This window comes from Caballeronia sp. LZ043 (assembly GCF_031451075.1).
Taxonomy (GTDB): Bacteria; Pseudomonadota; Gammaproteobacteria; order Burkholderiales; family Burkholderiaceae; genus Caballeronia.
Map to the genome: position 1 here is coordinate 1031095 of NZ_JARUXT010000001.1, position 115343 is coordinate 1146437.

Genomic DNA, 115343 nt, shown 5'->3' on the forward strand with positions numbered 1-115343 from the left:
GCATGCCGAGCGCGTAGCCGAGCTGGGTCGCGGCCGGCACCGCGCCGATCAGCCACGCGCTGCGCGGAAACGCGGCGCGGAAGTCGTCGAGCAGCGGCTGATTGAAATAGATGTTGGCGACCGAAACGCCGGCAATGGTCGCGAGCAGCCACAGCGTGGCGCGCGAATAGGATGAATCGTGAGAGTGCGGTGGCGAAGTCGACATGACGGGAGGGCGCGGGAAGCCAGCCGCCGATGATACTCAAGCCCCGCGCATGCCGCTCGCCGCGGCTAGAACGGCTGCGGCCCGCCGCCCTGATCGACGCTCATGCAGTGCGTGACGAGTCCCGTCTCCTTGCGCCACAGATGCAGGCCGAAGTCGGGCGGCTCCATGACGAACGCCTCCGGCGCGCCGGGCTTCAGCTGCAGCGCGACCTGATGCGCCGTGGACGGCGCGCACCACGCCAGCGTGCCGCCGAAGCGCACGCTGATCGCACGATGCACATGACCGCACACGATGCGCTCCACGTTCGCATGGCGGCGCAGCAGCGCGTCGAGCGCGCGGCTGTCGTCGGGGGCGAGCCGAATCTCGTCCATGAAGTCGATGCCACAGGCGAACGGCGGATGATGCATGCCGATCAGCACGGGCCGCTCCGGGCAGGCGTCGAGTTGCGCTTCGAGCCACGCCAGGCGGGCGGGGCACAGCCGTCCGGAACCGTGGCCGGGATCGAGCGTATCGAGCGCGATCACGCGCACCTCGGCGACATCGAATGCGTAATGAATGAAGCCGGCGGGATCCGCAAGCGGCAGGCGGTCGCCGAAGACGGCGCGCAGGTTGTCGCGTGCGTCGTGATTGCCGGCCATCGGATGCCACGGCATCGCCAGGCGGTCGAGCAGCGTGCGCAAGTGCCGGTATTCGTCGAGACCGCCCGCATCGACGAGATCGCCGGTGATGAGCACGGCATCGGGGCGCGGGTCGAGCGCATTAAGCGCGTCGATCGCGCGGGCCAGGCAGGCGGCCGTATCGACCTGGCCATAGGCAAGCGTGCCCGGCGGCGTGATGTGCAGATCGGTGATCTGGGCTAGCAGCATGGCTCGATCTCCTCGATGCGGCCGCGCAGCAGGGCGGGCGGGGTGGGGTCTTGCGGTGAGCTTACTCGCTGTCGGCGTCGTCGGCCGGCGGCTTGGGGGCGAGCTTCGCGGGCAACAGCCACTGGAAGTTCGTCATCGACTGCTCGGTGAACGTGCATTCGGCCGCGGCGTAGTTCGTCACCTTCTTGGCCTTGCTGGCGGCGGGCGGCGAATTCCGGTCGTCGATGGTCGCGTGCACGATCACCCGTGAACCATGATAAGCGGCGTTGGAGCCGGTGATCTTGAGCGGCGCGCTGGCGGCGTCGGGGTAGTCCGCGAGCATCTTCCCCTTGCAGGCTTCGACGTTCTTGTAATAAGACGTGCAGCCGGCGAGCGTGACGAGCGGAAGGGCGAGCAGCAACAGCAGGGAGGACATGCGATTCATCGATGAATCCGGTCGATGCCCGGCGCCGCCAGCGGCGTCCGGGCGTGATGAGAGTCGGGGCGGAGCTTTATAACATGCGCGCGGCCGTGCATTACTGTAGTGCATCGCGGCGGATCGGGCCGCTTGTCTCGCCGCGCGATGCGGTAGCACAATCGGCACAGCATGCTTCCCGTGCGTATCTGGCGCGCTCAGACTGCTTTTCTCACGATGGAGACGACCGTCATGGAAAAGGACATCGAAGTCGGCGACTACTTGCTCGCCATGCAGGCCGTGCCGCGGCCGCGCCCGGCCGTCGACGGCACGAACGCCGACGACGCCGCCGACCCAGACGCCGCGCCGACCGAAGGCTATGCGATCCGCGTGCGCGTCACGCGCCTCGACCGCCAACCGGTCCACGGCAGCCGCGTGGCCGACGATTCCGGCGAGATGACCGGCGATCATGGTCCGTTCGAGACCGTCGCCGAGGCGCTTGCGCATGGCGAGGCCTGGGGCCGTCACTATGTGGCGCGCGTGCTGGGACATTCGGTGTAAGGAGGCGGTCGAAAGCGGGGTGCGCGTCCCTGCATGATGCGGGGTGCGTCGCCGACGTGGTCGTCGCTAGACTGGCCTCGTCGACCGGATGCCGGCCGGCATCACCGAGCCGCGGAGGCCGCCATGACGTCCCTGACCCTGCCAATGGCGCTGTATGTCACGCCGAACTACATTGCGTCGGTACGCCGCGGCAAGGCGCGCGAATCGTTCAGCGGGACGGTGCGCTTCATCGGCGTGGAGGCGCTGCCGTTCGATATCGAGCACCTGTGCGTGTTCGATCGCGATACGCCGATCGAAGCACTGTTCGATGCCGTGAGGGACGCCGAGCGGCTGCTCAACGCAGTGTGACTTCGGCGGCAGATTCTGCGCGCGCGCCGGACTCCGCGTCTGACGCGTTTCGCGCGCGCCACACCCCGCGTAATAATTTTTTAGCGGCTTCTTAAGAACAGTAAAATCCGCGCATCAAAAAACAACGAGAACGACCGATGTTCGGGGCTGTGCGGAGAGTAGTCGCCTGGAGATGGACGGCTGTGATGTACCTGGCCGTGTTGTGGACCGTGTCGATGCTGCATGTGTTCACGGGATGGGCCGATAACGGCGACTTTGCGCGCACCTTCGGCTTTCTGATCGACAAGCCGTTCGGCTGGAATACCGACGTGCCGGACGCGGGCTCGGCGGACTGGCAGCAACGCTATTTTCATGTCTGGATGGACAGCTGGCAGGTCTGCTCGCATCCTCCCTGCGTCGAGCATCTTTACTCGTTCTCCACGCACAAGATCTGGATGGTCATCCAGCTTCTGAGTTCCATCGCGCTGACGGGGAGCGCGTCGGCGTATTCGGTGATCGCGGGCTCCATACCCGGACGTCTCGCCTATGCCGCGGCCTATACGTGGCTGTTCATGGCGCTGCGGCGTCATGCGGGCCATCGCGCCGCATGGGCCTATCTCATCCTGATTACGCCCGTCGCGCTGTCTTCGTCGTTCATTGCGTTCCTGAATTCGTTCTTCGAAGAGCAGACGATGATCGTCGGCCTGCCGATGCTCGGCGCCTGTCTTCTCATGTTCCGCGCGCGCGGACGGCGTCGCCATGCGCTGGCCGCGTTCGGGCTGGGATGCTTCATCGCGCTGTCGAAGACGGCTTATTTCGCGCTGCCGCTGGTGCTCGCGCCGTTCATCGCGAGCGCGTTCGGACGGCGCGCGACGGCCTGCGCGGCCGTGCTGGCGACGGTCATCGCGCTGTTGCCTTCGGTGTTCGGTCCCAACACCGACATCAACAAATATCACGCGCTGTACTTCGGCATTCTCAGCGACCTGAAGACTCACGACGGCATCGAAGTGGCGACGATCGGCAACAAGCCGGTGCTTGCCGCGTGCGTCAGCAACATGGGTTACGACGAAGCCGGCATGCAATGCGTGCGCGATGCGCAGGCGACGTATCTGGATACGGTGCGCGTCGCGCTCGCGCATCCGGGCATTCTGCCGGTGATGGCCTGGCACGTGCTCGAAAAGGGCAGCCAGATCGAGTTGCCCGGCCTCGGGATGAGCCTGCGGGACGCGCCGAGTTTCGCGAAGGCGCCGCTGTTCCGGCTCTGGTCCCGGATGTATGCGCATCGGCTGAACACGCTGATTCTGGGTGCGGCGCTGGTCGTGACGTGCCTCGCGCACACACGGCGGATCAGCGCGGTAGCGGCGACGGGCTTGTTCTTCGCGGCCTGGGGCGCGCTGCAATACGTGCTCGTGCTCGCGGACGGCTTCATGGAAATCGAGAAGCATCTGATCGGCGCGAACTACTGTTTGTCTTTTGCGGGCGTGCTGTTCGCGGCTGCGCTGTGCGCGAGCACGGCGAGCGTCGCGGTGCGGGGGGCGAGGGGCTGGCGGTCGTCATCGGCGGGGATCGATGCCGGTGCTGGCTGGGCGGGTGCGCTGCCCGGAACGGCGGAGCGCGCGTTTGATGCGGCGGGCATGGCTGTAGATGAGCGCGGCGCGGCGGCAGCGCGGGTGGAGGAGAGCGTGAGCGCTTGAAGGAGGGGCGAGTTGGATGTCGGGAATGCGGTCGCCTGACTCGTTGACCCAGTAGCAGAAGAATCGCATTTTCGCGTTCGCCTGCGCCAGCAATTCGGATAGGTCACGACGCAACAACTCAAGTGACGTTTTCAGCTACCACACGTAATGGAGTGCGATATGTTGCGTTATCCAGCCCGGTTCGAGCCAGACACGGGCGGCTTCGTGGTGACGTTCCGGGATATACCGGAGGCGATCACGCAAGGCAGTAGCCTGGAGGAGGCGCGGGGAATGGCGGCCGACGCGCTGCTGACGGCGATGGACTTCTACCTGGAAGACAAGCGCCCGGTGCCAGTGCCGTCGAAGGTGAAGAACGGCGAGGAATTGATCGCGCTAACGGCCAGTGTCTCGGCAAAAATCCTGTTGCTGAACGAGATGATTGCGCAGGGCGTCACGCCGTCGGAACTCGCGCGTCGGCTCAAGACGAGGCCACAGGACGTCAACCGGATCATGCTGCTGAATCATGCGACCAAGATCGACACAATTGCCGATGCGTTCTCAGTCCTTGGGAAGCAACTTGTGATCGCAGTTGTTTGATGTCTTCGAAAAGAAAAGGTACTTGAAGCGCCGAAGTTCGCTGATCGCGGATGCTGTCGCTTCGCATTGAGAGACTGGAGCCCTTGGCCATACTTGGGCGGTGCTGCAAAGACCTGGTACCGGGGACCGGACTTGAACCGGCAAGCCGTTAGGCGGCGGATTTTAAGTCCGCTATGTTTACCAATTTCATCACCCCGGCAGGGCGGACGCGATTCTACCATTGCGCCCGCATCGGCCAAAACCCGCGCGCATGGTTCGACACGGGTTTCACCGTCGCGCATAATCGGCGGCACCGTTCATGCGACAAACACCTCACCATCAGCCCAAAGGCAGAAAGACATCGACGTCAGGAGAGCACCATGCGCATCGGCCTGATCTCCGATACCCACAACCTCGTGCGCCCCGAAGCGCTCGATGCCTTGCGCGGCTGCGCGCACATCATCCACGCCGGCGACATCTGCCGGCGCGACGTCCTCGACAGCCTGGCGCCGCTCGCGCCGTTGACCGTCGTGCGCGGCAACAACGATACGGGCGCGGACGTCGCGCATCTGCCGGAGCATGTGCGCATCGAACTCGGCGGCGCGTCGATCCACGTCGTGCACGACATCGCGGACGTTCCGAAGCGGCTCGCGGGTATCGATGTCGTCGTCACCGGACATTCGCACAAGCCCTTGATCGAGCGGCGCGGCGCCACGCTGTTCGTGAACCCGGGCAGCGCGGGACCGCGCCGCTTCAAGCTGCCGATCACGCTCGCGCTGCTGGAAATCAATAGCGACGCCGGCGCGCCCGACGCGCGCATCGTCACGCTTACGCCATAGCGCCATGAAAAAGGCCGATGCGGGAGCATCGGCCTTGACGGAGACTCAAACTACGACAACCTCGATCAGGCGCGCGCCGTCCCTTCCGGGAACGCATCGTCCATTTCGCCCGCTTCGCGATGACCGCGCAGGATCGCATGCGCTTCCGAGTGCGAGGCGACCGCCGGCGGCGAGCCCTTCAACGGCTTCTTCGCTGATTCGTGCAGCGCGATCACCGACACGATGCCGATCACCGAAGCGCCCATCAGATAGTATGCGGGCATCATCAGCATGCCGGTCTTGTCGACGAGCCACGCGGTGACGAGCGGCGTCGTCCCGCCGAACAGCGACACCGACACATTGAAGCCGATCGCGAGCGCGCCATAGCGGATCTTCGTCGGGAACAGCGCCGGCAGCGACGACGGCATCACGCCCGTGAAGGTCGAGAGCAGCGCGCCGAGAATCATCATGCCGGTGAAGATCGACGGAATCGTGCCCATGCGGATCAGCGTGAGCGCCGGGATCGACAGCAGCAGCAAGCCGACACAGCCCGCCAGCATCACCGGCTTGCGGCCGACGACATCGGACAGACGGCCGAACAGCAGGGTCAGCGGCATCATCAGCACCATCACGACGAGCACGATGAACAGGCCATGCGTCTCGTTGAACTTGAGGGTCGCGGACAGATAGCTCGGCAGGTACGAGAGCGCCATGTAGTCGGTCACGTTGAAGATCAGCACGAGGCCCACGCATTGCAGCAGCGGCCGCCATTGCTGTACCAGCGTCTCGCGGAACTGCTGCTTGGTGGTTTCGTGCGAGACGGCTTCCGCCTTCTCGGCTTCACGCTGGAACGCCGGAGTCTCTTCCAGCTTCATCCGGATATACAGGCCGATCAAACCGAGCGGTCCCGCGATCATGAACGGAATGCGCCAGCCCCACGACAGCAGCGCGTGCTCCGACATCACCGCCGTCAGCACCGCCACGACGCCCGCGCCCAGCACATAGCCCACCAAAGTGCCGAACTCGAGGAAACTCGCCATGAAGCCGCGCTTCTTGTCCGGCGAGAACTCGGCGATGAAGGTCGCCGCGCCGCCGTACTCGCCGCCCGTCGAGAAGCCCTGCACCAGGCGCGCGACCAGCAGCAGCACCGGCGCCATCACGCCGATGCTGTCATAGCTCGGAATCAGGCCGATCGCGAACGTGCCGAGGGCCATCATGATCATCGTCATCGCGAGCACACGCTTGCGGCCGATGCGGTCGCCGAGCGGGCCGAACACCATGCCGCCGATCGGCCGCACCAGGAACGCGGCCGCGAACGTGCCGAAGGTCGCGAGCAGCTGCGCGGCCGGACTGCTCGACGGGAAGAACACCTTGCCGAGCGTCACGGCGATATAGCTGTACACACCGAAGTCGAACCACTCCATCGCGTTACCGATGGCCATGGCGCCGACGGCGCGCTTCAGCAGGGACTGGTCGACGATCGTGATGTCGTCGAGAGTGAGGTCGGATTTCTGGCTCGATGAATCGCGTTTGCGCCAAAGGCCCTCGTGATGGGATGACATGTTTCGAAAACTCCGTATTCGATCCCGAGCACTCCGGAGAGTGGCTTCGGGTGCGCCATCGAAAAGCTTCGGTGGCGCGAATTGCCGGGAGAGTGCAGTTTCGCGACGGCGCCGCCATGCAGGGCAGCGGGAAACGATCGCCAATGGCTCCGCGCAGCGTCGAATGGAGCGGACGCTGACAAATCAGTAGCAAACGCGGTGCCGGTGCATCGCGGTGGGTTGCGAAATTGCACTCGGGGGTAACGCAACGAGTTTGACGTGCGGACGGTCAACCCCGGCGACGTGCCTGGGTTGCCGCGGGTGGGCCGCGACGTCGGCGAAAAAACAGCTTGAGACGAAAAAGGCCGGCGTGTTTTGCTGAACCAACGAGTCCATCTGGTTCATCTGGCAAAGCAGCTTAAAAACCGACGCGCCTCTTTGTATGAAAAACAGTCACTACCGCGCTGTGTCCGACATCATGAAGCTGGACTTGCACCGCGTGAATGATGGTGAATTGCTGTTGATAAGAAGGAGATGATATCACGATGACAGACGATCTGCAAACCGGCCCGGCGGTCGAAGGCTCCTGGCGGCCCGCAATCCCTTATCCCGTCTGGGATAGCGCGAAGTCGTCGTAGTGTGCTTGGGTGTACCGTCCGGATCAATTTCGCGGGTTTCGCGGGCAATGAAAAACCGGCCCAAGGCCGGTTTTTCGCCGAACGGATGATGCTCCGGTTCAGCCTTGCGGCGGCACGTAGCCGGTCGCGGTATCGGCGCCTTCGCCGAAGAAGTACTTTTCTGTCTGCTTGATCAGATACTGGCGCGCGCGCGGATCGGCCATGTTCAGGCGATTCTCGTTGATGAGCATCGTCTGCTGCTTGAGCCAGCCCTGCCAGGCTTCCTTGGAAATCGTTTCGTAGATGCGCTTGCCGAGTTCGCCCGGCAGCGGCGGGAAGTCCAGTCCTTCGGCTTCCTTGCCGAGCTTCGCGCATTGAATCATTCGGGCCATTGTGTCTTTCTCCTCTGTATCGGGGGTCGAGGCGCCGTCCCGCGCCTCTCGAATCGGTTCTTCAAAGCTGTTTCATCAGCACGAGCGACTTGCGCTGCCAGTTGTAAAGGCGGCGGCGGTCCTCCGGCAGATCGTCGACGGTGACCTTGACGAAGCCACGCTTCAGGAACCAGTGCTCGGTGCGCGTCGTCAGGACAAAGATGCGCGTGAGGCCGCGCGCGCGGGCGCGCTGCTCGATGCGTTTCAGGAGCCGCTCGCCGTCGCCGGAACCTTGCGCTTCGGGCGCGACCGTCAGGCAGGCCATCTCGCCGATGCGCTCCTGCGTGTAGGGATACAGCGCCGCGCAGCCGAACAGCACGCCATCGTGCTCGATGACCGAGAAATGGTCGATGTCGCGTTCTATCTGATGGCGGCCGCGGCGCACCAGCGTGCCGTCGGACTCGAGCGGTTCGATCAGCGTGAGAATGCCGCCGACGTCGTCCGGCGTGGCCTCGCGCAGGCTCTCGAGATTCTCGTACGAGATCATCGTGCCGACGCCGTCGTGCAGGAACAATTCGAGCAGCACGCTGCCGTCGAGCGCGTACGGAATGATGTGGCCGCGCGCCACGCCGCCGCGGCAGGCGCGGATCGTGTGCTTCAGGTAGAACGCGGTATCGCCCTGCAATTCGCCGCTTTCCTGCAGGCGATAGGCGTCGTCGAGCGACATTTCGCGCACCAGTTCGCCTTCCGCGTCGGCGAGGCCGGGAATCTCCGTGACGAAGATGATCTTGTCGGCGCGCAACGCGATGGCGGCGGCCGAGGCGACGTCTTCCATCGACAGATTGAAGGCTTCGCCGGTAGGCGAGAAGCCGAGCGGGGAGAGCAGCACGAGCTTGTTGCTGGCGAGCGACTGGCGTACGGAATCGCCGTCGATCTTGCGTACGACGCCGGTGTGCTGGAAATCGACGCCGTCGAGAATGCCGACCGGCCGCGCCGTCACGAAGTTGCCCGAGACGACGCTGATGTGCGCGTGCGCCATCGGCGTGTTGGGCAGGCCCTGGCTGATCGCGGCCTCGATGTCGAGGCGCACTTCGCCGGCGGCTTCCTTGGCGGATTCGAGCGCGCGGGCGTCGGTGATGCGCAGGCCGTGCGAGAACGACGATTCGACGCCGTGCAGGCTCAGCTGTTCGTCGAGCTGCGGGCGCGAGCCGTGTACCAGCACGACGTGGATGCCCATTGCGTGAAGCAGGCCGACGTCCTGCACGAGCGCATTCAGGCGTCCTTCCTGCACCAGTTCCCCGCCGAACGCCACGACGAACGTCTTGTTCCGGAACGCGTGGATATACGGCGCGACGGAGCGCATCCAGTCGACGAACTGGGCATGGGGATCGGGCGCTTCCGGCTCGGCCGCGGCCAGTGGCGATGCGGCTTGAGCAGTCATCGTGAGGTCGGTTTGAGAATTCATCCCGGGATTATAATGCGACGCTATGTCGAATGTTTCTCGTCCCTCGCGTCCCGCGCGCCCTTCAAGTCCCAAGCAGGCAGACACGTCCCGGTCCGCCGACTCCTCCACCGATCCCCTGGCGCAGTTGCGGCAACTGCGGGAAAGTCTGCGGCGTGACGCGCAGGAAGCGTCGGATCCCTCCGGCGATGCCGCGACGCTGAGCAAGAAGGAACTGGCCGCGCGGCGTTTTGCCGGCACGGCGGGCGCGCAGCAGCCAAAGAGACCGGAGGGACCGGAGCGGGGGAACGCGCCGCGTGAGGCGGCGGTTACGGGGGCGCAGAAGCAGGCCGCGGTTGTTCGGCCGCAGTCCACGCAGGATTCGCGGAACCCGCAAGGGGTGCAGGCGCCGCGTCAGCCGATGCAGGCCAAAGTCGCGCCGACGTCGCGGCCTTCCAGTTTGGGAGACGCTTCGCAGCGGCAGCCTGCGCAGGGTGAACGCGTGGGCGAGCCGCAAGCGGCGCGGCCGGATGGCCGCGAGCGTACGCCGCAGACTGAACGGCGGGAGACGGGTCGGTCAGTCGAGACGAAGCCCGCTGCGCCGCGCGTCGAACGCCGGGGCGCAGCGTCTTCAATGGAAGCCGGCGAGGTCGGTGGAGGCCGCCGCGCCGGTCACGTGCGCGAACGTGAGGGCGCGGAATCGCGCGAGGCGCGTCAGGTTCGCCGACAGCGTGAAGGCGCCGAACCACGCGAGCCGGGTCAAACCCGCGAACCGCTCGAGGCCGTCGACGTACGTGAGCAGCGTCAAGCCCGCGAACGCCGCGAAACCGCCGGACAACGTGAGCCGCGTCAAACTCGCGAAGCCGTGGAATCGCGCGAGCCGCGTCAAGCCCGCGAACACCGCAAGCCCGCCGAACCCCGCGACCCGAATCAAACTCGCGAACCACGCGGACCTGCTCAACCGCGTGAGCCCCGTCCGGCGCGCGAAGCCGCTCAATCCCGCGAGCCCCGCGCCCCCCGCCCGCCGCGACAGGCCATCACCCCCAACCCCGTTCCGCCCATCACCTTCCCGGAAGCTTTGCCCGTTTCCGGCCGGCGCGAGGAAATCGCCCGCGCGATCGCCGGCCATCAGGTCGTGATCGTCAGCGGCGAAACCGGCTCCGGCAAGACCACGCAGTTGCCCAAGATCTGCCTCGCGCTCGGGCGCGGGCTGGGCGCGGGCGGCAGCGGCCTGATCGGTCATACGCAGCCGCGGCGGATCGCGGCATCGGCGACCGGACGGCGCATCGCCGAGGAACTGGGCACGCCGTTCGGCGAAGTGGTCGGCTACAAGGTGCGCTTCACGGACAATCTCGCGCCCGGCGCCTCCGTCAAGCTGATGACCGACGGCATTCTGCTCGCCGAGACGCAAACCGATCCGCTGCTCACGGCCTACGACACGATCATCATCGACGAGGCCCACGAGCGCAGCCTCAACATCGACTTCCTGCTCGGCTATCTGAAAGAGATCCTGCCGAGGCGCCCGGACCTGAAGCTGATCGTCACGTCCGCGACCATCGACGCCCAACGCTTCGCGCGCCACTTCGGCAGCGACGAGCATCCGGCGCCGGTGATCGAGGTGAGCGGCCGTCTGTATCCGGTGGAAGTGCGCTATCGGCCGATCGAGGAAGACAGCGTCGCGGTGAAATCCGCGCAGGGCACCTTGCCCAAGCGCGGCGAGCGCAACGACCGCAAGAGCGACCGCGACCTGATGGAAGCCATCGTCGATGCCGTCGATGAACTCTGCCGCGTGGGCCCCGGCGATGTGCTCGTGTTCCTCCCCGGCGAGCGCGAAATCCGCGACGCCGCCGAGGCCTTGCGAAAGCATCATCCGCCGCACACCGAAATCCTGCCGCTGTTCGCGCGGCTCTCCGCGCAGGAGCAGGAACGGGTGTTCCGGCCGTCGAACGCCCGGCGTATCGTGCTCGCCACCAACGTCGCCGAAACCTCGCTGACGGTGCCGGGCATCCGCTATGTGGTCGATACCGGCATGGCGCGCGTGAAGCGCTATTCGTATCGCAACAAGGTGGAGCAGTTGCAGATCGAGCCGGTGTCGCAGGCGGCGGCGAACCAGCGCGCCGGGCGGTGCGGCCGCGTCGCGGACGGCGTGTGCATCCGTCTCTACGACGAAGCGGACTACCAGTTGCGCCCGCGCTTCACCGATCCCGAAATCCTGCGCTCGTCGCTCGCGGCAGTCATCCTGCGGATGAAATCGCTGCATCTCACGGCGATCGAAACCTTCCCGTTCATCGAGCCGCCGCCGGGACGCGCGATCGCCGACGGCTATCAGCTGCTGAACGAACTCGGCGCCGTCGATGACGACAACGCGCTCACGCCGCTCGGCCGCGAGCTCGCGCGTTTGCCGCTCGATCCGCGCGTCGGCCGGATGATCCTCGCCGCGCGCGATCATCACGCGCTGAAGGAGGTGCTGATCATCGCGTCGGCGCTCTCGGTGCAGGACCCGCGCGACCGGCCCATCGAGGCGCAGGAGCAGGCGGATCAGGCGCACCGCCAGTTCGTCGACGAGCGCTCCGAATTCCTGCAATGGACGCGCATCTGGAAGTGGTTCGAGGAAGCGGTCGCGCACAAGAAGTCGAACCGCCAGCTCACCGATGCCTGCCGTGCCGCGTTCCTGTCGCACCTGCGCCTGCGCGAATGGCGCGATGTGCATTCGCAACTGCTCACGGTCGTGCGCGAACACGGCTGGCGTCTGAACGAATCGGACGCCGCCTTCGAACAAGTGCATCTGTCGCTGCTGACCGGGTTGCTCGGCAACGTAGGCCTGAAGGCCGACGACGAACCGCATTATCTCGGCGCGCGCGGCATCAAGTTCCATCTGTGGCCGGGCTCGGCGCTGTTGAAGAAAGCGGGGCGCTGGGTGATGGCGGGCGAACTCGTCGAGACCAGCCGGCTGTATGCGCGCACCATCGCGAAGATCGAGCCGGAATGGCTCGAAACCGTCGGCGGGCATCTGCTGAAGAAATCGCTCTCGGACGCGCATTGGGAGAAAAAGGCCGCGCAGGTCGTCGCGTTCGAGCGCGCGGTGCTCTATGGCCTGACGGTCTATGCGCGGCGGCGCGTGAGCTTCGGCCAGCAGGATCAGAAATACGCGCGCGAGCTGTTCATTCGCGGCGCGCTCGTCGAGGGGGAGTTCGACACGCGCCTGCCGTTCTTCGCGCACAACCGCAAGCTGGTGGCGGATATCGAGCAGCTCGAACACAAGTCGCGCCGCCAGGACGTGCTGGTCGACGACGAACTGATCTACGCCTTCTACGATGCGTCGCTGCCGGAAGGCATGTGGACCGGCGCGGCCTTCGAGCACTGGTATCGCGACGAGCAGAAGAAGCCGGGCAACGAGAAGCTGCTGTTCCTGTCGCGCGACGACCTGATGCGCCACGAGGCCGCCGGCGTCACGACGGACCTGTTCCCGAAGCGCATGACGATGTCGGGCATCGAGATGGCGCTGACCTATCACTTCGAGCCGGGTTCGCCGCGCGACGGCGTCACGCTCGCGGTGCCGCTCTACGGCCTGAATCAGGTCGATGCGCGGCGCGTCGAGTGGCTCGTGCCGGGGATGATCAAGGAGAAGGCGCAGCTGCTGCTCAAGTCGCTGCCGCAGAAGCTGCGCCGGCACGTCGTGCCGTTGCCGGACTACGCGGCGGGTTTCGCGCAGCGGCACGCCGGACCGGCGTTCGGCGCGGGCGCGCTGGTCGAGGCGTTGATCGCGGATATCCGCGGCGAGACGCAGGTTGCCGTCAAGAGCGCGGACTTCAAGCTCGAGACGCTGTCGGCGCACCTGTTCATGAATTTCAAGGTCATCGACGAGCACGGCCGTCAGCTCGCGATGGGCCGCAATCTTGCGCAACTGCGCGCGGAACTCGGCGGCCAGGCGCAGCAGCAGTTCCAGAAACTGACGTCGGCGGCCGCCAGCGAGGCGCTCGACGCGCTCTCCGGCGAATCCGGCGCGCCCGTGACGCCGCCGGCCGGCACCGGCACGGGCGCCGGCACCGCGCTGTACGAGAACCTGACCACCTGGAACTTCGGCAAGCTGCCCGAACTGCTCGAAATCCGTCGGCGCGGCCAGACGCTGTTCGGCTATCCGGCGCTGGTGGATCGCGGCACGCATTGCGATGTCGAAGTGTTCGATTCGCCCGAGGAAGCGGCGCGGATTCATCGCGCGGGACTGCGGCGGCTGTTTGCGTTGCAGCTGCGCGAACCGATCCGCTATCTGGAGAAGAACCTGCCGGGCCTGCGCGAGATGTCGCTGCATTTCATGGCGCTCGGCACGGCCGACGAGTTGCGCGACCAGATTGTCGGGACGGCGCTGGATCGCGCGTGCTTGCAAGACCCGCTGCCCGACGACGACGCCAGCTTCCACGCCCGCCGCGACGCCGCGAAAGGGCGTCTCACGCTGCTGGCGCAGGAGATTGCGCGTCTGGTCGGCACGATCCTCACCGAATACGCCGCGCTCGCGAAAAAGCTCGCGCAGGCGAAACCGTTCGCGCAGGCTTACACCGACATCCAGGCGCAGCTGGCCGCGCTGATCGGCAAGCGTTTCGTGATCGACACGCCTTATGCGCAGCTTGCCCACTTTCCGCGCTATCTGAAGGCGATCGGCCTGCGCATCGACAAGCTCAAGGCCGAGCCCGCCCGCGACGCGCGCCAATTCGCCGACTTGCAGCCGCTCGCGCAGCACTATCAGCGGGCGGTGTCGCAGCGCGGCGGCGTGGCGGATGCGCGGCTCGCGGAATATCGCTGGCTGCTGGAGGAGTTGCGCGTGTCGCTGTTCGCGCAGGAGTTGCGCACGCCGATGCCCGTGTCCGTCAAGCGCCTGCACAAAGTGTGGGAGTCGATGCAGCGCTGAATTCGAAGTGGTGTGCTCGACCCTGCCCGGATTGTTGCGCCGGGCGGCGCCCGTTATCTCGCAAAATGCCGCGTTCGGTCAACGTGCCGGCCGGGGCAAACGTTCTACAATGACGCCTGCCTTCCGAAGCCAATCTTTCATGCGCAATCTTTTCCGTTCTGGCCGCCCGTCCGGCCGCTTCCGCGCGGCCGCCGCGCGTGCAGTGCTCGCAACCGGCGCAGCGCTCGTCGCCACCGCCGCCTTCGCCAACAATGTCATCGTCCTGAATTCCGCTGAAGCCACGCTCAGTCTCATCGACGAGAACACGCGCCAGGTCGTCGGCACCGTGCCGACCGGCAAGGAACCGCACCATCTGATGGTGACGCCCGACAACGCGTCGCTGATCGTCGCGAACTCGGTGTCGAACAACCTGATGTTCGTCGACCCGAAAACCGGCGCGTTCCAGCGCTGGGTGCAGGACATCGAGGATCCATACCAGATCGGCTTCTCGCCGGACAAGAAGTGGTTCGTGTCCACAGGCCTGCGCCTCGACCGCCTCGACATCTATCATTTCGACGGCAAGAACCTCTCGGTGGCGAAGCGCCTGCCGCTTGCGACCATGCCGAGCCACATCGCCTTCACGAAGGACAGCGCGACCGCGTTCATCTCGCTGCAGGTGTCCGGCGAGATCGCGGCCATCGACCTGCCCACGCAGACGGTCAAATGGAAGATGAAGGTCGGCAAGGTGCCGGCCGGCGTCTGGCTCACGCCGGGCGACAAATACCTGCTGGTCGGCATGACGGGCGCGGATTATGTTGCCGTGGTGGACTGGCGCAACCAGAAGATCGTCAAGACCATCACGACGGGCAAGGGCGCGCACAACTTCCGTTCGATGGTGGACGGCAAGCACGTGCTGGTGTCGAACCGCGTGGCGAACACCATCAGCATCATCGACGAGGACTCGCTCACGAATGTCGGCGACATCACCGGCCTGCTGCCCGGCCCGGACGACATGGAACTTTCCGCCGACAAAAAGTATCTCTGGGTGACGTTCCGCTTTGCGAAGCATGTCGGCGTGATCGACATGGCGAGCCGTAAGCTGATCGAAACCATCAAGGTCGGACGTTCGCCGCACGGCATCTACTTCTACAATCGCGCGCCCGTCACGGCGCCGAACGGGGCGTAGGCGTCGGAGTGAAAGGGCGCTTTGCCGCGCCCTGTACTACGATTGAGGAATGGCCCGCCGCACCGGGCCGCCGCCAGCACCACGGAGCATCATGTTTCATTCCATCGTTTCGCTGCTAGACACCTTCGTTTCGTCGCTGCAGACGCTGCTGTATGTCGACGTGGTCCAGCCGGTGCTGTTCAAGATCGGCATGATGGACTACGACGAGGACACCTACGATGCGCTGTACTGGGTGATCGTCGGCGTGCTGGAAGTGCTCGCGATGTACGCGGTCCTGCGCCCGCTCGAGGCCTTCCGTCCGGCAGAGAACTGGCAAGACCGCAAGGGCGTGCGCGTGGATGTGCTGTACACGTGGATCGTCAAGCTGGGCATCCTCAACCTGTTTTTCTTCTTCACCTTCCAGCCGATCTTCGACTCGCTGCAAAGCTGGCTGCGGCTGAACGGCATACCGAATCTCGAGATCGACAATCTGTGGCCCGGCGTCACCACGCAGCCGCTCGTCACCTTCGTCATCTACCTGCTGATCCTCGACTTCGCCGGCTACTGGTATCACCGGCTGGAGCATCGCATCGGCATCTGGTGGGAACTGCACGCCGTGCATCACAGCCAGCAGAAGATGTCGCTGTGGAGCGACGACCGCAATCATCTGCTCGACGACATCCTGCAAGCGAGCGTCTTCGCGCTCGTCGCGCTGGTGATCGGCGTGGAGCCCTCGCAGTTCGTCGTGCTCGTCGCCATCACCAATTTCATGCAGAGCGTGCAGCACGCCAACATCCGCCTGCATTTCGGCTGGTTGGGCGAGCGTATCGTCGTCAGCCCGGCGTTTCACCGGCGTCATCATGCGATCGGCTACGGCCACGAAGGCACTACTTACGGCTGCAACTTCGGCGTCCTGTTCTCGTTCTGGGACATCCTGTTCCGCTCGGCGTCGTTCGACCGCACCGTCGAGCCGACCGGCATCCGCGACCAGCTCGGCGCGCCGGGCGTGATGCCCGTGCATTACGGCGACGGCTTCTTCGAACAGCACTGGCTCGCGTTCAAGCGCATCGGCGCGCGTCTTTCGAGCCGCCGCGGCCGCGCGTCCGATTCCGCCACCATCTGACCTGTCCGCCTCTCCCATACCAGCGCCCGCACGCGGCGCTGGTTTATCCTGTTGTTTCTACTTTTCCCTGACGATCACGCATGAATGACTTGCTGCGTTCGTTCGTGCGCGCGGTGGCGAACGTCTTCCATCCGCGCATGCTGTGGCTCACACTGATGCCTTTCGGCGTCGCGACGGTGGTGTGGGGTGGCCTGCTGTGGTTCTTCTGGCAGACGCTCACCGGCGCCGCCAACGGCTGGCTCGAAGGCTGGGCGCTCACCTCCGCGATGTACCGGCTGTTCGACGCAGTCGGCTTCTCGTCGCTGCATGCGGTCATCGCGCCGTTCCTGGTCGTCATCATGACGATCCCGCTGATCGTCGTGACGGTGCTGCTGCTGATCGCGACGCTCTCCATGCCGGGCGTCGTCAAGCTGCTCACGCGCCGGCCGCGCGGACATTATTCGTCGCTGGAAGAGCGGCGCGGCGGTTCGTGGTACGGCAGTCTCGGGCATTCGGTGGTGACCACCCTGGTCTGTCTCGTGCTGCTCGCCGTCACGCTGCCGCTGTGGCTGATTCCGCCGTTCTTCGCGCTGATTCCGCCGCTGCTGTGGGGCTGGCTGACGTATCGCGTGATGACTTACGACGCGCTTGCGCTGCATGCGAGCATCGAGGAACGCCGCGCGATCGTGCGGGACGGGCGCTGGCCGCTGCTGGCGATCGGCATTGTGAGCGGCCTGTTCAGTTCCGTCCCGACGATGCTCTGGGCCTGGTCCGTCTGGCTGCTGCCGCTGTTCCCGGTGGTCGCGGCGGTGACGATCTGGGCGTATGCATTCATCCTGGTGTTCTCGGCGCTGTGGTTCGCGCACTACTGCCTGCACGCGCTGGAGCGCCTGCGCGCCGGGGAGCCGCAGTATCCGGCGATCACGGTCGAGTCCCGTGAAGTTTCCGTGAAGGAACAATGAAGCGATAAAGGGGGTTCCCATGGGCATTGGCGTCATCATCATCGGCGATGAAATCCTGTCGGGCCGACGTACCGACAAGCATCTGCCGAAAATCATCGAATTGCTGGGCGCACGCGGGCTGTCGCTGGACTGGGCGGAGTATGTCGGCGACGATCCGGCGCGCATCACGGCGACGCTCAAGCGCACGTTTGCGTCCGGCGACATCGTGTTCTCGACGGGCGGCATCGGCGCGACGCCCGACGATCACACCCGCCAGTGCGCGGCCGAAGCGCTCGGGCGTCCGCTCGAACTGCAGCCGGAGGCGGCGGAACTGATCCGCGCGCGCATCCGCGATACCGCGGAACAGGCGGGCAAGCCGGTGGAGCTCGATTCGCCCGAGAACCTGCATCGCCTGAACATGGGCACGTTTCCGCAGGGCGCGGCCATCATCCCGAACAGCTACAACAAGATCCCGGGCTTTTCGGTCGGCGATCATCATTTCGTGCCGGGCTTTCCGGTGATGGCCTGGCCGATGATCGAGTGGGTGCTCGACAACCGTTACGCCCACCTGCATCACGCGGTGCCGCATGTCGAGCGTTCGCTGCTGGTGTTTGGCCTGCCGGAGTCGCGCATCACGCCGCTGATGGTGGCGATCGAACGCGACTTCGAAGGCGTGCGCGCGTTCAGCCTGCCGAGCGTCGGCGATGCGGCGCGCGGTGCGCTGTACGCGCGGTCGCATATCGATCTGGGCGTGAAGGGCGATCCGCAGCAGGCGAATGCGGCGTTCGACGTCCTGCGCGAGGGCGTGCGGGCGCTGGGCGGCGAGATCGTGGAAGTGCCGCCGGAGCAGGCGAAGTGACGGTGCTGGAAGTCATCGCGACGACGGTGGCTGACGCGCGCGCCGCCGAGCGCGGCGGCGCGGACCGGATCGAACTGGTCACGGCCATGGGCGAGGGCGGCCTGACGCCGGGCATCGGGCTGGTGGAGGCGGTCGTGGAGGCGGTGGCGATTCCGGTGAACGTGATGGTGCGGCCGCATAGCCGCTCGTTCGTCTACGATGCCGACGATTACAGCGTGATGCTGCGCGAGGCGCGTGCGATCGCGAAGACGGGTGCGCATGCGCTCGTGGTCGGGATGCTGCGGGCGGACGGTTGTATCGATACGGAAGGATTGGCGCGCGTGGCGGAGGCGGCGGGAAAGCTGCCGCTGACGTTCCATCGCGCGTTCGATGAAGCACGCGACCTGTTCGCGACTTTCGAAAGGCTCTCGGCCTTCGGTACGGTCACGAACGTGCTGACGTCGGGCGGCAAGGCATCGGTGCTCGATGCCGCAGAGACAATCGCAAGACTGGTCGGCATGGCGGCCGGATCGCACTGTACGGTGCTGGCGGGCGCTGGACTCGGTGTGGAGACTGTCGCGCCCTTCGTGGCATCGACGGGCGTGCGCGCCGTGCATCTGGGTTCGGGCGTGCGCGTCGGCGGACAGGCATTGGCGCCGGTCGATGAAGCCAGGGTCAGGCGCGTGCGGGCGTTACTGGACGGGCTGGCTTCCTGAGCGCGGTGCGAAGCGGTTCGATCCGCGTCATACCGTAAATAAATGACAGCTCAAGCCCCAATCCACGGCAATCCCCGGAAGCACCACCCGCCCATCGTCTTGCGGTGCCCGTTCGCGTCCTTGTCGCCCTCGAAGCCTTCCAGCAGGTCATAGGCCTTAGCAAACCCCTGTTTCTGCGCGGCGACGGCCGCAAGCTTGGAGCGCGCCGCGCTGCGGCACAGGAAAATCACTGTCGTATCCGGGGTGGCGACCTGTCGCAATTGTTCGATAAACTCAGCGTTCGGCACCGAGCCGGGATAGCGGATCCATTCGATATGCGCGTACTGCGCGCCGTCGATGGCCGGGCGGCCCACCCAGTCGAGCTCGGCGCGGGTGCGGACGTCGACGAGCCGCACGGCCGAATCGAGTTGCAGCAGTTCGAACGCCTCGGCGGGCGAGAAGGCGCCCGCGTAGGTCAGTTGGTTGTCGGCGGCGCGGCGTCCCGCTTGGTCAAAAAGTTGTTCCAGCGTGCTCATGGCGTGTTTGTCTCCGGTCGAACGCAAACAATGATTCTAGCGAACGTAACAGCGCTGCCGGCGTCGTTGCGGAAAATGGTTCAGATTGGTGCATCTCCGCGTCTATGCACCATAAAGGATCATATTTCAGACCGGTCATGCGGTTGCGCACCATCTGTGTGCGTGAAGTATGCAGAGCGGCTGCGAGGTCATCGTGAACCCCTCGGTCGTGTCACTAAAAATGCGCGCCGCTTCAGGCGCTTAGCGCAAAGTTGGTGCGCTTGGCACGGAAGCTGCTTTTTCATCCTCGATTGAATTGATGTACAGGATTGGTCGGGGCGGCGGAGCGATTCGCCGACTTTTGTTAATCAGGAGATAGGTAATGAGTAAATCCGTGGCCGACGTCATGCAACTCGTCAAGGACGAGGACGTCAAGTTCGTCGACTTCCGTTTCACCGACACGCGCGGCAAAGAACAGCACGTTTCCGTGCCGGTCTCGGCATTCGACGAAGACAAGTTTGAAAGCGGCCACGCTTTCGACGGTTCGTCCATCGCCGGCTGGAAGGGCATCGAGGCATCGGACATGCTGCTCGTGCCGGACGCGAACACCGCCTTCATCGACCCGTTCTTCGAAGAAGCGACGCTCGTGCTGAGCTGCGACGTCGTCGAGCCCGCCGACGGCAAGGGCTACGAACGCGACCCGCGTTCGCTCGCGAAGCGCGCGGAAGCCTATCTCAAGAGCTCGGGCCTGGGCGACACCGCCTACTTCGGTCCGGAGCCGGAATTCTTCATTTTCGACAGCGTCCAGTGGAACACGGACCAGTCGGGCACCTTCGTCAAGATCGGCTCGGAAGAAGCGCCGTGGTCGTCAGCCAAGGAATTCGAAGGCGGCAACACGGGCCACCGTCCGGGCACCAAGGGCGGCTACTTCCCGGTCGCGCCGGTCGACACGTTCCAGGACATCCGCTCGGAAATGTGTCTGCTGCTCGAGCAGATCGGCATTCCGGTCGAAGTGCACCACCACGAAGTGGCGGGCCAGGGCCAGAACGAAATCGGCACCAAGTTCTCGACGCTGGTTCAGCGCGCGGACTGGCTGCAGCAGATGAAGTACATCATCCACAACGTCGCGCACACGTACGGCAAGACGGCCACGTTCATGCCGAAGCCGGTCGTCGGCGACAACGGTTCGGGCATGCACGTTCACCAGTCCATCTGGAAGGACGGCCAGAACCTGTTCGCGGGCAACGGCTACGCCGGTCTGTCGGAATTCGCGCTGTTCTACATCGGCGGCATCATCAAGCACGCCCGCGCGCTGAACGCGATCACGAACCCGGGTACGAACTCGTACAAGCGTCTCGTGCCGCACTTCGAAGCGCCGGTCAAGCTGGCTTACTCGGCTCGCAACCGTTCGGCATCGATCCGTATTCCGCACGTGAGCAACCCGAAGGGCCGCCGTATCGAAACGCGCTTCCCGGATCCGCTCGCGAATCCGTACCTGTGCTTCTCGGCATTGATGATGGCCGGTCTCGACGGCGTGCAGAACAAGATTCATCCGGGCGAAGCCGCGGACAAGAATCTGTACGACCTGCCGCCGGAAGAGGACAAGAAGATCCCGACCGTGTGCGCGGGCCTCGACCAGGCACTCGATGCGCTCGACGCGGATCGCGAGTTCCTGACGCGCGGCGGCGTGTTCACGGATTCGATGCTCGACGCCTACATCGAACTGAAGACGAACGAGCTGCAGCGTTATCGTCAGGCGGTGCATCCGATCGAGTTCGAGATGTACTACTCGCTGTAAGCATGACGGCAGCGCGCTTCTCTCCTGATAGTCCGGCGAAGCGCGCGGCACATGCGATGCGATGACACGAAGGGACGGCGCGCCGTCCCTTTTTTCATCGCCGCGGTTTTCCGAAATCCAACTACAAGATCGGTTTCACGAACGGCTTCAATCATTGCCCGATGGTGCTCAAGAATCTGATCAAGGCGCGCCGTGGCCACGCCGACGCGCTCTCCGACGACGCCCAACTATCCAGCAGCGGTTTGCTGGCCGGTTTCGAGGCGCTCCCGACGACCGTGCTCGTGCTGGACATGCGGCATGTGCGCATCGCGTACGCGAATCCTTCGGCGGAAGCGATGCTGGAGATGTCGCGCAAGCAGCTGACGCAGATGAACTGGACCGAGCTGTTCGCGAACGCCGATGAACTCGCGGGCACGATCGCGTCGATCGCCGAGAACCGGTTCAACGCGACGCGTCTCGACGCCGTGCTCGAGCGTCCGAACCGCGAGCCGGTGCATGTCCATGCGATCGTCGGTTATCTCGAAGCGGCCAGCGACTACGTGCTGCTCGAACTCTTCGAGAACGAGCGCCACCTGCGCACGGACCGCGAAGAACGCATCCACGACCTGACCGCGGTCAACAAGCAGCTGATCCGCAACCTGGCGCACGAGATCAAGAATCCGCTCGGCGGCATCCGGGGCGCGGCGCAGTTGCTCGAGTTCGAACTGGGCGCGCTCGAACGCGACGAACTGCGTGAATACACGCAGGTCATCATCAAGGAATCGGACCGGCTGCAGACGCTGGTCGATCGCCTGCTGGAGCCGCACCGGCATCCGCATATCGTCGGCGACGTGAACATTCACGAAGTATGCGAACGTGTGCGCGCGGTCATCCTCGCCGAGTTCCCGCGCGGGCTCACGATCGAACGCGACTACGACGTCAGCGTGCCCGACCTGCGCGGCGACAAGGAACAACTGATCCAGGCGTTGCTCAACATCGTGCGCAATGCGGCGGAGGCGTTACGCGAACGCATTTCCCAAGGCGATGCAAAGATCGAATTGCGTACACGCATCGCACGCAAGGTGACGGTCGGCAAGAAGCTGCACAAACTGGCACTGGACTTGCATATCACTGACAACGGTCCCGGAATCCCCAGTGAGATTCGTGACCGGATCTTCTTTCCGCTTGTGTCGGGCAGGGAAGACGGCAGCGGCCTGGGTCTCACGCTCGCGCAAACGTTCGTGCAGCAGCACGATGGATTGATCGAAGTGGAAAGCAAACCGGGCTGCACCGAGTTCATCATCCTGTTGCCATTCGGGAGCTGAAGCCGGCTTGACCATCGACATCACGCGCCATCACGTCACAGGCCGCCATCCACTTAGGCCGCGTCCGCATCACGCTTTGAAGCCGCACCGTTTCGACGGGCTCACACCGAACCATACGAAGACTTCTCGCCGAACGATATGAAGCCGATCTGGATAGTAGACGACGACCAATCCATCCGCTGGGTGCTGGAAAAAGCGCTGGCCCGCGAGAATTTCTCGACGCGCAGTTTTTCAGGCGTGCGCGACGCGCTCGCCGCGCTCGAACACGAAAGTCCACAGGTGCTCGTGTCGGACATCCGCATGCCGGGCGGCTCGGGGCTCGAATTGTTGCAGACGGTGCGCGATCGTCTGCCGGGGTTGCCGGTCATCATCATGACGGCCTTCTCGGATCTCGACAGCGCCGTGGCCGCATTCCAGGGCGGCGCCTTCGAATATCTCGCCAAACCGTTCGACGTGGACAAGGCAGTCGAACTGATTCGCCGCGCGGTGGACGAAAGCATGCGCGGCGAAGCGGCCTATGACGAGCGGGTGACGGAAACGCCCGAGATGCTCGGCCAGGCGCCCGCGATGCAGGACATGTTCCGCGCGATCGGGCGGCTTTCGCACTCGGCGGCGACCGTGCTCATCACGGGCGAATCAGGCACCGGAAAGGAGCTTGTCGCGCGCGCCTTGCACCGACATAGCCCACGCGCGAGCGGGCCGTTCATCGCGCTGAACACGGCGGCGATTCCGAAGGATCTGCTGGAATCCGAACTGTTCGGCCATGAGCGCGGTGCGTTCACGGGCGCGCAGGCGATGCGCCAGGGCCGTTTCGAACAGGCCGAGAACGGCACGCTGTTTCTCGACGAAATCGGCGACATGCCGTTCGACCTGCAGACGCGTCTGTTGCGCGTGCTGTCGGACGGGCAGTTCTACCGCGTGGGAGGGCACAACCCGTTGAAGGCCAACGTGCGCGTGATCGCGGCGACGCACCAGAATCTCGATGCGCGCGTGCGGCAAGGCTTGTTCCGCGAGGACTTGTATCACCGGCTGAACGTGATCCGGCTGCGCCTGCCGGCCTTGCGCGAACGCAGCGAAGACATTCCCTTGCTCGCGCGGCATTTCCTGCAGAAGAGCGCGCGCGACCTTGGCGTGGAGCCGAAGCGCGTGTCCGACGAGGCGTTGGCGTATCTCGCGTCGCTGCCGTTTCCCGGCAATGTGCGGCAGCTCGAAAACCTGTGCAACTGGCTGACGGTGATGGCGCCGGCGCAGGTGATCGAGCAGAAGGATCTGCCGCCCGATCTCACGCCGCGCCAGGACTACGCGGCCGAGTCCATCGCGGTTTCGACCGATGGCGCCGTGGCCGCGGCGCCGCTCGCGCAGAACGGCGCGGGCGCGCCGGCTGTTGCGGCGCCGCTGGCGGCGGGAGTGGCGGCGAGTGTGTGGGAGAACGGCTTGCGTACCGAGGTCGCACGGCTGTTGCGCGAGAACTCCGCCGACGTGATGGACGAACTCGCGCGCCGTTTCGAGGCCGCCGTGATTCGCGAAGCGCTCGACTTCACGCGTGGCCGCAAGGTGGAAGCGGCCGAGCGCCTGGGCATCGGGCGCAATACGATCACGCGCAAGATCCAGGAACTGCACCTGGACGCGTGACGCCGATGCCCGCGAGACGGGATCAGCCGAGCGTCGCGATCACGGGCGCGTGGTCCGACGGCTGGTCCCACTTGCGCGGCACCTTGTCGACTTCGCATGCGGTGCAGGTCGCGGCCAGTTCCTTCGACAACAAAATGTGATCGATGCGCAGCCCCGCGTTGCGGCGGAACGCCATCATCCTGTAGTCCCACCACGTGAAAAGCTTGTCGGCCTGTTCGAACTGGCGGAAGGCATCGGTGAGACCGAGTTCGAGCAGTTGCGTGAAGTGCGCGCGCTCTTCCGGCGACACCAGATTCTGGCCTTCCCAGGCTTTCGGGTCGTGCACGTCGCGGTCATCGGGGGCGATGTTGTAGTCGCCGAGCAGGGCGAGCTTCGGGTGCCGGGCCAGGTCTTCACGCAGCCATTCGCGCAGCGCGTCGAGCCAGCGCATCTTGTAGGCGAACTTCTCGGTGCCGGGCGCCTGGCCGTTCGGGAAATAGGCCGAGATGATGCGCACACCATCGATGGTCGCGGCGATCACGCGCTGCTGCAAATCTTCGAAGCCGGGGATGTTGCGCACGACGCTGATCTCGTCCACTTCGAAGTTCGCGTCGGCGCGCACCAGGATGCCGACGCCGTTATAGGTCTTCTGTCCCGCGAACCAGCTTTTGTAGCCGGCGGCCTCGAGGTCCGCGCGCGGAAACTTCTCGTCGGGCATTTTCAGTTCCTGCAGGCACAGCACGTCGACGCCCGACAGCGCGAGCCAGTCGATGACGTGTTGCTGGCGGACTTTGAGGGAGTTGACGTTCCAGGTAGCTATCTTCACGAGATGTCCAGAATGTTGATGCTTCGGCGGTGTGACATTTTACTTGGCCAGCAACATGAGGATGGATGTGTAGTCAGCCCGGATCCGTATCACGTCGCTTCGAGCAAGTCGACACATCCGGGCGGCGAAGCTTAATCGATGACCGCGAGGGCCATAGTCGCCTTGGCGACAAGTTCGAGTGGCCTGAGTCCCTGCTCGTAATGACCGTGAGTAATCCGGTCCATGCCTGCTCCAGCGAGCTTTGCGACGGTGCGCAGGCTCGCGTCCAGGGCAACACTGTCCAGCCGGCCGCCATGGAGGATGAGGTTGCGTTGGCGGTAGAGGCGATGAAACGATTCCGCGATCAGCTCCTTGATCGTCTGCCATTCCGGTTGCGGGTTCAGCAACAACTTTCTCATCCGTGCGACGGCTGCTTGATCCGCGACGGAGGGCATTACGGGCATGCGCTCTTCAAGGATCATTCTGGCCAGCACGCGCGACCGTTCCCGGTTTGCCTCGATGCCGGCCAGTTCTGCACACTCGGCGGGAAAAATGCGTTCTGCACGTCGGGATAGTGACGTAAGCTCCGCGCGCGGAAAGGAGCAGGTGACGAGCGTCGCCAGATTGTCCGCTGCCGAAGCCCTGTCGTTGGGATCGGCAAGCAGACCTTCGATCGCCCCCCAGCCTCCCGCGATCGCGGCAGGCGGCGAACTGTCTTCGAGGTGCGCAAGCAGTTCCAGTGCAGCGTCAACGTCCTGGCTTCCATCGCTTGCGAAAATGCGATCGCTTCGAAACAACTCGCTCACCGCAACGCCGCGCGAACCGGCTTTCGTGCGTTCCTGCAATGACGAGGCGATACGCTTGACCGATCCCTCGCTGAGATGCCCCTGTTTCATGACCGTGCATGCTTCGAACAGTTCGTCCATGGCGAGCACGGTGCCGATTCCCCAGAGTGGCCGGTACCAGCGTTTTTGTTCGGAGAAGAACTCGTACAAGCGTGCAAATGCGATCTGCTGAGCTGGACTGACAAGGTTGAGCATGCGAATTACGATGACGGTCCGGTCAGCAGAGGCCAGCTACGTCTATGGCATCAGCGCGACCGCCTCGCAGAACAACCATGTTCTCGAGGAAGCCTGCCTAAGTCGTTGACACCGGTGTCCAAAAAGCGGTGTGATACAGCCCGGCATTCTACGAAATCATTCACATCCGCCGTGACAAATGCGGCTTGCGCCGCGTGGTCCGTCCTGCGCGTTGCAGGTTCCGAAGCCGTGCCGCACGATGCTGCGCGCCACGGCTGCAATTCACTCCACACGGGCGATTCTTTCCCAGAACGGGCGTCAAGTTCCTCCTGAACTCGCTGATACTGGCTCCGCATCGCCGGACCTGCGGCCATGCTGCTCGATCAAGCAAACAAAGCCGATCGAGCGAGTGAAACAGTTGGTGATCCTGCTCATGCGAGCGAACGCAGTCGACCATCGCAAGGACGGCTCGCGCTCGTCTTTCACACTCACGCGCATCCTTGTTCAAATGAATCCGATCGACCTCATCGAAGAAACCATTGGCCTCGAAGGCGGCTATTCGAATCATCCCGACGACGCGGGCGGCGAAACCATGTGGGGCATCACCGAGGCGACCGCTCGCGCGTACGGCTATACCGGCCCGATGGACGAGATGCCGCGCGAAGTGGCCATCGACATCTATCTGCAAAGCTATTGGGAGGAACCGCATTTCGACGAGGTCAACGCCATCGACGAGGACATTGCCGGCAAGCTGTTCGACATCGGCGTGAACATGGGGCCTGCCACCGGCGTCCGGTTCCTGCAACGTGCGCTCAACGTGCTGAACGACCAGGAGTCCGCCTACGACGACATCTCGGCGGACGGACTCATCGGCCCGATGACGCTTGCCGCGATGCAGAGCTTCATCGATCAGCGCGGTAACGACGGTCGCCGCGTGCTGCTCGGCATGATCGCTGCCCAGCAGTCGGTGCGCTATGTGGAGATCGCGGAGGACGATCCGTCGCAGGAGAGCTTCGAGTACGGCTGGCAGTTGAACCGGGCGTTCAGCATCGCGGGCTAGGCGAGCCACAAGCACCACACGGGGCCGCGTCGTATACGCGATTTTTACACGCCGTCTCCCACTCTTGTCGCGCCCTTTACGCGGCTTTCCCTAATCTCCCCTTGTCCCGATCGCAGTGATCGCACAAGGGGAGAACCACACAATGGACCTGTTTTACCTCGCCGGCATTGTCCTGTTTTTGGGATTCTGCATGGCGCTCGCAAGCGGCTGCGAACAGTTGCGCCGCCATCCGCCGGGAGGCCGCCCATGAACGGCTGGATGATCGCATTGGCTTCCGCCGCCACGCTGCTGCTTCTCGTCTACCTCGTGTACGCCCTGTTGCGCGCGGAGGAGCTCGAATGAACGCCAGCAGTCTCATGCAGACGGCGCTCTTCATCGCCGTGCTGATCGCGCTCGCGCTGCCGCTCGGGCGCTATATGTCGAACGTCTTCGAAGGCACGTCGGTCGTCGTGCGCAGGATAGGACGGCCGGTCGAGCAGGTGCTCTATCGCGTCGCGGGCATCGATCCCGAAGCGGAAATGTCCTGGAAGCACTATGCGCTCGCCGTGCTGCTCTTCAACGGGTTCGGTGCGCTGCTGCTGTACGCGATCCTGCGTCTGCAAGCGGTGCTGCCGCTCAATCCGCAGGGCATGGCCGGCATGACGCCCGACGCCGCCTTCAACACCGCCGTCAGCTTCGTCACCAACACGAACTGGCAGGACTACGGCGGCGAAAGCACGCTCGGCTATCTCGCGCAGATGCTGGGCCTGACCGTGCAGAACTTCCTCTCGGCGGCGACCGGCATCGCGGTGGTCATTGCGCTGGTGCGCGGCTTCAAGCGTCATGGCGCGCAGACCATCGGCAACTTCTGGGTCGATCTGACGCGCGCGACGCTCTATGTGCTGATGCCGCTCGCCGTGGTGTTGGCGCTGGTGTTCGTCAGCCAGGGCGCGATACAGAACTTCAGGCCGTATGCCAACGTGCCCACACTCCAGGTCACGACGTATCAGGCGCCGCGCCTCGACGCCCAAGGCAACCCGATCAAGGACGCGCAGGGCAAGCCGGAGATGCAGGATCAGCAAGCCAGCACGCAGACCCTCGCCATGGGTCCGGTGGCCTCGCAGGAAGCGATCAAGATGCTCGGCACCAACGGCGGCGGCTTCTTCAACGCCAACTCGGCGCATCCGTACGAGAATCCGACGCCGTTCTCCAACTTCCTCCAGATGCTCGCGATCCTGCTGATCCCCGCCGCGCTGTGCGTGACCTTCGGGCGCATGGTCGGCGATGGACGGCAGGGTCACGCGGTGCTCGCGGCGATGACCATCGCGCTCGCGGTGGCCTGCGTCGGCGAGATCTCGGCGGAGCAGGCGGGCAATCCGCTCGTGACGAAGCTGCACGTGGATGCCCACGCCTCGGCGCTGCAGCCGGGCGGCAACATGGAGGGCAAGGAGACGCGCCTCGGCATCGCGCAATCCGGCCTCTTCACCGTGGTCACCACGGCCGCCTCGTGCGGCGCGGTGAACACCATGCACGACTCGCTGACGCCGCTCGGCGGTCTCGTGCCGATGCTGCTGATCCAGCTCGGCGAGGTCATCTTCGGCGGCGTCGGCTCGGGTCTCTACGGGATGCTGGCGTTCGCGCTGCTGGCGGTGTTCGTCGCGGGGCTGATGATCGGCCGCACGCCCGAATACATCGGCAAGAAGATCGAGGCCTTCGACATGAAGATGGTCTCCATCGTGATCCTGCTCACGCCGATGCTGGTCCTCGCGGGCACCTCGGTCGCCGTGCTGGCCTCGGCGGGCAAGGCGGGGATAGCCAACCCGGGCGCGCACGGCTTCTCCGAAATCCTCTACGCGTTCAGCTCCGCCGCCAACAACAACGGCAGCGCGTTCGCGGGCCTGTCCGTCAACACGCCGTTCTACAACCAGATGCTCGCCGTCGCCATGTGGTTCGGCCGCTTCGGCACCATCGTGCCGATCCTGGCGATCGCCGGCTCGCTGGCCGCGAAGAAGCGTCTCGCTGCCAACGCCGGCACCTTGCCCACCCACGGACCGCTGTTCGTCGTGCTGCTGCTCGGCACGCTGCTGCTGGTCGGCGCGCTCACCTACGTACCCGCGCTCGCGCTGGGACCGGTGGTCGAGCATCTCGCCATGATCGCTGGACAATGATTTCGAGGACTGCATGAATCACGAAAAACAAGCGTCTGCGCATCTCCCGGGCAATCTCGGCCAGGCGCGCACGGCGGCACGCTCGATGTTCGATCCGGCGCTCGTCCGCCCCGCGGTCGTCGATGCCTTCAGGAAGCTCGCGCCGCGCACGCAGTTGCGCAATCCGGTGATGTTCTGTGTCTACGTCGGCAGCGTGCTCGCGACCATCCTGTGGATCGCCGCGCTCGCCGGTCAGGCCGAGGCGCCTGCCGGTTTCATCCTCGCCATTGCACTGTGGCTGTGGTTCACGGTGCTGTTCGCGAACTTCGCCGAAGCGCTGGCGGAAGGCCGCTCGAAGGCGCAGGCGGCCGCGCTGCGCCAGGCCAAGCACAACGTGATGGCGAAGAAGCTCAACGAGCCGCATCCGAAGTCGCCGATCCGCATCACCACGTCCACCGATCTGCGCCGCGACGACGTCGTGCTCGTCGAGGCCGGCGACGTGATCCCCGCCGACGGCGAAGTGATCGACGGTGTCGCGTCCGTCGACGAATCCGCCATCACCGGCGAATCCGCGCCGGTGATCCGCGAGTCGGGCGGCGACTTCTCGTCGGTGACGGGCGGCACGCGGGTGCTGTCGGACTGGATCGTGGTGCGGGTCTCGGTGAATCCGGGCGAGGCGTTCCTGGACCGCATGATCGCGATGGTCGAGGGCGCCAAGCGGCGCAAGACGCCGAACGAAATCGCGCTGACCATCCTGCTGGTGGCGTTGACGCTCGTGCTGCTGTTCGCGACCGCCACGCTGCTGCCGTTCTCGATGTTCGCCGTCGAAGCGGCGGGGCAGGGCCAGGTGGTCACGATCACCGTGCTGGTCGCGCTGCTCGTGTGCCTGATTCCGACGACCATCGGCGGGCTGCTGTCCGCCATCGGCGTGGCCGGCATGAGCCGCATGATGCAGGCGAACGTGATCGCGACCTCGGGGCGCGCGGTGGAAGCGGCGGGCGACGTCGACGTGCTGCTGCTCGACAAGACCGGCACGATCACGCTGGGCAACCGGCAGGCGTCGTCGTTCAGCGCGGCGCCCGGCATCGACGAACGCGATCTGGCCGATGCGGCGCAACTCGCCTCGCTCGCCGACGAGACGCCGGAGGGCCGCAGCATCGTCGTGCTGGCGAAGCAGCGTTTCGACATCCGCGCCCGGGACATGGCGGCGCTGCACGCGAACTTCCTGTCGTTCAGCGCGCAGACGCGCATGAGCGGCGTCGACCTGCCGGGCCGCGAGATTCGCAAGGGCGCGGCGACGGCGCTGAAACAGTACGTCGAGACGCGCGGCGGGCGCTTTCCGCAGGAAGTGCAGCACGCGGTCGACGAGATCGCGCGGCGCGGCGGCACGCCGCTCGTCGTGGCGGAGTGTGTGAACGGCAAAGCGCGCGCGCTCGGCGTGATCGAGCTGAAGGATATCGTCAAGGGCGGCATTCGCGAGCGCTTCGCGGAGCTGCGCAAGATGGGCATCAAGACGGTGATGGTGACGGGCGACAACCGGCTCACGGCAGCGGCGATCGCGGCCGAAGCAGGCGTCGACGACTTCCTCGCCGAAGCGACGCCCGAAGCCAAGCTCACGATCATTCGCGAGCATCAGGCGCAAGGCCGGCTCGTCGCGATGACCGGCGACGGCACCAACGACGCTCCCGCGCTCGCCCAGGCCGACGTCGCCGTGGCGATGAACACCGGCACCCAGGCGGCGAAGGAAGCCGGCAACATGGTCGATCTCGACTCCAACCCGACCAAGCTGATCGAGATCGTCGAGATCGGCAAGCAGATGCTGATGACGCGCGGCTCGCTGACCACGTTCTCCATCGCCAACGACGTCGCCAAGTACTTCGCGATCATCCCCGCCGCGTTCGCGACCACCTATCCGCAGTTGCGCGTGCTGGACGTGATGCATCTGGCGTCGCCGTCGTCGGCCATCTTGTCGGCGGTGATCTTCAACGCGCTGATCATCGTGTTCCTGATTCCGCTCGCGCTGAAGGGCGTCAAGTATCGCGCGCTCGGCGCGGCCGCGCTGTTGCGGCGCAATCTGCTCGTGTACGGGTTGGGCGGCATCGTGTTGCCGTTTCCGTTCATCAAGCTGATCGACATGGCGATCACCGCGCTCGGCTGGCACTGAGCCCATCTTTTCAAAGGCAGAATCATGATGAAAACTTCATTGCGTCCGATGCTCGTGCTGTTCGTCGCGCTGACGGTGCTGACGGGCGTGCTGTATCCGCTGGCGGTCACCGCGATCGGCCAGGCCGTGTTTCCGCATCAGGCCAACGGCAGCCTGATCGAGCGCGACGGCAAGGTGGTCGGCTCGGCGTTGATCGGGCAGCAGTTCGATGCGCCGCGCTACTTCTGGGGCCGTCTCTCGGCGACGACGCCGAATCCGTACAACGCGGGCAGCTCGGGCGGTTCGAACCTCGGGCCGACCAACCCCGCGCTCGTCGACGAAGTGAAGGCGCGCATCGCCGCATTGCAGGCCGCCGATCCGGACAATCAGGAGGCCGTGCCGGTGGATCTGGTGACGTCGTCGGCGAGCGGGCTCGATCCTGAAATCAGTCCGGCCGCCGCGGCGTATCAGGTGGCGCGAGTGGCCCGCGCGCGCGGCCTGCCGGTTGCACGGGTCGAGGCGCTGGTGGCGCAGGCCACGTCCGGACGTCAGTTCGGCTTGCTCGGGGAGCCGCGGGTGAATGTGCTTAAATTGAACCTGGCGCTGGACCAGCAAGCAGAACCGGCACGTACGAGCGGAACCTGAAGCGCCAGCCCACCCGACACAGCGAATGCCCCGCCCAACTCCAGACGAGCTTCTCGACAAACTTCATCGCGAGGAAGAAAAACGCCAGCGTGGCCGGCTGAAGATTTTCTTCGGGGCGTCTGCGGGCGTCGGCAAGACCTTTGCGATGCTGCAGGCCGCGCGCCGGCGCCGCGACGAAGGCGGCGAAGTGCTGGTGGGCGTGGTCGAGACGCATGGACGCAAGGAAACGCTCGCGCTCGCGCAGGGGCTCGACAGCTTGCCGCCCGCGCGGATCGACTATCGCGGCCGCGTGCTCGCCGAGTTCGATCTCGACGCCGCGCTGCAGCGCAAGCCGCAACTGATTCTCGTCGACGAACTCGCGCACGCCAACGTGCAGGGCGCGCGCCATGTGAAGCGCTGGCAGGACGTGCAGGCGTTGCTGGATGCGGGCATCGATGTCTACACGACCGTCAACGTCCAGCATCTCGAAAGCCTCAACGACATCGTCGGGCGGATTACCGGCATCCGGGTCCGCGAGACGATCCCCGACCGCATCTTCGATCTCGCCGACGAAGTCACGCTCGTCGATCTGCCGCCCGAAGAACTGCTCGACCGCCTGCGCGATGGCAAGGTCTACGTGCCGCAGCAGGCCGCGCATGCCGTGCGCAACTTCTTTCGCAAGGGCAACCTGATCGCGCTGCGCGAACTGGCCTTGCGCCGCACCGCGGACCGCGTCGATGCGCAGATGCGCGAGTATCGTGCCGACCAGTCCATCGAGCACATCTGGCGGGCGCGCGAGCGGCTGATTGCATGCATCGGGCCGGGACCGGAGAGCGCGACGCTGGTACGCGCGGCGGCGCGTCTCGCTGCGGCGCTGAAGGCGGACTGGCTCGCCGTCTATGTCGAGACGCCGAAGCTGCAGCGCCTCTCCGACGAACGCCGCACCCGCACGCTCGACGCGCTCAAGCTCGCGGCCGAACTCGGCGCGGAAACGGTCACGCTCGATGGCGCCGATGCCGCCGCGACGCTCATCGATTATGCGCGGCTGCGCAATGTCTCGAAGCTGGTCGCGGGGGCGTCGGCGGCGCGCGGCTGGCGGCGGCTCTTCGATGCCCCGGTGAGCGAGCGCATCCTCCAGCGCGGCCCGGATATCGACGTGACGCTGGTGGCGACTGGCGCCCGCGACGAACCGGGCGGCACGCAGGCGCCGCGTCCGGGCGCGCTCGCCGCGTGGCGCGACGGCGCGCACTCGCCGCCGCGCGCGTATGGCATCGCGCTCGCGATCGGCGCGGGCATCACGCTGCTGGCGGACCTGCTTGCCGCGCGTCAGTTCGCGATCACCAATCTCGTGATGCTCTACCTGCTCGGCGTGGTCTTCACGGCGGTGCGGCTCGGGCGCGGGCCGGGCGTGATGCTGTCGTTTCTCTCGGTCGCGGCCGTCGACTTCTTCTTCGTGCCGCCGCAACTGTCGTTCTCGGTCACGGACACACAGTATCTGCTGACCTTCGGCGTGATGCTGCTGACCTCGCTCACCATCAGTCATCTCACGTCGAGCCTCAGGCGCCAGGCGCGCATCGCGTCGCTGCGCGAGCGCAGGACCGGCGCCATGTATGCGATGACCAAGGAGTTGGGCGCGGCGTTGATGACCGGGCAGATCGTCGAGATCGGCGTGCGGCATGTGGCCGAGGTTTTCCAGGCGAAGGCCGCGATCCTGCTGCCCGACGCGGCGGACAAGGTGCGCCGGAACGTGGTCGAGGAGGGCGGCATCGGACTGGATGAAATCTCCCTCGATAGCGATGTCGCGCAATGGGTCTACGACCAGCAGCGTCCGGCGGGCCGCGGCACCGACACCTTGCCGGCAAGCCGTGCGCTGTATCTGCCGCTGAAGGCGCCGATGCGCACGCGCGGCGTGCTTGCGCTCGTCACCGGGCGCGAAGGCGAGTTCGCGGTGCCCGAGCAGCGCCGCATGATCGAGACCTTCGCGGCGCAGATCGCGCTTGCGCTCGAACGCGTGCATTACGTCGAGATCGCGCAGGATGCGCTCGTCAACATGGAATCGGAGCGGTTGCGCAACTCGCTGCTGTCGGCGATCTCGCATGACTTGCGCACGCCGCTGACGTCGATCGTCGGCTTCGCGTCCGTGCTGGAGGAACAGGCGCGCGAGGCGGGCGGCGGCAACCCGGAAACTTCGCGCGAACTGGTGCAGGCGATCCACGAGGAAGCGCTGCGCATGAGCGGACTCGTGATCAATCTGCTCGACATGGCGCGGCTGCAAGCCGGTTCGGTGCGGCTGAACCGGCAGTGGTCGATGCTCGAGGAAACCGTCGGCGCGGCGCTCGCCGCGTCGCGCCGCGTGCTCGCGGGCCGGGCGGTGCGCACCGACGTGCCGGCGGCCTTGCCCTTGCTCGAACTCGATGCGGTGCTGATGGAACGGCTCTTCGCCAATCTGCTGGAGAACGCGGCGAAGTACACGCCGCCGGGCACGCCGGTGGCGATCGGCGCCGCGCTGGTCGAGGCGGATGATCAGGATGACGGGGGCAATGCGCGTGTCGTGCGCGTGCATCTCGACGACGACGGCCCGGGCGTGCCCGAGGCGCTGCGGGCGCGTCTGTTCGACAAGTTCACGCGCGGCGAGAAGGAATCGGCGCAGGCGGGAATCGGGCTGGGCCTTGCTATCTGCCGTGCGATCGTCGAGGCGCACGGCGGGAAGATCGGCGTCGAGAATCGGCGGGACGGCGAAGGCCGCGTGTCGGGCGCGCGCTTCTGGTTCACGCTGCCGGTGAGCGACGCTGCACCACTGGACGTGCCCGATCATGTGCCCGATGACATCCCGCCCGGCGAACCTTCTTCGCGGGAAGCGTAGGGCTTGGGTCCACAGCGCTTTATGATGTGCGCTCGATCCACGAAAGATGACCGGCCATGAGCGAATCCCAACCCACGTTGAGCGGCACGCGCGTGCAGCTCCGGCCACTGCGGCGCGAAGACCGCGCCGCTCTGCTCGCGGCCGCCGCCGACGGCGAACTGTGGAATCTGCGCGTGACGGTGGTGCCGAACGAGGACACCATCGACCGCATGATCGACACCGTCTTCGCGGACCGCGACGCCGGCACGGTCATGCCCTTCGTGATCGTGCGGCGTGAGGATGGACGCGTTGTCGGCAGCACGCGCTTCTGGAAGATCGACCGCGTCAACCGCAAGTGCGAAATCGGCAGCACATGGCTGGCGGCCTCGGCGCAGCGCACCGGCATCAATATCGAGGCGAAGCTGCTGATGCTCACGCATGCGTTCGAGGTCATGCATTGCGTGCGGGTGCAGTTCACGACCGACGAGCTCAACGAGAAATCCCGCGCCGCCATTCTCGGCATCGGCGCGCAGATGGAAGGGATCGTGCGTCACGAGCGCATCATGCCGGATGGCCGCAAGCGCAATTCAGTGCGCTTTTCGATCATCGATGACGAATGGCCCGGCGTGAAGGCGATGCTCGAAGCGAGGCTCAGGCGGACGGCCTGATCGCTGCGTTGTGCTGCCGCCGTGCTGCACCGCATTTCTGTCCCGCTACAATCAAACCAGACACCGGACACACGGCCCGGGACGGAGGCTTCGCACATGGATTTGATCATTCGCCGCGCGGCGCTCGCAGGAGCGCGCGAACTCGTCGATATCGGCATGGATGCCGGGCGTATCGCCGCCATCGAGCCGCATCTCTCCGCCGCCGCGCGCGAGGAAATCGATGCTGCCGGTGCGCTCGTCACGCCGCCTTTCGTCGATGCGCACTTCCACATGGACGCCACGCTGTCCTATGGCCTGCCGCGCGTGAATGCATCGGGCACGCTGCTCGAAGGCATCGCGCTGTGGGGCGAACTGAAGCCCGATCTCACGCAGGAAGCGCTCGTCGAACGGGCGCTGCAATACTGCGATTGGGCCGTGGCGCGCGGGCTGCTCGCCATTCGCTCGCACGTGGATGTATGCGACCCGCGCCTGCTGGCGGTCGAGGCGCTGCTCGAAGTGAAGCGGCGCGTGAAGCCCTATCTCGACCTGCAACTCGTCGCGTTCCCGCAGGACGGCGTGTTGCGCAGCGCCGGCGCTTTCGACAACCTGAAGCGTGCGATCGCGCTGGGTGTCGATGTGGTTGGCGGCATTCCGCATTTCGAGCGCACGATGGCGGACGGCGCCGCATCGGTGAAGCTGCTGTGCGAATTCGCGGCTGAACAGGGCTTGCGCGTTGACATGCATTGCGACGAGTCGGACGATCCGATGTCGCGCCATATCGAAACCCTGGCCGCCGAGACGCACCGGCTGGGCTTGCAAGGACGCGTGACGGGTTCGCATCTGACCTCGATGCACTCGATGGACAACTACTACGTGAGCAAGCTGATCCCGCTGATGCGCGAATCCGGCGTGGCGGCGATTGCCAATCCGCTCATCAACATCACGCTCCAGGGACGCGCCGATACCTATCCGAAGCGGCGCGGCATGACGCGCGTGCCGGAGTTGATGGCGGCGGGCGTCACGGTTGCGTTCGGCCACGATTGCGTGATGGATCCGTGGTACAGCCTCGGCTCGGGCGACATGCTCGAAGTCGCGCACATGGGGCTGCACGTGGCGCAAATGACGGGCGTCGAGGCGATGCGCGCCTGCTTCGAGGCCGTCACGGTCAATCCGGCGCGCATCCTCGGGCTGGAGGGCTATGGGATCGAAGTGGGCTGTCACGCGGACTGCGTGGTGCTCGATGCGCGCGATCCGATCGAGGCCATACGCCTGCGCGCGGCCCGCACGGCCGTGGTGCGAAGAGGGAAGGTGGTGAGCCGCAGTCCCGCCGTGCGCGCGACGCTGGCTTTGGAAGGCCGGCCCGGTGAAGTGGACTTTCGCATCAGCAGATAACAAAACGCCGGCATCCATGGGATGCCGGCGTCTCGAGCCGTGCGAGTCAGCGTGCTATCAATGCACCGCTTGTCCCGACATGCCGTTATGCCGCAGCAACGCATCGATGTCCGGCTCGCGGCCGCGGAACGCCTTGAACGATTCCATTGCAGGGCGGCTGCCGCCCACTTCCAGAATCTCCCGGCGATAGCGCATGCCCGTTTGCCCGTCCAGCACCGAACCGCTGCCGAGCTTCGCGGCTTCCTCGAACGCGGCGTACGCGTCGGCGGACAGCACTTCGGCCCACTTGTAGCTGTAGTAGCCCGCCGCGTACCCGCCCGCGAAGATATGGCTGAAGGTGTTCGGCCAGCGCGAGAACGGCGCCTGCGGAATCACGTGGAACTGCTCGTTGATCGCGCGAGCAAGGTCGTTCACGTTCTGCGTGCCGTTGGCCGGATCGTAGGACGTGTGCAGCACCATGTCGAACATCGAGAAGACGATCTGGCGCAGGGTGCCCAGTCCGCTCTGGAAGTTCTTCGCGGCGAGCATCTTGTCGAAGAGATCGCGCGGCAGCGGCGCGCCCGTGTCCACGTGGGCGGACATGTCGGTAAGCACGTCCCACTCCCAGCAGAAGTTCTCCATGAACTGCGACGGCAGTTCGACCGCATCCCACTCGACGCCGTTGATGCCCGACACGCCCAGCTCGTCGATGCGCGTCAGCATGTGATGCAGGCCGTGGCCGAACTCGTGGAACAGCGTGATGACTTCGTCGTGCGTGAAGCAGGCGGGCTTGCCGCCCACGGGCGCCGAGAAGTTGCAGGTGAGATACGCCACCGGCGTCTGCACGCCGCCCTGGACGCGCTTGTGACGCGAGCGGGCGTCGTCCATCCAGGCGCCGCCGCGCTTGCCTTCGCGCGCGTAGAGATCCAGATAGAACTGTGCGACCAGTGTGCCGTCCGCATTCTCGACGCGGAAGAAGCGCACGTCGGGGTTCCACACGGCGGCTTCATCGCGGCGGATCGACACGTTGAAAAGCGTCTCAGTGACCTTGAACAGACCCTTCAGCACGGCTTCCTGCGGGAAGTATTGCTTGACCTCGTTTTCCGAGAACGAGTAACGCTTCTGGCGCAGCTTCTCGGCTGCGTAGGCGACGTCCCACGGCTGCAGCTCGGGCATGCCGAGCTCGGTCGCGGCGAAGGCGCGCAGTTCCATCCAGTCGTTTTCCGCGTAGGGACGCGCGCGGGTGGCGAGGTCTTCGAGGAACGCGATCACCTGCGCCGGCGATTCGGCCATTTTCGGGGCCAGCGACACTTCAGCGAAGTTCTGATAGCCGAGCGTCTTCGCTTCCTCGTCGCGCAGGGCGAGGTTCTCGACGATGTTCGCCGTGTTGTCCCACTCGGCCTTGCCGCCGCCGTAGGTTTCACCGAGTTCGGATGCACGCGTGACGTAGGCGCGGTACATCGCTTCACGCATCGGACGATGCTCGGCGTATTGCAGCACCGGGAAATACGACGGGAAATGCAGCGTGAATTTCCAGCCGTCCTTGCCGTCGCGCTGGGCCGCTTCGCGCGCGCCTTCGATCACGTCGTCGGGCAGGCCGGCGAGATCGCTTTCCTGCGTGACGACATACGAGTAGGCGTTGGTGGCGTCGAGTACGTGATCGGAGAACGCCTTCGAGAGCGCCGCCTGTTCTTCCTGCAACTGCGCGAAGCGCGGCTTGCGGTCTTCGGGCAATTCGGCGCCGGACAGACGGAAGTCGCGCAGCGAGTTGTTGAGGATTTTCTTGCGCTCGGCGCTCAGGCCCGCGAATTCCGGACCGGCGGCGATGGCCTTGTATTTCTCGTACAGCGCGAGGTTCTGGCCGACGCTCGCGGAAAATTCGGTCACGCGCGGCAGGTTTTCGGCATGGGCGGCGCGCAGTTCCGGGGTATCGGCGACGGCGTTCAGATGGCCGATGACGCCCCACGCGCGCGACAGCTTTTCCGATTCCAGTTCGACCGCCTCGACGACGTCCGTCCAGGTAGCGGGCGTGTCCGGCGCGGCCGCCCGATCCACGGCGCTTCGTGCCGCCGCCAGCAGGACATCCAGCGCGGGCGTGACGTGTTCGGGACGGATCTCGCCGAAACGCGGCAGATCGGAGAAATCGAGCAGCGGATTGGCCGCTGCCGGGGTGGACGTGGTGTCGCTCATGGCTCTCCCGTTCTGGTGTTGGGTGAAGCCCCGGCGGGACAGCGCGCCTGGCGCCGGGTTCTCTCAAGGATTATTGGGGCGGGCGGGGCAAATTCCAATCGATAGTTTTTTCAGGATGCGAGATTGTTTCAAACCCGGTCTGAGCTACGGGTTCAGCCCTGCGCCGCGCGCTCCGCTGCTTCGATGGTATTGACGAGCAGCATCGTGATGGTCATCGGGCCGACGCCGCCCGGCACCGGCGTGATGTAGCCGGCCACTTCCTTCACGCGGGCGAAATCGACGTCACCGCACAGCTTGCCTTCGTCGTTGCGGTTCATGCCGACGTCGATCACCGTCGCGCCCGGCTTCACCATGTCGGCGGTCAGGATGTCGCGGCGGCCGACCGCGGCGACGATCACGTCCGCTTCGCGCGCGTGCTTCGCCAGATCGCGGGTCTTGCTGTGACAAATGGTGACAGTGGCGCCTGCTTCGAGCAGCAGCAGGGCCATGGGCTTGCCGACGATGTTCGAACGGCCGATCACAACGGCATTCGCGCCCGTCAGGTCGATGCCGTGCGCCTCGAACATTTTCATCACGCCGTAGGGCGTGCACGGGCGGAACAGCGGCTTGCCGGTCATCAGCGCGCCTGCGTTCGCGACGTGAAAGCCGTCGACGTCCTTTTCCGGGGCAATGGCCTCGATGACCTTGTGGCTGTCGATGTGCGCCGGAAGCGGCAATTGCACGAGGATGCCGTGGATGGCGGCATCGGCATTGAGCTTCGCGATGTGCGCGAGGAGTTCGGCTTCGGTGAGCGTCGCGGGAAAGCGGTCCATCACGGAATGAAGACCGTTGTCGTGGCACGCCTTCACCTTGTTGCGCACATAGACCTCGCTCGCCGGGTTGTCGCCCACCAGCACGACGGCGAGGCCCGGCTTGTGCCCGCGGGCGGAGAGAGCGGCGGCGCGCTGGGCGACTTCGGCGCGAAGGGTCTTGGAGAGGGCGTTGCCGTCGATGAGTTGGGCGGTCATGGTGAATCGTGTGGGATGAGCGAGGGGGCGGTGCGAGGAATCGAGTCGGGCCGAGGTGCGGACGCGGCTCGGTGTGGATCAGTGTGGTTCAGGTGTAAGTATACCGTGCCTCCATGGATGGGGTAACGGAGCACTGAATTCTTGCGAGTTCTGATGCATTTTCAAACATCGATTGAAATGTTTTGTTTCCGCCCGGTTTTATGTTCACCCTGTTATTTCGAACGTTCAGTCATCTGGTAGTTTTCTGAAGACGATTTATAAAGAATAGATCGAGCGCATGCGCGCTATATATCTGAGCGCGGACCTGAATTTCAGGGTGGTGAAGCAAGCGAAAATCCAGAGACCCTTATCCGGTCACTCGGCAACACGGCTTTGTATATCCAGCACAATGGGCTCTACTACCGGGTAATGTACAGCCGGTCAAACTCCCTGTTTCTCGTGAATCCATCGGCTGTCAGTGCTGAAACGGCCTTCTACAAATTGAGAGTTTCGAAAAGCGAATGGCGAGTTTTTGAACATCGGAGCGCTTGGGTCGACCGCGACTACTGAATCATCGCGCGTCGGCCTGTCCGACGCAGTATTGTCGAACAGAAAAAGACGTTTATATTGAGCCGCTTCAGAAGTATGGAGGCTTGGCCGACGTCGGCACCTGAAGTGCAAACTCGAACGGGATCCTCAACCCAGATGGCTGGCCAGGTTGATTGCAAGCCTGGCCTTGCCGTTTGCGGGAGCGTTGCGCTGCGCGCTGGGCGTTACGGCGTTACCGGCTGCCAGTCCGTCCCTGGTTTGGACAACGAAACCTTCGAAGCGGCCGCGGCCGATTTCACCCCGAGGTCTTTCTCGAGCAGTTGCCCATCCTCCTTCATGAGAAAACTCATCACCCCGGTCTGGCCATATCGGGCAGGGGTGGCGATCATTCCGGTGGCCCCCCCCTCACCCGTCAGGATGCGGTAGTGATACCCGTAATATCCATCCGCCGCGCTCGGCTTGTTCGGCATCGCCGCGGCCAGCGGGCCGAGCGGGCTCTCCGGTTCGCCCGGCGCCGTTTCCCAGTACAGACCGTCATGCTTGCCCGGCGTGCTGACGAAGCGGTCGGCGTAGCGCCCTTGCTTGTCGTGAAACTCCTTCTGCGCGGCGACATAGGCGAGCGCCACCTGCATCGCCGAACGCTCGTTGCGGCCGATGCGCCGCGTGAGCACTTCATCGCGCGCGGCGGGCATGTCGAAGCGCCAGCCATTGGCAACCTTCACGAGCGGGATCGGCAGCGTCCAGCCGCTGTTCCCGACTTCGATGTGCGCGGCGGGGCGGCCGTCGAGCGGCTGCGGGTCATCGACGATGCGATGCTGCTGCGCCCATGCGCCGAGATACGCATAGATATCCTGTTCGCCGATGCTGTCGGTGGGAACGTAGTGCGCGTGGTCCTTGCCGAGTACTGTCGAGAGCGCGCGTTCGTCGTTGCTGGCGATGGCGTCCGTCAGCGCCTGGGCCGCGGCCTCGGTGCTCGGATAGACAGCCTGCGATGCGGCTTGAGCGTGCGTCGTCGCGCTGAACGCGAAAGAGGCGAACGACGCGGCGAGCACGGCGCCAAGCAGGGCTTTTTTCGGTAAGGCGAAAGTGTGGATAGGGGTCATTTCAGGCTCCTTGAGCGGGCGTTCGCCGCATGCGCGGCGCGTAGGCAGGGATGGGGTCATCAACGGCGATGGAAACCTCCGCCGCCATGGAATCCACCGCCGCCGCCGAAGCCGCCCGGATGCTGTATTCCGCCACCACCGCCGCCCAGTCCGCCGCCTTCGTGCTGTATGCCGCCACCGCCGCTGCCGAGACCGCCGCCCTGGCGCTGCACGCCGCCACCGCCGCCGCCCAGACCGCCGCCTTGGCGCTGCACGCCGCCGCCGTTCGCGCCGGGCCGGCTTTGCGTCCGGTTTGCGTACGACTGCCGGCTCGCCTGACCGCGCTGCATGTCCTGCCGCGCGGCGTTGCCGTCGCCGGCGCCGCGCAGCGCATTGTCGCGGTTGACGCTCTGCGCGCGCTGCTGGAGGTCGCTGCGGTTGAGCGCATTCTGACCGCCGCCCTGGCGGATGCTCTGCGCGCGCTGGCTGGCCGTCTGATTGAGGTTCTGGCCGGTGCGCTGCTGCAGCGTCTGCGCAGCCTGCGCGCGTGCGTCCTCGCGGCCGCGGAACTGGCCGGCATTCGCGCCGAGGTTGCCGTTGTTGAAGCTGTTCTGCCGGCTGCCCAGGTTGTTGCGGTTGAACTGCGGATCGTTGCGATTCCAGCGCACGTTGTTGCTGTTCGCATTGATGCGGTTGTTCACGTTGATGTTGTTGTAGCGGTTCACGTTGACGTTGACGTCGCCGTGATTCCAGTCGCAGTTGCCCCACAGCGAATTGGCGACCGCGATGCCCGCGCCAAAGGCCAGGCCCGACACGAAGCCGGTCGCGATGGCGTAGCCGGGCGGGGGCGGCACGTAGACCGGCGGATAGGCCGGATAGGGCCACGCGCCGTAGACGACCGTCGGGTTGTAGGTCGGCACGTAGACCACCTGCGGATTGGCCGGCACGATTTCGATCCTGGTCGTGCTGACGGTGCTGGTGGTGCTCGGCGCCTGCTGCACCACGACGGTCTGCTGCTCGTTGCTCTTCAGGTTGCCCGCGCCTTGCGCCGCGCGCCGCAGACGCTGGACGGAGTCCATCACGTCGCTGGGCTGCGCGATGAACGCATTGCCGAGCTGCGCGGTCCAGTCGATTTTGGAAGCCAGGGTCGCGAGCGCCTGCGGGAAGGCCACCAGCGATTGCACGCTCGGATCCCATGGCTGGGATTGCACGGCGCGCACGGCATCGTCGCCCTTGAGGTTCGTGTTGGCCTTGGCCCACGCATCCGCGTCAGTGACTTGCGCGGGATAGGTCGACGCCATCAGCACCTGCGCCAGCAGGGCATCGGGATAGAGCGCGACCGGCGCGGTCAATGCATCGAGCTGCTGGCTGGAGAGCTTCTGCATGGAGCTTGCCGCGACGGGCTGCGGAGACGCCTGCGCCGGCACCTGAGCCGGCACCTGCGCCTGAGCCTGCGCCTGCGCATAGTACGGATGCAGATACTGGACCGCGACGGGCGCGGCGACCAGCGCCGCGCTGAGCGCCACGATGCGGACCGTGCGCTTGCGCGATGGCGCGCCGTTCGCCGGCGGATGGGAAGGATTGCGTTCCACGATCAGGTCCTCCGGTGCGCGATGCCCGCGACAGGTGAGGTAGAGGGAAGCAGGAGATGCTCGGCATCGGGCCCAGCGGCCGCGATGCCAAACGTTTGCTGGCCGAGCCAGGACGCGAGGGACGTCTTGTCGCGCATGACGTTGTCCGGTAGTTAAGGCCCGCAGACGTTACGTTCGGGCCCCAAGGTGTGTCAACGTGATTGAGGAAATATCACGTTTCACTGTTACGGACAACGCAATTCAGATCGGGGAAAGGGAGCGTGGAGGCGTGCCGGAACCGGCGCACCATGACAACGCGGCCGGCATGTCGATGCCGGCCGCGTGAGGGGAAGCGCGCGCTTACTGCTGCGGCTTGTTGGAGAGCGCGAGGCGCAGCAGGTCGGCGACGGTATTCACGGAGAGCTTCTCCATGATGTTCGCGCGATGCGCCTCGACGGTCTTGATGCTGATGCCGAGATCGTCGGCGATCTGCTTGTTAAGCCGCCCGGCGATGATGCGTTCCAGCACCTGATGCTCGCGCGCCGTGAGCTTGCCGAGCCGCTCGGCGGCGGCGCGCTGCTGCTGCACGCTGGTGCTTTCGCTGCGCGCCTTCTCGAGCATGCGCTCGACCAGCTTGCGCAGTTCGGCTTCGTCGAAAGGCTTCTCGATGAAATCCATCGCGCCTTTCTTCATGGTCGAAACGGCCATCGGCACGTCGCCGTGACCCGTCACGAAAATGATCGGCAGCAGCGAGTTTTCGGCGATCAGCTTTTCCTGCAGCTCGAGCCCCGTCATGCCGGCCATGCGCACGTCGAGGATCAGGCACGAGATCGCGCCGGAATGGGCGATCGGCAGGTACACGTCGAGGAAGGACTCGGCGCTCGAAAAGCACTGCACGCGATAGCCGTTTGCCTCGAGCAGCCAGCGCAAGGAATCGCGCACCGCTTCGTCATCATCCACGACGAAGACGGTTTCCTGAGTGGTGACTGTGCTCATAGTTCTCCCGTAACGGTTTGTTGTCTCGTATGTTCGTCTTGAGCGGATCCGTCCGTGCCCGAACCATCCACCTGGCCGATCGGCAGGCTGCAGTGGAAGGTCGCGCCGGTCACGTGACCGTCCGCCTCGACGTTGTTGACCACCCAAAGTCTTCCGCGATGCGATTCGATGATCGAGCGGCAGATATTCAGCCCCATGCCCATGCCGTCGGACTTGGTGCTGTAAAACGGTTCGAACAGGCGCTCGGCGGTGGCTTCGTCCACGCCCGGGCCCTGGTCGACCACGCTGATGCAGACAAAGCCGCCGTCCATGCGCTGCACGATGACGCGGATCACCGGATCGATGGCATGTGGTTTCGCATCATGCATCGCTTCCGCTGCGTTTTTCAACAGGTTCACCAACACTTGTTCGATCAAAACCGGATCAACGTAGATCACCGGCATGCGCGAGCGGATTTCCGTGACGATGCGGATCTTGCGTTTGCGCGCTTCGATCTCGGCGAGACCCACCGCATCCGCGACGATATCCGCGACGCGCGTGGCCTGGCGTTTCGGTTCCGAGCGCTTCACGAACTCGCGGATGCGCTTGATGATCATGCCTGCGCGGACCGCTTGCTGGGCGGTTTTTTCGAGCGCCGGCAGCAGCGTTTCCTGTGTCATGCGGCCGGATTTGACCAGCGCGACGCAACCCGAGCAGTAATTGTTGATGGCGGCGAGCGGCTGGTTCAGTTCGTGGGCGAGCGAGGACGCCATTTCGCCCATCGTCATCAGGCGGCTCGTGAACTGGAGCTTTTCCTCTTGCTGGTGCGCGAGTTCCTGCGCCTGCTTGCGCTGCGTGATGTCGGTGGCGATCTGCATCTGCGCGAGATGGCCGTCGACCCACTGGATGTACTGGCGGCGCACCTCGAACCATTTCTGGATGCCCTCGACATACACTTCCTGCGCGTCCGCCGAGCTTTCGGTGAGCGCGGTGGCGGGCAGGCCGGCGTAGGTGTCGACCATGTCGATGGTGTCCGACGAACTCTGCGAGGTGCCGTCGAACGCGGCGCCCGCGAGCTCCAGATGGCCGTCCGGCCGAATGCCGAACAGATGCCGGTAATAGCGGTTCGCGAACAGCAGTTCGGCTTCGTCGGCGGCGAGCACGGAGACGGCGGCGTCGAGGCTTTCGAGCACCGTGGTGAAGCGTTCGTGCGCCGCGGCGAGTTCCTCGCGGGCGCGCTTCGGCTCGGTGATGTCGGTCATCGACGACATCCAGCCGGTCTGGCGTCCAGAGCTGTCGATCAGCGGCGAAACGTACAGGCGCGCATGGAAGAACGAGCCGTCCTTGCGGCGCACGCGCAGCTCGAAGCCGGACGAGGGCGCCTTGCCGCGCAGGGTCATGTCGAGCTGGCGCTGCATTTCCGGATAGGCGTCGCGCGGCCAGTAGGGGAACGGCGCGTTCTTGCCGACCAGATCGCTTTCGTCCCAGCCCGTCATGCGGCAGAAAGCGGGATTCACGTGCGTGATGCGGCCGTGCATGTCGAGCACGCGCATGCCGATCAGCACGGAGTTTTCCATCGCGCGGCGGAAGAAGGCCTCGGCGTAGAGCGCCTGCTGCGCCTCGAAACGCTGGCGGGTGTGCTTCCAGAGACTCCACAGGCTCCACAGCACGAAGCACGACAGGCCGGCGACGAGCCACACCAGCGTGTTGTTGGTGAAGTTGGTGAGCTGCGGATACGAATAGACGCGCACCGACAAACCCTGGCCCGGCGGATCGAGCGGCAGGTCATAGAACATGTCGCGCGGCAGGCGCGGGCGGCTCGACGTGGTCGCGAGCTCGCGGTTGTTCAGGTCGGTGATGGAGATCTTGTACTTCGCCGACAGTTCGCTCGGAATGTCGTGCTTCAGGATGCCTTCGATCGAAAACACCGCGGCGATCGAGCCGAGAAACTCACGGTCGCGGAACACTGGCGTCTGCAGCGTGATGTAGCCATTGCCGAGGTCGTCGTACAGCAGCGGCGAATAGACTTGGCGGCGGGTGTTGCGGGCTTCGTCGAAGGCGGCCTGCACGGCCTCGTCCATCTGCGTTTCGTTGGGCTTCGCGAGACGCGATCCGAGCAGCGGCAGCGGCGTATTGGGCCAGCGCGGCTTGTGCTCGCTGGTGTACCAGTTCATGTAGAGGATCTCGGGATGCCCCTGCATGATGTCGGTGGATGCGGTCTGGAAGTTCTGCGGATCGCCGTGACCGCCGGCGATGTCGCGCGCGAGCGCCTGGATCTGTTCCTGCGCGCCGGTCATCGACAGGCGGATCTGCTGCTGCGCCCACGCCACATTGCGATACAGCGTGTCTTCCTGCTGTTGCTGTTCGCGCCGGTTGAGGCTCCACAGGATCAGGCTCATCACGACCAGAAACACCAGGATCGAGATGAGCGGCGTGAGCAAATAGGAGTTCGACCACCACGGGCCGTGGTGCCAGCGGGTAGACGACGAGTCAGACGGCTTGCGCCCGCCCTTCGCCGAGCGTTTGATCAGCCGTTCGGTCAACATGCGTGCGATTGTAACGCAGCACCTGATTGTTAATTGGCGTAAAAAGACAGGGAAGACCGCCCAAACGCGGCAAAAGGAGGAGAAACGTCTGATAAAAAAAGCCTTACCGGACGGTGCATTGCAGCATTTTTTCGTATTATGAGATTAGCTCTCATGATTTGAAAAATTCCTTGCGTCTTGATCCAGACCCTCTTTAGAATTGCCGGCACGCGGCCGGGCCCGCTTTTTTACGGGCGCGCGCCAGTGGTTCAAGAGTGTTCCTCACATCAGGAGACGAGCATGTCCGCTGTACCCGACGAAGTTCTCAAATATGTCGCCAACGCCAAGGACGACGATCCCCAGGAAACCGCCGAATGGCTCGAGGCGCTCGACGGCGTGATTTCCGCGGTCGGCCCTGATCGCGCGCATTACCTGATCGAGAAACAAATCGAATTCGCTCGCGTGCATGGCGAGCACCTGCCGTTCTCGGCGAACACGCCGTACATCAACACGATCCCCGTCGCCTCGCAGTCGAAGATTCCGGGCGACCAGGACGTCGAACACCGGATTCGCTCGTACACACGCTGGAACGCCATCGCCATGGTGCTGCGCGCGGGCAAGGACACCAACGTCGGCGGCCACATCGCCTCGTTCGCGTCGGCCGCGACGCTCTATGACGTCGGCTTCAACCACTTCTGGCACGCACCGTCGAAAGATCACGGCGGCGACCTCGTGTTCGTGCAGGGCCACTCGTCGCCGGGCGTGTACTCGCGCGCGTTCCTGCTCGGCCGCCTGACCGAGAAGCAACTCAACAACTTCCGCCAGGAAGTGGGCGGCGAGGGCATCTCGTCGTATCCGCATCCGTGGCTGATGCCGGACTTCTGGCAGTTCCCGACCGTGTCGATGGGCCTCGGCCCGATCATGGCCATCTATCAGGCGCGCTTCATGAAGTACATGGCGGCGCGCGGCATCGCGAAGACCGAAGGCCGCAAGGTCTGGGCGTTCCTCGGCGACGGCGAGACGGACGAGCCGGAATCGCTCGGCGCGATCGGCATGGCCGGCCGCGAGCGTCTCGACAACCTCGTGTTCGTCATCAACTGCAACCTGCAGCGTCTGGACGGCCCGGTGCGCGGCAACGGCAAGATCATCCAGGAACTCGAAAGCGAGTTCCGCGGCGCCGGCTGGAACGTCATCAAGGTGATCTGGGGCAGCCGCTGGGATGCGCTGTTCGCACGCGACAAGACGGGCGCGCTGATGCGCCGCATGATGGACGTCGTCGACGGCGAGTACCAGACCTACAAGTCGGAGTCGGGCGCGTTCGTGCGCGAGCACTTCTTCAACACGCCGGAACTGAAGGCGCTGGTGTCCGACTGGTCCGATGAAGACATCTGGAACCTGAACCGCGGCGGCCACGACCCGCACAAGATCTACGCCGCCTTCGACGCCGCCACCAAGACGAAGGGCGCGCCGACCGTCATCCTCGCCAAGACCATCAAGGGCTATGGCATGGGCGAGCACGGCCAGGCGATGAACATCACGCACCAGCAGAAGAAGCTGCCGATCGACACGCTGAAGAAATTCCGCGACCAGTTCCGCCTGCCGCTGACCGACGAACAGATCGCCGACGTGCCGTACCTCACGTTCGAGGAAGGCTCGAAGGAACTGGAATACATGCGCCAGAAGCGCATGGACCTGGGCGGCTATCTGCCGGCGCGCCGCGAGAAGGCGGAATCGCTGCCGGTGCCGGCGCTCAGCGCGTTCGAGCCGCTGCTCAAGGGCACGGGCGAAGGCCGCGAAATCTCCACGACGATGGCCTTCGTGCGCGTGCTCAACATCCTGCTGAAGGACAAGGCCATCGGCAAGCGCATCGTGCCGATCGTGCCGGACGAGTCGCGTACCTTCGGCATGGAAGGCCTGTTCCGCCAGATCGGCATCTGGAATCAGGACGGCCAGAAGTACATTCCGGAAGACTCCGACCAGCTGATGTTCTACAAGGAATCGGAGACCGGCCAGATCCTGCAGGAAGGCATCAACGAAGCAGGGGGCATGAGTGACTGGATCGCAGCCGCGACGTCGTACTCGACGCACGGCGAGATCATGATCCCGTTCTACATCTTCTATTCGATGTTTGGCTTCCAGCGCATCGGCGACCTGGCCTGGGCCGCGGGCGACATGCGTTCGCGCGGCTTCCTGCTGGGCGGCACCGCGGGCCGCACGACGCTCAACGGCGAAGGCCTGCAGCACGAAGACGGCCACTCGCTGCTGTGGGCGGCGTCCGTCCCGAACTGCGTGAGCTACGACCCGACCTTCGGCTACGAACTCGCGGTCATCATGCAGGACGGCCTGCGCCGCATGGTCGCGGACCAGGAAGACGTGTACTACTACATCACGGTGATGAACGAGAACTACGAGCACCCGGCGATTCCGCAAGGTGACGCCGTGGCGGCCGACATCATCAAGGGCATGTACGCGTTCAGGAAGTCCGAGGCGCCGGCGAAGGCGCACGTCCAGCTGATGGGCGCGGGCACGATCTTCAATGAAGTGATCGCCGCCGCCGACCTGCTGAAGAACGACTGGGGCGTGTCCGCCGACCTGTGGAGCGTGCCGAGCTTCACCGAACTGGCCCGCGAAGGCCAGGCCATCGAGCGCTACAACCTGCTGCATCCGGCGGAAGAGAAGCGCGTGCCGCACGTGACCAAGCTGCTGACGGGCGCGAAGGGCCCGGTGATTGCATCGACCGACTACATCCGGGCGCTGACGGACCAGATCCGCGCGTTCGTGCCGCAGAAGTTCGTGGTGCTCGGCACCGACGGCTACGGCCGCTCGGACACGCGCGAGGCGCTGCGCCACTTCTTCGAGGTCGACCGCTACTGGGTCACGCTGGCTGCGCTCAACGCGCTCGCCGACGAAGGCACGATCGAGCGCAAGGTCGTCGGCGAGGCGATCAAGAAGTACAACCTCGACCCGTCCAAACCCAACCCGATGACCGTCTAAAGGCATCGCCCCCGTGTGTTGTGACGTGGCCTCTTTCCGAAGCGGAGAGAGGCCGCGTGCAACCAGGAGACACTAATAATGAGTCAAGCGATCGAAGTCAAAGTGCCGGACATCGGCGATTTCAAGGACATTCCGGTGATCGAGGTTCTGGTCAAGCCGGGTGACACCGTCGAGGCCGAGCAGTCGCTCGTCACGCTCGAGTCCGACAAGGCGACGATGGACGTGCCCAGTTCCGCCGCCGGCACCGTCAAGGAAGTGAAGGTCAAGGTCGGCGACAACGTGTCGGAAGGCACGCTGATCGTCGTGCTGGAAGGCGGCGCCGCCGAAGCGCCGAAGAAGGAAGAAACGAAGCAGGAAGCGGCCGCCGCGCCGGCGCCCGCCGCCGCACCCGCCGCCGCTGGTTCGGGCGGTGGCGTGGTCGAAGTGAAGGTGCCGGACATCGGCGACTTCAAGGACATTCCGGTCATCGAGATCGCGGTCAAGGTCGGCGATACGGTCGAGAAGGAACAGTCGCTCGTCACGCTCGAATCCGACAAGGCCACGATGGACGTGCCGTCGCCTGCCGCGGGCACCGTCAAGGAACTGAAGGTCAAGATCGGCGACAACGTCTCCGAAGGCACGCTGATTCTCGTGCTCGAAGGCGGCGCAGGTGCATCGGCACCGGCCGCTGCGCCCGCTCCGGCCGCGAAGACCGAAGCGGCGCCGGACGCGCCGGCCAAACCGGCGCCCGCGAAGGAAGCGCCGTCCGCGCTCGCGCAGGCGCCCGTGATGCCTGCCGGCGACGGCACGCGTTCGTCGAGCCATGCATCGCCTTCGGTGCGCAAGTTCGCACGCGAACTCGGCGTGGACGTGGCGCGCGTGCGCGGCACGGGTCCGAAGGGCCGCATCACGCAGCAGGACATCACGAGCTTCGTGAAGGGCGTGATGTCGGGTCAGGGCGCGGCGCCCGCGGCGGCCGCTCCGGCCGGCGGCGGTGGCGGCGAACTCGGCCTGCTGCCGTGGCCGAAGGTCGATTTCACGAAGTTCGGCCCGGTCGATCCGAAGCCGCTGTCGCGCATCAAGAAGATCTCGGGCGCGAACCTGCATCGCAACTGGGTCATGATTCCGCACGTCACGAACAACGACGAAGCGGACATCACCGAGCTCGAAGAACTGCGCGTCAAGCTCAACAAGGAGCACGAGAAGGCCGGCGTGAAGTTCACGATGCTGGCGTTCGTCATCAAGGCCGTGGTGTCCGCACTGAAGAAGTTCCCGACCTTCAACGCCAGCCTCGACGGCGACAACCTTGTCTTCAAGCAGTACTACCACGTCGGTTTCGCGGCCGATACGCCGAACGGCCTCGTCGTTCCGGTGATCCGCGACGCCGACAAGAAGGGTCTCGTCGACATCGCGAAGGCGATGGCGGACCTGTCGAAGGCGGCGCGCGACGGCAAGCTCAAGCCCGACCAGATGCAGGGCGGCTGCTTCTCGATCTCGTCGCTGGGCGGCATCGGCGGAACCAACTTCACGCCGATCATCAACGCGCCCGAAGTCGCGATCCTCGGCCTGTCGCGCGGTCAGATGAAGCCCGTGTGGGACGGCAAGCAGTTCGTGCCGCGCCTCACGCTGCCGCTGTCGCTGTCGTATGACCATCGCGTCATCGACGGCGCCGAGGCCGCGCGCTTCAACGCGTATCTGTCGGCGATTCTGGGCGATTTCCGTCGCGTCATTCTTTGATCTTTTGATCGGGGCCGCATCCGGACCTGCGGGTCCGGGACCGCGGCCGACCGACGGGGACCGGTAATGTCCGGTCCAACCGCTCTTTTCTTAGGGGACACCATGAGTCTCGTCGAACTGAAAGTACCCGACATCGGCGACTTCTCCGATGTCGATGTCATCGAAATCCATATCCAGGCCGGCGACCGCATCGAGAAGGAACAGGGCGTCATCACGCTCGAAACCGACAAGGCCACGATGGAAGTGCCCGCCGACGCGGCCGGCACGATCAAGGAAGTGAAGGTCAAGCAGGGCGACAAGGTTTCGCAGGGCACGGTCATCGCGATGATCGAGACCGAAGGCGCGGCGGCGGCGCCTGCGGCGGCTCCGGCTGCTTCGGCACCGGCTGCTGCGGCACCGGCTGCGCCTTCGGGCGGCGCCGTGCAGGACGTGAAGGTGCCGGATATCGGCGACTTCAAGGACATTCCGGTCATCGAAGTGCACGTGAAGCCAGGCGACACGGTCGAGAAGGAGCAGTCGCTCATCACGCTCGAATCCGACAAGGCCACGATGGACGTGCCTTCGCCCGCTGCCGGCACCGTCAAGGAAGTGAAGGTCAAGGTCGGCGACAACGTGTCGGAAGGCACGCTGGTCCTGACGCTGGAAGGCGGCGCGGCTGCTGCGGCCGCACCGCAGAAGGCGGCTCCGGCTCCTGCCGCGGCACCGGCTTCGGCGCAATCCGCACCTTCGGCTCCGGCGCCGCAGGCCGGCTCCTACGCCGGCGCGGCCGATGTCGAGTGCGACATGCTCGTGCTCGGCGCCGGTCCCGGCGGCTATTCGGCGGCCTTCCGCGCCGCCGACCTCGGCATGAAGACGGTGCTCGTCGAGCGTTATGCGACGCTTGGCGGCGTGTGTCTGAATGTCGGCTGCATTCCGTCGAAGGCGCTGCTGCACACTGCGCTCGTCATCGACGAAGCCGCCGAACTCGCCGCGCACGGCATCAGCTTCGGCGAGCCGAAGATCGACCTCGACAAGCTGCGCGGCTTCAAGGAAGGCGTCGTCAAGAAGCTGACCGGCGGCCTCGCCGGCATGGCGAAAGCGCGCAAGGTGCAGGTGGTGACGGGCGTCGGCAATTTCGTCGATCCGCATCACATGGAAGTGCAGGGCGCCGACGGCAAGAAGGTCGTCAAGTTCAAGCAGGCGATCATCGCGGCCGGTTCGCAGGCCGTGAAGCTGCCGTTCTTCCCGGACGATCCGCGGGTCGTCGATTCGACCGGCGCGCTGGAATTGCGTCAGCTGCCCAAGCGCATGCTGGTGGTGGGCGGCGGCATCATCGGCCTCGAAATGGCCACCGTCTATTCGACGCTCGGCGCCGATATCGACGTCGTCGAAATGCTCGACGGCCTGATGCAAGGTGCGGACCGCGACCTCGTGAAGGTCTGGGAAAAGTTCAACGCCAAGCGCTTCGGCAACGTCATGCTGAAGACGAAGACCACGAAGGCCGAAGCGAAGGAAGACGGCATCTACGTGACCTTCGAAGGCGAGAAGGCGCCGGCCGAGCCGCAACGCTACGACCTCGTGCTGCTCGCGGTGGGCCGCAGCCCGAACGGCGGCAAGATCAGCGCGGACAAGGCGGGCGTGGCGGTGACGGAGCGCGGCTTCATCAACGTCGACAAGCAGATGCGCACCAACGTGCCGCACATCTTCGCGATCGGCGACCTGGTCGGCCAGCCGATGCTCGCGCACAAGGCCGTGCATGAAGGCCACGTCGCGGCGGAAGCGGCGCACGGCGAGAAGGCGTACTTCGATGCGCTGCAGATTCCGTCGGTGGCCTATACCGATCCGGAAGTGGCCTGGGCCGGCAAGACCGAAGAGCAGTGCAAGGCGGAAGGCATCAAGTTCGGCAAGGCGGTGTTCCCGTGGGCCGCTTCGGGCCGCGCGATCGCCAATGGCCGCGACGAGGGCTTCACCAAGCTGATCTTCGACGAGGAAACACATCGCGTGATCGGCGGCGGTATCGTCGGTCTGAATGCGGGCGACCTGATCAGCGAAGTGTGCCTCGCGATCGAGATGGGCGCGGATGCCACGGATATTGGCAAGACGATCCATCCGCATCCGACGCTCGGCGAATCGGTCGGGATGGCGGCGGAGCTGTATGAAGGCGTCTGCACGGACTTGCCGCCGCAGCGCAAGAAGTAAGTTCGCTACGCGTTGAACCAACGCAAAAGGCGCGCTCCTGCAAGGGAGCGCGCCTTTTTTTATGCGCGACGTCTTGTGTGGCACGGGCAATAAAAAACCCGGCACAGTGGCCGGGTTCTGCTGGTGCTTCGTCAGTCAGCCGGGGCGAGGCCCGGCAGCAGACTCAGGCAACCGACTTCTTGGCGACGCGCGAAGCTTGTTCGGTCGCTTGCGTAGCAGCCTTCGTGGCGGCCGTGGCGGCTGCGTTGAAGTTGCTTTCAGCGATCTCGACGGCTTGCTTCGTTGCCTTGTGGACCGTTTCGTACGTGGTGTTGGCGGCGGTGATGGCCGACTTCATCACGGCGACAGCCGTTTCCGAACCAGCGGGTGCGTTCTTCGCGACGTTGTCGACGAGCGTTTGCACCTTGCGGTTCTGTTCTTCGTACTGCACTTCCGCGACGCGGGCGAATTCGGCTTGCGTGGCCGATGCGATTTCGTACAGGTGACGGCCATACGACAGGACCTTTTCCGCGACCGGCTGCGTCAGGCTGGCTTGCAGCGCGAGCAGTTCCTGTGCGTCCTTCACCGACAGCGCGCGTTGCGCGTTTTCCTGGCTTTCGGCCAGCGTGGACTTCACGACTTGCAGATTCAGTTCAACCAGCTTTTCGACGCCTTCGAACGCCTTGTTCGTCAGACCGAACAGCGTGTCGAAGTTGGCTTTCTGGGCAGCGGCGATTTGCTCGGGGGTCAACAGCGTCATCTCAGGCTCCTGATGGCCGACCCATCAACGCGGGTCGTGGTTTGGGTAGATCCGGCGACAACCGTTGCCGGTTCAGTGCAACTGCGATTGGTGCGTCGCAACATGAAAGCCATTTTAGTGATATCCCGAACGATGTCAAGCTCTTTTTGTGCATCGCACAAACGGGATAAAACTCAGTTTAAACAGAGACTTACAAGTAACGTTCAGGGGCTTGCGGACGTCCGGGAAAACCCTTGTGCACCACATTGGAATCAAGCGTGCAGGCGGTCGGCGGGAGCGTGATGCTGATGAAATCACGCTTTGATGAAACTTTGATGTTTGGAATTAGCGCGCGCGCCGGACCGGTCCATTCGGCGGATAGCTTGCCGCGGCGCAACCGCGCACAGCTTATTTAGAGGGCTCGTCTTACTTTTGGCCTTACGGGGTACACCAAAATCGTGAAGAACCGTTAACATCTCGGCTGTCCGGCCCGCTGTGCGCTGTCCGCCGCGCTTCCGACACCCGTCCCCGTTTCGAAAACCTCGTTGTCGCTGACGCGTTGTTAAGCGTTTGACTAAAGTCACGGAAAGTATTGCCGATAGAGCGCTTGTCATCATGTAGTAAAAGCGCGCTCTTGCAGCAATCTTCTGCCGGAATGATCGTTTTTTCCGATCGGAGTGCGTTTCGTCATCGACATTACGCAATCACGGCTTACAACTCGGTTTAAAGAGCACCGATAAGTGCTTAATATTGCTTAAATTTCGTAGCTTCACTACACTTGGCGGTACCCTCCAGCCGCCCAACAGAACACTAATGAAAACCGAAATGTTTTCGTCGTTGAAGGTGGTGCATGGCGTCGCAGTGCGATCCGCGCTGTCGCTCGCCGTCTCCATCGCAGTAGCGACGTCCTTCGCAGCGGCTCCGGCTGAAGCCCTCGCAAAGACTGCAACCGCCAGCAAGACCGTCAAGAAATCCGCCCAATCGACACCATCCGTCACCAAGGCCGCCAAGCCTGCACGTGCCGCGAAGACCGCGCTGAAATCGCCCAAGCCGGCGAAGGCTGCCAAGGTCGCCGCCGCGAACGACGATGACGACGCGCCGCGCGCGTCGCGCAAGCGCCGTGTCGCGTATCGCATGGAGCCGCACGCCCGGCGCGCCGCGGTCCACGCGGTGGCGTTCCAGCCGCGTTCGCCTTCGGTGGGACAGGCATTCGGTCTGCATGACACGCCCGACAGCCTCGCGCTGCGTTCGAGCGTGGCTTATGTGATCGACCAGAACACCTCCGAAACGCTCTTCGACAAGAATTCGCGCGCCGTCGTGCCGATCGCTTCGATCACCAAGCTGATGACGGCCATGGTCGTGCTCGACTCGCACGCACCGCTCACCGAGGACATCTCCGTCACCGACGAAGATCGCGATTACGAGAAGTTCACCGGCTCGCGTCTGTCGGTCGGTTCGGTGCTGAATCGCGAGGACATGCTGCACATCGCGCTGATGGCGTCGGAAAACCGTGCCGCAGCCGCGTTGTCCCGTTATTACCCGGGCGGACGTCCGGCGTTCATCGCCGCAATGAATGCGAAGGCGAAGTCGCTCGGCATGAGCGATACCCACTTCGAGAATTCCACCGGCCTCACCAGCCAGAACGTGTCGAGCGCACGTGACCTCGCCAAGATGGTCAACGCCGCGTATCAGTACCCGCTGATCCGCAAGTTCTCGACCGATCGCAGCTACGACGTCTTCACCGGCAAGCGCAATCTCGCCTACAACAGCACGAATGCGCTGATCCGCAACGCGTCGTGGGACATCGGCCTGCAGAAGACCGGGTTCATCAACGAAGCGGGCGAGTGCCTGGTGATGCAGGCAACGGTTCACGGCCGTCCGGTTGTGATGGTGCTGCTCGATTCCTACGGCAAGTATTCGCGCTTCGCGGATGCCGGCCGTCTGCGCTCGTATCTCGACACGCTCGGCGAACCGCACATCATGAGCGCCGACATGGGCGGCGGCGCGAATCCGTAAGCTGGATCAAGCCCGGCGCATCGGCCAGGCTGGAAAAGCAAAAAAGGGGATTCGTCGAAAGACGAATCCCCTTTTCATTTACGCAGTCAAGACGGTTCAGCGATGCGCATGCGCGCCGTGCTGTGCCTGCTGCGCCTCCGCGGCGGCCTGCTCCGGGTGATAGCCGAGCGAGCGTGAAATCTCCAGCGCCGTGTGGCTCAGCTGCTTGAGCCACGCGTCCTGCAGCCGGTCGGCAGGCGCCGACAGCGACAGCCCCGCAACCAGCCTGCCGGTATCGTCGTAGATGCCCGCCGCGATGCAGCGCACACCCAGTTCAAGCTCCTCGTTGTCACGCGCGCAGGACTGCTGGCGCACCAGCAGCAGTTCGCGTTCGAGCTTCGCGAGATCGGTGATGCTGTTCTGCGTGTGTCCCGACAGCCCCGTGCGCGTCGCGTAAGCGCGCACGCGCGTGGCTTCGTCGGCGGCGAGGAACAGCTTGCCCACCGACGTGAGATGCAGCGGCGCCCGCCCGCCAATTGCCCGCACCACCTGCATGCCCGAGCGCTCCGAGTAGGCGCGCTCGATATAGACGATCTCGTCGCCCTGACGCACCGACAGGTTGACCGTCTGGCCCGTCTGGCGATGCAGTTCGCGCATCGGCGGCATCGCGGCTTCGCGCACGGAAAGGCGCGCCTTCACCAGATTGCCGAGTTCGAGCAGGCGCATGCCCAGCCGGTACGTGCCGGGATCCGAGCGGTCGACGAGCCGGCACAGCACCATGTCATTGAGAATGCGGTGCGCGGTGGACGGATGCAGCTCGGTGCTCTGCGACAGTTCTTTGAGACTGACGGGATCGGTGTGATCGGCGAGTGCGTCGAGCAGACGCATCATGCGTTCGATCACCTGAATGGAGGTCTTTGAATCCGGGTTCGTATCGCTCATCGTGAAAAATCGGTTGATGCGTCAAACAGCGGAAATGCAATTGTATCTCGTATCGTGAAAAGGCAAGCAGGCCATTTGCCTGCGAGGGACGAGCCGCTCGTGCGAATCGCGGTGAACGGGCCGGCGCGGCGGCGTTTTCACGGATAATTGCCGGGCGTTCACATCACTCTACAAAACAGGAAACGCCCCCATGCGAGTCGGTTTATTCGTGACATGTCTCGTCGACATGATGCGCCCGGAGATCGGCTTCTCCGCGATCAAGCTGATCGAGCGCGCGGGCTTCGAGGTCGTCGTGCCGCCGTTGCAGACCTGCTGCGGCCAGCCTGCCTACAATTCCGGCGATCGCCCGCTGGCCCGCGACCTGGCCGAAAAGACGTTGCGCGAATTCGAGCAGTTCGACTATGTCGTGGTGCCGTCCGGTTCCTGCGGCGGCATGATCCGCGCGCATTACGGCGACCTGTTCCGCGACGATCCCCAGTTGATGAGCCGCTTCGCCAGGCTTCAGCCGCGTGTGTTCGAACTGACCGATTTCCTCGTGACGATCGCGCAGGCGCGGATGGAACCCGCGGGCTTCGACGGCACCGCGACCTATCACGATTCCTGCTCCGGCCTGCGTGAACTGGGCGTGAAGACCCAGCCGCGCGAACTGTTGTCGCAGGCAGGCGTGCCCGTGACGGAAATGGCGGCCTGCGAGCATTGCTGCGGTTTCGGCGGCACCTTCGCGGTGAAGTACGGCGACATCTCGACGGCGATCGTCGACGAAAAATGCGCCAACATCCGGGCGAGCGGGGCGGATGCGGTCGTGCTGGGCGATCTCGGCTGCATGCTGAACATCGAAGGCCGGCTGCGCCGCACCGGCGATACCACGACACGCGTGCTGCACACCGCGCAGGTGCTCGCCGGCGACGCGCCGGCCGGCGCCTGACGGCAACGGACGGAGCACTCCCCATGCAAGTTCAGACGATGCAGTTCAAGGCGCGCGCCGGCAGCAAGCTCGCGGACGAACGCCTGCAACAGAACCTCAAGAAGCTGTCGACGAAGTTCGTCACCGGGCGGGCGAACGCGGTGCGCGACATCGACTTCGAGGCGACGCGCGCGGCGTTGAAGGAACGGCGCAACCGGGCGCTGGAGAATCTCGATGTCTGGCTCGACACCTTCGAGCGCGAAGCAACCCGGCGCGGCGCCACCGTGCTGTACGCCGAATCGACGCAGGACGCCGCGCGGCTGGTGGCCGAGATCGCGCGCAAGCACGACGTGAAGAAGGTCATCAAGACCAAGTCGATGGTGTCGGAAGAGATGCAGCTCAATCGCGTGCTGGGCGAGATGGGCGTGCAGTCGATCGAAACCGATCTCGGCGAATACATCCTGCAGATCAACGACAACGAGCCGCCGAGCCACATCATCGCGCCGGTCGTGCACAAGGATAAGGACGAGATCGCCGATCTCTTCGCGAAGACGCACCACAAGCCGCGCCTGACCGACATTCCCGAAATGACGCGCGAGGCGCGCGAGGTGCTGCGGCCGCATTTCATGTCGGCGGACATGGGCGTGACCGGCGGCAATTTTTTGATCGCGGAAACGGGTTCGGTGGCGGTCGTCACGAACGAGGGCAACGAAGGCATGTGTACGGTGATGCCGCGCGTGCATGTCGCGGTGACGGGCATCGAGAAGGTGCTGCCGACGCTCGAGGATCTGGCGACCGCCATGCGCCTGCTGCCGCGCTCGGCGACCGGACAGACGGTGTCGAACTATTTCTCGCTGCTGACCGGTCCGCGTGCTCCGGATGACACCGACGGTCCCGAGCACATGTACTTCGTGCTCGTCGATGGCGGGCGCACCGGGCTGATCGGCGGCGAGTTCCAGGAGATGCTGCGCTGCATCCGCTGCGGCGCGTGCATGAACCACTGTCCGGTGTATCAGAAGATCGGCGGACATGCGTACGGCTGGGTGTATCCCGGGCCGATGGGATCGGTGCTGACGCCGGCGTATGTGGGCATCGACCGCGCGCTCGACCTGCCGCAGGCCGCCACGCTATGCGGCGAGTGCAACAGCGTGTGTCCGGTGGGGATTCCGCTGTCGGACCTGCTGCGCAAGCTGCGCGAGAAGCAGATGGAGCGGCGCCTGCGCCCGTGGAAGGAGCGCGCCGGGCTCGCCATGTGGGGCTATCTCGCGAAGCATCCGACTGCCTATTCGCTGTTCACGAAACTCGCGGTGCGCGTGCTGGAGCGCATGGGCGGCAAGAACCGGTCGATTGCACGCCTGCCGCTCGGCGCCGGCTGGACCGCAACGCGCGACATGCCGGCGCCCGTCGGCCGGACCTTTCGCGAGCTGTACAAGGCGCAGCGGTCGCATCTGGGCTGAGCGCTGTAACAAAAAAACGGCGCCCGACTTGTCGTCGGGCGCCGTTCTTTGGTGTCCGGGTAGCGAACTCAGTTGCCGACAGGTCCGTTGTGCCAGCGGCCGCCATTGCCGCCACTGTTGCCTCCACCACCGCCACGGTTGCCACCCTGATTGCCGCCCGAGTTCGACGGCGGCGGTGCGGCTTGAGGCCGCATCGGCGGCCCGCCGACTGCTCGCGGCAAAGCCCCGCCGTTGGCCTGAGGCGGAGGTCCGCCTGGACGTCCACCGCCCGCCTGGGGAGGCGGCCCGCCGTGCCCGCCACCGGCTTGCGGCGGAGGACCACCGTTGCCGCGGTTCGGCGGCAGACGGTTATTCCAGCCGCCGTTCCATCCGCCGGGCGGCGGACGGCGCCAGCCGGGGCCGTCGTCCCAATAGCGACCTGGACCCGGGCCGCCGTAGTAGTACCCGCCGCCTACGACCACGCCAGGCTGCACGACGGGCGGACCGCCGTAATAACCGTCGTAGCCGGGCGTGTCATACGCGGTGGCGGGATAGCCGCCGCCGTAGTACCCGCCGGCATCGGGATAAGCCGCGCAACCGCCGAGAAGCGCGGCGGACGAGGCGAACAAAAGACCAGCGACTGCGGATTTCATGATCTTGGAATAATTCGTTGGAGCGTGTCTTATTAAGACACGCCCGATGGCCCGATGTCCCGACAACTTTGTAAGCCTTTATGACTGCGGTTCGCCGTATGAACCTGCGTTTCCGGGGGCATCGTCGGCGGGGCCTTGTTGCCCCGGCTGCAACAAAGCTTTGCTTTTCAATACCTTTTTAAGATTCTCTCATTTCCGTAACATTTCGAGTGTCGGCAAGTGGGCGTTCGCTTCGCTCCGACATCGAATCGAGGTAGTCCAAATGAGAAAGACAATATCGACTTACTGGCCCGTGGTGATGCTGCTGCCCATCGCGTTGGCCTTTTGCATGCAAGCGGGCAGCCACGCCGCGGCCGGCGTGCGCCAGGAACAGACCGACGTCGCGAGCGTGAGCGCCGAACTGGCGCGGGCGATTTCATACGGTTTCGTCGAAGCGGACGATGCCGCCACGATCCCAGACGCACCCCGCACGCTGTAGCGCGCAATAAGGCAGCGCACAAAGGCAACACATGAAGGCAGCGCACAAAAAAAATGGCGCCCATGCGATTCACGCAGGGCGCCATTTCTTCGTCCGGCCGCCGCAGCGACCGAACGTCCGGGAACAGCCTTACTTCAGCACGGCGGCCACCGCGGTCGCGACGGCGTCGAGGTTGCGCGTGTTCAGCGCGGCCACGCAGATGCGGCCCGTGCTGACGGCATAGATGCCGAACTCTTCGCGCAGACGGTCGACTTGCGCCGACGTCAGGCCCGAGTACGAGAACATGCCGCGCTGCTGATTGACGAACGAGAAGTCGCGGTCGACGCCGCTCGCCTTCAGGCGCTCGACGAGGCCGTTGCGCATGGCGCGGATGCGGTCGCGCATTTCGCCGAGTTCCTGTTCCCAGGTCGCGCGCAGTTGCGGCGAGGCCAGCACGGCCGCGACGATCGAGCCGCCGTGCGTCGGCGGGTTCGAATAGTTGGTGCGGATCACGCGCTTCAGTTGCGAGAGCACGCGCGCCGACTCTTCCTTGCTGGTGGTGATGATCGACAGCGCGCCGACGCGTTCGCCATACAGCGAGAACGACTTCGAGAACGACGACGACACGAACACGTTCAGTTCAGCGCCCGCGAACAGGCGCACGGCGGCCGAGTCCGCCTCGATGTTTTCCGCGAAGCCCTGATAGGCCATGTCGAGGAAGGGCACGAGCTCGCGCGCCTTCACGACTTCGACGATCTGCTTCCACTGCGCGTCCGAGAGGTCGACGCCCGTCGGGTTGTGGCAGCACGCGTGCAGCACGACCACCGTGCCCGCGGCGTAGCTGTTCAGCGCGGCCAGCATGGCGTCGAAGTTCACGCCGTGCGTGGCGGCTTCGTAATACGGGTAGTTGACGACTTCGAAACCGGCGCCTTCGAATAGCGCGCGATGGTTTTCCCAGCTCGGATCGCTGATCGCGACCTTGGCGTTCGGGTTCAGGCGCTTCAGGAAGTCCGCGCCGATCTTCAGCGCGCCCGTGCCGCCCAGCGCTTGCGCCGTGACGACGCGGCCCGCAGCGATCAGCGGCGAGTCCTGGCCGAGCAGCAGCGCCTGCACGGCGGCGTCATAGGCGGCGATGCCGTCGATCGGCAGGTAGCCGCGCGGCAGGGCGGCATCGACGCGTGCCTTTTCGGCTTCGCGCACGGCGCGCAGCAGCGGAATCTTGCCTTCCTCGTTGGTGTAGACACCGACGCCCAGATTGACTTTGGTGGCGCGCGTGTCGGCGTTGAAGGCTTCGTTGAGGCCCAGGATGGGGTCACGGGGAGCGAGTTCGACGGCAGAGAAAAGAGACATGATCTATCGGCAGTGAGAAAAAGACGGTGCGGCGGAGTGGCGCCCGGAAGGCCAAGGAGCGCGAAACTGGCGCGAAGCCAGCCCGGAACGGGGACGATGCCCGCGTGGCGTCTTCGGCGGTCCCTGCAGCGCGGCATGCTGCGCCGCTGTGAGAAATGTCCGTTGCCCGCCGTCGAGCACAGTCGCACATTGTAGCGAATCCGGCCCGGCTTTTTGCCGCCACCTTGCCGAGAGCGCGTGTTTTTCACGCCGTGGTCAGTTCGACCGATTCCGCGCGCGTCGTCAAAAAGGGCCGCAAGGCCGATGCTTGAGATCGGCGGCACGGTCCCAATGTGCTATGGACTCAGGCGCCGCGCCGTCAGTCCCGACCGCCGCGCGCTCCCATCCGCCGGGCCGCGCGTGTTTTCGGCAGCCGCTAGAATAAGTGTTTGCTCCGGCGACGACGCATCGAATCTCCATGTCCGACACTCTCATCGACTCTCCCGAAGAACTGGACGAATCGAAGTTCGTCACCTTCGACGGCTCGCCGTTCCAGCTCTATCAGCCGTATCTGCCCGCGGGCGACCAGCCCGAAGCCATCGCGAAACTGGTGGAAGGGATCGAGGACGGTCTCTCGTTCCAGACGCTGCTCGGCGTGACCGGCTCCGGCAAGACCTTCACGATGGCCAACGTGATCGCCCGCATGGGCCGTCCGGCTATCGTATTCGCGCCGAACAAGACGCTTGCCGCGCAGCTCTACGCCGAGTTCCGCGAATTCTTCCCGCGCAATGCGGTCGAGTACTTCGTCTCGTACTACGACTACTACCAGCCGGAAGCGTACGTGCCGCAGCGCGACCTGTTCATCGAGAAGGATTCGTCAATCAACGACCACATCGAGCAGATGCGGCTCTCCGCCACCAAGAGCCTGCTCGAACGGCGCGACGTGGTGATCGTGGCCACCGTGTCGGCGATCTACGGTATCGGCAATCCGTCCGAATACCATCGCATGATCCTGACGCTGCGCACCGGCGACAAGCTCGGCCAGCGCGACATCATCGCGCGCCTGATCGCGATGCAGTACACGCGCAACGAAGCCGACTTCTCGCGCGGCACCTTCCGCGTGCGCGGCGACACCATCGACATTTTTCCGGCGGAACACGCGGAAATGGCCGTGCGCGTGGAACTGTTCGACGACGAAGTCGAAGCCATGCATCTGTTCGATCCGCTCACCGGCCGCGTGCGCAACAAGATTCCGCGTTTCACCGTGTATCCGTCGTCGCACTACGTGACGCCGCGCGACACCGTGATGCGCGCCGTCGAGGCCATCAAGGACGAACTGCGCGAACGGCTCGAGTTCTTCTACGAGCAGGGCAAGCTGGTCGAGGCGCAGCGGCTGGAGCAGCGCACCCGCTTCGACCTGGAGATGCTGCAGGAGCTCGGCTTCTGCAAGGGCATCGAGAACTACTCGCGGCACTTCTCCGGCGCAATGCCCGGCGAGCCGCCGCCGACGCTCGTCGACTACCTGCCGTCCGACGCGCTGATGCTGCTCGACGAATCGCACGTGCTGATCGGCCAGTTGAACGGCATGTACAACGGCGACCGCGCGCGCAAGGAGAATCTCGTCGACTACGGTTTCCGGCTGCCGTGCGCGCTCGACAATCGGCCGCTCAAGTTCAACGAGTTCGAGCGCAAGATGCGTCAGGCGGTGTTCGTCTCGGCCACGCCCGCTGACTATGAAAAGGGCAAGGCCGGGCAGGTGGCCGAGCAGCTCGTGCGCCCGACCGGGCTGGTCGATCCGGAAATCGAAGTGCGTCCCGCGCGTTCGCAGGTGGACGACGTGCTCTCCGAGATCAACGCGCGCGTCGCCGTGCATGAACGCGTGCTCGTCACCACGCTCACCAAGCGCATGGCCGAACAGCTGACCGAGTTCCTCGCCGATCACGGCGTGAAGGTGCGCTACCTGCATAGCGACATCGACACGGTGGAGCGCGTGGAAATCATCCGCGACCTGCGGCTCGGCACCTTCGACGTGCTGGTCGGCATCAACCTGCTGCGCGAAGGGCTGGACATTCCGGAGGTCTCGCTCGTCGCGATTCTCGACGCCGACAAGGAAGGCTTCCTGCGCGCCGAGCGCTCGCTGATCCAGACCATCGGCCGGGCGGCGCGCAATGTGAACGGCAAGGCGATTCTCTACGCCGACAACATGACCGACTCGATGAAGCGCGCCATCGACGAGACCGAGCGGCGCCGCGCCAAGCAGATCGCGCACAACCAGGCGATGGGCATCACGCCGCGCGGCGTGGAGAAGCGCATCAAGGACATCATCGACGGTGTCTATAACGCCGACGAAGCCCGCGCCGAGCTGAAGGAAGCGCAGACGCGCGCGAAGTTCGAGGACATGTCCGAGAAGCAGATCGCCAAGGAAATCAAGCGGCTCGAAAAGCAGATGATGGACCACGCCAAGAATCTCGAATTCGAGAAGGCCGCGCAGACCCGCGACCAATTGGCGCTGCTGCGGCAACGCGTGTTTGGCGCGAATGTCGGCGACCACGTGGCCGGAACCGGCGGCAAGTAAGGCTTATGTAATAGATTCTTGAGGCCTCGTTTGAAATACGCGGCGGCCCGGCGGGCCGGCCGCGTTTTTTTGCGCCATGCAAGCCCTGTCGATGCCGCGAAAAGCCTTGTCGGCGCTGGGTTTGTAAGCCCGCTCAAATTGTTCCGGGTGTCGAACGATGCTAAACTTGGCAAACTTTGAGAATGGTTCGTATTAACGTTCACAAAGTTGTGCTAGCGCTGCTCACCGTGGACGTTCGAATCGCCCATCCCTGGCAGAAACTTTCAATCCGTCCGGCGCATCGTCCGGATATCCGGCAGTCGGACCTGATGTCCGGGCAGCAGGCGCGCGTGGCGCCCCGAGCCGGTCGATAACAACAAGGAGTATCTATGGGTTCAACGTTGATGCGCGGCCTCGTGGCCGCCGCGGGCCTTACGGCAATGATGGCGGCGTCGGCCGCGGAATATCCGATCGGCAAGCAGCATATCGAGGGCGGCATGGAAACGGGCGCCGTCTACCTCCAGCCGATCACGATGGCGCCGGAAGGCATGATGCGCAAGGCATCGGATTCGGATATCCACCTCGAGGCGGACATCCACGCGGTCAAGAACAACCCGACGGGTTTCGCCGAAGGCGACTGGATGCCCTATCTCAACGTGACCTATGAACTGAGCAAGGTGGGCACGACCCAGACCGTCAAGGGCGACCTGATGGCGATGGTCGCGAACGACGGCCCGCACTATGGCGACAACGTGAAGCTCTTCGGCCCGGGCAAGTACCACCTGAAACTGCACATCGCGCCGCCGACGGAAACCGGCCATATGGCGTTCGGCCGTCACACCGACAAGGAAACCGGCGTGGGTCCGTGGTTCAAGCCGTTCACGATCGAATACGACTTCCCGTTCGCGGGCATCGGCAAGAAGGGCGGTTACTGATCGTCCGTGGCGCCCGGCATCCCGGACCGGGCGCGCTCTTAATCAGGAAGTTCGCATGAAACTGACAAGCCAGATGGCGGCGATCGCGATGTCGCTGTGCGCCGCCGCTGCCGGGATGAACATGGCGCACGCCGCCGACCTGCCCACGTTCAAGCTCGAAATGAACGACGGCAAGCTGAATCCGGCGCGTATCGAAGTGCCGGCGGGGCAGCGCATCAAGATCGAGGTGCACAACATCGGCAAGGGCGCGGCCGAGTTCGAGAGCGTGCAGTTGCGCAAGGAAAAGGTGCTCGCGCCGGGCGCGGATTCGTTCGTCGTGATCGCGCCGCTGGATCCGGGCGAATACAAGTTTTTCGACGACTTTCACCAGAGCGCGCAGGGCGTGATCGTCGCCAAGTAAAGGGTATTGGACGCGCCGCGTGCGCGTCCGGTTGAAGTGGAATCGCTGGAGGTTGGGTATGGGGCAGGTACTTTTCATCGTATGGCGTGAGAGCGTCGAGGCATTGCTCGTCGTCGGCATTCTCTACGCGTGGCTGAAGAACGGCGACCATCAGGCGCGCCGCGGCCTGCCTTATCTGTGGGCCGGCGTCGTCATCGGGCTGCTTGCGGCGGTGGCGCTGGGCGCCGCGCTGATCGGCTTCACCGAAGTGCTGTCGGGCAACGCGCAGGATTACTTCCAGACCGCGATGGTGCTGGTGGCGTGCGTGCTGATCGTGCAGATGGTACTGTGGATGAAGCGTCACGGCCGCACGCTCAAGCGCGACATGGAAATTTCGCTGCAGAAGAGCACGCAGGACGGACACTGGTGGGGCATCGCGCTGCTGGTCGCGCTGGCGATCGCGCGCGAGGGCAGCGAGACGGCCGTGTTCTTATATGGCGTCGGCTTCGGTCAGTCAGGGCACGTCGCCGCGTCACAATACGTGGCCATCATTCTGGGCTTCGGGCTCGCGCTGCTGACCTTCTACGTGCTGCAACTCGGCGGCAAGATCTTCTCCTGGCGCGCCTTCTTCCGCGTCACGGAAATCATGCTGCTGTTCCTCGCGGCCGGCCTGTTCGAGACGGGCGTGGACAAATTGATCGACATGGAAGTGCTGCCGGTCATCGTCAACCAGGTGTGGAACACCTCCGCGCTCCTCGACGATTCGAGCACCTTCGGCTCGCTGGTCGCTACACTGACGGGCTATCGCGCGCATCCGGCCGGCATGAACCTCGTGGCGTACGCCGTGTACTGGATCGTCATTTATCTTCTGCTGCGCCGTTCGAATCATCAGATGGCGCAAAAACAAAAGGCGGCAAGCCGTCCAGCATGAGTTCTGTAATGCCTCAACCCGGCCGGCTTCAGCAAGCCGGCCAATGGATGCAACGTCACGGCAGCGCGATCCGGATGATTCAGTGGGTCGTCGTTGCCGTGTATGCGTTTCTGATCCTCGTTCCCGCCGTGATGCCGCTGCCCGATGGCTCGGCGCATCTGTGGAACAACCTGACGCTCGCCGCACAGTTCGTGTTCTGGGGCATCTGGTGGCCGTTCGTGCTGCTGTCGATGGTCATGCTCGGCCGCGTCTGGTGCGGCGTACTGTGTCCCGAGGGCGCCCTCACCGAGTTCGCGAGCCGCTTCGGCCGCGGCTGGGCCATTCCGCGCTGGATGCGCTGGGGCGGCTGGCCGTTCGTCGCGTTCGGCCTGACGACCATCTACGGCCAGATGGTCAGCGTCTATCAATATCCGAAGGCCGTGCTGCTGGTGCTCGGCGGTTCGACCGTCGGGGCGATGATCATCGGCGTGCTGTATGGCCGCGAGAAGCGCGTGTGGTGCAAGTACCTGTGTCCGGTGAACGGCGTGTTCACGCTGCTCGCGCGGCTGGCGCCGTTCCACTTCAAGGTCAGCGAAGACGCGTGGCGCCGTTCGTACAAGCAGGGCGAGCATGGCCATCGCGTGATTCCGATCAACTGCGCGCCGCTCGTGCCCTTGCGCAACATGAAGGGCGCCGCCGATTGCCACATGTGCGGCCGCTGCAGCGGTCATCGCGACGCCATTGCGCTCACGTGGCGCTCGCCCGCAGAAGAAGTCGTGAAGCTCGGCGACAAGGCCGCGAATCCGTGGGACACGGCGCTCATTCTGTACGGGCTGCTCGGCATCGCGATTGGCGCGTTCCACTGGACTGTCAGCACGTGGTTCGTCGACCTGAAGCAGTTCTTTGCCGGCTGGCTGATCGACCACAACATTCTGTGGCCGCTCGACACCAACGCGCCGTGGTTCCTCTTCACGCATTACCCCGAGCAGAACGATGTCTTCTCGTGGCTCGACGGCACAATGGTCATCGGCTATATCGTCGTGACGGGGCTCGTGTACGGCACCGCGCTGCTCGCGCTGCTCGCGGCGGGCACGCGCATGCTCGGCAAGATGGAAGCGAGGCGGCTGCATCACCTGACGCTCGCGCTGATTCCGCTGGCGGGCTGCGGTGTGTTCCTGGGCTTGTCGGCGACCACGGTCTCGCTGCTGCGCGCCGAACAGCTGCCGCTCTGGTGGGTGACGGATCTGCGCCTCACGCTGCTGTTCATCGCGAACGCATGGAGCGCGTGGCTCGCGTGGCGCGTGACGGGGCGCTACGCCACGACGCTTGTTCCGCGCGTCCTCACGATGGTATGGTTTGTCGCTGCGCTGGCCGTAGCCGACAGCGCGTGGTACCTGATGTTCTGGGGCTTCAGCCGATAAACCGTCCACGCCGTGACCGACGGCCGCGAGAACGCACGTGAGAACCAAACCCGTACTGACCGACGACGACGTCAAGTCGATGGCCGCCGCCGCCGAGGCGCACGCGAAGGATCACAACTGGAACGTGACGATTGCGATCGTCGACGATGGCGGGCATCTGCTGCATCTGCATCGGCTGGAAGGGGCGGGGGCGAGCACCGTCGAGATGGCGACGGGCAAGGCCCGCACCGCCGTGCTCGGCCGCCGCGAGACGAAGGTCTACGAAGACACCATCAAGCAGGGCCGCACGGCGTTTCTCAGCGCGCCGATGACCGCGATGCTCGAAGGCGGCGTGCCGATCTTCGTGGGTACGGACATCGTGGGCGCGGTGGGCGTCTCGGGCGTGAAGTCGGAACAGGATGCGCAGATCGCCAAGGCGGGCATCGCTGCGCTGGGTATCGAGAACGTCTGACGCTTTTCATCAAAGACAAAACGGCACGCCTTCGGGAAGAAGGGCGTGCCGTTCGCTTGTTCATCATTGCGCTGGCCTCATCAGGCGGACCATCACGCAAACGCGCGGGAACCAAAAAAAGCGGCTTCGCTTGCTATCGACGACTGGCTGGTGTTTGCACGAAGGGGTCTAAATTCTCGCGTGCAAGTCGTCCTCGCTGGCTAAGGCCAAACACCTCTTGGAGAGGTGGTCCCCACAATACACGGTACTACTGCTGTTCTTTGCGCTACTTCGTCAGGATCAGCTTGCCCAGACGAGTCGCGCGCAACTGATAGGTCTCCCCGTTATGCAGGATGCTGACATGACTGCGTCCCTGCAACAGCGCATCGCTTTTCAGTGACCGCTCGCCCGGGCTTTCCGCGGCGTGCTGGACGTGAACGGTGGTCACGGTGGTCGCTTTCGGGCGGGTAATCGCGGCGTCGCGGACAGCCGGGCGGCGCAGCCTGAGCGTGGAAGATCGCAGCGTGTCGGTCATGTCGGAAGAGTGCGCTCGTTGATTCGATGGGTCTATAGTAAATGATAACTATTCCTATTTGCAAATAGACTTTCTGATCGAAGCACAATTTTTGATAGCCAAGCTCGATGTAGCGGCGAAGCATTCGCCGCCACGTTTGAACGAGGCTCAGTGCAGCGGCTTGTCGTCGTTCCGGCCGTGCGCGAATTGACGGATCAGATGCACGGTGTCGATGTCCGACTCGCGATACGCCGACTTCACGATCTCCTGCGTCTGCAGTTCATCGGGCGTCGGGTTGGCTTGCTCCGGCAGCGTGGTGCTGTAGGTGAAGCGCAGGAAAAGCTGTTGATCGTCGGGCTCCTCGATCGCCATTGTCAGCGAGCCGCCCACATATTCGGCGGTCGGCAGGATGTCGTAGCGCACGCTCGACTGCGGGTTGAGCGTCACGCGATCACGCACGACGGCCTGGCCATAATGCAACTCGCGCTCCATGCTGTCGCCGTCGCGCGAAAGGATGTCGCAGCGGTCCAGTCCCAACACGAACAACTGCGGCTGCTCGGCGCGCAGGACAAGGCCTTCCCACAGTTGCTCGCGTGTCAGCGACTGGACCAGCGGATTCTGCGGATCGTTGATCTGGATGAGGTGTTCGAAATTCAAAACGACGTTTCCTTGAACGTTCAGTGTGCCCGCGACGCGTTACGGCGCCAGTGCGGAATCGATGTGGATCGGACCGGACAGGACCTTGTGGATCGGGCACGCATTGGCAATTTGCAAGAGACGTTCCCGCTGCTCGTCACTGAGCGGTCCGGTCAGCGCGATGCGGCGATCGATACGCGTGCCCGCTGCAGCGCTCTCTACCGACAGTTCCACATGCACGGCCTCGAGCGGCCATTCCTTGCGCTTCGCGTACATCTTCAGCGTGATGGACGTGCAGGCGCCGAGGCTGCCGAGCAGAAGCGAGTGCGGGTCCGGAGCCGTGTCGCCGCCACCGAGGCTGACGGGTTCGTCGGCGCTCCAGTCGTGCGAGCCGTCCGCGAGGCGAACGTGGAAATCGGTAGCGCCGATCTCGGCGGTCACGACGGGGCGGGTCATGCGCTGCTCCTCGATTGATCCGGTGAAATGAAAGTGTGAAACGAAACGGCGCGGAACGAACGGTCATTGTGACGCAATGTGTCCGTTCATGCCGCGCCGGAGTCGCTGAAAATCAGCGCCCTCTCATGTTCAACGCTGAATGCTCAATGCGCGATCGCGCCCATCCGGCCCGCCTGATAATCGATGACGGCCTGGCGGATCTCGTCCTCGGTGTTCATCACGAACGGACCATAACGCACGACCGGCTCCTTGAGCGGCACGCCGCCGATCAACAGCAGTTCCACGGGCTCGTCGCCGGCGGCGAGCGAGACCGTATCGCTGTCGTCGCGGAAGATCACCATCTGCTGGGCGCGCACCGGCTGCTTCTGCGGGCCGTACAGCGCCGTGCCCGACAGCGGATACGCGAACACGCGGAACTCGCGCGGCACGTTCAGCGAGATCGTCGCGCCCGGTTGCAGCGAGACGTGCTGATACAGGATCGGCGTGCGCGTTTCGATCGCCGCCTTCACGCCGAGCGCCTCGCCGGCGATGACCTTCACACGGACCTTGCCGTCCTCGCTCATCGCGACCGGAATGCGTGCCGACGGAATCTCCTGATAATGCGGCGCGACCATCTTGTCGCGCTGCGGCAGGTTCACCCACAGTTGCAGGCCATGCACGCGCCCGCCGCGCTGCGTGAAAGCCTCGGCGGGAATCTCGCTGTGCACGACGCCCGCGCCGGCGGTCATCCATTGCACGTCGCCGGGCAGCAGCGTGCCGGAATGACCTGCCGAATCCTTGTGGCCGAACTCGCCTTCGAGCATGTACGTGACGGTCTCGAAGCCGCGATGCGGATGATCCGGCGCGCCCTTGGCCTCGCCGGGCGCGTAATCGACCGGACCCATTTCGTCGAGCAACAGGAACGGGTCGAAGTCCATCAGGAGACGGGTCGGAAACGGGCGATGAACGACGAACCCGCCGCCTTCGACGGTGCGGGTCGCCGGAATGATGCGTTCGATGCTGCGGCTGTCGGTCATGATGTCTCGCTTCGTGAATCCAGCGTTCAAAGGGGAATAGCGATATTTTTGAAACACAGGGCTATTATATGGGCCGCATTTCGCGTAAAAAGCCGCCTCGGCGCAATGGATTGTCCCGCTGGCGATAACGAACCACAGCAACGCGCCTTCTCGAGTTTTCCGATCGACCATGAAAGTTGACTCGCACGACCTGAACGATCTGATGTATTTCTCGCACGTCGTCGAGCACGGCGGCTTCTCGGCTGCGGAACGCGTGCTCGGCATTTCGAAGTCGCGTTTGTCGCGCCGCGTCTCGGAACTCGAGGCTTCGCTCGGCGTGCGCTTGCTGCAGCGCTCCACGCGCAAGCTGGCGCTGACTGAGGCGGGCCAGCTGTTCTACCAGCATTGCCAGGCGATGCTGGCCGAAGCGCAGGCGGCGGTGAATGTCGTGCAGAGCCTGCGCGATTCGCCGCGCGGCACGGTGCGCGTGAGCGTGCCGGTGACCATCGCGCAGACCTTTCTGTCCGCCGTGATGCCGGACTTCATGCATCGTTTTCCGGAGGTGCGGGTGGTGCTGCGCGTGACCAACCGCGTGGTGGATTTGTTCGAGGATGCCATCGATGTCGCGCTGCGCGTGCGCTCGGAGCCGCCCGCCAGTTCGAACGTGGTCGCGCGGCCGCTGTGGCGCACGGAACAGATGCTGGTGGCGGCGCCGTCGCTGCTGAAGTCGAATGCGCCGCCGATGACGCCCGCCGAACTCGCGCAGTACGACACGCTCGATACGCCCTCGGCGGACGGCCGCCATGTCTACCGGCTGATCGCGCCGGACGGCACGCGCCACGAGTTCGAGCACGAGCCGCGGCTGGTCACCGCCGACCTGTCGATGATTCGCGAGGCCGTGATGCGCGGCGTCGGCATCGCGGCGCTGCCCGAGATGATGTACGGCGCGCCGCTGCGCACGGGGCAGCTGTCGCCGGTCATGCCGGGCTGGACCTTTCCGTCGCCGCAACTCTATGCGGTGTTTTTGTCACGGCAAGGCATGGTCCCTGCAGTGCGGGCGTTCGTCGATTTTCTGGTCGAGTCGATCGGCAGCGGACAGCTCTTCCCCGGAGAATGTCCTGTTCATGAACGGCCGGAACGAGAAACAGTTTCAACGCAATGACGCGCGTCATTGATTTGAGGCGGGGCAGTGCGGATAAGCGATGGTCAGATTCAATTGATGCCCGAAAATGGCGGCAGTATATTGAAACCTCTTTCGCTAAGGAGCTCCTATGCGAAAACTCACGGCTGCTCTGATAGTTAGCCTGATAGGGTTGATTGCACTGTCCGTGTCGACCACGGCTGCTGCATGTGACGGGACTTCTGGTTCTGGCTATACGAACCCAAAGTGACCGCCTCGCCCGAATGCGCCGAGCGCGCACAAAAAAAGGCCTTCATCTGACGATGAAGGCCTTTTACTTTGGAGCGTGCGAACGTTCGAAAGCGCGCGCGTTGCTTGAGCCGGCTTACTTGCCGCTCTTCGGCTCGGTGACGAAGCCGATCTTGGTCAGCCCGCCCGCCTGCGCCGCCGACATCAGGTCGGCGACCCTCTCATACGCGACCTTGCGGTCCGCGCGCAGCTGGATCTCCGGTTGCGGCGTTTGCTGCGCCGCCTGCGCGATGCGCGCGTTGAGCGTCGCTTCGTCGACAGGCTGTTCGTCCCACAGCGTCGTGCCGTCGGCCTGGATTGCGATGTTCACGTGCGCGGGCTTCTCGTCCTGCGGCTGGCTGCTCGCGTGCGGCAGGTCGATCTTCACCGCGTGATGCATCGCGGGGATCGTCACCAGGAAGATGATCAGCAGGACCAGCATGACGTCGACGAGCGGCGTCATGTTGATCTCGCTCATCATGCCGTCGTCTTCATCGCCGGCAAAAGGGCTCATGGCCATGATGCGAACCTCCCGGGCTTACGACGCGCGCGTCGCGAGACGCAGGCTGTCGGACGAGGCGTTCGTCGCGCGCTTCGTCGACGAAAGCTTCGTGCCCGTGACGAAGAACGCGTGCAGGCCGTGTGCAAAGCGGTTCAGCTTCGTGACGATGCCCTTGTTCGCGCGCGTCAGCGCGTTGTAGCCGAGCACTGCAGGGATTGCAACGAACAGGCCGAACGCGGTCATGATCAGCGATTCGCCGACCGGGCCGGCGACCTGGTCGATCGACGTCTGGCCGGTCGCGCCGATGGTCAGCAGCGCGTGATAGATCCCCCACACCGTGCCGAACAGGCCGACGAACGGCGAAGTGGAACCGATGGACGCGAGAACCGCGAGGCCCGACTGCATGCGGCCGACGCCTTCGTCCATCACGTCCTTCAGGCAGCGCGTGATCCAGTCCGACACGTCCATGCGGTCGTGCAGATGCGGTTGCGTCTGGTGATGATGATCCGCCGCTTCCTGGCCGGCGAGGGCCAAGGCGAGGAACGGGTTGTCTGCCGGGCTCGACGACTGGCTGCCGAGCTTCTTGATGCCGTCGTTGAAGTCGTCGGAGTGCCAGAAGGCCTGTTCGGCGTTCTTGGTCAGGCGCTTCAGGCGCACGACATTCCATGCCTTCACGATGATGACGGTCCACGACAGTACCGACATGATCACCAGCGCGAGCGCGATGCCCCGCGTGACGAAGTCACCTTGCGCCCAGACGTGCGCAATCCCGTAGTTTTGCATTGCTCTTTCCTTGTATCTAAAAAAACCGGTCAGTCGTTGAGACTGAATACGAATGGCACCGTGGCGGTAGCGCGGATCGCTTCGCCATTTTCCTTGTACGGACTGCACGCGCTGCTGCGTACCGCCGCGAGCGCGGCGTCATCCAGCCGCGACGAGCCGCTGCTTTTCTGCAGCGTGATGTTCTCGATCTTGCCCGACACGCCGACCGTCAGCCGCACGGTCGCCGTGCCTGTTTCGCCGCGGCGCTTGGCCATGGCCGGATACTCCGGCTCTGCGATATTGCAGCTCAGCCGCGCGACGTTCTTCGGCGCGGCGAGATCCATGCTCGGCTTGCCGATGGCGGGCGCGGTGGGCGGCGGGGCCGGCTGCGCCGGCGCGGGCGGAGTGGGATCCGGCGCGGGCGCGGCGATTTGCGACGGCGCTTCGGTGACCGGCATCGGCGTGGGCTTCGGCTCGATCTTCGGCTTGACCTTGGGCTTGGGCAGCGGCTTCGGGACCGGCTTCGGAAGCGGCTTGGGCGGCGGCGGCGTTTCGACCGCGACCGGCTGCGGCGCGGGCTGCGGCGTTTCGCTGATGAGCTGCGCGGTGATCGACTTGGCTTCGATCGGGCGCGGCGGCGGCTCGTTGTGCATCGTCATCGCGACGCCGAGCAGGACTGCATGAAGCACGACGACGGCGGCACACGCGGCAATCACGCGCGGACTGGCGCTCGATGCCGGCGCCGTCTGGAAAGCGGCGGGAGTAGTGGTCGGGGACTGCATTCTTATTGGCTGCTTTGAGTGCTGCTTGTGGTGCGGTGTGAATTGATGCCGATCATGCCGCGGGTTCGTTTCAGCTTGAAGTCCAGCATCTGGGCGGATCCGGCGCAACGGAGAAACAGGAAACCAGGCGACGTCATGTTCGAAAGATCAGCAATGAAATAAACAGGGTGGTCACGAAACCGATCAGCAATTCCATGGTTCCCTCCAGGGATAAGGGTTGCTCGGGGGAGGTGCTTGGCTAGCTGGAAGTGACCGGATGTTCGAAGGTAACCTGGCTTGCTGAAGGCGTTTCGGAAATCGGACAGCGAAACTGGCAAAAAAGCTTGAAAGACTGCGGGCGCCGCCGCGGAAGCGCGACGCCGGAACCTGCGGCCTGGCTTCAGGCCGCCTTGCGCTCATAGAACGTCAGCGGCGCCACGTGCTCGCGCGGCTCGACGCCACACTGCGCGGCGCACACGCCGCTCTGTGCCATCACGTCGCGAACGCTCTCCTCGCACTTGCCGCAGCACATGGCCACGCCGAGCTCGAACTGGAGTTCGTCGAAGGTGTCCACACCCTCGGCGATGGATGCTCGGATCTTGCGGTCGGACACTGATTTGCAGACACAGACAATCATGATCGTTCGCGAAAGCTTGCGTTAATGCGAATTATTATCATTCGACTTGCGCACCAATGCAAGCGGGGCTCTGTGTTTTTTGTAACAGACCAGGCAAGTTAGCAGATTTGTTGCTAGCGGCCAGCGCTGGCGCGGGAAAGCGCGCGGCGCAGGGCGCGCGGCGGGCGAGAAACCCTCACGCGATGTCGGGTTCGGCGAGCCGTGAAAGGCCGGAGGGGATCCAGACATGCTCGACTGGCGCGTCGAGCCTGAGCAGGGCAGCAGCGAGCTGGCGCTGCGATTCGCCGTCCGCCGTGGAACAGAAGCGGGGCAAAAGATCCGCCGACGCCGCGTCCGAACGGCGCGCGTGGGTATCGAGCAGGCGTTCGAGCTGCCGGGCGATGGCCACGCTCGTGTCCACGATGTGCAGGCGTTCGCCGGCAATCGCGCGGATGGCGCCGTCCAGAAAAGGGTAGTGCGTGCAGCCGAGCACGAGCGTGTCAGCGCCCGCGTCCAGCATGGGGGAAAGGTAGCTTTCGAGCAGCGCCATGAGGGCGGGCGACGACGTGTCGCCGCGTTCCACCGCCTGCACCAGGCCGTGTCCCGCCTGGCAGATGAAGCGGCAGTCGCCGGCGTAGCGGTCGAGCAGCGACTGGAAACGCGCGGAACGCAGCGTCACCGCCGTGGCCAGCACGCCGACCACGCGCGAGCGCGACACGCCCGCCGCCGGCTTGACGCCCGGCTCCACGCCGACGAGCGGAATGGACAAACGCTCACGCACCAGCGCGATGGACTGCGCGGTTGCGGTATTGCAGGCGACCACCAGCGCCTTCGCGCCCTGCGACACGAGCCATTCGCCGATGGCCAGCGTGCGTTCGCCGATGAATGCGTCGGTTTTTTCGCCGTATGGCGCGTGAAGCGAGTCGGCGACGTAGATCAGACGTTCGTGCGGCAGGATGGCGCGCACGGCGCGCAGCACCGACAGCCCGCCCAGGCCGGAATCGAAAATGCCGACCGGCGCGCTCGCGTCCAGCGCGGCGCGTGGGGGCAGGGCAAGCGGGGATACTGCGCTGACGGGCATCGTGACGAACGGATTACTCGTGATCGCCCATCATGGTTTGCTGGTAGTTCTGGATGCCGACCTTGTCGATCAGATCCAGTTGCGTTTCCAGCCAGTCGATGTGCTCTTCCGTGTCGTGCAGGATCTTCTCGAAGATCTCGCGCGAGACGAAGTCACGCACGGATTCGCAATAGGCGATGGCTTCCTTGCAGGTGGACTGGGAAATTTGCTCAAGCTTCAGATCGCACTCGAGGATTTCCTTGGTTTCCTCGCCGATCAGCAGCTTGTGCAGGTCCTGCAGGTTCGGCAGTCCGTCGAGCATGAAGACGCGCTGGATGAGCCAGTCGGCGTGCTTCATTTCGCCGATCGATTCGTCGTACTCGTGCTTGTTGAGCTTTTCGAGGCCCCAGTGCTGGTACATCCGGGCGTGTAGGAAGTATTGATTGATCGCGGTCAGTTCGTTCTTCAACTGCGAGTTCAGATATTCGATGACTTTCGCGTCGCCTTGCATGGCTTGATTTCCTGTCTGTAACGTGGGATTTTGAGAAAGATAAACCTTGTGCGTGACAAAGCCAAGGTTGAGTAGAAATTTTTTTTTCGAGATGAAACTGAGAATGAAAACCCTTCTCGATGGGCGCAATCTCAAAGAAAAGAGCCGGGCGCGTGCCCGGCTCTTTCGTTGACGGGTTGCCTGTCAGCTGACCATTGCGACAGGCAACCGTCGATCCCGCCTCAGACCGTGGCGACCGGAATCTTGCCGATCTTCGCCTGCCATTCGGCCGGTCCCGTCTTGTGGACCGAGGTGCCGTTCGAATCGACGGCAACCGTCACCGGCATGTCCTGCACGTCGAATTCGTAGATGGCTTCCATGCCGAGGTCTTCAAACGCGAGCACCTTCGCCTCGCGAATCGCCTTCGACACAAGATACGCCGCTCCGCCGACCGCCATCAGATAGGCCGCCTTGTGCTTCCTGATCGACTCGATGGCGACCGGGCCGCGTTCGGCCTTGCCGATCATCGAGATGAGGCCGGTTTGCGCCAGCATCGTTTCCGTGAACTTGTCCATGCGCGTGGCCGTGGTCGGGCCTGCCGGGCCGACGGCTTCGTCGCGCACCGGATCGACCGGGCCTACGTAATAGATCACGCGGTTCGTGAAGTCGACCGGCAGCTTTTCGCCGGCGGCGAGCATGTCGGCGATGCGCTTGTGCGCGGCGTCGCGTCCCGTGAGCATCTTGCCCGACAGCAGCAGCGTCTGGCCGGGCTTCCACGAGGTTACTTCCTCGGGCGTCAGCGTGTTCAGGTCGACGCGCTGGCTCGTCTCGGTGTTGGGCTGCCACGTGACGTCAGGCCAGGCGTCGAGCGGCGGCGCTGCGAGCTTCGCGGCGCCGCTGCCGTCGAGCGTGAAGTGCGCGTGACGGGTCGCGGCGCAGTTCGGGATGATCGCGACGGGCTTCGAGGCCGCATGCGTCGGCGCGGCCATGATCTTGACGTCGAGCACGGTGGCGAGGCCGCCGAGACCCTGCGCGCCGATGCCGAGCGCATTCACCTTCTCATGCAGCTCGACGCGCAGTTCCTCGATCCAGTCCCTGGGGCCGCGCGCGATGACATCCTGGATGTCGATGGGGTCCATCAGCGATTCCTTCGCCATGACCATCGCCTTTTCCGCGGTCCCGCCGATGCCGATGCCGAGCATGCCTGGCGGACACCAGCCGGCGCCCATGGTCGGCACGGTCTTGATGATCCAGTCGACGATCGAGTCCGACGGGTTCAGCATCGCGAACTTCGACTTGTTCTCCGAGCCGCCGCCCTTGGCCGCGACCTGCACGTCGACCTTGTCGCCCGGCACGATCTCGTAGTGGATCACGGCCGGCGTGTTGTCCCTGGTGTTCTTGCGGCCGCCTTCGGGCGGCGAGACGATGGACGCGCGCAGCACGTTGTCCGGGTTCAGGTAACCGCGGCGCACGCCTTCGTTGATCATGTCGGTGACGGACATCGTCGCACCGCCGTTGTCGCTGCCCCAGCGCACGTCCATGCCCACCTTCACGAACACCGTCACGATGCCCGTGTCCTGGCAGATCGGGCGCTTCCCTTCGGCGCACATGCGGCTGTTGGTGAGGATCTGCGCGATGGCGTCCTTCGCCGCCGGGCTTTCTTCCAGCTCGTAGGCGCGGCCGAGCGCCTGGATGTAGTCGAGCGGATGGTAGTAGCTGATGTACTGCAGGGAATCCGCAATGCTCTGGATCAGGTCTTCCTGTTTGATGACGGTCATGGCTCGAGGCTCTGGGGGACGAAATTTTTTCTGGTGTGCGTTCAGGCGACGCTTCATGTGACGCTCATGTGACGCTCATGCGGCGTTTCAGGTGACGTTCAGTCTGCTGCGCCGCGCGGCGGCGCGAAGGACTCGTCGTGAAAGTGCCGCGGATGCGTGTGCGTGGTCAGCTTGTCGACATACGCCATGATGAGCGCGGACAGCAGGAAGGCCACGTGGATGATCACTTGCCACAGCACGGTATGGAAGGTGTGCTGATCGGGGTTGATGAAGGTCTTGAGCAGATGGATGGACGAGATGCTGATGAGCGCCATCGAGAGCTTGACCTTCAGCACGCCGGCGTTGACGTGATCGAGCCATTCGGGTTCGTCGGGGTGGCCCTCGACGCCCAGCCGCGACACGAAGGTCTCGTAGCCGCCGACGATCACCATGATGAGCAGGTTCGAGATCATCACCACATCGATCAGGCCGAGCACGACGAGCATGATGTTGGTTTCGTCGAGCGTCATTGCGTGCGTGACGAGATGCCAGACTTCCTTCAGGAAGAGCACGACATACACGCCTTGCGCGACGATCAGCCCGAGATAGAGCGGCACCTGCAGCCAGCGGCTCATGAAGATGATTCTGGGCAGCGCCTTCATCGCGCCGGGCCGAACGGAACCGGGAGTGTGCTTGGGAGCGGACATGAGCGGCTTTTCAGTCGACGAGAAACAGACGAAACGGATGAAACGGACGAAGCCGACGGCGGCTGAACCTGAAAGCAATGGCAAGAGCCGGCGGAATGCGGACTCGATGCGGATTCGAGCACGTTCGCGGTCAGGGAAAGCCCGGTATTGTAGCGCGTCGGCGTGACAGTCTGCGCGAACGTTGCGCCGCATGGGCCGGGGTGACGCAAAGGGAGCGGCGCAGGGGGGCGCGCGGCGGAAAGCATGGTTTCGATCAAAAGAATCGCGCGCCGGTCCGGGCCGGGTACCGCACCGGGAGTCAGTTCAGTTACGATTGCGGGGCGCATGCGCAACACGCGCGCACTTCGCGTATACCCCGTGTTCATTGGCCGGCACGCGTAAGAAGCGGGTAAGTTGGGCGGCTTATCTTGAAGTCGATGCTTGAAGTCGATGCGGCATGTCCGCGGCCACACAAGGCGCCGCGGCATGTGCCCGTGCCGCCCGGCGCGGGCCTTCGCAATGGCCGGACGCGCGCGCCATGACGGCGGCGCCGGCCACAAGAACGGAGACAGGATCGGGTCCGGAAACGCCGCGCGTTTCCGCCGACGGATCCCACAACATGCGGCGCACGCAGCCCATTCAGCGATGCGGGCGCCGGCGGATTTTGGAAACACCATCAGAGAGGTTGTCGATGTCTGCGATCGAATCAGTTCTTCACGAAAAACGCATCTTCCCGCCGTCGGCCAAGGCAACGGCGGATGCGGCCATTGCCGGCATGGACGCGTATCAGGCGCTCGTCGCCCAGGCAGAGAAAGATTACGAAGGTTTCTGGGCCGGCCTTGCACGCGAGGCGCTCGCCTGGCACAAGCCATTCACGAAGGTGCTGGATGAAACGAAGGCGCCGTTCTATACGTGGTTCGAGGACGGCGAACTCAATGCGTCGTACAACTGTCTCGACCGCCATATCGAAGCGGGCCGCGGCAATGACAACGCGATCATCTTCGAAGCCGACGACGGCACCGTCACCCACATCACCTATCAGGACCTGCTCGAGCGCGTGTGCCGTCTCGCCAATGCGCTCAAGAAGCGCGGCGTGAAGAAGGGCGACCGCGTCGTCATCTATCTGCCGATGTCGGTGGAAGGCGTGGTCGCGATGCAGGCGTGCGCGCGCATCGGCGCCACGCATTCGGTGGTGTTCGGCGGGTTCTCGTCGAAGTCGCTCAACGAGCGTCTCGTCGATGTCGGCGCGGTCGCGCTCATCACGGCGGACGAGCAGATGCGCGGCGGCAAGGCGCTGCCGCTCAAGAGCATCGCCGACGAAGCGCTGGCCGCGGGCGGCTGCGACAAGGTCAAGGACGTGATCGTGTATCGCCGCACCGGCGGCAAGATCGGCTGGACCGAGGGGCGCGACGCGTGGCTGCACGAGATCGTCGAGAACGAATCGAGCCAATGCGAACCGGAGTGGGTGGGCGCGGAACATCCGCTGTTCATCCTCTACACGTCGGGTTCGACGGGCAAGCCGAAGGGCGTGCAGCACAGCACGGCCGGCCTGTTGCTGTGGGCCGCGCAGACCATGAAGTGGACCTTCGACATGAAGCCGGGCGATGTCTTCTGGTGCACGGCGGACATCGGCTGGATCACCGGGCATAGCTATATCGCGTACGGGCCGCTCGCCATCGGCGCGACCCAGGTGATGTTCGAGGGCGTGCCCACGTATCCGCACGCGGGACGGTTCTGGGAGATGATCGGCCGCCACAAGGTCACGATCTTCTACACCGCGCCGACGGCCATCCGCTCGCTCATCAAGGTGTCGGAAGCGGATGCGAAGGTGCATCCGAAAAGCTTCGACCTGTCGACGCTGCGCATCCTCGGCACGGTCGGCGAGCCGATCAATCCGGAAGCGTGGGTCTGGTATCACGAGAATGTCGGGCGCGGGCAGTGTCCGATCGTCGATACGTGGTGGCAGACCGAGACCGGCGGCCACATGATCACGCCGCTGCCGGGCGCGACGCCGCTGGTGCCGGGTTCCTGCACGCTGCCGCTGCCGGGCATCATGGCCGCGGTGGTGGACGAGACCGGTCAGGACGTGCCGAACGGGCAGGGCGGCATCCTGGTCGTGAAGCGGCCATGGCCGTCGATGCTGCGCAACGTCTGGGGCGACCCGAAGCGTTACCAGACCAGCTACTTCCCCGAGGAACTCGGCGGCAAGCTGTATCTGGCCGGCGACGGCGCGGTGCGCGACAAGACCACGGGTTATTTCACGATCATGGGCCGCATCGACGACGTGCTGAACGTCTCGGGGCATCGTCTGGGCACGATGGAAATCGAGTCGGCGCTGGTGGCCAATCCGCTGGTCGCGGAAGCGGCGGTGGTCGGCCGTCCGGACGACACGACCGGCGAAGCCGTGGTGGCGTTCGTCGTGCTGAAGCGCGCGCGTCCCGAAGGCGACGAAGCGAAGCAGATCGCGACCGAGTTGCGCAACTGGGTCGGCAAGGAGATCGGCCCGATCGCGAAGCCGAAGGACATCCGCTTCGGCGAGAACCTGCCGAAGACGCGTTCCGGGAAGATCATGCGGCGCTTGCTGCGCTCGCTCGCGAAGGGCGAGGAGATCACCCAGGACGTGTCCACGCTCGAAAACCCCGCGATCCTCGATCAACTGGGCGAAGCGCGCTGATGCTTCAAGGATCGCGGCTGCTCGTTGAGCGCCGCGGTCGATCCTGATTGCCGATGCCATGCGGTTTTGTTAAAAAACCGCATGGCCACCCCTCCCGCCGATTCCTCCAGCCAGCCGCCCGCTTCCCCGCCGCCCGTCTCGGCCGCGATGGCGCGCGCGCATCGCACGTACTGGCGCTTCAACCTCGCACTCATTGCCGTGCTGATGACGATCGGCTTCGTCGTCTCGTTCGGCTTGCCGCTGGTGGCGCAACGCGTCGATCACGTGCGCGTCGCGGGCTTCCCGTTGCCGTTCTATTTCGGCGCGCAGGGCGCGATCCTGGTGTATGTCGGGCTGATCGTCGTCTATATCGTGCTGATGCAGGTCGCCGATGCGCGCCTGCTGCGCGTCGCCCGCGCGGAACAGGGCGAGGGCGCATGAAGCTCACGAACCGGCTGATCCTGTCCTACGCGCTCTATACGCTCGGCTTCCTGCTGTTCATCTTCCTGATGGAGCGCATCGAGCGCACGACGGGACCGGGCACGTGGATCGGCTATGTGTTCCTGTTCGTGCCGATCGCGGTCTATGCGGTGATCGGCCTGCTGTCGCGCACCTCGGACCTGGTTGAGTACTACGTGGCGGGGCGCCGCGTGCCGTCGGCGTTCAATGGCATGGCGACGGCCGCCGACTGGCTGTCGGCGGCGTCGTTCATCGGCCTCGCGGGTTCCATCTATGCGAGCGGCTACGACGGCCTCGCCTACGTGATGGGCTGGACGGGCGGCTACTGTCTCGTCGCGTTCCTGCTTGCGCCGTACGTGCGCAAGCTCGCCCGCTACACCATTCCCGACTTTCTCGGCACGCGCTTTTCGAGCAACCTGGTGCGCGCGCTGGCGGCCGTCGCGGCGATTCTCTGTTCGTTCGTGTATCTCGTTGCGCAGATCCAGGGCATCGGGCTGATTGCTTCGCGCTTCATCGGCATCGAGTTTTCGATCGGCATCTTCTGCGGGCTCGCGGGCATCCTCGTGTGCTCGTTTCTCGGCGGCATGCGCGCCGTGACGTGGACGCAGGTGGCGCAGTACATCATCCTCATCAGCGCGATGCTGATTCCCGTGTCGATGATCGCGCATCGTGAAGGTCTCGGCTGGTTCCCGCAACTGAACTATGGCCGCGTGATGGAGCGGGTCGAGGCGCTGGAGCGGGCGGTGGCGGTGTCGCCGGACGAGGCGCGCGTGCGTGCCGATTTCCAGCGGCAGGCGGCGCGGGTTCAGGAGCGCATCGACGCGTTGCCACAGTCGTTCCACGTCGAGCATGCGCGGCTGACGGCGGAGATCGCCGAGTTGCGGCGGCATAACGGGCCGCTGCGCGAGATCAACGAACGGGAGCGGGAACTGGCCGCGTTTCCGCGCGATCCCGCCGATGCGCAGGTCAAGTGGACGCGCGAGCGCGATGCGCTGAGCGAACGCGTGGCCGCTCCCGTGCCGATGGCCGAAGCCTTCGCGCCAGGCTCCGCCAGCGACGAGAGCCCGCGCGTGCACAAGGTGAACTTCCTGGCGTTGCTGCTGTGTCTTTCGATCGGCACGGCGAGCCTGCCGCACATTCTCACGCGCTACAACACGACGACGTCGGTGGCATCGGCGCGGCGTTCGGTCGGCTGGACGCTGTTCTTCGTCGCGCTGTTCTATCTGACGGTGCCGGTGCTCGCGGTGCTGATCAAGCACGAGATCCTGACGGGACTGGTGGGGCATCGGTTCGCGGATCTGCCGCAATGGGTTACGCAGTGGCGACGCGTGGAACCCTATCTGATCCGGATCAGCGACGTGAATGGCGATGGCATCGTGCGCTGGGCAGGCATCCAGATGCAGCCGGACATGGTGGTGCTGGCCGCGCCGGAGATTGCGGGGCTACCGTATGTGATCTCGGGGCTGATTGCGGCGGGCGCACTGGCGGCAGCGCTCTCGACAGCCGATGGACTGCTGCTGACGATCGCCAATGCGCTCTCGCACGATGTCTATTACTGCATGGTGGATCGCGGCGCGAGCAGTCAGCGGCGCGTGACCATCTCGAAGATCCTGCTGCTGGGCGTGGCGCTGCTGGCGTCGTATGTGGCGTCGTTGAATGCGGGCAACATCCTGTTCCTGGTGGGCGCGGCGTTCTCGCTGGCGGCGTCGAGTCTGTTTCCGGCGCTGGTGCTCGGCGTGTTCTGGAAGCGCACGACGCAGCGCGGGGTCGTCGCCGGGATGATCGCGGGGCTGGTGGTGTGCGTGTACTACATCGTGTCGACTTATCCGTTCTTCGTGCAGCTCACCGGGTTTGCGGGGGCGCGCTGGTTTGGCATCGAGCCGATCAGTTCGGGGGTGTTCGGCGTGCCGGCAGGGTTCGCGGTGGCGATCGCGGTGAGTCTGCTGGACCGCAAGCCGGACGCTTATACGCGCGCACTGGTGGATTACATTCGCCATCCGTAGGGGCTGGCGCAGTGGCGGGAACTTGGTATAATCGCGGTCTTCCGGAGAGATGGATGAGTGGTTTAAGTCGCACGCCTGGAAAGCGTGTATAGGGTAAAACCTATCGGGGGTTCGAATCCCCCTCTCTCCGCCAGCAAGTCACTGATTTTTAAGCCTTTTGTTTCTCTGTGCGTCGATTAATTTGGACCGTTTTCGACTAATTTCGACTCAGAATCTACGCTTAATCTACGCATTCCCGTCGCAAATTTCTCTACGGCTTTACCGCCTGCCTCCAGGTCCGCACTTGGCATCCATCGAGCATAGACGCGTATCGTAGTCGTCTGGTTTGAATGCCCCATCTGCCTTGCTACCCACATGGGATGCTCACCCGCTGACAGCATCATAGACGCGTATGTATGCCGCGTTTGATACGGCTTGCGGTACCGAACCTTGGCGGCCTTGAGAGCACGGGTCCACACGATGCGGATAGGTGAGTCGCCAGCCCACCGAACACGGCTTCTTGGGTCTTGGAACACCTCGGTACCGGCCAGGAATGTGTGCGCCTTCTGAGCTTGCAGCGCGTCCAATGCAGGGGCATTCAACTGTACCGAGCGGCGGCTTGATTTGGTCTTGGTGTCCTCGGGGGCGTCTGCCGTTGTGGTCAGTGCGCGCCGGATAACGACCACACCCTTACGCCAATCGACGTCCGACCACTCCAACGCCACAAGCTCCGAGGTCCGCAGACCTGTCCAGAAAGCAAACTGGATCATGTTCGCAGCTTGGTCGGGTAGGGCGGCAATAATCGCGGCTTGCTCGGCTTGGCCGAACGGGTCGACGTCATCCTCCTCTTTCGGAGCCTCCTTCTTGCGATAGGTCCACCCGTGTAGCGGGTTCTTTTCCATCAGGGGCGGCTCCTCCTGCACCGCGTCCGCAAATGCTTTGCGGGCCACGCTCTGAATGTTGGCAAGCCGCTTATTGCTGCAAGCCATCCCCTCCAGCCAAGTCCTAAACTCCGTCCGGGTAAGCTCGCTTAGTTTCTTCTTACCGAACTTGGGGATTAGGTGGTAATCGACAATCTTCCGATAGCCGTCCACCGTACTCGCCTTAAGAAGTTTCCTTTGTCGCGCAAGCCACGCCTCTAGGTAGTCCGAGACGAGGTGCGACTCCGCTTTGAACTCCGCAAATTTGGCCGCTCGTGGCGAGTCCGGAAAGACTCGCTCGTAACTGAATGTCCCCCGGGCGATTGCTAGAAGGACCTCACTGCGGATTAGCTCCGCTTGCTTTAGGTTTGGTTTGGTCGGTGGGAGCTTGATACGCTCCCGGCACTCTATCCCCTTGTAGACGAAGGAGATAATGATAGTGCTCTCCGAACCCGGCCTAACTCCCCGCCCGTCTCTACCCATTTTTCATACCCCTTTACGTCAATCATTTGTCGTCCACCCGCCCAATGCCATACCTCACCCTGTAACCATATGCCCCGCGTAATCTTGGCGCGAATGGCATGCTCCGAAAATCCCGACTTTTCCGAGAATTTGGAGATAGTGACATAACGCAGGCCCAATTAAAAAAGCCGCCCATGGCGGCCAATAAACATGCAATGCATAGAATCTCCTCTTTGAGTTAGAGTTAGTCTGTTTTAGAGGCTAACAACCTATCAACTGCCTCTATCGGTATCTGCCCACACGCGTTAAGCTGGATTCGATAACGAGCAAGCATAGCCGTTACCGTGTTTCTACTTCGCCCAAGCATTTCCGCCGCTTGGGTAATGGTGACATGTGCGGGGCGGGGGTGGCGCGCTGCGTAAATTGCCACCGCCTTAACCGCAATGTCGAGAGCCTCTTGCTCTGTCATACGCTGTACTGGTTGGTGGTTACCGGAGCACGAAACGCGCGACCAGGAACGCAGCGCCCACGAACGCGCCCGCCTGCGCCCAAGGTAGCCAAACTGGCCGCCGTGCTAGCCGCTCGGTCTCCTCCATGAGTCGGCGCGTTTGTGCCCGTAGTTGTGCCGAAAGGTCCAAGACATCGTCTATGTGTGCGTCGAATTTATCGTGGTTCATGTGGGCGCTCCTCCTGTGCGGCTAGGATACATGAGAGTGAGTTTGACAGCGGCTTGGGGGGTAGTAACCTACTCTGCGACCGCCTTCGCCAAATTCCAGGTAACGGGACATTGATATACAAGAAAGGTCACTCGCCTACGAGGTCCTTAATTTCTGAAAAATTCGCAGCGGCTTTAATTCGGTTCTGAATGGTATTATGAGGACGCTTGGGCGTAATCACCTCGCCTTTGTCATTTTTTACTTCGGGATATTCACCTGGGATATAAATACTGTCCCAAAAAGCCTTACTCGCGAGGTCCCACACGAACGCTTTAAGCTCCGTGATCGCGGGATCAACCACGACCGTTTTGGTCTCGCCCGTATCCTCGTCTTGGTACGTCACGCCGCGAATGTTGTAGCCGTTAGGACCCCTCGGAACCGCAAGCGTGGCCGTACCGTTTGCGATCTTGTGTAGAAATAGTTCCATGCGGAAGGCCTTGCCAAGCATTTGCACCATGTGCCTCGCCTTACCGCCGTGCGCTGCGTTCATGGTCGTAAAGAGTTTATAGAAGTTCGATTTCTCGTTAAGGCTCATGGTTTCCTTGATAGTGACGAGGTAAGGCAGCCTAGCACCTCCCGTTGTAACCACTGGCCCGCAATTCGGGCCGCTCAACTCAAAAACGAGGTCCACTTTGTCCCGCAGCACCTCCTGGTTTTGCATGTTAATTTCAGGATGCTTGCCAATCTCGAAATAGCCAACAAGGCGAGCACTCGTCATCCCGCAAGGAGGCCCGTAGTGCCTTAAGGCTTCTGCAATGCGCATATCGGGACCATGCTTTAGAGTCTGGCGAATTAGCCGAGACAAATCGATTGGGCGAACATTACCGCGCATGAGTCCATCCACTAGAAATGCTCTAGTCTAGGATAAGGATTTGATAGAATTCGAGATATTTACGCGGGTACCCTTTTTCCGTCAAAGTCTGGTTCTCCTCATTGACAACAAAAGACATGCTTTTGCTTCCGAGAATTAGAGACGCATGGGCAACGATCATCGAGCACTGCGGCTGAGCGTGAGGCTTCAGGCCTGACTAACCCCATGCTAATCGGTTGCAGAGGCGCACGAGTCCCTCGCGCAAATTGTCCACATGCTCGCACTCACTGAAGGCGACGTTCCGTAATATCATAGGCAACGCGGGTATAAGTATGCCCACGTCATAACAACGATTTCTAACATGGCCGACACACAAGCAGAACCGGGGTTTCCGTTCGCGAATGACCTCCTTGGGCGGAAAGCCGCCGCTGAATTCCTCACCCGTTACCTCGTTGGGCGTCATCGGGTGGCGGGCAGCGTGCCCGGAAACGAGAGCTTTGTGCTCAACGTCAACGCCGAATGGGGCCTAGGAAAGACCTACTTTCTAACGGAGTGGGCCAAGATGCTCCGCGCCGAAGGTCATCCTGTGGTGCTCTTCGACGCGTGGGAGAACGATTTTTCGAGTAATCCGTTCGTCGGGTTCATGACCGAGGTCGAGAAGCAACTTACGAAAGGGATGGACCTAAAGCAAAAAGCGAAGTCGCAAGCGCGGGCCGTGATAACGAAAGGCGCCCGTGTAATAAAGGCGTCCGCCCCGAGCATCGCCTTGACGGTCGTGAAAAATTTCACAGGGCTGGATGCGCAAAATCTAATAGAAGAAGCTAAGAAATCCTCGCCGGATATCACTTCTGCCATCAAGCGAGATTTAGAGAAAGAGAATAAGAATATCCGAAATGCGATTAGCGATTTTAAAAGCGCCTTGGCTCAATTCGCGATTGATGCGAGCGAAGGCGGAAAGGCGAGTCTTCCGGTATTTTTGATGGTCGATGAAATGGACCGCTGTAGGCCTTCGTACGCTATCGAGCTACTTGAAAACATTAAGCACATTTTTCGAGTTCCGAACGTTTATACGATTGTCGCCACTGACTCCGAGCAATTGGCCCACTCGATTAGAGCAATATACGGTGAGGGTTTTGACTATTCGAAGTATCTGCGGCGATTTTTCGATCACGAGTCTAGATTAGATAAACCGCGATTTAAGGAATTAATTACGGCCCTTATGACCGTCCGGAAATTGGACAACACTATTCAATTCTCCAACCCCTTGGAGACCATTTACGGACGAGGCGCCGTTGCGGAAGTACTCGCGTTGTTAGCTCAAGCCTTGAAAGTCACTACTCGCGATCTCGAACGAGTCATTGACATAATTGACTCGATACGTATTACCACACACCACGGCGTATTTGACATACTATATCTTGGCTTCCTGACCATGCTCTATGTAACGCATCAAACGATGTTTGATGCATACGCCCGGGATAAAAATGGACATTCACTACAGCAGAAACTTTCACAGGTGGCGGATCATAGCGCTGTGTTCAACGAAATCAATGCTACCGAGCATGACTACGATGGTAGACGACAGGTGCGAGCAAGTGTAATCGACTGGCTCTGCCGCTACGTTTCTGGCGTCTGGTCCGCAACACCTTATGAAAACAACGATTCGTGGGTAGGCTTGAAAACCGCGATTCAAAACAGCACCCGCTCAGACTCAAGTTTCATATCATTGCGGGAGTATCATAACTTGATTACGATGGCGGGACATTTCAGCGTTTAGGCTTACCCCCATTGGCGGTTTTAATATCGAGAAGTTAAGTTACTTACACACACCCGCATTGATTTTAAGATCATTAATGCCATGAAAGAGATTCGCGCTGAAACATTCTCCGATTTTCATGACTTTGTTGAAGCGAACGGCCGCAATACTGCTTATCGTGGCGTCGCAAAATCCACCTATGAGTTGATTCCTTCATTGGGGCGCAAACGGACAACAGATCAGGATATATTAACAGTCGAACGCGACCTAATGTGGTTGCTGAGAACGCATGCTACGCCCCACCTGCAAGTTCGTCCGGAAACCGCATGGGATTGGTTGGCGTTGGCTCAGCATCATGGACTTCCAACCCGCTTGCTCGATTGGAGTCGACGCCCCTTAGTCGCGCTGTACTTTGCCGCAGAAAAACACCCTGGAATAGACGCGGCGATTTACATTTATCAATACAAGACCATGCTGAATCTGGAAGGTAATCCAAATCCGACGAAAGTGGAAAACTTTGCGATGGTGCTGCCCACCCACGTTAGCCCTAGAATTGCCGCGCAGTCAGGACTTTTCAGCGTACACCCTAAGCCAGAATTCGCGTACGACGAAGGCGAACTATCGAAGGTAATAATCCCGGGTAACAAGAAAACCGATTTTCAAGAACTGCTTTACAAATACAGCGTTCATAGGAATACGCTGTTCCCGGACCTTGACGGCCTTTGTGGATACCTTCGATGGCTCAAAGGCTACACGTCCTGAACTCTCTAGTGATGGTTTTCTCCGGCCTCCCATAACATGCGAACGGTGTCGAAATGGCGTGCAATTCGAGGAGCTGTGGTTGTTCGGCCGGCTATTCCGCTCCTCATGCAGCGGTGACATACGACAGTGTTGGTGTCTCGCCGCCTGGACAGGCACGGCCTAAACCACAATGGCAATGGTCTGTCCTTCGGTCCTGTCTTCTGGTTGATGGCAATAGGGCGGTGTTACGCTCAATACCCCTTTACTCTTTCAGCGACGGACCGAACTTGTGTAAGTGCACACTTGAGCGTGATCCGGACTATTAAATATCGTGAAAAAGGCATAAATAAAATGAAACACAGGGCTCTAACCGTTTGCTTATTGTTCTCGTTCTCCGTGCAACTGCACGCGCAGAGCACTCCCCCGATTCGTGAATTAGAAGCCCAAAAAACCAAGATAGAGCGCGAAATAGATACTCGCAACGCACTCTTAGATACCTTAAAGATTAGAGAGCCAATGCTTGCCTCGGTAAATACTCACGAACTTACAGTAGAGTACTTGCTTGATACAATGAGCACCCTATTTGAACTCGCCGGGAAAGTTTCTGGCAGCGACGAAGAACTCAAGCAAGATAAGATTAAGAGGGCTGCGCAGTCGCTTGGAAACGCCTGCACAGAACAAAAGATTGAAATGCTCGTTACACAGGAACAAATTCAAAATTCTGAAATGCGCAGGGAAGTCGGAAAGCAGGTTGATAATGTTCGGGAAGCCTGCTCGCTACTATATAAGCACAATTCATAGCGCTCTGCCGCCAGAGGGCTCTAATCTGCTGGTGCGAACGTATCAAAGAGGCCGGTAGCGTCTAGCTCGGCCCGCTGCGCCTCTCGTGCCGCTTTCACGTACTGCATTGCATCCCGAGCACGCACACGCATTTCTGCCTCCTGTGCCGTTAGCCTAATCGCGTTCCACTCTTGCGGAAGGATGGACTTCTGCCGCACCAACAGCGCCCGCAGGCCACCCCGTAAAGACTTGCCGTTCAGCATCCCGGAAATGGTCGCACTTCCATTGACAGGTTCGCACTTCTTGCCCGCCTTGGCCCACTGGAGGTTGAAGCGCTCGCCCCGATACAGCATGTCGTTGGCCGAGAAGAACGTAACAGCATGGATACCGTCCCCGTACGTTGAACCTATCCGGTCAGCCCGCTGTTCGGACGCCTGTTTGCTGGCCTCGATAATCTCGAAGAACTTAGCCACGGTATCTACGGCTCGGGGAACCTTGAAGCCGTGCGCCTCCATGAGACGCCGACAATTCGTGAGAGAGTACGCGGAAAGTTTGTTGGTCCAAACCGACAAGGCGCGTGTGTCGCTCTCCTTACCCGCTCCGCACCGCTTGCAGGCCTCCTCAATTAACGCCTCATGTCTCGCTCTGTTTGACCGCAGGCCAAGTCCGCGCCCCTCACACCCCATACGAACGAGCATGGCCGGGACTCTTTCCTTTCCGGGCCAGGGGTTCGGATCGTTCCGGCGAAAGCGTAGTTCCGCTGGATCGCACTTCGGGGTGTATCCTTCGACACCGCGCCGCCGCATTACCTCTGCCGTTGCGCGTTCGGCGGCTTCAATAGCCAACTGTATCCGGCCCACGGCCTCCTGTACTGCCGGATCATTCCTGATCGCGTCTAGTTCCTGCCTGCTCGCTCCGCTCATTCCTGGCCCCGTTGCATACACCCTCTCTTCTCTCTAAAGAGAGTAGGTGAATTCTGCATACTTACATACTTTTTATCAACCCCGCTAGGCTCGGTGGGGTCAATATTCAGGTGCAGGGTGAGGCCCTCCAGGTCGGTAATTGTGAATGCCACCCGCATCAAATCGGACTGCACATGCACTGCATTCACTGTGTAACCCTTGCGGGTTAGCTCCTCGGTAACTCCCTCAACGATTACCGGAAACTCTTTAAACCACTGTCGTGACGTCTTGACCATTGAATCAGCACGAGACACAAGTACCATTTTCTCCCCGGGTAACGTAGAACTTATCCCGCATCGGCTTCCCGCATGTATCTAGATAATCAATGGATATTTGATTGCGCTTAACCCTGATGGTAAGGCTAACTATCTCCGTGGCCTTAGCCCTTACCTGTTCATACCAGGCCCAAAAGTCGTCAGGCAACGCCTCGTACCAATGTGGATGCTGCATTAGCCCTCGTTCCAATGGTGGGCCTTGTCCCGTGGTGTTCCGTCTAAGTTAGCCCCATACTTAGGCTTGAAGCCCATATCGGCACGGGTCTTATCCGCATGGCAACCAGTGCAAAGTAATTGACAGTTACTATCATCCTCGGTACCACCGTCCTTTAGAGGGATAATGTGATCTACCTCGCCACGTCTAACGGCAACGCTGCAATGTGTGCACTTAAATCCGTCCCGCTCTCTAATTCGGTCGTTACGCTTAAGGCGTGCGCTACCGCTAAGCCGAACGCCAGCACTACCATAGTCCGGTTTGCTACGTCTTTTGATCGGCTTGGTCTTAGGGACAGGCTCACTAGCGCAGTGTGGACAGCGCCATTGCATACCCGTAGCTTGCCATTGCGGATGCTTAGAGCATTCACTCATTTATAATCCTTTGTTAATTTTATAAAGACACTCGACTAAAGCATGACGAGGGCTGTGGAATGCCTGATATATGAGCACGCACTAAATCGGTGCTCAATATTTCTGATATATCTCGATTTTCGAGATTATCTATTGACATTCGCGAAAATTCTAGATAACCCCCCGGGGGGGGTATTCCGAATTGCAGCGGGTTTAGCCTTGAATCCGACCGGTCAGAACAGAACAATCGCTAAGTCCAAAGAATCCTTCCGATTCGCGCGTAAAACCAAGGAGGCCAAGCGCAAAAGCGCTTATCATCCGTATTAGTTCCTATCTGCTGACCCATGAACGTGCTAACTCTGGTCCGTGAACATTGGCTGGCGCTATATCTATCGGTTGGAGTGGCGCTATTTGTGGTTGGCCTGGTTTTGGGTGGTTGGCCTTCGGCGGGTTGGAGTGCTCGTGGGTCGAACAGGCCCATCGCTAATGGGGGCATCTAGGGCATGTTTTTCGGGTGTCTGAGTCTATGGCCATTAGTGCTGCTTTCGTTCGTGCTTCCAGACTTCACGAAACAGAGGCTTCATTCGGTGGCACTGATGTTGAGTGTGTTGCTCATATTTCTCCTTCCGCTATACATGGTTGGAAAGTTGGTGTGGTCGCTATTTCGGTAAGGTCGCGTTGTGCGCGCGTGCGCAGCGCGTGTGAGGCTAGGACGTGCCGGAATAGCTCCCGGCTACTCGCCTAGCACCTCGGCCCTCTCGTCCGCCGTTGGTGCAAATGGAGCGTCATTCCGAACGCTTTAGTAACCCACAGTCCCCACCTGTTTTGCTGCATTCCATCAGCCTCCATTTCCGGGACCGTCTTGCAACGGCGCTGAGAAGGTAGATAGCGCCCGTTCAGACCGACCGAGCCGTATGGGCCGGCTCGGTGAGCGTCGAACGCTCGGGAGGACCGGAAGCGCTCCCCGCAGGACGGACATGTGTTGTTACCGTTGCTCTGCCGCACGGCGGGCCTCCTCATGCTTGCTTTGATACTGCCGAGCCGTAGCGTAGAAGTCGCTAGCGGCTTGCATCCGGGCCATGCGGTGCCTATGCGTCATCGGTCGGCATACCGTGCGCCCTTTGCTGTCCCGGAGGATCGCCATATCTGCCCGCGCCATACGGGCCTCGTGCTTTCCCGCCCGGATACATGCCTGAGCTACGGCCAACTCGTAGCCGTTCCTAATATGCGCGGTGTCAACCATGCGGCCCAGTCTGAGGTCCATCTGTGCAGCGTTCTGGCCTTCCGTTACGTCTTTCCAATCCGGCCCGAGACAGGCATCGTGGATAGCCACGCGAAGCTCGTTGTTTCCGAGCGGTACGCGGCGTTTCCCGTTGTGGCCCGAGACGGGGAGACCAAGCGCGCGTGTCAAGCGGCTAAGGTGTCGCCGCTGCGCGTTGTAGTCCGTCAGATAACTCATGCGTGTAGCCTCGGCGCGAACATCGCGCATGCTACAAGCTCGCCCGCCACAGACTCTGGCAGGTCTAAGTCTCGGCATAGGTCGCGCAAGCCTTGTAGCACCGGTTCCGAAACTCCCACGTCGATACGGCGGTGGGGAATAGCTCCGGAAATATCAAACTTCGGGTCTGCAATGCGTACCAACTGCGACGCCTTAATCCGGAAATAGCGAGCAAGCGGAATCCCCGCCTGCTTTGCTCCCTCCTTGAGACGATCATATGCGGCCAAGCTCAAACGAAAGGCCGTGTCCGAGTGCTGCGCGCTCACTCGTCGCACCCTGCGATTTGGCGTTGCAGGAGGCGGAGCTTGGCTTGTGCGGCCAGTTGGTCATTCCTGGCAATCTGAGCCCGGAGACCGGTATTGCAAGCCTCGGCGGCCTTGATATAGCCGTTAAGAGCTTCATCGGTCATGCTGTCGCAAAGTACAAGTTCATATTCCATCTTAGTTATCCTTATGGAGTTTCGGGCGACACCATGCCGCCCGGTTATGTTGCCGTAGGTAGTTTGGTTAGACCGAGACGGGAGCCGTGGTCTGAAATGCCGCGCCGTCAACGAACGACCAATCGGCGTACTGGAGGCCCCGGATAGCTTGCTGGTCCGACTGGAACATGCCCGTTTGCACCGCCGTTACAGTGCCCGTGCCGTCATCCACGGGGAAAGTGCCCTCCGCTGTAATGTCCAATTCGGCGGCCCCCACGAACGCCAGGACCCGCGCGGCATCGACCACAAACAACTTGCCAACTGGAACGCTGTACGAGCAAATAGCGGGCATACCGCAGTAGATACCGCCCTTGGCGGTGATTTGCGTTTCGCTAGCGCTACGGAGGCGCACTGCCGTAAGCGGATTAACGAGGACGCTCGCGGTGGTAAGGTCTCCAGTGAAAGCCTCCAAGCCTTCGGCAAACGACGCGGCTTGCGATGCCACCGCGCCGAGACCCGTAGGGGTAACACCGTCGCGAGCCTGACTGCCAAGGAATGCCTTATCGAGACCTCGGCTAAGAGCACGGCGGACTTGCGCCTCGATAAGCGCCTCCGCCGCGTCACCCGACATGCGAATAAGCTCTGCGGACAGGACCGTGATAATTCCGACCTTGCGTTGGTTAGTCAGAGTGACACCAAACGCACCTTGATACGCTTGTACGGGCATGTGCTCCCCGACAAAGCTAGCGGTAATGGGCACGGTTTCCACGTTCACGCGTGCAAGCGCAGGGACGCGGGTGAGACCTTGGAGTTGACCGAGGACCGAGGTACTAAAGACGGTCTGGACGAACTGATCCCGGCTCAACGTTTCGGCAGCAAGCACGCCCGCGTTATCCGTACCCATCGGGTTTTGGACGGCCTTGAGCACCTTATTGATTCCGGATGCCGCGCCCCAGCGGGCTTCAGCGTACGGCGCTCCTTGAGCCTCGTTACCGCCAGTGATTGCACGGAGAATCAAGCGGCGGATGAAAATGTTGTGGTTCGTGTTCTGCATGTCGGTTACTTCCTTATTGGTGTGATTAATTTGAACTGCTGTGCGGACCGGTTGCGAGGCAACGGCTTTGGTCTCGACGGGTGCTGGTGCGGCTACGGAAGCCTCGACGGCTTTAGACGTGTGCTGTGGAATCGGCTCGATGGCCGAGGCCGTTACGCCAAGACTTTTGAACGAGGAAATGAACGCCTCCGGATTACAAGGGATAGCTACGAGGGAAAGCTCGTGGACACTTGCCTTGGTGTAGTCCAGGCCACCGGACGAATTCGGGGCGGCCTCCTCGGGGCGGAATCCAATGGAGACGCCCTTGATAAGGCCTGCCTTAACACTGTGCCAAGCCTCGTTCGTCCGGTCTTGAACTACGCCGGGTTCATCTACCTTGGCGATAACCGCCTTGAACGGGAGGCCGTGTCTTGTGGGCGTACCAAACTGGACGGTTCCTACGGGACTCGCGTGGTCGTGATTAAGGAGGAGCGGAACCTCCTTATCGAACGAGAGGCCCATAGGGTCCACTCGGTCTTTCACCCGGTCTAAAGCCGGGCTACTTGCGATGCCTTCAATCTCCCGCCGCTCGTCTTGAACGGATTTTATTGTGATGGCGCTGAATGCTTTTTTAGTCATGTACTCCTAACCATATTGGAAATAACGTTCTGGAGATTTCATCTACCAACCCACTGAATCAGTCAGCGGCCCGCCTACGGGTAAGGCCGTTAGGCCGTGGGTTCTGCGTCTACGAGCGCCCCGCCCGAGAACACGCGCCGGTTGGCGTACGGCGTTACCTCCCCGTCCGGTACAGGCTCAACGAGGCGCGCGTACGCGTAAGCCTGCGGGTTCTCTCCGTCAGGCGGTAAGCCCTCAACGGGAATGGACTGAGTGAACATGGCGTACTTGTTAGCCGCGTAGGCCGCCTCGTCCACAAAGGAACAGACGCTAGCGGTAAGCGTGTTGGACCCGGCATAGTCAATCTGCAATTGCGCAACGACATGCACGGTAGCTACGGCTCCCGTAGCGGGTACCACGTAATCCATTTTGATCAAAACTAGAAACCTCCGTAATAAAGGATGCCGCTGACGAACTCGTCCCACTGCGCACTGTTCTTGGCAGCGTAGGACCATGTCAGCGTGTTTGTGCTTGGGTCATATGAGAACTGCGGATGGATCGTGCCTCCAGACCCGAATCCAATGTATCTATCGGGTTGAAATGACACCCAGCACCGCCCCTGCGCAAATCGCGAATCAACTGCGCTCCCGCCCTGGCCGTTTGAGAGCACGCGTATATCGTAGAAGCGCATGATGCTGTGCGTTGCGTCGAGAACAAGATTACCGTTCGCGTCCCAACATTGCACTCCGGCTATCATCAGATTTGCCCGTTACGGATCATGTACTGCATCCCGCCTTGCCCTGACCAGCGCTGACTGATACGCCTATCAATCATGTTTTGGAACTGCGGGGCGAGGGCCACGAGGTCCTCTTGGGTCAAACTCCCCCCGTTAAGGTTTAGCTGCAAGTGATTATGGATGGTCGATCCGCCCGAGCCGCTTACCGCAGGAATAGAACCGACCGCGCCGCCCGTGGCGAAGTGCTGTCCTGAGTTGATCGACTCCAGCAACGAGCGATACTTGCGCGTGCTCGCGGCTTTAACCACGAACTCCCCGTTAGAAAGCATGGCCGGAATAGAGTCACTCGTGCCCGAGCCGGGGCCGCTGATATGGCCGCCCGTAGCAAAGCCGGGGAGGGACAGGCCCATAGACGGGCCGATAGCGCGGAACGCCTGCATCTCGGCCATGTGAAGGGCAATCTTTGCCATGTCCGCAAGGATGGACGAGGTAAAGGACGAGAAACTAAACTTGCCCTTGGTCACAAAATCATCGAGTTGCGAGCTAGCCGTAGACCACACGGAGCCAAACCCCTCGGCCATGACCTGCGCAGCGGTTTTGCCGTTACCGCTCAACTGCACAAGCTGGAGGCCCATTTGCGCGCTGAAGCTCTCCCGGAGGGCTTGCTCCTTAGCCAAGTGGTCCCGCAGTAGCGAGAGTTGCGCGCTATAGCCGTCCGCCGCAATCGCAAGTTTAGCGTTGTACGTCTCTCGGTCCGTCCGGGCGGAGTCAAATTCCTCCTTGAGGCTCGCTACGGCCTGATAGAAAGACTCACGGAGCCGGAGGGCAGCATCGAACGCCGCCGCTTGGTCCGAGGTCATAAACCGCGTTGCGTCCTGCGCCTCATAGGCCGAGGAGACCCGCTGCACCGCTGCCTGTTGCTGCGTGCGGTACTTGTCTACCTGCTCCTGCCGTTTCTTAAACTGCTCGGCAAGCGCCCGCGTGTAGTCGTTCTCCGCCGTCATGCGTGCGGCCTGGAGCTTTTGCAACTCCCCAAGTGCAGACTGACGCGCCGCAAGCTCTTTCTTCCTGGAGGCCAGGGCCACCCGCTTTTGCTGGATTGCAATTTCCTCGTCATAAGCTTTGACGTTGATATCGCGCACCTTGGCGTAATAGTCCTGATACTGGAGACGCCCCGTATCAAAATCGGCTTTGGCCTGCGCCAACGCATCCCTCCGCGCCGACTCGATAGCCGTCATACGGTTGCGCTCCTCGGCAAGTGCGCCGTTAATAGCCGTATTCGGGTTACTGTGGTGGCCGCGTGTGGACTTGGCGTACTGCTCGTTAATCTCGGCTACGTTGTCGTAATGGCGTTTGAGGGCGGCTTGGTAATCTGCGCTGTCCTTGTTAAGGCCAGTAATCGCCTTTTTAAACGCCGCATCCTCCGCGCCTAACTCGTTCGTATGCTTCTGGCCGGGACTCGCGTACTTGTCAGACGTGAGATACGAGCCAATGGCTAGCTTGGAATCTCCGCCCTTGGCTGAGGCCTCCCGCGCACGTTGGGCCTTGAACTCCTCGGCCTGCTGATTGCGAAGCACGTCAAGTTTCTGTCTCTCAACGGAGAGTTGCGCCTCGGCAGCGCGCGCCGCCGCAAGATTACCCATGCGCCGCTGGTCATTAATATTTCGCTGCACGGCCTCCACCGTGGCGAGTTGCTCTCCGACCTGCTTGGTAATGCCGTCCGGTACGCCGATGTCCATAATGGCGTTCTTGACCCGGGCAATAATGTTGCCCCAATCAGTCCACCACCTTTGAACGGCCCCCATGTGCTTATCCGCATCCTCTTGGATAGCAGCGTGCGCGCCCACGAGGTCCCGCATAATCGCGCCGGTAGCGCTCGCGGTATCCCCAAGCTTAACGAACCCGGCAATTTCCTCAATCTGCGCCGCGCTAAACGTATGGTGCGCTTTCTGGTACTCCTCAACCCACTTGAGTACGCCGTCCTGAATCTTGGAGAGGGACTCCGCCGCCTTGTCCGTACCAACGCCAATATCCGAGGACATAGCGAGCGCGGCTTGCGTGGCGAGTTGCAGGTTGTCCGCCGTAAATGCGCCGGTTGTCGCAACCTGCGCCATAGCCTCCCGCACTTCGCTAAGGCTTTCGTGTGCGCTCTGCAAACCGTTACTCATGGCAATCATTTGCTCGGTAGACAACCCGAGATAACCACCCGTGCTAGCAATGGCCTTATTGAATGCCTCGGCCTGCTTCGCTCCCTCGTTGATTTTCTCAATGAACAGATACGCCGCGCCTCCTGCCGCCGTAAGAGCTAAACCGACCGGGGAGAGAGCCAAGCGCATAATGTCCATCTGTTCCCCGAGCACCATAAGGGAACCGCCGAACCGCGACCAACTACCTTGCGAGGCTTCGTGCGCCAAAACCATAAGCTCACGGCGTGAGGCGGTAGTGTTGAGGTTGAACTCGTGGGTAGCTTGGCTAGCCTGCTGAATAGTGGCGATATACCCGCTTACCGCGTCAGTAACACCGAGTTGCGCCGCGCGCATCTGTAGAATTTGTGCCTGCGTCTGTCCTGCTGTAGACGCTGCGCGCTGCATCTGACTTACGAACGAATTAATCGCGCGGGCCGAGGCATTAGAGCCGTTGGCCGCCGCCTCTGCAATTGCCTCTTGAGCAACCTTAATGCGCTGTGCTGCTTGGTCTTGCGTTTGTTGGAAAGCTTGCGCGGATTTCCGGGCGCGGTCAAGTTCTGCGGTGTAGCCTGAGGCGTCAGCCGAGATTTTGACGGTAGTACGATTATCGGCCAATCTGTGCGCCCGCCATATAGTTAAACAGGGCGGTTTTGATAATAACGGATACGCTTGTGTCCTTATCAAGCGCAACTTGCTTGAGGCGCTTAACGAACTCGGGGGAGACTTTGGCGGAGACGGTGCGATCCTCCGCATACGGCTTTGTTGGAATTACGCCTTTGGGCATATAGAACCTCGTAAAAGAGAAAGTAGACCAAACGACAAAAGAAAACCCGCCTACGGATAACCCCTTGTGAGAAGGGCCACGCCGTAGGCGGGTGGGTAACCGAGCCTGCGCCCGGAATCAGGTTACTGCTGTGTCAGTACAAACGCGGCGGCGCTATTGGTTTCAAAGGTTCAAGGAGGTAAGAAGCGTCACAGGCCTTACAAGAGTAGCTCCCCTTATAGCTTCTGTTTGACTGCAAAATGCTGACCTTCTTGCCCTCAAAGCAGTTAGGACATGCGTAGTGTGCAGGCTCGCCTGAATATTGATACACAATTGCGCCGCCGGTTGTTTCCACGAGCTTGTATTCCGCCGCCCGTTGTTGCCAAGCCTCACCCGCTGCCACTTGTGCTCTTAAACGGGCATTCTCGTCCTGTAACGCCGCTAACGTGTCCCGGAGTTCAAACAATGTATCTTGAATCGCGCCTAACCGCTCCTTGACGTCGAATACCTTTTCTTTCGCGGCGGCATCCGCTTTCGAGTCGATAAAGCCGCTCACAATTTCCTTGATATTACGAATTCCCTGATACGCCCCGGCGATTGCTGTCAAGTCCATATAATCCTCATTAATCGCGTAATTATTCCTGGCCGTATCGATTTTCTCAGAAAATCAGTGCGATATGTAGAGCGAGGCGGGCAGGGCATTGAGGGCGCGGCGGGCGCACCTCTCCTCCTCTCCGCTAGGGTGCCGAGCATCAGCAACGATAGACATACCGCCGTCCGACAGCACAGCGTGGAAACGATGAACCTCAAACCCGTTATGACGAAGGGCCGCGTTAATGGCCTTCCAGTTTTCGCGGCTGGTGTTAGGGGTGCGGATAACAAAGGTCTTGCAGGGTTGAAGGTTCATGATCTGTCCTCGGGCGGCGGCCCTATTTGTCGGTGCGTGGCTAGCGTCTGTATTTATTCAAAAGCGGGCGTCCGGGAGAACGTGGCGAATAACAACCGTGCCGCCGCGCTGTTCTCGATAGCCCAAGGTGCTCGTGCTCGCGGTGCCTACTGAGTAGCCCGCGTTATCTCTAATTGCCCCGGGCATGCTCGTTACAACTCGCGCGGGTCCGGCGCTGGTCGGTGCCTCTCGGAAACCTGCTCTCCAACTAGCTTCGCGCGCTGCTCGTTTTGCTTTGCTGCCCATGTGATCCTCCTCGGTTAAGTAAGGGGACTCGTTGAGCCGCCTTGCGTAACCCCGTAGGGTTCTTTATCCAGACAGGGCCGGGGAGGGTTAGCTCGCTTGCGGTTCTGCCTGGGTGGGTGCCTGACTAACGTGGGGAGCGTCCCTGTCATCACCTACCGCTACCTTGTTTCCTCCAGCCCATCCTAGAGCGACCTCTAAGCCCTTCGGTATCTCGGTAGCCTCTCAACCCTGTATCGCTCGGGCGTCTCGTTCTACTCAGCGACTAGGTACTTGTGAACTCTTTCTACAGTTACTCTTCAGTTCATCCCTTGGTGCTGCTCACTACAGGAACGAATGATACTTGTGAACTCTTTCTACATCAAGTAAAAACCACACAATGCCTGTGGTTAAATTTTCACACCCGCAGAGTCAAGTGCCGCTCCAAAAGCAGGGTCCCCGTTAGCCTGTTCAATGAGCCAATCGCGTACGCTCCCGCGCACAATGGCGGAGGCAGTCGTACCTAGCAATGCGGCGGCTATCTTCAGCGCCCGTACTTGGTCAACTTCAAAACGGATCGGCATCGGCACGGTCTCAACCTCGGCCTTGATGCCTTGTCGGATAGCGGGAGTTGCTCGTGCAGTCTGCTTTGCGGTTTTGGTAGCCATATCGGTCTCTATGTACTGTTTCTACAAGAATACAGGAAACGATACCAAAACAGTAGCCTTTCCCTGGAAAGGCTCCCATTACGGTAGCGAGCACAATCTACACTTTATCTACACACGAGCCCGCAAAGCCTTATGCAACAACGGGAGGCGGGGGTTCGAATCCCCCTCTCTCCGCCAGGACAGACATCGGATCCCGCATGGTCATCGGCCATGCGGGATTTTTGTTTTGTACCACTGGTTTGTATCAAAGTCTTTGGGCGCGCCCGCCGCGCTAACCATCCGGTTACTCGCAGTTACTCGCGGCGACGGCGTTGATCCAGTTTCACCCATCGATGCAGCTCAAACGTTCGACGGCCGTCCCGTCTTCACCGTCTCGAGCGCCTTGATCGCTGCGATCAACTTTTTCTCCGGCGCGGCGTCGAGCATCGCGATTGCGGCGCGCAGCAGTTCGCTCTTCTTCACGTGCACGCCGCCTTTCTGGCAGCGCCTTGACGTGCGGTGTGCTCATCCGTTCTCTCCTGGTCATGTGGAGAAAACAGCATATACGCTTCATGCGCACGGTCCCGCGCGAAGCAAGATCGGTTCAGGCGAACCCGAGGTCTTGAATGATGTGGTCACGTGGCGTCGTATGCTTCATCGACGCCACGCGCATGCACCACTCACTGCTTCATGGTGCCGGTCGATTGCGGCGGGTTGGACGGCGCGTCGGACGACATGCCGTGTTCGCGTTGCTGCATCAGTGTTCCGCTTCCCGAGGTACCCGAAGGTACGCCGCCGCGCGATGCATCGCCGGTGCGAGGCGTCGGCACGGACTCGTGCTTGCCGGGCTGCATTTGCTGAGGCTTCTGCATGAGTTGATCGCGCGACATGTCCTGGGCGAACGCTGTTGCGCTGCAAAGCGCGAGTAGGGCACCGCTGATGGCGAAAGTGGCTTTCATGACCGTCTCCTTGAAAGTCGACGCGAGTGCGCCGCTTACAGGGATGTCAGCATCGACCATGCCGCACCGGCGGACGATGCTTGCCTTTCGGACGCATTCTGATAATCATAATATTCATTGGGTATCCCAACGATTCGACGAAAACTGCCTTAAACGATTCGTACGAAGTAAGACTATTTACTTCGCGTAAAATGCGTGGTTCGAGCAGCTAAGCGATCCGTTTGGCATACTCCGCGCCAAGCCGTGAAATATAGGTGCTGAGACCACGGCCGCTCAGGGCCAGGCGTTTCATTGCTTCCACGTGCGTACGCCCAGGCACGTGATAGTCATACAAATAAGTCCCGCCGCTGACGAAACGCACCATGATGCCGGTACGCAGGATGTCGAATGCTGCGACACCCGAATTTCCGGCAAGGTTCAGATAGCTTTGCATGTGAATCAGGGCATTCCCTCGCGCAAACGATTGCGTACCGTGTGCCCTTCTCAAGTTTCGTCGGCAAGGACCGTAATAGGTACCATGAACAAAGACCAACTCCCCTTCATCGATTCGGACGACCCGCACTTCCAGCACGCACGCGCGTTGAGTCTCTCGGTAGGAGCGATTCGCCGGGCGCAAGGGAAGAGCAATCCGAACGACTTCGCCGTCGGCACGATCGAGTGGCACCTTGCCATCGAAGATTTTGCGTCAGACGTTCTCCGCGCCCTGACCGATGAAACGGAAGGCACCAACATGCAGGTCGGCGAGCGGCCGCTCGACTGATCTCGCGGCCGGTCAACGCTGTCGGTTACCTCGTCAGAGCTTGACCCCGCCCGCCTCGGGCGCATCGACGCCCTCGGGCGGAATGGCCCCGGCCTGACTCACGTCCCTCGCGCGATCCGTCGCCCAGTACGGCTCGCGCCCGTAGTGCTGATGCACCGTGCTGGCCCAGACGTGATCGGCCATCGACGGCCACGCGTCCTTGTCGAAACCCGGAGAGTTGCGAACCTGTTCAGCTGTTGCATCGAGACGGAAGCAGCGGTTGTCGGTGTCGAGCGTGAGCGCGCTCCATGGAATGGCAAGCAACTTATTGCCGATTCCGAGAAATCCCCCGCTCGACAGCACCGCATACGCAATCTGCCCATTGCTCACGTCGAGCATGATGTCCTTCAGCGAGCCGACATCGTGGCCATCGCTGCTGATCACCGAATTGCCATCGAGCGTGCTGGCTGCCATCACATCCGGCCCCGGTCCCGCGGCGGTTGCCGCGCCCTTGCCGACGATCTTCGCGCCGCCGGAAGACGATCCCATCGAATCACTCATGTTCTGCTCCTTGGCTCAGTTGCGGACAGACCTCCCGCGGCTCCTGGACTGCGCGCGACGGTCCTGCATTGAGTGAGCAACAGCCGTACCCATACGGACGAGCAGTGCACGGCCGCCCCATCCGGGTCTGCTAAGCTCGGCGTTCGCTCATTTCGCCCGGGTCTCATGATCGATTTCGACGAACTGCTGGCCGTTGCCTACAAACGAGAACGCATGCAAAGCCGCAGGCTCGCCCGGGGCGCGGCCATCAGCGAACATGCGGCGCTGTACAGGACGCTGACCAAGGCCGCTGCCGGAGAGACCGTACAGGCGCTCGTCGATGCCCGCCGTGCAACCCAACGCAAGGATGAAGCTGCGCGGCGCCAGCGCGAGATGCGCCGGGCCGAACGATCGATCGCCGCGCAAGTGCGCGAGCCTGAGTGTGTCGCGGGCGCATGGCGCGCGTGGTTCGACGGCTCGGCGCTGCCGAATCCGGGCCGGCTCGGGATCGGCGGAGTGCTGGTCGGGCCGTGCGGCCGGACGGTGGAGATCAGCGCCGCGTGCGGCCATGGCGACAGCAGCGTGGCGGAATATCGCGCCCTCATCGCGGTGCTCGAAGCCGCGCTGCGCGAGCGGGCGCAGGGCATCGTGATTCACGGCGACAGCCGCGTGGTGATCGATGACGTGAACGCGGCTGAAGCCTCCGGCATTCGCGCGCTTGCGGCTCACGCGCATCAGGCGCGCGCGCTTCTCGCGCAACTCGGCGATGCGCGCATCCAGTGGCTTCCGCGTGCCCGCAATCAGCGCGCCGACGCGCTCTCGCGCGCGGCGCTCGAACGGCCGCCCGCGGCAGGCGCGGCCGCCTGAGAGGCGGCTTCCGCAGTCAGGGCAAGTCGCGGATATCGGCGGTCGGGTGACTGCCGAACGTATCGCTCAGAAGATGTTGAACGAGCTTGCAAGCCGAGTCTTCCGGCGTCGCGAGCTGGCCGTCGCGTTTCAAGGCGTCGAAGCGTTCCCGCAGCGGAAAGCGGTCGAGCCCGGTGCCGCGGATTTCCGCCTGCATGTCGGTATCAACGACACCCGGCGCCACGCTGCTTATGCGCAGCAACGGGCTGCCGTCCAGCGCGACCGCACGGGCGTGCTGATCGAGCGCGGCCTTGGTCGCGCAGTAGATGCTCCAGCCGGGATAGGCATTGCGCGCGGCGCCGCTCGAAACATGGACGATGCGCGTATCCGGCGACTGCCCGCCGGAACGCGCGGCGCACTCCGCGACGGCCGCCGCCAGCATCATCGGCGCCGCCACGTTCACGCTCACCGCGCGCGCCACCTGCGCGGGCGACTGGTCGGCAAGGCCGCCGACCGGCGCAAGCACGCCGGCATTGTTGACGAGCAGCACCTGTTGCGCACCGTCCATGAAGCGGATCAATGTATCGCCCGCGAGCCAGCCGGTGAGCGCGGACAAGTCGGCGAGATCCAGTTCGACCTGGCTCAGCGCTCCAGGATAGCGGGCGGCAAGCCCGGCATTGGCGGTGCGCGAGAGGCCGAGCACCTCGATATCCTGGGCCAGCAGTTGAGCGGCTATCGCGGCGCCGAGTCCGCGTGTGTGGCCCGTGAGGATGGCGCGAGTCGGGTAGGGCATGGTGGCTTCGACGGAGTCGGTGAGTGAGGAAAGGGCGTGTCGATTCTAGCGGCAAGCCGGATGCGGCGTCGGCCGGGCTCAATCGGCTCAATCGGCTGAATAGGCTCAAGCGCGACGAATCGGCAAGACAAAAAAAAGCGCTGCACGACTGTTCGTTGGTTCCAGGACACAGATGCAGTCACCGCGGATTTTTTTCTGACAAGCCTCTTCACAAAACTGACAATCTTTCTCAAACGGAGAAACAACGGAGACTGTCATGCCGACCCGACCAAGCCCGCCTTCCTCTGTGTCGTCATGCTCCGAAGCAGATGCTCCACTCGTGCCGCTCGCGGCCGTGCGAGCCGTTTCCATGGCCGTGGCCGCGTCCTTGCTCGGCGTGCCCTGCGCCGCCTGGGCGCAAAGTTCGGTGCAACTGTATGGCGAACTGGATTCAGGACTGGCCTGGACCAGCAACGTCGGCGGCCATTCGCAGTATCGGCTGACCACCGGCACCATCGACGGCAGCTACTGGGGCCTGCAGGGCTCGGAAGACCTCGGCGGGGGCGCGCGGGCGATCTTCCGTCTCGAACGCGGCTTGTCGGTCGCGACCGGCGAAGGCCTCAACGATCATCCGATCTACGTCGGCATTGGCTCGGACCGGCTCGGCACGGTCACCTTCGGCCGTCAGTACGATTCCATCCACGATTATTTCCAGACCTTCACGCTGACCGGCAACATCGGCGGCACGGCCTTCGCGCATCTGCTCGACAACGACAACGCCAACAACTCGTTCCTGGCATCGAATTCGGTCAAGTACACAAGCGCTTCCTATGGCGGCTTCAGCTTCGGCGGGCTGTACGCGTTTTCCAACGAGGCGGGCGCGTTCTCGGACAACCGCGCGTACAGCGTCGGTGCGAATTATTCGCTCGGCTCGTTCAATGCCGGCGCGGCCTATCTGCACAACAACGGCCGCGGCAACACGACGACCGGCGCCTACGAAGCCCTCGCGCTGCCCGGTACCACCCAGGGCAGCGTCTTCACCGCGAACGTCCAGCAGCAGAACACCTTTGGCGTCGGCATAAGTTACGAGCTGGGCGAATTCACGCTGAGCGGAGCGTTCTCGCGCGCGATCAACTCCGGCGTCATCGATGCCGACAGCGGCGACCTGGTCCCCTCGCTCGGGCTCAACAACTACGAAATCAATGGCATCTACAAGCTGACGCCGGCCATCATGCTGGCCGGCATGTACGTCTACACGAATGGCGGCGGCGCGCACTGGCACGAAGGCGCGCTGCAGGTCGACTATCTGCTCTCCAAGCGCACGGACGTGTATCTGGAGTCGATCTATCAGCGCGCGTCCTCGAATGCGCCGGCGGTGATCAATACCAACGATCCGTCGAGCGGGCGCAATCAACTGATGATCGGTACGGGCATCCGGCATCGCTTCTGATGCTTTCGCGGGCAGGATGCGCGCGTGCTAGCTTGACGGTTTCAATCCGTCCGTCTCGCGGGTGTCCCATGTCGCTGCAAAGCTTCTTCGTCTTCCTGCCCGCCTGCTTCGCGATCAACATGGCCTTCGGGCCGAACAACGTGCTGTCGCTGTCGAACGGCGCCCGCGGCCGCGTGCGCACGTCGGTGCGCGCATCGTTCGGACGGCTCGCCGCCTTCGCGGTGATGATCGCCATCGCCGGACTGGGGCTCGGCGCGCTGTTGCTGGCCTCGCAGACGCTCTTCACGGCGATCAAGTTCGCGGGAGCGGGGTATCTCGTGTGGATCGGCGTGAAACTGCTCCGTTCGGGACCGGCGCTGCTTGCGACGGAGCCAAAAAGCGTGCCGCGTACGGCGAGCATCGCGCGACTGACGAAACAGGAGTTCTGGGTGGCCGCGGGCAATCCGAAGGCCATTCTGGTATTCACTGCGTTCTTTCCGCAGTTCGTGGGCCGAAGCGCCTACGCGACCAGCTTCGCGATCCTCGGCGCCACCTTCCTGGGGCTCGAACTCGTGGCCATTTTCATCTACGCGCTGCTGGGGGCGCGGCTCGGCTCGATGTCGCGGGGCGCGCGCGGCTTCGCCTGGTTCAACCGGATCAGCGGTGCGTTGATGATCGGTTTCGGCGGCATGCTGGCATTCGTTCGACGGCCGGCCGCCTGATTATGTTCTTTTATGACGACTGCATTTTTTCGATTATCACATCCGGTTATTGCGAATAAAAGAAGGTTTATATGTCAGGGCTATTCCCGAGTGACCGCATGCACGAATAACCGGAAAATCCGGCACTCGTCAGTCGCAATAACCTTGCGATTGACTTAAATCAACTGACGCGCCCGAAAGCGATCCTTTTGAGTGCGTCGAGACGCCGAGATCATCGTTGTGCGATAAGTTCGTAAAACGATGTGGCAATGGACGATCGATGAATACTTCCTCTCCACACGTTCGGCGCGCCTGCGCCGTGCGCTGTGCACGCATCAATCCCCGATTTTCTCTGTTACGCCCTTTGCGGATTGTCATTCTTCCCGCGGCGGCTACCCTCCATGATTTGCGATAATCACGGGTTCTGCGTCTACGCTGATTCTTCCGTTACGCATTCATCATCGCTGTGAAAACCGGTGCTCATGTATTGCCGTGTTTTCTGCCGAAGAAGACGACTCTCATCCGGCCGTCTCACCCCTCGCTGTTCGAAGGATTTTCTTGCTCATGATTAACTCATCGCCTGGCACGTCGCAGACACGTTCAATAACGCAGACTTCAATATCGCAGACACGTTCATTCACGACGGTCTCCCTGATCGAGATGTGGGAGCGTTTTGGCTATTACGGGATGGCCGCGTTGCTCGTGCTGTTCATGATCGACAAGATCGGTTTCGCCGACGATCACGCCAACCTGACCTGGGGCGCCTTCACCGCGCTGGTGTTTTCGGCGCCGTCGATCGGCGGCTGGATCGGCGACAAGGTGCTCGGCGCGCGCCGCACGATGATCGCGGGCGCGATCGTGCTCGCGTGCGGCTATCTGATGCTGGCGCTGCCGGTGGACACGCTGGGCTTCATGTATGCGTCGCTGGGCGTGATCGTGGTCGGCAACGGGCTGTTCAAGTCGAACGCGGCGAACCTCGTGCGCCGCATCTTCGAAGGCGACGATGCGCGCATCGACAGCGCCTTCACCATCTACTACATGGCGGTCAATATCGGCTCGACGTTCTCGATGCTCGCCACGCCGTGGATCAAGGATCACTGGGGCTGGCACGCCGCATTCGCCGTGTGCTGCGGCGGCATGCTGCTCGGACTGCTCAATTTCGCGCTGCTGCGCCGGTCGCTTGCACACGTCGGCTCGGCGCCCGATGACGAACCGCTGCGCGGGTCGCGCGTGTTCGCAGTGATCGCGGGATCGCTTGCGCTGGCCGCTTCGACCGTCTTCATCCTGCAGCACAAGCAGGTCGCGGTGGCCTGCGTGTATGCGGCGGGCGTCGCGATCCTGGCGATCTTCGGCTTCATGCTCAAGACCTGCGACCGCAGCGAGCGCGCCGGCCTGATCGCCGCGCTGATCCTGACGCTCCAGGTGATCCTGTTCTTCGTCTTCTACCAGCAGATGTCGACGTCGCTCACGCTGTTCGCGCTGCGCAACGTCGACCCGGCGTTCTCGATCGGCGGCATCGCGTTGTTCACCTGGAGCGCCGCCCAGTTCCAGGCGCTCAACCCGATCTGGATCATGGTGCTGAGCCCGCTGCTCGCCTTCGTGTATGCGCGTCAGGCCCGGCGCGGACGCGACATGCCGGTGGCCGCGAAGTACGCGCTGGGCTTCGTGGTGGTGGCCATCGGCTTCTTCGTGTTCGGTCTGAGCGGGCGCTACGCGGTGGAAGGGCGGGTCTCGTCGTGGTTCATGGTGGCCGGCTACGGGCTGTACTCGTTCGGCGAACTGCTGGTCTCGGGCCTGGGACTCGCGATGATCGCGCGGTACGTGCCGGCGCGCATGGGCGGTTTCATGATGGGCGCGTTTTTCGTCGCGACGGGCGTGTCGCAGTATCTCGGCAGTGTCGTCGCCAACTTCGCGCGCATGCCGGCCGGCAATCTCGATGCGGCGCAGTCGCTGCCGCTCTATACGCACTTGTTCTTCGGGTTGGGATGGCTGGCGGCCGGCGGAGCGGTGGTGGCCATTGCGCTGCTGCCGTTGCTGGGCAAGCTGTCGAGGGCGCATCAGCAGGCGACACAGGCGGCAAGCCGACGCGAATCGCTTGCGCCTGCTCCGATATCGCTGAACGCAAAGAATGTTTGACTCCGATCGCCGCTTCAGTCTATAATTTAATTCATCAGACGCGGGGTGGAGCAGTCTGGCAGCTCGTCGGGCTCATAACCCGAAGGTCGTAGGTTCAAATCCTACCCCCGCAACCAAATCGTCAAGCAAAGAGCCCGGTCAAGCCGGGCTCTTTGCTTTTGTGCGTCCGTTTCCTGCACATCGAGTCGAGTCCCGTACGGGATGGACCCGGGGGATGGACCCGGGGGATGGACCCGGAGGGTGAACCCAGGGTTGGACCCACGCCTCGTCCGCGCAGCCGAGCACACCTTCTCTCAACAACACCCGCCCCGGAAACACGAAAAGCCTGCATGAGCACTCACTCATGCAGGCTTTGAGCAATCTTGCCCACCTCTATCGACCGGGGCGCACCAGATTGTGCGTCACTCCGCGAGCTTCCGCGCAACCTTCTCTGCGCGAAACCGCGACCCGATCGAACTCAGGCGGCGATGCCGAACTGATATGAACCGATGCGGGCAGGGCCCCGCAATCGATCAATAGAATTTCTTCGGCAGTTGTGCGCGGCGGATCTGCTTGCGCAGGCGAGCAACAGCAGCAGCTTTCTTGCGCTTGCGCTCGGTGGTGGGCTTTTCATAAGCCATGCGCGACTTGAGTTCCTGGATCAGGCCCGTACGCTCGACGGTACGGCGGAAGCGGCGCATTGCAACATCAAACGGTTCGTTTTCTTTCAGCAGAACTTTAGTCATTGAAATCTCGGTTGATCTGGCCCTGCCAGAATTTTGGGCAAAGCGCAATTGTACACTTTTTGAGAGCCGTTCTGCACGCCCTTTGCGTGGATTCTTCCTCTGCCGGCTCCGGGAATCCAATCGTAGATCGTTGATTCAAGACGACAATACCGACAAACCCGGGTCAGAAGCCGCGCCGGCGCACGGGGCGCGTGTCCGGGACGGCCATGCGGGTGTCGGGCTGATGGATCGTCACGTCGCCGTGCGGCAGCGCCACGCAGGGCAGGATCCAGCCCTGCGCCTTTTCCTCCTTTGTCAGCCCTGGCCAGTCGACGCGATACGACACCGCGCCATCGACAAGCCGGCACATGCACGCGCGGCATGTGCCGTTGCGGCATGAGCGCGGCAGCGACAAGCCGGCGCGCAGCGCGGCTTCGAGCAGACTCTCGTTCTCCCTGACGGCGACCAGGTGTCCATCCGGCTCTATGACAAGGGCAAAGGCGCGTGGCTCCGCGGCCGGCTCCGTCACGTCCGTACCTCGATGCCCGCGCGGCCGTTGGTCAGATCGCGCAGTTCGAGCGCCGCCGGTTCACGCGCGGCGGCGGCCATGCGCACGACGAGGCGCACCGTCATCCCGTACGCGCTCTCGACGAGTTCCGCCTCATGCTGCTCGATCCAGCGACGCACACGCGCTTCGTCGGCGTAGTCGAGCTCGATGCCGATCAGCCCGCGCTCGACCCGCTCCACGCGCTCGGCCTGCTGCATCGCGGTGGCGATCGCGTCGGTGTAGGCGCGCACGAGACCGCCCGCACCCAGCTTGATGCCGCCGTAGTAACGCACGACCGCGGCCAGCACGCCGTCCACTTCGTGATGGCGCAGCACTTCGAGAATCGGGCGGCCGGCGGTGCCGGAGGGCTCGCCGTCGTCGGACATGCCGGACTGGCCGCCGGCGAGCAGGGCCCAGCAGACATGCGTCGCGCCGGGATGCGTGGCCCGCAGGCCGTCGAGTTCACGCATGGCTTCGTCGCGATTGGCCACGGGAATGGCGCACGCGATGAAACGGCTCTTGCGGATATCGATTTCCGCGCTGACGGAGGAGGCGAGGGTGTAAGTCGGCAAGGCTGGAAGCGCGCGGGACGTAAAGCTCGAATCTTAGCTGCTGTGCGCGGGCGGTTGCGCGGCGGGCTGCGGAAGCGGATCGAGCGCGCGCTGCATCAGCACGGTATCGACCCATTGGCCATGCTTGAAGCCGACGTCGCGCAACACGCCCGCATGCTCGAAGCCGAGCCGCGCGTGCAGCGCGATGGATCCGGCATTGCCGCTGTCGCCGATCACCGCGATCATCTGCCGCCACGGCCCGCGTTCGCAGCGTTCGACGAGCGCCCCGAGCAGCGCCCGGCCGACGCCACGCCCGTGAAAGCCGGCGGCGACATAAACCGAATCCTCGACGGTATGCCGGTACGCCGAGCGCGGCCGGTAGGCCGACGCGTAGGCATAGCCCGCGATCACGCCATCGAGTTCGGCGACCAGATACGGCATGCCGGCAGCCGCGATGGCCGCGTGGCGGGTGCGCAATTCGTCGGCGGACGGCGGCACTTCCTCGAAGGTCGCGAGCGCGTGCTCGACGTAATGCGCATAGATCCGGGCGATGCCGTCGAAGTCGGCGGACGCGGCGTCGCGCACGAGCGGAGAGGAGGGTGGGTCTTGAGCCATGGCGGGCAGAGATCAGTGCAAAAAAGGAGAATTTCGCACCGGCGATTCTCGCATGGCGTGACCACGGCAAAAAAAGGGCCGGGGAGCCGTGCGGAAACCCACCAAAACGGTGTGCTTTCGGGCAAAGAAATCGTTGAACGCGGCTGGGCGCGCCCCCTACACTAAGTCGTTTGTCCGGGACTGCGCGGTGACGGCGTGGGATGCGTCGTTTCACTGTCGTCGGGGAACGAGAAAACGCGCGCGAGTCGCCTGCCTCGCGCCGCGGACCATAACACGCAATGAACAACACTCAACGTGGGGCGCTGGCGGCGCTTCTGATCGTCATCGTGGTGATTGCGGCGCTGGCGCCGGCGGGCATCGGCTTTCTGTTCGCCCAGCGCAGCCAGCGGCTCGAGGAAACCAGGCGTCTCAACCTGTTCGCCGATGCCACGCTGCGGCGCGCCGAGGATCTCACCCAGCACCTCTCCGGCGCGCTCGGCGAGATCGGCCGGGTGTCGGCGGCGCCGTGCTCGCGGCCGTATCTGACCGAACTGCGGCGCATCGCACTCACGCATGCGCAGGTGCGCGATGCCGGCGCCTATGACCGGGACGGCCGCTGGCAATGTTCCTCGCTGCTGGGCGCGGTGTCGGTAGGCGCGCTCGACGGCGTCACCGGCGGTCTGATGCTGCCGCCGCCGGACTGGCGTTCGCGCGACGGCATGCTCGCGTGGTACGGCCTCGCGCGGCTGCCGGGCGGCAAGGCGTCGCTGGTCATGGGGCGCGACGGCTTCTATATCGCCGCCGATCCCGCGCTGTACGTGGACAGCCATGGCGCGCCCGCCGCGCCGGTGGAAGGCGTCGCGGTCATCAATACGGAGGTGAGCCGCGTGATCGCCAGCGCGCCCGCCGCCGATGCCGCCGCCACCGCCGCCGTCCTCGCCGTGTACCGGACCGCGCCGCCCGTGCGCGACTGTTCGCCCTACGTGGTGCGGCGCTCGGCCTCGATGCCGTTGGCGGTCGTCGTCAGCGCCCCGCATCAGCCGTGGCGCCAGCGCGTGCGCACACTGCCGTGGGGCTGGCTGCTGGGCGGCGTGGCGGCGGGCTTGCTGGTGGCCGGCTGGGCGGCGTATTTCATCCTCCGCAGGCTCTCGCCGCGCGGCCAGCTGAGCGACGCCGTGCGGCGCCATCAGTTCATCGTCGCGTATCAGCCGATCGTCGAACTCGCCACGCGCCGCTGTGTCGGGGCGGAGGCGCTGGTGCGCTGGAAGTACCACGACCGGATCGTGCGGCCGGACGATTTCATTCCGCTCGCCGAACATCGCGGGCTGATCCAGGCCATCACGGACCAGGTGCTCGATACCGTGCTGCTCGAACTCGGCGACTTTCTGCGGCGCTATCGCGAGTACTACGTGTCGGTGAATCTCTCCGCGCCCGACCTGACGACGCACCGTTTCCTCGACGTGCTCGGCCCGGCGCTCGCGCGGCAGGGCGTGCGGCCGGGGCAGATCCGCATCGAGGCGACCGAGCGCAGCTTTCTCGACGCCGATGCCGCCAAGGAAGTCATCGGCGCGTTCCGTCACGCGGGCCACGCCGTCTATCTCGACGATTTCGGCACCGGCTATTCGAGCCTGTCGCACTTGCAGAACTTCCGCGTCGACGGCTTGAAGATCGACAAGTCCTTCGTCGATACGGTCGGGCAGGATGCGGCGTCGAGCAGTGTGGCCTCGCACATCATCGACATGGCGGCGACGCTCGAGGTGCAGGTGATCGCCGAGGGCATTGAGCGCGAGGAGCAGGCCGCCTATCTGCATGCGCGCGGCGCGCAGTTCGGGCAGGGCTGGCTGTTCTCGCCGCCGCTGACCGCGGCCGAATTCATCCGCTACGCGGGCCGCACGCGGGGTGCTTGATCGCGGGCAAAACGGCCTTACTTAGGGAGCTTCCTGAAACGCAACTGAAACGCAACTGAAGCGCAACTCCTACGACGAGGCCCGCCATGACCGCCATCACCGACCAAGCCGCCACCGCTTTTCTGCGCGACGTACGCCATCCGCTGCTCGCGCTTCATCGCAGCGTGCTCGCGCATCTGCGCGCGCGGCACGAGGCCGAGTTCGGCGCGGTGTCGCCGGGCGAGTTCCTGCAGATCGTGATCAATGGTTCGGCGTATCGCTGGCTTGCGCCGTTCTCGACGCTGATCGCCGCCATCGACGATGTCCTCGACGACAGCGAAGCCACGCCGGAAATGCGTATCGAGCATGCGAAGGCCGTGCTCGGCATGTTCCGGGCCGGTACGCGCGATCCGGCCTTCGCGGAGCAGTTCCTGCCCTTGCTGCAGGACAGCCCGGAAATCGCCGTGGCCAACGGTGAAGTCGCGCAGCATCTGCGCGCCCTGGTCGGCAAGTAAGCCTGAGCCGCGCGCCGTCCGCTATCGGAAATGCGACCTGAAAAGCGCATTTTTCGTCGGCGGCGGTGCTGCGGGTTTTCCTGTCTGTCGCGATAAGGCCATGCGTTTCGACGGGGGCGCGCGGCCGCAGCCCGCCCCGGGCGTTGCATGTTGCGTCGCAGCACGCAACCGCCTGCCGCCTTGAGCAAATAAAGCCGTCCTGAGAGCATCGCCGCCATTCCATTCATCGAAGGAGGCGGCTCGTGGTCCTGCATGGTTTCGGTCCGCTCCTGTGGGCGGGCGCAAAAGAGACGCTGGCGCTCGCGCTGCTCTCCCTGACAGTGGCGGTGCTGCTCGGCCTCGTGGGCGCGGCGGCGAAACTCTCCCGGCATGCGCCGTTGCGCGGCATCGCGACCGCCTATACGACGCTGATCCGCGCGGTGCCCGACCTCGTGCTGATGCTGCTGCTGTTCTACGGCATCCAGATCGCGCTGAACCATCTGACCGACGCACTGGGCTGGGACCAGCTCGACATCGATCCTTTCACGGCCGGCGTCATAACGCTCGGCTTCATCTACGGCGCGTATTTCGCCGAGACCTTCCGCGGCGCCTTTCTCGCCGTGCCGCGCGGCCAGCTGGAGGCGGGCAGCGCCTACGGCATGAATGGCCTGCGCGTGTTCTGCCGGATCCTGTTTCCGCAGATGATGCGCTTCGCGTTGCCGGGCATCGGCAACAACTGGCAGGTGCTGGTCAAGGCGACGGCGCTGGTGTCGATCATCGGTCTCGCGGACATCGTCAAGGCCGCGCAGGATGCCGGCAAGAGCACCTTCCACATGTTCTTCTTTATCCTGGTCGCGGCGCTGATCTATCTCGCGATCACGAGCGCGTCGAACGTCGTGCTGACGCTGCTCGAGCGGCGCTATTCGACCGGCGTGCGTCACGCC

Annotated in this window: 103 protein-coding genes and 4 tRNA genes (2 of these 107 only partly in view); 53 read left to right on the forward strand and 54 right to left on the reverse strand. The window is 63.1% G+C overall.

Features of this window, described 5'->3' with window-relative positions; translation table 11 throughout:
- The 3 genes from QCE64_RS04525 to QCE64_RS04535 form a co-directional block, all read right to left on the reverse strand.
- On the reverse strand, positions 1-205 hold the start of the coding sequence (locus QCE64_RS04525) for an MFS transporter (protein WP_310002831.1). It extends 989 nt beyond the left edge of the window; only the first 205 of its 1194 coding nucleotides appear in the window; it begins with the start codon at positions 203-205; its stop codon lies beyond the left edge, outside the window.
- A gap of 65 nt (positions 206-270) precedes the next feature.
- On the reverse strand, positions 271-1071 hold the full coding sequence (locus QCE64_RS04530; protein WP_310002833.1) for a phosphodiesterase: 801 nt from the start codon (positions 1069-1071) through the stop codon (positions 271-273).
- Positions 1072-1132: 61 nt separating this feature from the next.
- The gene (locus QCE64_RS04535; protein WP_309914952.1) at positions 1133-1495 is read right to left on the reverse strand and encodes a hypothetical protein; all 363 of its coding nucleotides are present in this window, start codon (positions 1493-1495) and stop codon (positions 1133-1135) included.
- A gap of 222 nt (positions 1496-1717) precedes the next feature.
- Between QCE64_RS04535 and QCE64_RS04540 the strand changes: the two genes are divergently transcribed.
- From QCE64_RS04540 to QCE64_RS04555, 4 genes are all read left to right on the forward strand, one after another.
- Positions 1718-2026 carry a hypothetical protein gene (locus QCE64_RS04540; protein WP_310002834.1) on the forward strand — a complete coding sequence of 103 codons (309 nt, stop codon included), beginning with the start codon at positions 1718-1720 and terminating at the stop codon, positions 2024-2026.
- Positions 2027-2149: 123 nt separating this feature from the next.
- Complete coding sequence (locus QCE64_RS04545; protein ID WP_309914957.1) at positions 2150-2374, forward strand: hypothetical protein; 225 nt, start codon at positions 2150-2152, stop codon at positions 2372-2374.
- A 185-nt stretch (positions 2375-2559) separates the two neighbouring features.
- A complete protein-coding gene (locus tag QCE64_RS04550; RefSeq protein WP_310002836.1) occupies positions 2560-4047 on the forward strand; it encodes a hypothetical protein in 1488 nt (495 codons plus the stop codon).
- 159 nt (positions 4048-4206) lie between these two features.
- A complete protein-coding gene (locus QCE64_RS04555) occupies positions 4207-4623 on the forward strand; it encodes a type II toxin-antitoxin system HicB family antitoxin (protein ID WP_309929618.1) in 417 nt (138 codons plus the stop codon).
- 114 nt (positions 4624-4737) lie between these two features.
- On the opposite strand, the gene QCE64_RS04560 is transcribed toward QCE64_RS04555, so the two are convergent.
- A tRNA-Leu gene (locus tag QCE64_RS04560) sits at positions 4738-4822 on the reverse strand.
- Between the two features lie 160 nt (positions 4823-4982).
- Here QCE64_RS04560 and QCE64_RS04565 point away from each other — a divergent pair.
- Positions 4983-5441 carry a metallophosphoesterase family protein gene (locus QCE64_RS04565; protein WP_309914964.1) on the forward strand — a complete coding sequence of 153 codons (459 nt, stop codon included), beginning with the start codon at positions 4983-4985 and terminating at the stop codon, positions 5439-5441.
- 65 nt (positions 5442-5506) lie between these two features.
- Here QCE64_RS04565 and proP read toward each other — a convergent pair whose 3' ends face one another.
- The 4 genes from proP to QCE64_RS04585 form a co-directional block, all read right to left on the reverse strand.
- Positions 5507-6982, reverse strand: coding sequence for a glycine betaine/L-proline transporter ProP (gene proP / locus QCE64_RS04570; protein WP_309914967.1), 1476 nt, complete (start codon positions 6980-6982; stop codon positions 5507-5509).
- Positions 6983-7697: 715 nt separating this feature from the next.
- A complete protein-coding gene (locus QCE64_RS04575) occupies positions 7698-7970 on the reverse strand; it encodes an oxidative damage protection protein (protein WP_309914970.1) in 273 nt (90 codons plus the stop codon).
- A 61-nt stretch (positions 7971-8031) separates the two neighbouring features.
- Positions 8032-9414 carry an amino-acid N-acetyltransferase gene (gene argA / locus QCE64_RS04580; RefSeq protein WP_309914973.1) on the reverse strand — a complete coding sequence of 461 codons (1383 nt, stop codon included), beginning with the start codon at positions 9412-9414 and terminating at the stop codon, positions 8032-8034.
- A gap of 607 nt (positions 9415-10021) precedes the next feature.
- Positions 10022-10519 (reverse strand): hypothetical protein, encoded by a 498-nt coding sequence (locus QCE64_RS04585; RefSeq protein ID WP_310002838.1) that lies wholly within the window; start codon positions 10517-10519, stop codon positions 10022-10024.
- Between QCE64_RS04585 and hrpA the strand changes: the two genes are divergently transcribed.
- The 6 genes from hrpA (at position 10469) to QCE64_RS04615 (ending at position 19034) form a co-directional block, all read left to right on the forward strand.
- A complete protein-coding gene (gene hrpA / locus QCE64_RS04590; RefSeq protein ID WP_310002840.1) occupies positions 10469-14293 on the forward strand; it encodes an ATP-dependent RNA helicase HrpA in 3825 nt (1274 codons plus the stop codon). The genes QCE64_RS04585 and hrpA overlap by 51 nt on opposite strands.
- 139 nt (positions 14294-14432) lie before the next feature.
- Entirely contained in the window at positions 14433-15458 is a 1026-nt protein-coding gene (locus QCE64_RS04595; protein ID WP_309914982.1) for a beta-propeller fold lactonase family protein, read from the forward strand.
- A gap of 91 nt (positions 15459-15549) precedes the next feature.
- On the forward strand, positions 15550-16560 hold the full coding sequence (locus tag QCE64_RS04600; RefSeq protein WP_309914985.1) for a sterol desaturase family protein: 1011 nt from the start codon (positions 15550-15552) through the stop codon (positions 16558-16560).
- A gap of 80 nt (positions 16561-16640) precedes the next feature.
- Positions 16641-17501, forward strand: coding sequence for an EI24 domain-containing protein (locus QCE64_RS04605; protein ID WP_309914988.1), 861 nt, complete (start codon positions 16641-16643; stop codon positions 17499-17501).
- Between the two features lie 19 nt (positions 17502-17520).
- Positions 17521-18339, forward strand: coding sequence for a molybdopterin-binding protein (locus QCE64_RS04610; protein WP_309914991.1), 819 nt, complete (start codon positions 17521-17523; stop codon positions 18337-18339).
- Entirely contained in the window at positions 18336-19034 is a 699-nt protein-coding gene (locus QCE64_RS04615; protein ID WP_310002843.1) for a copper homeostasis protein CutC, read from the forward strand. The genes QCE64_RS04610 and QCE64_RS04615 overlap by 4 nt, the downstream gene beginning before the upstream one ends.
- Before the next feature lie 50 nt (positions 19035-19084).
- Here the strand turns inward: QCE64_RS04615 and QCE64_RS04620 are convergent, their stop codons facing one another.
- Entirely contained in the window at positions 19085-19549 is a 465-nt protein-coding gene (locus QCE64_RS04620; RefSeq protein WP_309929623.1) for a rhodanese-like domain-containing protein, read from the reverse strand.
- 361 nt (positions 19550-19910) lie between these two features.
- Here QCE64_RS04620 and glnA point away from each other — a divergent pair, with 361 nt between their 5' ends.
- From glnA to ntrC, 3 genes are all read left to right on the forward strand, one after another.
- The gene (gene glnA / locus QCE64_RS04625; protein ID WP_309915002.1) at positions 19911-21326 is read left to right on the forward strand and encodes a type I glutamate--ammonia ligase; all 1416 of its coding nucleotides are present in this window, start codon (positions 19911-19913) and stop codon (positions 21324-21326) included.
- 161 nt (positions 21327-21487) lie between these two features.
- Positions 21488-22630 carry a nitrogen regulation protein NR(II) gene (gene glnL, locus QCE64_RS04630; protein ID WP_310002845.1) on the forward strand — a complete coding sequence of 381 codons (1143 nt, stop codon included), beginning with the start codon at positions 21488-21490 and terminating at the stop codon, positions 22628-22630.
- A gap of 138 nt (positions 22631-22768) precedes the next feature.
- Positions 22769-24262: a nitrogen regulation protein NR(I) gene (ntrC, locus tag QCE64_RS04635; protein WP_309915008.1), complete on the forward strand. Its 1494-nt coding sequence runs from the start codon at positions 22769-22771 to the stop codon at positions 24260-24262.
- Between the two features lie 22 nt (positions 24263-24284).
- On the opposite strand, the gene xth is transcribed toward ntrC, so the two are convergent.
- Together xth and QCE64_RS04645 are read right to left on the reverse strand one after the other, a co-directional pair.
- Positions 24285-25067, reverse strand: coding sequence for an exodeoxyribonuclease III (gene xth, locus QCE64_RS04640; protein WP_309929627.1), 783 nt, complete (start codon positions 25065-25067; stop codon positions 24285-24287).
- 131 nt (positions 25068-25198) lie between these two features.
- A complete protein-coding gene (locus QCE64_RS04645) occupies positions 25199-26086 on the reverse strand; it encodes a hypothetical protein (RefSeq protein ID WP_310002846.1) in 888 nt (295 codons plus the stop codon).
- A 487-nt stretch (positions 26087-26573) separates the two neighbouring features.
- On the opposite strand from QCE64_RS04645, the gene QCE64_RS04650 reads away from it, so the two are divergent.
- The 8 genes from QCE64_RS04650 to QCE64_RS04685 all read left to right on the forward strand — a co-directional run bounded on the left by QCE64_RS04650 (position 26574) and on the right by QCE64_RS04685 (position 36899).
- Complete coding sequence (locus tag QCE64_RS04650; protein WP_309929631.1) at positions 26574-27125, forward strand: glycosyl hydrolase 108 family protein; 552 nt, start codon at positions 26574-26576, stop codon at positions 27123-27125.
- Between the two features lie 246 nt (positions 27126-27371).
- Positions 27372-27467 carry a potassium-transporting ATPase subunit F gene (locus QCE64_RS04655; RefSeq protein ID WP_309807913.1) on the forward strand — a complete coding sequence of 32 codons (96 nt, stop codon included), beginning with the start codon at positions 27372-27374 and terminating at the stop codon, positions 27465-27467.
- Positions 27464-29272 carry a potassium-transporting ATPase subunit KdpA gene (kdpA, locus tag QCE64_RS04660; RefSeq protein ID WP_309915023.1) on the forward strand — a complete coding sequence of 603 codons (1809 nt, stop codon included), beginning with the start codon at positions 27464-27466 and terminating at the stop codon, positions 29270-29272. Before QCE64_RS04655 ends, kdpA begins: the two co-directional genes overlap by 4 nt.
- Before the next feature lie 85 nt (positions 29273-29357).
- The gene (kdpB, locus tag QCE64_RS04665; RefSeq protein WP_309919624.1) at positions 29358-31415 is read left to right on the forward strand and encodes a potassium-transporting ATPase subunit KdpB; all 2058 of its coding nucleotides are present in this window, start codon (positions 29358-29360) and stop codon (positions 31413-31415) included.
- A gap of 27 nt (positions 31416-31442) precedes the next feature.
- Positions 31443-32039 (forward strand): potassium-transporting ATPase subunit KdpC, encoded by a 597-nt coding sequence (gene kdpC, locus QCE64_RS04670; RefSeq protein ID WP_309931547.1) that lies wholly within the window; start codon positions 31443-31445, stop codon positions 32037-32039.
- A gap of 25 nt (positions 32040-32064) precedes the next feature.
- A complete protein-coding gene (locus QCE64_RS04675) occupies positions 32065-34881 on the forward strand; it encodes a sensor histidine kinase KdpD (RefSeq protein WP_310002848.1) in 2817 nt (938 codons plus the stop codon).
- A gap of 56 nt (positions 34882-34937) precedes the next feature.
- Positions 34938-35528, forward strand: a complete 591-nt coding sequence (locus QCE64_RS04680; protein WP_309929632.1) for a GNAT family N-acetyltransferase — start codon at positions 34938-34940, stop codon at positions 35526-35528.
- 96 nt (positions 35529-35624) lie between these two features.
- Entirely contained in the window at positions 35625-36899 is a 1275-nt protein-coding gene (locus QCE64_RS04685; RefSeq protein ID WP_309915032.1) for an amidohydrolase family protein, read from the forward strand.
- A gap of 57 nt (positions 36900-36956) precedes the next feature.
- Here the strand turns inward: QCE64_RS04685 and QCE64_RS04690 are convergent, their stop codons facing one another.
- The 6 genes from QCE64_RS04690 to fixL all read right to left on the reverse strand — a co-directional run bounded on the left by QCE64_RS04690 (position 36957) and on the right by fixL (position 46777).
- Complete coding sequence (locus tag QCE64_RS04690) at positions 36957-39068, reverse strand: M3 family metallopeptidase (RefSeq protein ID WP_310002850.1); 2112 nt, start codon at positions 39066-39068, stop codon at positions 36957-36959.
- A gap of 152 nt (positions 39069-39220) precedes the next feature.
- Positions 39221-40075 (reverse strand): bifunctional methylenetetrahydrofolate dehydrogenase/methenyltetrahydrofolate cyclohydrolase FolD, encoded by an 855-nt coding sequence (gene folD / locus QCE64_RS04695; RefSeq protein ID WP_309929639.1) that lies wholly within the window; start codon positions 40073-40075, stop codon positions 39221-39223.
- A gap of 752 nt (positions 40076-40827) precedes the next feature.
- Positions 40828-41706 carry a DUF2950 family protein gene (locus tag QCE64_RS04700; protein WP_309915042.1) on the reverse strand — a complete coding sequence of 293 codons (879 nt, stop codon included), beginning with the start codon at positions 41704-41706 and terminating at the stop codon, positions 40828-40830.
- Positions 41707-41765: 59 nt separating this feature from the next.
- A complete protein-coding gene (locus tag QCE64_RS04705; protein ID WP_310004147.1) occupies positions 41766-43124 on the reverse strand; it encodes a DUF3300 domain-containing protein in 1359 nt (452 codons plus the stop codon).
- A gap of 492 nt (positions 43125-43616) precedes the next feature.
- Positions 43617-44252: an oxygen response regulator transcription factor FixJ gene (gene fixJ / locus QCE64_RS04710; RefSeq protein ID WP_008350478.1), complete on the reverse strand. Its 636-nt coding sequence runs from the start codon at positions 44250-44252 to the stop codon at positions 43617-43619.
- Complete coding sequence (gene fixL / locus QCE64_RS04715; protein ID WP_309915045.1) at positions 44249-46777, reverse strand: oxygen sensor histidine kinase FixL; 2529 nt, start codon at positions 46775-46777, stop codon at positions 44249-44251. The genes fixJ and fixL overlap by 4 nt, the downstream gene beginning before the upstream one ends.
- A gap of 279 nt (positions 46778-47056) precedes the next feature.
- Between fixL and aceE the strand changes: the two genes are divergently transcribed.
- The 3 genes from aceE to lpdA all read left to right on the forward strand — a co-directional run bounded on the left by aceE (position 47057) and on the right by lpdA (position 53644).
- On the forward strand, positions 47057-49750 hold the full coding sequence (gene aceE, locus QCE64_RS04720) for a pyruvate dehydrogenase (acetyl-transferring), homodimeric type (protein WP_310002852.1): 2694 nt from the start codon (positions 47057-47059) through the stop codon (positions 49748-49750).
- 78 nt (positions 49751-49828) lie between these two features.
- Positions 49829-51466 (forward strand): dihydrolipoyllysine-residue acetyltransferase, encoded by a 1638-nt coding sequence (aceF, locus tag QCE64_RS04725; protein WP_310002854.1) that lies wholly within the window; start codon positions 49829-49831, stop codon positions 51464-51466.
- A 102-nt stretch (positions 51467-51568) separates the two neighbouring features.
- Complete coding sequence (gene lpdA / locus QCE64_RS04730; protein WP_310002856.1) at positions 51569-53644, forward strand: dihydrolipoyl dehydrogenase; 2076 nt, start codon at positions 51569-51571, stop codon at positions 53642-53644.
- A gap of 163 nt (positions 53645-53807) precedes the next feature.
- Here the strand turns inward: lpdA and QCE64_RS04735 are convergent, their stop codons facing one another.
- On the reverse strand, positions 53808-54383 hold the full coding sequence (locus QCE64_RS04735; RefSeq protein ID WP_309807927.1) for a phasin family protein: 576 nt from the start codon (positions 54381-54383) through the stop codon (positions 53808-53810).
- 792 nt (positions 54384-55175) lie between these two features.
- On the opposite strand from QCE64_RS04735, the gene pbpG reads away from it, so the two are divergent.
- Entirely contained in the window at positions 55176-56378 is a 1203-nt protein-coding gene (pbpG, locus tag QCE64_RS04740) for a D-alanyl-D-alanine endopeptidase (protein WP_309915056.1), read from the forward strand.
- 96 nt (positions 56379-56474) lie between these two features.
- Here pbpG and QCE64_RS04745 read toward each other — a convergent pair whose 3' ends face one another.
- Positions 56475-57299: an IclR family transcriptional regulator gene (locus QCE64_RS04745; RefSeq protein ID WP_309807930.1), complete on the reverse strand. Its 825-nt coding sequence runs from the start codon at positions 57297-57299 to the stop codon at positions 56475-56477.
- Between the two features lie 190 nt (positions 57300-57489).
- Here QCE64_RS04745 and QCE64_RS04750 point away from each other — a divergent pair, with 190 nt between their 5' ends.
- The gene (locus QCE64_RS04750; RefSeq protein WP_310002858.1) at positions 57490-58224 is read left to right on the forward strand and encodes a (Fe-S)-binding protein; all 735 of its coding nucleotides are present in this window, start codon (positions 57490-57492) and stop codon (positions 58222-58224) included.
- A gap of 23 nt (positions 58225-58247) precedes the next feature.
- Entirely contained in the window at positions 58248-59660 is a 1413-nt protein-coding gene (locus tag QCE64_RS04755) for a lactate utilization protein B (RefSeq protein ID WP_309929648.1), read from the forward strand.
- A gap of 68 nt (positions 59661-59728) precedes the next feature.
- Here the strand turns inward: QCE64_RS04755 and QCE64_RS04760 are convergent, their stop codons facing one another.
- Complete coding sequence (locus QCE64_RS04760) at positions 59729-60292, reverse strand: hypothetical protein (RefSeq protein WP_310002860.1); 564 nt, start codon at positions 60290-60292, stop codon at positions 59729-59731.
- A 262-nt stretch (positions 60293-60554) separates the two neighbouring features.
- Here QCE64_RS04760 and QCE64_RS04765 point away from each other — a divergent pair, with 262 nt between their 5' ends.
- Positions 60555-60770 (forward strand): hypothetical protein, encoded by a 216-nt coding sequence (locus QCE64_RS04765; protein WP_309915065.1) that lies wholly within the window; start codon positions 60555-60557, stop codon positions 60768-60770.
- 129 nt (positions 60771-60899) lie between these two features.
- On the opposite strand, the gene QCE64_RS04770 is transcribed toward QCE64_RS04765, so the two are convergent.
- The gene (locus tag QCE64_RS04770; protein ID WP_309915068.1) at positions 60900-62099 is read right to left on the reverse strand and encodes an amino acid aminotransferase; all 1200 of its coding nucleotides are present in this window, start codon (positions 62097-62099) and stop codon (positions 60900-60902) included.
- A gap of 457 nt (positions 62100-62556) precedes the next feature.
- Here QCE64_RS04770 and uvrB point away from each other — a divergent pair, with 457 nt between their 5' ends.
- From uvrB to QCE64_RS04800, 6 genes are all read left to right on the forward strand, one after another.
- Positions 62557-64653: an excinuclease ABC subunit UvrB gene (gene uvrB / locus QCE64_RS04775; RefSeq protein ID WP_310002862.1), complete on the forward strand. Its 2097-nt coding sequence runs from the start codon at positions 62557-62559 to the stop codon at positions 64651-64653.
- Between the two features lie 368 nt (positions 64654-65021).
- Positions 65022-65567, forward strand: coding sequence for an iron transporter (locus tag QCE64_RS04780; RefSeq protein ID WP_309807937.1), 546 nt, complete (start codon positions 65022-65024; stop codon positions 65565-65567).
- A 55-nt stretch (positions 65568-65622) separates the two neighbouring features.
- Positions 65623-65967, forward strand: coding sequence for a cupredoxin domain-containing protein (locus tag QCE64_RS04785; protein ID WP_309807938.1), 345 nt, complete (start codon positions 65623-65625; stop codon positions 65965-65967).
- Positions 65968-66025: 58 nt separating this feature from the next.
- Positions 66026-66877: an FTR1 family protein gene (locus tag QCE64_RS04790; RefSeq protein ID WP_309915074.1), complete on the forward strand. Its 852-nt coding sequence runs from the start codon at positions 66026-66028 to the stop codon at positions 66875-66877.
- Entirely contained in the window at positions 66874-68277 is a 1404-nt protein-coding gene (locus tag QCE64_RS04795) for a 4Fe-4S binding protein (RefSeq protein WP_309915077.1), read from the forward strand. The genes QCE64_RS04790 and QCE64_RS04795 overlap by 4 nt, the downstream gene beginning before the upstream one ends.
- Positions 68278-68314: 37 nt before the next feature.
- Positions 68315-68728, forward strand: coding sequence for a heme-binding protein (locus QCE64_RS04800; protein ID WP_309807941.1), 414 nt, complete (start codon positions 68315-68317; stop codon positions 68726-68728).
- Positions 68729-68993: 265 nt separating this feature from the next.
- On the opposite strand, the gene hemP is transcribed toward QCE64_RS04800, so the two are convergent.
- The 4 genes from hemP to QCE64_RS04820 form a co-directional block, all read right to left on the reverse strand.
- Complete coding sequence (hemP, locus tag QCE64_RS04805) at positions 68994-69242, reverse strand: hemin uptake protein HemP (protein WP_309807942.1); 249 nt, start codon at positions 69240-69242, stop codon at positions 68994-68996.
- Between the two features lie 147 nt (positions 69243-69389).
- Positions 69390-69878 carry an SRPBCC family protein gene (locus QCE64_RS04810; RefSeq protein WP_309929656.1) on the reverse strand — a complete coding sequence of 163 codons (489 nt, stop codon included), beginning with the start codon at positions 69876-69878 and terminating at the stop codon, positions 69390-69392.
- 39 nt (positions 69879-69917) lie between these two features.
- The gene (locus tag QCE64_RS04815) at positions 69918-70313 is read right to left on the reverse strand and encodes an OsmC family protein (protein WP_310002864.1); all 396 of its coding nucleotides are present in this window, start codon (positions 70311-70313) and stop codon (positions 69918-69920) included.
- Positions 70314-70456: 143 nt separating this feature from the next.
- Positions 70457-71329, reverse strand: coding sequence for a pirin family protein (locus QCE64_RS04820; protein WP_309915086.1), 873 nt, complete (start codon positions 71327-71329; stop codon positions 70457-70459).
- A 169-nt stretch (positions 71330-71498) separates the two neighbouring features.
- Between QCE64_RS04820 and QCE64_RS04825 the strand changes: the two genes are divergently transcribed.
- The gene (locus tag QCE64_RS04825; RefSeq protein ID WP_309915089.1) at positions 71499-72470 is read left to right on the forward strand and encodes a LysR family transcriptional regulator; all 972 of its coding nucleotides are present in this window, start codon (positions 71499-71501) and stop codon (positions 72468-72470) included.
- Positions 72471-72813: 343 nt separating this feature from the next.
- Here the strand turns inward: QCE64_RS04825 and QCE64_RS04830 are convergent, their stop codons facing one another.
- From QCE64_RS04830 to QCE64_RS04865, 8 genes are all read right to left on the reverse strand, one after another.
- A complete protein-coding gene (locus QCE64_RS04830; protein WP_310002867.1) occupies positions 72814-73236 on the reverse strand; it encodes a biopolymer transporter ExbD in 423 nt (140 codons plus the stop codon).
- 18 nt (positions 73237-73254) lie between these two features.
- Positions 73255-74001 carry a MotA/TolQ/ExbB proton channel family protein gene (locus tag QCE64_RS04835; protein WP_309915095.1) on the reverse strand — a complete coding sequence of 249 codons (747 nt, stop codon included), beginning with the start codon at positions 73999-74001 and terminating at the stop codon, positions 73255-73257.
- Positions 74002-74030: 29 nt separating this feature from the next.
- Positions 74031-74762 carry an energy transducer TonB gene (locus QCE64_RS04840; protein ID WP_309915098.1) on the reverse strand — a complete coding sequence of 244 codons (732 nt, stop codon included), beginning with the start codon at positions 74760-74762 and terminating at the stop codon, positions 74031-74033.
- Between the two features lie 379 nt (positions 74763-75141).
- Positions 75142-75378, reverse strand: coding sequence for a (2Fe-2S)-binding protein (locus tag QCE64_RS04845; protein ID WP_309915102.1), 237 nt, complete (start codon positions 75376-75378; stop codon positions 75142-75144).
- A gap of 175 nt (positions 75379-75553) precedes the next feature.
- On the reverse strand, positions 75554-76438 hold the full coding sequence (murI, locus tag QCE64_RS04850) for a glutamate racemase (RefSeq protein WP_310002869.1): 885 nt from the start codon (positions 76436-76438) through the stop codon (positions 75554-75556).
- A gap of 13 nt (positions 76439-76451) precedes the next feature.
- On the reverse strand, positions 76452-76928 hold the full coding sequence (gene bfr, locus QCE64_RS04855; RefSeq protein ID WP_035506542.1) for a bacterioferritin: 477 nt from the start codon (positions 76926-76928) through the stop codon (positions 76452-76454).
- Between the two features lie 221 nt (positions 76929-77149).
- Positions 77150-78685, reverse strand: coding sequence for a fumarate hydratase (locus QCE64_RS04860; RefSeq protein WP_310002871.1), 1536 nt, complete (start codon positions 78683-78685; stop codon positions 77150-77152).
- A gap of 98 nt (positions 78686-78783) precedes the next feature.
- Positions 78784-79371, reverse strand: a complete 588-nt coding sequence (locus tag QCE64_RS04865) for a TIGR00645 family protein (protein WP_309915111.1) — start codon at positions 79369-79371, stop codon at positions 78784-78786.
- A gap of 670 nt (positions 79372-80041) precedes the next feature.
- On the opposite strand from QCE64_RS04865, the gene acs reads away from it, so the two are divergent.
- From acs to QCE64_RS04885, 4 genes are all read left to right on the forward strand, one after another.
- Positions 80042-82024 carry an acetate--CoA ligase gene (acs, locus tag QCE64_RS04870; protein ID WP_310002874.1) on the forward strand — a complete coding sequence of 661 codons (1983 nt, stop codon included), beginning with the start codon at positions 80042-80044 and terminating at the stop codon, positions 82022-82024.
- Positions 82025-82105: 81 nt separating this feature from the next.
- Complete coding sequence (locus QCE64_RS04875; protein ID WP_309807956.1) at positions 82106-82444, forward strand: DUF4212 domain-containing protein; 339 nt, start codon at positions 82106-82108, stop codon at positions 82442-82444.
- Entirely contained in the window at positions 82441-84465 is a 2025-nt protein-coding gene (locus QCE64_RS04880; RefSeq protein WP_309915117.1) for a sodium:solute symporter family protein, read from the forward strand. Before QCE64_RS04875 ends, QCE64_RS04880 begins: the two co-directional genes overlap by 4 nt.
- 43 nt (positions 84466-84508) lie before the next feature.
- Positions 84509-84598: transfer RNA gene (locus QCE64_RS04885), tRNA-Ser, on the forward strand.
- Positions 84599-84641: 43 nt separating this feature from the next.
- On the opposite strand, the gene QCE64_RS04890 is transcribed toward QCE64_RS04885, so the two are convergent.
- The 3 genes from QCE64_RS04890 to QCE64_RS04900 form a co-directional block, all read right to left on the reverse strand.
- Positions 84642-85847: a tyrosine-type recombinase/integrase gene (locus QCE64_RS04890; RefSeq protein WP_310002876.1), complete on the reverse strand. Its 1206-nt coding sequence runs from the start codon at positions 85845-85847 to the stop codon at positions 84642-84644.
- 223 nt (positions 85848-86070) lie between these two features.
- Positions 86071-86295 carry a helix-turn-helix domain-containing protein gene (locus QCE64_RS04895; protein WP_310002878.1) on the reverse strand — a complete coding sequence of 75 codons (225 nt, stop codon included), beginning with the start codon at positions 86293-86295 and terminating at the stop codon, positions 86071-86073.
- A gap of 335 nt (positions 86296-86630) precedes the next feature.
- Complete coding sequence (locus QCE64_RS04900) at positions 86631-87305, reverse strand: hypothetical protein (RefSeq protein ID WP_310002880.1); 675 nt, start codon at positions 87303-87305, stop codon at positions 86631-86633.
- Between the two features lie 409 nt (positions 87306-87714).
- Here QCE64_RS04900 and QCE64_RS04905 point away from each other — a divergent pair, with 409 nt between their 5' ends.
- The 3 genes from QCE64_RS04905 to QCE64_RS04915 all read left to right on the forward strand — a co-directional run bounded on the left by QCE64_RS04905 (position 87715) and on the right by QCE64_RS04915 (position 90651).
- The gene (locus QCE64_RS04905; protein WP_310002883.1) at positions 87715-89130 is read left to right on the forward strand and encodes a P-loop NTPase fold protein; all 1416 of its coding nucleotides are present in this window, start codon (positions 87715-87717) and stop codon (positions 89128-89130) included.
- A gap of 81 nt (positions 89131-89211) precedes the next feature.
- Positions 89212-89871 (forward strand): FRG domain-containing protein, encoded by a 660-nt coding sequence (locus tag QCE64_RS04910; protein WP_310002885.1) that lies wholly within the window; start codon positions 89212-89214, stop codon positions 89869-89871.
- A gap of 330 nt (positions 89872-90201) precedes the next feature.
- Positions 90202-90651 carry a hypothetical protein gene (locus QCE64_RS04915; RefSeq protein ID WP_310002887.1) on the forward strand — a complete coding sequence of 150 codons (450 nt, stop codon included), beginning with the start codon at positions 90202-90204 and terminating at the stop codon, positions 90649-90651.
- 20 nt (positions 90652-90671) lie between these two features.
- Here QCE64_RS04915 and QCE64_RS04920 read toward each other — a convergent pair whose 3' ends face one another.
- From QCE64_RS04920 to QCE64_RS04960, 9 genes are all read right to left on the reverse strand, one after another.
- Complete coding sequence (locus tag QCE64_RS04920) at positions 90672-91145, reverse strand: hypothetical protein (protein ID WP_310002889.1); 474 nt, start codon at positions 91143-91145, stop codon at positions 90672-90674.
- Positions 91146-92041: 896 nt separating this feature from the next.
- Complete coding sequence (locus QCE64_RS04925) at positions 92042-92455, reverse strand: HNH endonuclease signature motif containing protein (RefSeq protein ID WP_310002891.1); 414 nt, start codon at positions 92453-92455, stop codon at positions 92042-92044.
- A 1739-nt stretch (positions 92456-94194) separates the two neighbouring features.
- On the reverse strand, positions 94195-94371 hold the full coding sequence (locus tag QCE64_RS04930) for a hypothetical protein (RefSeq protein WP_310002894.1): 177 nt from the start codon (positions 94369-94371) through the stop codon (positions 94195-94197).
- Positions 94372-94438: 67 nt separating this feature from the next.
- The gene (locus QCE64_RS04935; RefSeq protein ID WP_310002897.1) at positions 94439-96022 is read right to left on the reverse strand and encodes an HK97 family phage prohead protease; all 1584 of its coding nucleotides are present in this window, start codon (positions 96020-96022) and stop codon (positions 94439-94441) included.
- A gap of 735 nt (positions 96023-96757) precedes the next feature.
- A complete protein-coding gene (locus tag QCE64_RS04940; protein ID WP_310002899.1) occupies positions 96758-99538 on the reverse strand; it encodes a phage tail length tape measure family protein in 2781 nt (926 codons plus the stop codon).
- Positions 99528-99707 (reverse strand): hypothetical protein, encoded by a 180-nt coding sequence (locus QCE64_RS04945; protein ID WP_310002901.1) that lies wholly within the window; start codon positions 99705-99707, stop codon positions 99528-99530. Before QCE64_RS04945 ends, QCE64_RS04940 begins: the two co-directional genes overlap by 11 nt.
- A gap of 133 nt (positions 99708-99840) precedes the next feature.
- On the reverse strand, positions 99841-100299 hold the full coding sequence (locus QCE64_RS04950; RefSeq protein ID WP_310002903.1) for a hypothetical protein: 459 nt from the start codon (positions 100297-100299) through the stop codon (positions 99841-99843).
- A gap of 54 nt (positions 100300-100353) precedes the next feature.
- Entirely contained in the window at positions 100354-100593 is a 240-nt protein-coding gene (locus tag QCE64_RS04955) for a hypothetical protein (RefSeq protein ID WP_310002905.1), read from the reverse strand.
- A 671-nt stretch (positions 100594-101264) separates the two neighbouring features.
- The gene (locus tag QCE64_RS04960; RefSeq protein WP_310002908.1) at positions 101265-101522 is read right to left on the reverse strand and encodes a hypothetical protein; all 258 of its coding nucleotides are present in this window, start codon (positions 101520-101522) and stop codon (positions 101265-101267) included.
- Between the two features lie 65 nt (positions 101523-101587).
- Here QCE64_RS04960 and QCE64_RS04965 point away from each other — a divergent pair.
- Positions 101588-101699: transfer RNA gene (locus QCE64_RS04965), tRNA-OTHER, on the forward strand.
- A gap of 162 nt (positions 101700-101861) precedes the next feature.
- Here the strand turns inward: QCE64_RS04965 and QCE64_RS04970 are convergent.
- The 3 genes from QCE64_RS04970 to QCE64_RS04980 all read right to left on the reverse strand — a co-directional run bounded on the left by QCE64_RS04970 (position 101862) and on the right by QCE64_RS04980 (position 102893).
- Positions 101862-101984 (reverse strand): hypothetical protein, encoded by a 123-nt coding sequence (locus QCE64_RS04970; protein ID WP_309915119.1) that lies wholly within the window; start codon positions 101982-101984, stop codon positions 101862-101864.
- Positions 101985-102181: 197 nt separating this feature from the next.
- A complete protein-coding gene (locus QCE64_RS04975; protein ID WP_310002910.1) occupies positions 102182-102520 on the reverse strand; it encodes a hypothetical protein in 339 nt (112 codons plus the stop codon).
- A gap of 148 nt (positions 102521-102668) precedes the next feature.
- Positions 102669-102893, reverse strand: coding sequence for a hypothetical protein (locus QCE64_RS04980; RefSeq protein WP_309915124.1), 225 nt, complete (start codon positions 102891-102893; stop codon positions 102669-102671).
- Between the two features lie 84 nt (positions 102894-102977).
- On the opposite strand from QCE64_RS04980, the gene QCE64_RS04985 reads away from it, so the two are divergent.
- Positions 102978-103220 (forward strand): hypothetical protein, encoded by a 243-nt coding sequence (locus QCE64_RS04985; protein WP_309807961.1) that lies wholly within the window; start codon positions 102978-102980, stop codon positions 103218-103220.
- Positions 103221-103253: 33 nt separating this feature from the next.
- On the opposite strand, the gene QCE64_RS04990 is transcribed toward QCE64_RS04985, so the two are convergent.
- On the reverse strand, positions 103254-103760 hold the full coding sequence (locus QCE64_RS04990) for a PRC-barrel domain-containing protein (protein WP_309915125.1): 507 nt from the start codon (positions 103758-103760) through the stop codon (positions 103254-103256).
- A 165-nt stretch (positions 103761-103925) separates the two neighbouring features.
- On the opposite strand from QCE64_RS04990, the gene QCE64_RS04995 reads away from it, so the two are divergent.
- Complete coding sequence (locus tag QCE64_RS04995) at positions 103926-104606, forward strand: ribonuclease HI family protein (protein WP_310002913.1); 681 nt, start codon at positions 103926-103928, stop codon at positions 104604-104606.
- A 16-nt stretch (positions 104607-104622) separates the two neighbouring features.
- On the opposite strand, the gene QCE64_RS05000 is transcribed toward QCE64_RS04995, so the two are convergent.
- The gene (locus tag QCE64_RS05000; RefSeq protein ID WP_310002915.1) at positions 104623-105378 is read right to left on the reverse strand and encodes an SDR family oxidoreductase; all 756 of its coding nucleotides are present in this window, start codon (positions 105376-105378) and stop codon (positions 104623-104625) included.
- Positions 105379-105727: 349 nt separating this feature from the next.
- Here QCE64_RS05000 and QCE64_RS05005 point away from each other — a divergent pair, with 349 nt between their 5' ends.
- The 4 genes from QCE64_RS05005 to QCE64_RS05020 all read left to right on the forward strand — a co-directional run bounded on the left by QCE64_RS05005 (position 105728) and on the right by QCE64_RS05020 (position 109739).
- Entirely contained in the window at positions 105728-106807 is a 1080-nt protein-coding gene (locus QCE64_RS05005) for a porin (RefSeq protein ID WP_310004149.1), read from the forward strand.
- Positions 106808-106875: 68 nt separating this feature from the next.
- Positions 106876-107508 carry a LysE family translocator gene (locus QCE64_RS05010; RefSeq protein ID WP_310002918.1) on the forward strand — a complete coding sequence of 211 codons (633 nt, stop codon included), beginning with the start codon at positions 106876-106878 and terminating at the stop codon, positions 107506-107508.
- A 543-nt stretch (positions 107509-108051) separates the two neighbouring features.
- Positions 108052-109623: an oligopeptide:H+ symporter gene (locus QCE64_RS05015; RefSeq protein WP_310002920.1), complete on the forward strand. Its 1572-nt coding sequence runs from the start codon at positions 108052-108054 to the stop codon at positions 109621-109623.
- Between the two features lie 39 nt (positions 109624-109662).
- Positions 109663-109739: transfer RNA gene (locus QCE64_RS05020), tRNA-Met, on the forward strand.
- A 396-nt stretch (positions 109740-110135) separates the two neighbouring features.
- Here the strand turns inward: QCE64_RS05020 and rpsU are convergent.
- The 4 genes from rpsU to QCE64_RS05040 form a co-directional block, all read right to left on the reverse strand.
- A complete protein-coding gene (gene rpsU, locus QCE64_RS05025; protein ID WP_006999077.1) occupies positions 110136-110348 on the reverse strand; it encodes a 30S ribosomal protein S21 in 213 nt (70 codons plus the stop codon).
- A gap of 163 nt (positions 110349-110511) precedes the next feature.
- Entirely contained in the window at positions 110512-110856 is a 345-nt protein-coding gene (locus QCE64_RS05030) for a 2Fe-2S iron-sulfur cluster-binding protein (RefSeq protein ID WP_404987295.1), read from the reverse strand.
- A complete protein-coding gene (locus QCE64_RS05035) occupies positions 110853-111446 on the reverse strand; it encodes a YigZ family protein (protein ID WP_310002922.1) in 594 nt (197 codons plus the stop codon). The genes QCE64_RS05030 and QCE64_RS05035 overlap by 4 nt, the downstream gene beginning before the upstream one ends.
- A gap of 33 nt (positions 111447-111479) precedes the next feature.
- On the reverse strand, positions 111480-112040 hold the full coding sequence (locus QCE64_RS05040; protein ID WP_310002925.1) for an N-acetyltransferase family protein: 561 nt from the start codon (positions 112038-112040) through the stop codon (positions 111480-111482).
- A 278-nt stretch (positions 112041-112318) separates the two neighbouring features.
- Here QCE64_RS05040 and QCE64_RS05045 point away from each other — a divergent pair, with 278 nt between their 5' ends.
- From QCE64_RS05045 to QCE64_RS05055, 3 genes are all read left to right on the forward strand, one after another.
- Positions 112319-113926: an EAL domain-containing protein gene (locus tag QCE64_RS05045; RefSeq protein ID WP_309929675.1), complete on the forward strand. Its 1608-nt coding sequence runs from the start codon at positions 112319-112321 to the stop codon at positions 113924-113926.
- Between the two features lie 86 nt (positions 113927-114012).
- A complete protein-coding gene (locus tag QCE64_RS05050; protein ID WP_309929677.1) occupies positions 114013-114420 on the forward strand; it encodes a hypothetical protein in 408 nt (135 codons plus the stop codon).
- Positions 114421-114662: 242 nt separating this feature from the next.
- On the forward strand, positions 114663-115343 hold the 5' portion of the coding sequence (locus QCE64_RS05055; RefSeq protein ID WP_309915151.1) for a histidine ABC transporter permease HisQ. It continues 9 nt past the right edge of the window; only the first 681 of its 690 coding nucleotides appear in the window; it begins with the start codon at positions 114663-114665; its stop codon lies beyond the right edge, outside the window.

Bases quoted from the DNA above. Each gene is read 5' to 3' on its own strand.
- QCE64_RS04530 (WP_310002833.1), bottom strand. From the start codon at position 1,071: ATGCTGCTAGCCCAGATCACCGATCTGCACATCACGCCGCCGGGCACG.
- QCE64_RS04535 (WP_309914952.1), bottom strand. From the start codon at position 1,495: ATGAATCGCATGTCCTCCCTGCTGTTGCTGCTCGCCCTTCCGCTCGTC.
- QCE64_RS04540 (WP_310002834.1), top strand. From the start codon at position 1,718: ATGGAAAAGGACATCGAAGTCGGCGACTACTTGCTCGCCATGCAGGCC.
- QCE64_RS04545 (WP_309914957.1), top strand. From the start codon at position 2,150: ATGACGTCCCTGACCCTGCCAATGGCGCTGTATGTCACGCCGAACTAC.
- QCE64_RS04550 (WP_310002836.1), top strand. From the start codon at position 2,560: ATGTACCTGGCCGTGTTGTGGACCGTGTCGATGCTGCATGTGTTCACG.
- QCE64_RS04555 (WP_309929618.1), top strand. From the start codon at position 4,207: ATGTTGCGTTATCCAGCCCGGTTCGAGCCAGACACGGGCGGCTTCGTG.
- QCE64_RS04565 (WP_309914964.1), top strand. From the start codon at position 4,983: ATGCGCATCGGCCTGATCTCCGATACCCACAACCTCGTGCGCCCCGAA.
- proP (WP_309914967.1), bottom strand. From the start codon at position 6,982: ATGTCATCCCATCACGAGGGCCTTTGGCGCAAACGCGATTCATCGAGC.
- QCE64_RS04575 (WP_309914970.1), bottom strand. From the start codon at position 7,970: ATGGCCCGAATGATTCAATGCGCGAAGCTCGGCAAGGAAGCCGAAGGA.
- argA (WP_309914973.1), bottom strand. From the start codon at position 9,414: ATGAATTCTCAAACCGACCTCACGATGACTGCTCAAGCCGCATCGCCA.
- QCE64_RS04585 (WP_310002838.1), bottom strand. From the start codon at position 10,519: ATGGCCGGCGATCGCGCGGGCGATTTCCTCGCGCCGGCCGGAAACGGG.
- QCE64_RS04595 (WP_309914982.1), top strand. From the start codon at position 14,433: ATGCGCAATCTTTTCCGTTCTGGCCGCCCGTCCGGCCGCTTCCGCGCG.
- QCE64_RS04600 (WP_309914985.1), top strand. From the start codon at position 15,550: ATGTTTCATTCCATCGTTTCGCTGCTAGACACCTTCGTTTCGTCGCTG.
- QCE64_RS04605 (WP_309914988.1), top strand. From the start codon at position 16,641: ATGAATGACTTGCTGCGTTCGTTCGTGCGCGCGGTGGCGAACGTCTTC.
- QCE64_RS04610 (WP_309914991.1), top strand. From the start codon at position 17,521: ATGGGCATTGGCGTCATCATCATCGGCGATGAAATCCTGTCGGGCCGA.
- QCE64_RS04620 (WP_309929623.1), bottom strand. From the start codon at position 19,549: ATGAGCACGCTGGAACAACTTTTTGACCAAGCGGGACGCCGCGCCGCC.
- glnA (WP_309915002.1), top strand. From the start codon at position 19,911: ATGAGTAAATCCGTGGCCGACGTCATGCAACTCGTCAAGGACGAGGAC.
- glnL (WP_310002845.1), top strand. From the start codon at position 21,488: ATGGTGCTCAAGAATCTGATCAAGGCGCGCCGTGGCCACGCCGACGCG.
- ntrC (WP_309915008.1), top strand. From the start codon at position 22,769: ATGAAGCCGATCTGGATAGTAGACGACGACCAATCCATCCGCTGGGTG.
- QCE64_RS04645 (WP_310002846.1), bottom strand. From the start codon at position 26,086: ATGCTCAACCTTGTCAGTCCAGCTCAGCAGATCGCATTTGCACGCTTG.
- QCE64_RS04650 (WP_309929631.1), top strand. From the start codon at position 26,574: ATGAATCCGATCGACCTCATCGAAGAAACCATTGGCCTCGAAGGCGGC.
- QCE64_RS04655 (WP_309807913.1), top strand. From the start codon at position 27,372: ATGAACGGCTGGATGATCGCATTGGCTTCCGCCGCCACGCTGCTGCTT.
- kdpA (WP_309915023.1), top strand. From the start codon at position 27,464: ATGAACGCCAGCAGTCTCATGCAGACGGCGCTCTTCATCGCCGTGCTG.
- kdpB (WP_309919624.1), top strand. From the start codon at position 29,358: ATGTTCGATCCGGCGCTCGTCCGCCCCGCGGTCGTCGATGCCTTCAGG.
- kdpC (WP_309931547.1), top strand. From the start codon at position 31,443: ATGAAAACTTCATTGCGTCCGATGCTCGTGCTGTTCGTCGCGCTGACG.
- QCE64_RS04675 (WP_310002848.1), top strand. From the start codon at position 32,065: ATGCCCCGCCCAACTCCAGACGAGCTTCTCGACAAACTTCATCGCGAG.
- QCE64_RS04680 (WP_309929632.1), top strand. From the start codon at position 34,938: ATGAGCGAATCCCAACCCACGTTGAGCGGCACGCGCGTGCAGCTCCGG.
- QCE64_RS04685 (WP_309915032.1), top strand. From the start codon at position 35,625: ATGGATTTGATCATTCGCCGCGCGGCGCTCGCAGGAGCGCGCGAACTC.
- QCE64_RS04690 (WP_310002850.1), bottom strand. From the start codon at position 39,068: ATGAGCGACACCACGTCCACCCCGGCAGCGGCCAATCCGCTGCTCGAT.
- folD (WP_309929639.1), bottom strand. From the start codon at position 40,075: ATGACCGCCCAACTCATCGACGGCAACGCCCTCTCCAAGACCCTTCGC.
- QCE64_RS04700 (WP_309915042.1), bottom strand. From the start codon at position 41,706: ATGACCCCTATCCACACTTTCGCCTTACCGAAAAAAGCCCTGCTTGGC.
- fixJ (WP_008350478.1), bottom strand. From the start codon at position 44,252: ATGAGCACAGTCACCACTCAGGAAACCGTCTTCGTCGTGGATGATGAC.
- fixL (WP_309915045.1), bottom strand. From the start codon at position 46,777: ATGTTGACCGAACGGCTGATCAAACGCTCGGCGAAGGGCGGGCGCAAG.
- aceE (WP_310002852.1), top strand. From the start codon at position 47,057: ATGTCCGCTGTACCCGACGAAGTTCTCAAATATGTCGCCAACGCCAAG.
- aceF (WP_310002854.1), top strand. From the start codon at position 49,829: ATGAGTCAAGCGATCGAAGTCAAAGTGCCGGACATCGGCGATTTCAAG.
- lpdA (WP_310002856.1), top strand. From the start codon at position 51,569: ATGAGTCTCGTCGAACTGAAAGTACCCGACATCGGCGACTTCTCCGAT.
- QCE64_RS04735 (WP_309807927.1), bottom strand. From the start codon at position 54,383: ATGACGCTGTTGACCCCCGAGCAAATCGCCGCTGCCCAGAAAGCCAAC.
- pbpG (WP_309915056.1), top strand. From the start codon at position 55,176: ATGAAAACCGAAATGTTTTCGTCGTTGAAGGTGGTGCATGGCGTCGCA.
- QCE64_RS04745 (WP_309807930.1), bottom strand. From the start codon at position 57,299: ATGAGCGATACGAACCCGGATTCAAAGACCTCCATTCAGGTGATCGAA.
- QCE64_RS04750 (WP_310002858.1), top strand. From the start codon at position 57,490: ATGCGAGTCGGTTTATTCGTGACATGTCTCGTCGACATGATGCGCCCG.
- QCE64_RS04755 (WP_309929648.1), top strand. From the start codon at position 58,248: ATGCAAGTTCAGACGATGCAGTTCAAGGCGCGCGCCGGCAGCAAGCTC.
- QCE64_RS04760 (WP_310002860.1), bottom strand. From the start codon at position 60,292: ATGAAATCCGCAGTCGCTGGTCTTTTGTTCGCCTCGTCCGCCGCGCTT.
- QCE64_RS04765 (WP_309915065.1), top strand. From the start codon at position 60,555: ATGAGAAAGACAATATCGACTTACTGGCCCGTGGTGATGCTGCTGCCC.
- QCE64_RS04770 (WP_309915068.1), bottom strand. From the start codon at position 62,099: ATGTCTCTTTTCTCTGCCGTCGAACTCGCTCCCCGTGACCCCATCCTG.
- uvrB (WP_310002862.1), top strand. From the start codon at position 62,557: ATGTCCGACACTCTCATCGACTCTCCCGAAGAACTGGACGAATCGAAG.
- QCE64_RS04780 (WP_309807937.1), top strand. From the start codon at position 65,022: ATGGGTTCAACGTTGATGCGCGGCCTCGTGGCCGCCGCGGGCCTTACG.
- QCE64_RS04785 (WP_309807938.1), top strand. From the start codon at position 65,623: ATGAAACTGACAAGCCAGATGGCGGCGATCGCGATGTCGCTGTGCGCC.
- QCE64_RS04790 (WP_309915074.1), top strand. From the start codon at position 66,026: ATGGGGCAGGTACTTTTCATCGTATGGCGTGAGAGCGTCGAGGCATTG.
- QCE64_RS04795 (WP_309915077.1), top strand. From the start codon at position 66,874: ATGAGTTCTGTAATGCCTCAACCCGGCCGGCTTCAGCAAGCCGGCCAA.
- hemP (WP_309807942.1), bottom strand. From the start codon at position 69,242: ATGACCGACACGCTGCGATCTTCCACGCTCAGGCTGCGCCGCCCGGCT.
- QCE64_RS04815 (WP_310002864.1), bottom strand. From the start codon at position 70,313: ATGACCCGCCCCGTCGTGACCGCCGAGATCGGCGCTACCGATTTCCAC.
- QCE64_RS04820 (WP_309915086.1), bottom strand. From the start codon at position 71,329: ATGACCGACAGCCGCAGCATCGAACGCATCATTCCGGCGACCCGCACC.
- QCE64_RS04825 (WP_309915089.1), top strand. From the start codon at position 71,499: ATGAAAGTTGACTCGCACGACCTGAACGATCTGATGTATTTCTCGCAC.
- QCE64_RS04830 (WP_310002867.1), bottom strand. From the start codon at position 73,236: ATGGCCATGAGCCCTTTTGCCGGCGATGAAGACGACGGCATGATGAGC.
- QCE64_RS04835 (WP_309915095.1), bottom strand. From the start codon at position 74,001: ATGCAAAACTACGGGATTGCGCACGTCTGGGCGCAAGGTGACTTCGTC.
- QCE64_RS04840 (WP_309915098.1), bottom strand. From the start codon at position 74,762: ATGCAGTCCCCGACCACTACTCCCGCCGCTTTCCAGACGGCGCCGGCA.
- QCE64_RS04845 (WP_309915102.1), bottom strand. From the start codon at position 75,378: ATGATTGTCTGTGTCTGCAAATCAGTGTCCGACCGCAAGATCCGAGCA.
- murI (WP_310002869.1), bottom strand. From the start codon at position 76,438: ATGCCCGTCAGCGCAGTATCCCCGCTTGCCCTGCCCCCACGCGCCGCG.
- bfr (WP_035506542.1), bottom strand. From the start codon at position 76,928: ATGCAAGGCGACGCGAAAGTCATCGAATATCTGAACTCGCAGTTGAAG.
- QCE64_RS04860 (WP_310002871.1), bottom strand. From the start codon at position 78,685: ATGACCGTCATCAAACAGGAAGACCTGATCCAGAGCATTGCGGATTCC.
- QCE64_RS04865 (WP_309915111.1), bottom strand. From the start codon at position 79,371: ATGTCCGCTCCCAAGCACACTCCCGGTTCCGTTCGGCCCGGCGCGATG.
- acs (WP_310002874.1), top strand. From the start codon at position 80,042: ATGTCTGCGATCGAATCAGTTCTTCACGAAAAACGCATCTTCCCGCCG.
- QCE64_RS04875 (WP_309807956.1), top strand. From the start codon at position 82,106: ATGGCCACCCCTCCCGCCGATTCCTCCAGCCAGCCGCCCGCTTCCCCG.
- QCE64_RS04880 (WP_309915117.1), top strand. From the start codon at position 82,441: ATGAAGCTCACGAACCGGCTGATCCTGTCCTACGCGCTCTATACGCTC.
- QCE64_RS04890 (WP_310002876.1), bottom strand. From the start codon at position 85,847: ATGGGTAGAGACGGGCGGGGAGTTAGGCCGGGTTCGGAGAGCACTATC.
- QCE64_RS04895 (WP_310002878.1), bottom strand. From the start codon at position 86,295: ATGACAGAGCAAGAGGCTCTCGACATTGCGGTTAAGGCGGTGGCAATT.
- QCE64_RS04900 (WP_310002880.1), bottom strand. From the start codon at position 87,305: ATGCGCATTGCAGAAGCCTTAAGGCACTACGGGCCTCCTTGCGGGATG.
- QCE64_RS04905 (WP_310002883.1), top strand. From the start codon at position 87,715: ATGGCCGACACACAAGCAGAACCGGGGTTTCCGTTCGCGAATGACCTC.
- QCE64_RS04910 (WP_310002885.1), top strand. From the start codon at position 89,212: ATGAAAGAGATTCGCGCTGAAACATTCTCCGATTTTCATGACTTTGTT.
- QCE64_RS04915 (WP_310002887.1), top strand. From the start codon at position 90,202: ATGAAACACAGGGCTCTAACCGTTTGCTTATTGTTCTCGTTCTCCGTG.
- QCE64_RS04920 (WP_310002889.1), bottom strand. From the start codon at position 91,145: ATGGAGGCGCACGGCTTCAAGGTTCCCCGAGCCGTAGATACCGTGGCT.
- QCE64_RS04925 (WP_310002891.1), bottom strand. From the start codon at position 92,455: ATGAGTGAATGCTCTAAGCATCCGCAATGGCAAGCTACGGGTATGCAA.
- QCE64_RS04930 (WP_310002894.1), bottom strand. From the start codon at position 94,371: ATGGAATATGAACTTGTACTTTGCGACAGCATGACCGATGAAGCTCTT.
- QCE64_RS04935 (WP_310002897.1), bottom strand. From the start codon at position 96,022: ATGACTAAAAAAGCATTCAGCGCCATCACAATAAAATCCGTTCAAGAC.
- QCE64_RS04945 (WP_310002901.1), bottom strand. From the start codon at position 99,707: ATGCCCAAAGGCGTAATTCCAACAAAGCCGTATGCGGAGGATCGCACC.
- QCE64_RS04950 (WP_310002903.1), bottom strand. From the start codon at position 100,299: ATGGACTTGACAGCAATCGCCGGGGCGTATCAGGGAATTCGTAATATC.
- QCE64_RS04955 (WP_310002905.1), bottom strand. From the start codon at position 100,593: ATGAACCTTCAACCCTGCAAGACCTTTGTTATCCGCACCCCTAACACC.
- QCE64_RS04960 (WP_310002908.1), bottom strand. From the start codon at position 101,522: ATGGCTACCAAAACCGCAAAGCAGACTGCACGAGCAACTCCCGCTATC.
- QCE64_RS04975 (WP_310002910.1), bottom strand. From the start codon at position 102,520: ATGGTCGATGCTGACATCCCTGTAAGCGGCGCACTCGCGTCGACTTTC.
- QCE64_RS04980 (WP_309915124.1), bottom strand. From the start codon at position 102,893: ATGCAAAGCTATCTGAACCTTGCCGGAAATTCGGGTGTCGCAGCATTC.
- QCE64_RS04985 (WP_309807961.1), top strand. From the start codon at position 102,978: ATGAACAAAGACCAACTCCCCTTCATCGATTCGGACGACCCGCACTTC.
- QCE64_RS04990 (WP_309915125.1), bottom strand. From the start codon at position 103,760: ATGAGTGATTCGATGGGATCGTCTTCCGGCGGCGCGAAGATCGTCGGC.
- QCE64_RS04995 (WP_310002913.1), top strand. From the start codon at position 103,926: ATGATCGATTTCGACGAACTGCTGGCCGTTGCCTACAAACGAGAACGC.
- QCE64_RS05000 (WP_310002915.1), bottom strand. From the start codon at position 105,378: ATGCCCTACCCGACTCGCGCCATCCTCACGGGCCACACACGCGGACTC.
- QCE64_RS05005 (WP_310004149.1), top strand. From the start codon at position 105,728: ATGGCCGTGGCCGCGTCCTTGCTCGGCGTGCCCTGCGCCGCCTGGGCG.
- QCE64_RS05010 (WP_310002918.1), top strand. From the start codon at position 106,876: ATGTCGCTGCAAAGCTTCTTCGTCTTCCTGCCCGCCTGCTTCGCGATC.
- QCE64_RS05015 (WP_310002920.1), top strand. From the start codon at position 108,052: ATGATTAACTCATCGCCTGGCACGTCGCAGACACGTTCAATAACGCAG.
- rpsU (WP_006999077.1), bottom strand. From the start codon at position 110,348: ATGACTAAAGTTCTGCTGAAAGAAAACGAACCGTTTGATGTTGCAATG.
- QCE64_RS05040 (WP_310002925.1), bottom strand. From the start codon at position 112,040: ATGGCTCAAGACCCACCCTCCTCTCCGCTCGTGCGCGACGCCGCGTCC.
- QCE64_RS05045 (WP_309929675.1), top strand. From the start codon at position 112,319: ATGAACAACACTCAACGTGGGGCGCTGGCGGCGCTTCTGATCGTCATC.
- QCE64_RS05050 (WP_309929677.1), top strand. From the start codon at position 114,013: ATGACCGCCATCACCGACCAAGCCGCCACCGCTTTTCTGCGCGACGTA.